The organism is Hydrogenophaga sp. 2FB, from assembly GCF_005503365.1.
In the GTDB taxonomy this organism is placed as follows: domain Bacteria; phylum Pseudomonadota; class Gammaproteobacteria; order Burkholderiales; family Burkholderiaceae_C; genus Hydrogenophaga.
Genome location: NZ_SCML01000006.1, coordinates 57168 through 166890, shown reverse-complemented (window position 1 = coordinate 166890; position 109723 = coordinate 57168). Strand labels below are relative to the sequence as shown.

Annotated in this window: 117 protein-coding genes, 2 tRNA genes and 1 riboswitch (1 of these 120 running past the window's edge); of the genes, 43 read left to right on the top strand and 76 right to left on the bottom strand. The window is 65.7% G+C overall.

Annotated elements, in window-relative coordinates:
- The first annotated feature begins 65 nt into the window (after positions 1-65).
- The 6 genes from FFS09_RS05900 to FFS09_RS05875 are packed head-to-tail and all read left to right on the top strand — an operon-like array spanning position 66 to position 4225.
- Positions 66-368 carry an urease subunit gamma gene (locus tag FFS09_RS05900; protein ID WP_137917928.1) on the top strand — a complete coding sequence of 101 codons (303 nt, stop codon included), beginning with the start codon at positions 66-68 and terminating at the stop codon, positions 366-368.
- Between the two features lie 6 nt (positions 369-374).
- On the top strand, positions 375-950 hold the full coding sequence (locus FFS09_RS05895; RefSeq protein WP_137917927.1) for a HupE/UreJ family protein: 576 nt from the start codon (positions 375-377) through the stop codon (positions 948-950).
- Between the two features lie 4 nt (positions 951-954).
- Positions 955-1260, top strand: a complete 306-nt coding sequence (locus FFS09_RS05890) for an urease subunit beta (RefSeq protein WP_137917926.1) — start codon at positions 955-957, stop codon at positions 1258-1260.
- Between the two features lie 2 nt (positions 1261-1262).
- Positions 1263-2981 (top strand): urease subunit alpha, encoded by a 1719-nt coding sequence (gene ureC / locus FFS09_RS05885; RefSeq protein WP_137917925.1) that lies wholly within the window; start codon positions 1263-1265, stop codon positions 2979-2981.
- Positions 2982-2988: 7 nt separating this feature from the next.
- The gene (ureE, locus tag FFS09_RS05880) at positions 2989-3522 is read left to right on the top strand and encodes an urease accessory protein UreE (protein ID WP_137917924.1); all 534 of its coding nucleotides are present in this window, start codon (positions 2989-2991) and stop codon (positions 3520-3522) included.
- Entirely contained in the window at positions 3509-4225 is a 717-nt protein-coding gene (locus FFS09_RS05875) for an urease accessory protein UreF (protein ID WP_137917942.1), read from the top strand. Before ureE ends, FFS09_RS05875 begins: the two co-directional genes overlap by 14 nt.
- Positions 4226-4308: 83 nt before the next feature.
- Here the strand turns inward: FFS09_RS05875 and boxB are convergent, their stop codons facing one another.
- From boxB to FFS09_RS05860, 3 genes are all read right to left on the bottom strand, one after another.
- Positions 4309-5736, bottom strand: coding sequence for a benzoyl-CoA 2,3-epoxidase subunit BoxB (gene boxB, locus FFS09_RS05870; protein WP_137917923.1), 1428 nt, complete (start codon positions 5734-5736; stop codon positions 4309-4311).
- Between the two features lie 37 nt (positions 5737-5773).
- The gene (boxC, locus tag FFS09_RS05865) at positions 5774-7441 is read right to left on the bottom strand and encodes a 2,3-epoxybenzoyl-CoA dihydrolase (protein WP_137917922.1); all 1668 of its coding nucleotides are present in this window, start codon (positions 7439-7441) and stop codon (positions 5774-5776) included.
- 157 nt (positions 7442-7598) lie between these two features.
- Entirely contained in the window at positions 7599-8540 is a 942-nt protein-coding gene (locus FFS09_RS05860; RefSeq protein WP_137917921.1) for a helix-turn-helix transcriptional regulator, read from the bottom strand.
- A 177-nt stretch (positions 8541-8717) separates the two neighbouring features.
- On the opposite strand from FFS09_RS05860, the gene FFS09_RS05855 reads away from it, so the two are divergent.
- Both FFS09_RS05855 and FFS09_RS05850 read left to right on the top strand, forming a co-directional pair.
- Positions 8718-10292: a 3,4-dehydroadipyl-CoA semialdehyde dehydrogenase gene (locus FFS09_RS05855; protein ID WP_137917920.1), complete on the top strand. Its 1575-nt coding sequence runs from the start codon at positions 8718-8720 to the stop codon at positions 10290-10292.
- A 140-nt stretch (positions 10293-10432) separates the two neighbouring features.
- Positions 10433-12016, top strand: coding sequence for a benzoate-CoA ligase family protein (locus FFS09_RS05850; protein ID WP_137917919.1), 1584 nt, complete (start codon positions 10433-10435; stop codon positions 12014-12016).
- Between the two features lie 406 nt (positions 12017-12422).
- Here FFS09_RS05850 and apbC read toward each other — a convergent pair whose 3' ends face one another.
- Positions 12423-13514 (bottom strand): iron-sulfur cluster carrier protein ApbC, encoded by a 1092-nt coding sequence (gene apbC / locus FFS09_RS05845; protein ID WP_137917918.1) that lies wholly within the window; start codon positions 13512-13514, stop codon positions 12423-12425.
- 139 nt (positions 13515-13653) lie between these two features.
- Between apbC and metG the strand changes: the two genes are divergently transcribed.
- Positions 13654-15711 carry a methionine--tRNA ligase gene (metG, locus tag FFS09_RS05840; protein ID WP_137917917.1) on the top strand — a complete coding sequence of 686 codons (2058 nt, stop codon included), beginning with the start codon at positions 13654-13656 and terminating at the stop codon, positions 15709-15711.
- A 9-nt stretch (positions 15712-15720) separates the two neighbouring features.
- Here the strand turns inward: metG and bamE are convergent, their stop codons facing one another.
- Positions 15721-16242, bottom strand: a complete 522-nt coding sequence (gene bamE / locus FFS09_RS05835; RefSeq protein WP_137917916.1) for an outer membrane protein assembly factor BamE domain-containing protein — start codon at positions 16240-16242, stop codon at positions 15721-15723.
- 100 nt (positions 16243-16342) lie between these two features.
- Here bamE and FFS09_RS05830 point away from each other — a divergent pair, with 100 nt between their 5' ends.
- The 4 genes from FFS09_RS05830 to nadB are packed head-to-tail and all read left to right on the top strand — an operon-like array spanning position 16343 to position 20752.
- Positions 16343-17995, top strand: a complete 1653-nt coding sequence (locus FFS09_RS05830; protein WP_137917915.1) for a SulP family inorganic anion transporter — start codon at positions 16343-16345, stop codon at positions 17993-17995.
- Positions 17996-18034: 39 nt separating this feature from the next.
- Entirely contained in the window at positions 18035-18247 is a 213-nt protein-coding gene (locus FFS09_RS05825; protein ID WP_137917914.1) for a DUF3460 family protein, read from the top strand.
- Between the two features lie 8 nt (positions 18248-18255).
- Entirely contained in the window at positions 18256-19104 is an 849-nt protein-coding gene (locus FFS09_RS05820) for a segregation and condensation protein A (protein WP_137917913.1), read from the top strand.
- 46 nt (positions 19105-19150) lie between these two features.
- Positions 19151-20752: an L-aspartate oxidase gene (gene nadB / locus FFS09_RS05815; protein WP_137917912.1), complete on the top strand. Its 1602-nt coding sequence runs from the start codon at positions 19151-19153 to the stop codon at positions 20750-20752.
- Positions 20753-20757: 5 nt separating this feature from the next.
- On the opposite strand, the gene pabB is transcribed toward nadB, so the two are convergent.
- The 3 genes from pabB to nadC are packed head-to-tail and all read right to left on the bottom strand — an operon-like array spanning position 20758 to position 24500.
- Positions 20758-22506 (bottom strand): aminodeoxychorismate synthase component I, encoded by a 1749-nt coding sequence (gene pabB, locus FFS09_RS05810; RefSeq protein WP_137917911.1) that lies wholly within the window; start codon positions 22504-22506, stop codon positions 20758-20760.
- Positions 22507-22511: 5 nt separating this feature from the next.
- Positions 22512-23624, bottom strand: coding sequence for a quinolinate synthase NadA (gene nadA, locus FFS09_RS05805; RefSeq protein WP_137917910.1), 1113 nt, complete (start codon positions 23622-23624; stop codon positions 22512-22514).
- A 12-nt stretch (positions 23625-23636) separates the two neighbouring features.
- On the bottom strand, positions 23637-24500 hold the full coding sequence (nadC, locus tag FFS09_RS05800; RefSeq protein WP_137917909.1) for a carboxylating nicotinate-nucleotide diphosphorylase: 864 nt from the start codon (positions 24498-24500) through the stop codon (positions 23637-23639).
- Positions 24501-24574: 74 nt separating this feature from the next.
- Between nadC and panB the strand changes: the two genes are divergently transcribed.
- Positions 24575-25462 (top strand): 3-methyl-2-oxobutanoate hydroxymethyltransferase, encoded by an 888-nt coding sequence (gene panB, locus FFS09_RS05795; RefSeq protein WP_137917908.1) that lies wholly within the window; start codon positions 24575-24577, stop codon positions 25460-25462.
- A 23-nt stretch (positions 25463-25485) separates the two neighbouring features.
- Here panB and FFS09_RS05790 read toward each other — a convergent pair whose 3' ends face one another.
- Positions 25486-27441 (bottom strand): hypothetical protein, encoded by a 1956-nt coding sequence (locus FFS09_RS05790; RefSeq protein ID WP_137917907.1) that lies wholly within the window; start codon positions 27439-27441, stop codon positions 25486-25488.
- A 250-nt stretch (positions 27442-27691) separates the two neighbouring features.
- Here FFS09_RS05790 and panC point away from each other — a divergent pair, with 250 nt between their 5' ends.
- Both panC and FFS09_RS05780 read left to right on the top strand, forming a co-directional pair.
- Positions 27692-28543 (top strand): pantoate--beta-alanine ligase, encoded by an 852-nt coding sequence (gene panC / locus FFS09_RS05785; protein WP_137917906.1) that lies wholly within the window; start codon positions 27692-27694, stop codon positions 28541-28543.
- A gap of 18 nt (positions 28544-28561) precedes the next feature.
- The gene (locus FFS09_RS05780) at positions 28562-28813 is read left to right on the top strand and encodes a DUF1272 domain-containing protein (protein WP_137917905.1); all 252 of its coding nucleotides are present in this window, start codon (positions 28562-28564) and stop codon (positions 28811-28813) included.
- On the opposite strand, the gene FFS09_RS05775 is transcribed toward FFS09_RS05780, so the two are convergent.
- The 4 genes from FFS09_RS05775 to FFS09_RS05760 all read right to left on the bottom strand — a co-directional run bounded on the left by FFS09_RS05775 (position 28814) and on the right by FFS09_RS05760 (position 31143).
- Entirely contained in the window at positions 28814-29836 is a 1023-nt protein-coding gene (locus FFS09_RS05775; RefSeq protein WP_137917904.1) for an NAD(P)H-dependent glycerol-3-phosphate dehydrogenase, read from the bottom strand.
- Positions 29837-29869: 33 nt separating this feature from the next.
- Positions 29870-30328, bottom strand: coding sequence for a protein-export chaperone SecB (secB, locus tag FFS09_RS05770; protein WP_137917903.1), 459 nt, complete (start codon positions 30326-30328; stop codon positions 29870-29872).
- Between the two features lie 105 nt (positions 30329-30433).
- Positions 30434-30691 (bottom strand): glutaredoxin 3, encoded by a 258-nt coding sequence (gene grxC / locus FFS09_RS05765; protein WP_137917902.1) that lies wholly within the window; start codon positions 30689-30691, stop codon positions 30434-30436.
- Positions 30692-30732: 41 nt separating this feature from the next.
- The gene (locus tag FFS09_RS05760) at positions 30733-31143 is read right to left on the bottom strand and encodes a rhodanese-like domain-containing protein (protein ID WP_137917941.1); all 411 of its coding nucleotides are present in this window, start codon (positions 31141-31143) and stop codon (positions 30733-30735) included.
- Positions 31144-31261: 118 nt separating this feature from the next.
- On the opposite strand from FFS09_RS05760, the gene gpmA reads away from it, so the two are divergent.
- From gpmA to FFS09_RS05745, 3 genes are all read left to right on the top strand, one after another.
- The gene (gene gpmA, locus FFS09_RS05755; RefSeq protein ID WP_137917901.1) at positions 31262-32005 is read left to right on the top strand and encodes a 2,3-diphosphoglycerate-dependent phosphoglycerate mutase; all 744 of its coding nucleotides are present in this window, start codon (positions 31262-31264) and stop codon (positions 32003-32005) included.
- Positions 32006-32156: 151 nt separating this feature from the next.
- Positions 32157-33638 carry a S41 family peptidase gene (locus tag FFS09_RS05750; protein WP_137917940.1) on the top strand — a complete coding sequence of 494 codons (1482 nt, stop codon included), beginning with the start codon at positions 32157-32159 and terminating at the stop codon, positions 33636-33638.
- 50 nt (positions 33639-33688) lie between these two features.
- A complete protein-coding gene (locus FFS09_RS05745; RefSeq protein ID WP_137917900.1) occupies positions 33689-34441 on the top strand; it encodes a HesA/MoeB/ThiF family protein in 753 nt (250 codons plus the stop codon).
- A gap of 9 nt (positions 34442-34450) precedes the next feature.
- On the opposite strand, the gene FFS09_RS05740 is transcribed toward FFS09_RS05745, so the two are convergent.
- From FFS09_RS05740 to FFS09_RS05605, 28 genes are all read right to left on the bottom strand, one after another.
- A complete protein-coding gene (locus tag FFS09_RS05740) occupies positions 34451-35005 on the bottom strand; it encodes a thermonuclease family protein (RefSeq protein ID WP_137917899.1) in 555 nt (184 codons plus the stop codon).
- Complete coding sequence (locus FFS09_RS05735) at positions 35005-35226, bottom strand: hypothetical protein (protein WP_137917898.1); 222 nt, start codon at positions 35224-35226, stop codon at positions 35005-35007. The genes FFS09_RS05740 and FFS09_RS05735 overlap by 1 nt, the downstream gene beginning before the upstream one ends.
- 79 nt (positions 35227-35305) lie before the next feature.
- A complete protein-coding gene (locus FFS09_RS05730; protein ID WP_137917897.1) occupies positions 35306-35713 on the bottom strand; it encodes a hypothetical protein in 408 nt (135 codons plus the stop codon).
- A gap of 32 nt (positions 35714-35745) precedes the next feature.
- Positions 35746-36840, bottom strand: coding sequence for an MBL fold metallo-hydrolase (locus tag FFS09_RS05725; protein WP_137917896.1), 1095 nt, complete (start codon positions 36838-36840; stop codon positions 35746-35748).
- 90 nt (positions 36841-36930) lie between these two features.
- The gene (locus FFS09_RS05720) at positions 36931-37389 is read right to left on the bottom strand and encodes a VOC family protein (protein WP_137917895.1); all 459 of its coding nucleotides are present in this window, start codon (positions 37387-37389) and stop codon (positions 36931-36933) included.
- A gap of 80 nt (positions 37390-37469) precedes the next feature.
- Complete coding sequence (locus tag FFS09_RS05715) at positions 37470-38270, bottom strand: helix-turn-helix domain-containing protein (RefSeq protein ID WP_137917894.1); 801 nt, start codon at positions 38268-38270, stop codon at positions 37470-37472.
- Between the two features lie 49 nt (positions 38271-38319).
- Positions 38320-38820 carry a 6,7-dimethyl-8-ribityllumazine synthase gene (locus tag FFS09_RS05710; protein WP_137917893.1) on the bottom strand — a complete coding sequence of 167 codons (501 nt, stop codon included), beginning with the start codon at positions 38818-38820 and terminating at the stop codon, positions 38320-38322.
- Positions 38821-38909: 89 nt separating this feature from the next.
- A riboswitch (FMN riboswitch) is annotated at positions 38910-39079 on the bottom strand.
- A 77-nt stretch (positions 39080-39156) separates the two neighbouring features.
- Positions 39157-40002, bottom strand: a complete 846-nt coding sequence (locus FFS09_RS05705) for a DUF429 domain-containing protein (protein WP_137917892.1) — start codon at positions 40000-40002, stop codon at positions 39157-39159.
- On the bottom strand, positions 39999-40880 hold the full coding sequence (locus tag FFS09_RS05700; RefSeq protein ID WP_137917891.1) for an EamA family transporter: 882 nt from the start codon (positions 40878-40880) through the stop codon (positions 39999-40001). The genes FFS09_RS05705 and FFS09_RS05700 overlap by 4 nt, the downstream gene beginning before the upstream one ends.
- A 70-nt stretch (positions 40881-40950) precedes the next feature.
- A complete protein-coding gene (locus FFS09_RS05695; RefSeq protein ID WP_137917890.1) occupies positions 40951-41376 on the bottom strand; it encodes a BLUF domain-containing protein in 426 nt (141 codons plus the stop codon).
- 8 nt (positions 41377-41384) lie between these two features.
- Complete coding sequence (gene folE / locus FFS09_RS05690; protein WP_252374249.1) at positions 41385-42095, bottom strand: GTP cyclohydrolase I; 711 nt, start codon at positions 42093-42095, stop codon at positions 41385-41387.
- Between the two features lie 74 nt (positions 42096-42169).
- On the bottom strand, positions 42170-43981 hold the full coding sequence (locus FFS09_RS05685; protein WP_137917888.1) for an ATP-dependent DNA ligase: 1812 nt from the start codon (positions 43979-43981) through the stop codon (positions 42170-42172).
- Entirely contained in the window at positions 43978-44997 is a 1020-nt protein-coding gene (locus FFS09_RS05680) for a ligase-associated DNA damage response exonuclease (RefSeq protein WP_137917887.1), read from the bottom strand. The genes FFS09_RS05685 and FFS09_RS05680 overlap by 4 nt, the downstream gene beginning before the upstream one ends.
- Positions 44998-45001: 4 nt before the next feature.
- Positions 45002-46255, bottom strand: coding sequence for a cardiolipin synthase ClsB (clsB, locus tag FFS09_RS05675; protein ID WP_137917886.1), 1254 nt, complete (start codon positions 46253-46255; stop codon positions 45002-45004).
- Positions 46256-46296: 41 nt separating this feature from the next.
- Complete coding sequence (locus tag FFS09_RS05670; RefSeq protein WP_137917885.1) at positions 46297-47031, bottom strand: endonuclease/exonuclease/phosphatase family protein; 735 nt, start codon at positions 47029-47031, stop codon at positions 46297-46299.
- A 23-nt stretch (positions 47032-47054) separates the two neighbouring features.
- A complete protein-coding gene (gene nudB / locus FFS09_RS05665) occupies positions 47055-47510 on the bottom strand; it encodes a dihydroneopterin triphosphate diphosphatase (RefSeq protein ID WP_137917884.1) in 456 nt (151 codons plus the stop codon).
- 13 nt (positions 47511-47523) lie between these two features.
- The gene (locus tag FFS09_RS05660; RefSeq protein ID WP_137917883.1) at positions 47524-47847 is read right to left on the bottom strand and encodes a YqjK family protein; all 324 of its coding nucleotides are present in this window, start codon (positions 47845-47847) and stop codon (positions 47524-47526) included.
- Complete coding sequence (locus FFS09_RS05655) at positions 47844-48233, bottom strand: phage holin family protein (RefSeq protein ID WP_137917882.1); 390 nt, start codon at positions 48231-48233, stop codon at positions 47844-47846. Before FFS09_RS05655 ends, FFS09_RS05660 begins: the two co-directional genes overlap by 4 nt.
- A 17-nt stretch (positions 48234-48250) precedes the next feature.
- Positions 48251-48571, bottom strand: a complete 321-nt coding sequence (locus tag FFS09_RS05650) for an ElaB/YgaM/YqjD family protein (protein ID WP_137917881.1) — start codon at positions 48569-48571, stop codon at positions 48251-48253.
- Between the two features lie 139 nt (positions 48572-48710).
- The gene (gene aspS / locus FFS09_RS05645; protein ID WP_137917880.1) at positions 48711-50513 is read right to left on the bottom strand and encodes an aspartate--tRNA ligase; all 1803 of its coding nucleotides are present in this window, start codon (positions 50511-50513) and stop codon (positions 48711-48713) included.
- 19 nt (positions 50514-50532) lie between these two features.
- Complete coding sequence (locus tag FFS09_RS05640; protein ID WP_137917879.1) at positions 50533-51210, bottom strand: DUF502 domain-containing protein; 678 nt, start codon at positions 51208-51210, stop codon at positions 50533-50535.
- A 10-nt stretch (positions 51211-51220) separates the two neighbouring features.
- Complete coding sequence (locus tag FFS09_RS05635) at positions 51221-51556, bottom strand: FmdB family zinc ribbon protein (RefSeq protein WP_137917878.1); 336 nt, start codon at positions 51554-51556, stop codon at positions 51221-51223.
- A 157-nt stretch (positions 51557-51713) separates the two neighbouring features.
- Complete coding sequence (ubiB, locus tag FFS09_RS05630; RefSeq protein WP_137917877.1) at positions 51714-53279, bottom strand: ubiquinone biosynthesis regulatory protein kinase UbiB; 1566 nt, start codon at positions 53277-53279, stop codon at positions 51714-51716.
- Complete coding sequence (locus FFS09_RS05625) at positions 53276-53887, bottom strand: ubiquinone biosynthesis accessory factor UbiJ (protein ID WP_137917876.1); 612 nt, start codon at positions 53885-53887, stop codon at positions 53276-53278. The genes ubiB and FFS09_RS05625 overlap by 4 nt, the downstream gene beginning before the upstream one ends.
- A gap of 59 nt (positions 53888-53946) precedes the next feature.
- Positions 53947-54924, bottom strand: coding sequence for a Tim44 domain-containing protein (locus FFS09_RS05620; RefSeq protein WP_137917875.1), 978 nt, complete (start codon positions 54922-54924; stop codon positions 53947-53949).
- 52 nt (positions 54925-54976) lie between these two features.
- Complete coding sequence (gene ubiE / locus FFS09_RS05615; protein ID WP_137917874.1) at positions 54977-55708, bottom strand: bifunctional demethylmenaquinone methyltransferase/2-methoxy-6-polyprenyl-1,4-benzoquinol methylase UbiE; 732 nt, start codon at positions 55706-55708, stop codon at positions 54977-54979.
- Positions 55709-55728: 20 nt separating this feature from the next.
- Positions 55729-56142, bottom strand: coding sequence for a gamma-butyrobetaine hydroxylase family protein (locus FFS09_RS05610; RefSeq protein ID WP_137917873.1), 414 nt, complete (start codon positions 56140-56142; stop codon positions 55729-55731).
- 62 nt (positions 56143-56204) lie between these two features.
- Positions 56205-60083: a DUF3683 domain-containing protein gene (locus FFS09_RS05605; RefSeq protein ID WP_137917872.1), complete on the bottom strand. Its 3879-nt coding sequence runs from the start codon at positions 60081-60083 to the stop codon at positions 56205-56207.
- 174 nt (positions 60084-60257) lie between these two features.
- Between FFS09_RS05605 and ugpB the strand changes: the two genes are divergently transcribed.
- From ugpB to ugpQ, 5 genes are all read left to right on the top strand, one after another.
- Complete coding sequence (gene ugpB / locus FFS09_RS05600; protein WP_137917871.1) at positions 60258-61574, top strand: sn-glycerol-3-phosphate ABC transporter substrate-binding protein UgpB; 1317 nt, start codon at positions 60258-60260, stop codon at positions 61572-61574.
- A gap of 108 nt (positions 61575-61682) precedes the next feature.
- Positions 61683-62564 carry a sn-glycerol-3-phosphate ABC transporter permease UgpA gene (gene ugpA / locus FFS09_RS05595; protein WP_137917870.1) on the top strand — a complete coding sequence of 294 codons (882 nt, stop codon included), beginning with the start codon at positions 61683-61685 and terminating at the stop codon, positions 62562-62564.
- A 1-nt stretch (position 62565) separates the two neighbouring features.
- Positions 62566-63420: a sn-glycerol-3-phosphate ABC transporter permease UgpE gene (gene ugpE / locus FFS09_RS05590; RefSeq protein ID WP_137917869.1), complete on the top strand. Its 855-nt coding sequence runs from the start codon at positions 62566-62568 to the stop codon at positions 63418-63420.
- A 10-nt stretch (positions 63421-63430) separates the two neighbouring features.
- On the top strand, positions 63431-64435 hold the full coding sequence (gene ugpC / locus FFS09_RS05585) for a sn-glycerol-3-phosphate ABC transporter ATP-binding protein UgpC (RefSeq protein WP_137917868.1): 1005 nt from the start codon (positions 63431-63433) through the stop codon (positions 64433-64435).
- On the top strand, positions 64432-65178 hold the full coding sequence (gene ugpQ, locus FFS09_RS05580) for a glycerophosphodiester phosphodiesterase (RefSeq protein ID WP_137917867.1): 747 nt from the start codon (positions 64432-64434) through the stop codon (positions 65176-65178). Before ugpC ends, ugpQ begins: the two co-directional genes overlap by 4 nt.
- Before the next feature lie 13 nt (positions 65179-65191).
- Here ugpQ and FFS09_RS05575 read toward each other — a convergent pair whose 3' ends face one another.
- Positions 65192-65458, bottom strand: coding sequence for a hypothetical protein (locus FFS09_RS05575; RefSeq protein WP_137917866.1), 267 nt, complete (start codon positions 65456-65458; stop codon positions 65192-65194).
- A 49-nt stretch (positions 65459-65507) separates the two neighbouring features.
- On the opposite strand from FFS09_RS05575, the gene hemA reads away from it, so the two are divergent.
- The 5 genes from hemA to FFS09_RS05550 all read left to right on the top strand — a co-directional run bounded on the left by hemA (position 65508) and on the right by FFS09_RS05550 (position 70376).
- Entirely contained in the window at positions 65508-66806 is a 1299-nt protein-coding gene (gene hemA, locus FFS09_RS05570) for a glutamyl-tRNA reductase (protein WP_137917865.1), read from the top strand.
- Positions 66807-66874: 68 nt separating this feature from the next.
- Entirely contained in the window at positions 66875-67963 is a 1089-nt protein-coding gene (gene prfA, locus FFS09_RS05565; protein WP_137917864.1) for a peptide chain release factor 1, read from the top strand.
- Positions 67960-68802 carry a peptide chain release factor N(5)-glutamine methyltransferase gene (gene prmC, locus FFS09_RS05560; protein ID WP_137917863.1) on the top strand — a complete coding sequence of 281 codons (843 nt, stop codon included), beginning with the start codon at positions 67960-67962 and terminating at the stop codon, positions 68800-68802. The genes prfA and prmC overlap by 4 nt, the downstream gene beginning before the upstream one ends.
- Before the next feature lie 52 nt (positions 68803-68854).
- A complete protein-coding gene (gene grxD / locus FFS09_RS05555) occupies positions 68855-69181 on the top strand; it encodes a Grx4 family monothiol glutaredoxin (RefSeq protein WP_137917862.1) in 327 nt (108 codons plus the stop codon).
- A 190-nt stretch (positions 69182-69371) separates the two neighbouring features.
- Positions 69372-70376: an AAA family ATPase gene (locus tag FFS09_RS05550; RefSeq protein WP_137917861.1), complete on the top strand. Its 1005-nt coding sequence runs from the start codon at positions 69372-69374 to the stop codon at positions 70374-70376.
- Between the two features lie 21 nt (positions 70377-70397).
- Here FFS09_RS05550 and FFS09_RS05545 read toward each other — a convergent pair whose 3' ends face one another.
- Together FFS09_RS05545 and FFS09_RS05540 are read right to left on the bottom strand one after the other, a co-directional pair.
- Positions 70398-71027, bottom strand: a complete 630-nt coding sequence (locus FFS09_RS05545) for a lytic transglycosylase domain-containing protein (protein WP_137917860.1) — start codon at positions 71025-71027, stop codon at positions 70398-70400.
- On the bottom strand, positions 71024-72769 hold the full coding sequence (locus tag FFS09_RS05540; RefSeq protein ID WP_137917859.1) for a proline--tRNA ligase: 1746 nt from the start codon (positions 72767-72769) through the stop codon (positions 71024-71026). The genes FFS09_RS05545 and FFS09_RS05540 overlap by 4 nt, the downstream gene beginning before the upstream one ends.
- 179 nt (positions 72770-72948) lie before the next feature.
- Between FFS09_RS05540 and FFS09_RS05535 the strand changes: the two genes are divergently transcribed.
- Both FFS09_RS05535 and FFS09_RS05530 read left to right on the top strand, forming a co-directional pair.
- A complete protein-coding gene (locus FFS09_RS05535; RefSeq protein ID WP_137917858.1) occupies positions 72949-73593 on the top strand; it encodes an RNA pyrophosphohydrolase in 645 nt (214 codons plus the stop codon).
- Positions 73590-74123 (top strand): CNP1-like family protein, encoded by a 534-nt coding sequence (locus FFS09_RS05530; protein WP_137917857.1) that lies wholly within the window; start codon positions 73590-73592, stop codon positions 74121-74123. The genes FFS09_RS05535 and FFS09_RS05530 overlap by 4 nt, the downstream gene beginning before the upstream one ends.
- Before the next feature lie 24 nt (positions 74124-74147).
- On the opposite strand, the gene proB is transcribed toward FFS09_RS05530, so the two are convergent.
- The 4 genes from proB to rplU form a co-directional block, all read right to left on the bottom strand.
- Positions 74148-75287: a glutamate 5-kinase gene (gene proB, locus FFS09_RS05525; protein WP_137917939.1), complete on the bottom strand. Its 1140-nt coding sequence runs from the start codon at positions 75285-75287 to the stop codon at positions 74148-74150.
- Positions 75288-75333: 46 nt separating this feature from the next.
- Positions 75334-76407, bottom strand: a complete 1074-nt coding sequence (gene cgtA, locus FFS09_RS05520; RefSeq protein ID WP_137917856.1) for an Obg family GTPase CgtA — start codon at positions 76405-76407, stop codon at positions 75334-75336.
- 136 nt (positions 76408-76543) lie between these two features.
- A complete protein-coding gene (gene rpmA / locus FFS09_RS05515; RefSeq protein ID WP_137917855.1) occupies positions 76544-76801 on the bottom strand; it encodes a 50S ribosomal protein L27 in 258 nt (85 codons plus the stop codon).
- Between the two features lie 13 nt (positions 76802-76814).
- Positions 76815-77126, bottom strand: a complete 312-nt coding sequence (gene rplU / locus FFS09_RS05510; protein WP_137917938.1) for a 50S ribosomal protein L21 — start codon at positions 77124-77126, stop codon at positions 76815-76817.
- A gap of 246 nt (positions 77127-77372) precedes the next feature.
- On the opposite strand from rplU, the gene FFS09_RS05505 reads away from it, so the two are divergent.
- From FFS09_RS05505 to FFS09_RS05470, 8 genes are all read left to right on the top strand, one after another.
- The gene (locus FFS09_RS05505) at positions 77373-78302 is read left to right on the top strand and encodes a polyprenyl synthetase family protein (RefSeq protein WP_137917937.1); all 930 of its coding nucleotides are present in this window, start codon (positions 77373-77375) and stop codon (positions 78300-78302) included.
- 49 nt (positions 78303-78351) lie between these two features.
- Positions 78352-78428, top strand: a tRNA-Pro gene (locus tag FFS09_RS05500).
- Between the two features lie 197 nt (positions 78429-78625).
- Positions 78626-80320, top strand: a complete 1695-nt coding sequence (gene pilB / locus FFS09_RS05495; RefSeq protein ID WP_502703719.1) for a type IV-A pilus assembly ATPase PilB — start codon at positions 78626-78628, stop codon at positions 80318-80320.
- Between the two features lie 34 nt (positions 80321-80354).
- Positions 80355-81572 (top strand): type II secretion system F family protein, encoded by a 1218-nt coding sequence (locus tag FFS09_RS05490; RefSeq protein WP_137917853.1) that lies wholly within the window; start codon positions 80355-80357, stop codon positions 81570-81572.
- On the top strand, positions 81572-82432 hold the full coding sequence (locus FFS09_RS05485; RefSeq protein WP_137917852.1) for a prepilin peptidase: 861 nt from the start codon (positions 81572-81574) through the stop codon (positions 82430-82432). Before FFS09_RS05490 ends, FFS09_RS05485 begins: the two co-directional genes overlap by 1 nt.
- The gene (gene coaE, locus FFS09_RS05480; RefSeq protein WP_137917851.1) at positions 82429-83043 is read left to right on the top strand and encodes a dephospho-CoA kinase; all 615 of its coding nucleotides are present in this window, start codon (positions 82429-82431) and stop codon (positions 83041-83043) included. The genes FFS09_RS05485 and coaE overlap by 4 nt, the downstream gene beginning before the upstream one ends.
- Before the next feature lie 43 nt (positions 83044-83086).
- A complete protein-coding gene (zapD, locus tag FFS09_RS05475) occupies positions 83087-83842 on the top strand; it encodes a cell division protein ZapD (RefSeq protein ID WP_137917850.1) in 756 nt (251 codons plus the stop codon).
- Between the two features lie 11 nt (positions 83843-83853).
- A complete protein-coding gene (locus FFS09_RS05470; RefSeq protein ID WP_137917849.1) occupies positions 83854-84057 on the top strand; it encodes a DNA gyrase inhibitor YacG in 204 nt (67 codons plus the stop codon).
- A gap of 9 nt (positions 84058-84066) precedes the next feature.
- Here FFS09_RS05470 and FFS09_RS05465 read toward each other — a convergent pair whose 3' ends face one another.
- From FFS09_RS05465 to FFS09_RS05445, 5 genes are all read right to left on the bottom strand, one after another.
- Positions 84067-84534 (bottom strand): NUDIX domain-containing protein, encoded by a 468-nt coding sequence (locus FFS09_RS05465; RefSeq protein WP_137917848.1) that lies wholly within the window; start codon positions 84532-84534, stop codon positions 84067-84069.
- The gene (locus FFS09_RS05460) at positions 84531-85409 is read right to left on the bottom strand and encodes an ATP-binding protein (RefSeq protein WP_137917847.1); all 879 of its coding nucleotides are present in this window, start codon (positions 85407-85409) and stop codon (positions 84531-84533) included. Before FFS09_RS05460 ends, FFS09_RS05465 begins: the two co-directional genes overlap by 4 nt.
- 9 nt (positions 85410-85418) lie before the next feature.
- Positions 85419-86666, bottom strand: coding sequence for a bifunctional glutamate N-acetyltransferase/amino-acid acetyltransferase ArgJ (argJ, locus tag FFS09_RS05455; protein WP_137917846.1), 1248 nt, complete (start codon positions 86664-86666; stop codon positions 85419-85421).
- Positions 86667-86742: 76 nt separating this feature from the next.
- A complete protein-coding gene (gene secA / locus FFS09_RS05450) occupies positions 86743-89502 on the bottom strand; it encodes a preprotein translocase subunit SecA (protein ID WP_137917845.1) in 2760 nt (919 codons plus the stop codon).
- Positions 89503-89668: 166 nt separating this feature from the next.
- Positions 89669-90619, bottom strand: a complete 951-nt coding sequence (locus FFS09_RS05445) for a M23 family metallopeptidase (RefSeq protein WP_171019884.1) — start codon at positions 90617-90619, stop codon at positions 89669-89671.
- 56 nt (positions 90620-90675) lie between these two features.
- Between FFS09_RS05445 and FFS09_RS05440 the strand changes: the two genes are divergently transcribed.
- Positions 90676-90993, top strand: coding sequence for a DciA family protein (locus FFS09_RS05440; RefSeq protein WP_137917844.1), 318 nt, complete (start codon positions 90676-90678; stop codon positions 90991-90993).
- A gap of 29 nt (positions 90994-91022) precedes the next feature.
- Here FFS09_RS05440 and FFS09_RS05435 read toward each other — a convergent pair.
- The 6 genes from FFS09_RS05435 to petA all read right to left on the bottom strand — a co-directional run bounded on the left by FFS09_RS05435 (position 91023) and on the right by petA (position 95251).
- Positions 91023-91098: transfer RNA gene (locus FFS09_RS05435), tRNA-Thr, on the bottom strand.
- Positions 91099-91110: 12 nt separating this feature from the next.
- Positions 91111-91641: a ClpXP protease specificity-enhancing factor gene (locus tag FFS09_RS05430; protein ID WP_137917843.1), complete on the bottom strand. Its 531-nt coding sequence runs from the start codon at positions 91639-91641 to the stop codon at positions 91111-91113.
- A gap of 43 nt (positions 91642-91684) precedes the next feature.
- Positions 91685-92296 (bottom strand): glutathione S-transferase N-terminal domain-containing protein, encoded by a 612-nt coding sequence (locus FFS09_RS05425; protein ID WP_086122704.1) that lies wholly within the window; start codon positions 92294-92296, stop codon positions 91685-91687.
- 115 nt (positions 92297-92411) lie between these two features.
- Positions 92412-93167 (bottom strand): cytochrome c1, encoded by a 756-nt coding sequence (locus tag FFS09_RS05420; protein ID WP_137917842.1) that lies wholly within the window; start codon positions 93165-93167, stop codon positions 92412-92414.
- Between the two features lie 30 nt (positions 93168-93197).
- Entirely contained in the window at positions 93198-94598 is a 1401-nt protein-coding gene (locus FFS09_RS05415) for a cytochrome b (protein WP_137917841.1), read from the bottom strand.
- 44 nt (positions 94599-94642) lie between these two features.
- On the bottom strand, positions 94643-95251 hold the full coding sequence (gene petA / locus FFS09_RS05410; RefSeq protein WP_137917840.1) for a ubiquinol-cytochrome c reductase iron-sulfur subunit: 609 nt from the start codon (positions 95249-95251) through the stop codon (positions 94643-94645).
- A 229-nt stretch (positions 95252-95480) separates the two neighbouring features.
- Between petA and mscL the strand changes: the two genes are divergently transcribed.
- Positions 95481-95912, top strand: a complete 432-nt coding sequence (gene mscL, locus FFS09_RS05405; RefSeq protein ID WP_137917839.1) for a large conductance mechanosensitive channel protein MscL — start codon at positions 95481-95483, stop codon at positions 95910-95912.
- Here the strand turns inward: mscL and pdxA are convergent.
- Together pdxA and FFS09_RS05395 are read right to left on the bottom strand one after the other, a co-directional pair.
- The gene (gene pdxA, locus FFS09_RS05400) at positions 95899-96945 is read right to left on the bottom strand and encodes a 4-hydroxythreonine-4-phosphate dehydrogenase PdxA (protein ID WP_137917838.1); all 1047 of its coding nucleotides are present in this window, start codon (positions 96943-96945) and stop codon (positions 95899-95901) included. The two genes, mscL and pdxA, sit on opposite strands and share 14 nt — an antisense overlap.
- A gap of 8 nt (positions 96946-96953) precedes the next feature.
- The gene (locus FFS09_RS05395) at positions 96954-97715 is read right to left on the bottom strand and encodes a Nif3-like dinuclear metal center hexameric protein (protein ID WP_137917935.1); all 762 of its coding nucleotides are present in this window, start codon (positions 97713-97715) and stop codon (positions 96954-96956) included.
- Positions 97716-97881: 166 nt separating this feature from the next.
- Between FFS09_RS05395 and FFS09_RS05390 the strand changes: the two genes are divergently transcribed.
- A complete protein-coding gene (locus FFS09_RS05390; protein ID WP_137917837.1) occupies positions 97882-99033 on the top strand; it encodes a S1C family serine protease in 1152 nt (383 codons plus the stop codon).
- 15 nt (positions 99034-99048) lie between these two features.
- On the opposite strand, the gene tatC is transcribed toward FFS09_RS05390, so the two are convergent.
- The 7 genes from tatC to hisI all read right to left on the bottom strand — a co-directional run bounded on the left by tatC (position 99049) and on the right by hisI (position 102359).
- Entirely contained in the window at positions 99049-99849 is an 801-nt protein-coding gene (gene tatC, locus FFS09_RS05385) for a twin-arginine translocase subunit TatC (RefSeq protein ID WP_137917836.1), read from the bottom strand.
- The gene (gene tatB / locus FFS09_RS05380; RefSeq protein WP_137917835.1) at positions 99849-100340 is read right to left on the bottom strand and encodes a Sec-independent protein translocase protein TatB; all 492 of its coding nucleotides are present in this window, start codon (positions 100338-100340) and stop codon (positions 99849-99851) included. The genes tatC and tatB overlap by 1 nt, the downstream gene beginning before the upstream one ends.
- Positions 100341-100439: 99 nt before the next feature.
- Positions 100440-100679 carry a Sec-independent protein translocase subunit TatA gene (tatA, locus tag FFS09_RS05375; protein ID WP_137917834.1) on the bottom strand — a complete coding sequence of 80 codons (240 nt, stop codon included), beginning with the start codon at positions 100677-100679 and terminating at the stop codon, positions 100440-100442.
- A 112-nt stretch (positions 100680-100791) separates the two neighbouring features.
- Complete coding sequence (locus FFS09_RS05370) at positions 100792-101154, bottom strand: histidine triad nucleotide-binding protein (protein ID WP_137917833.1); 363 nt, start codon at positions 101152-101154, stop codon at positions 100792-100794.
- 20 nt (positions 101155-101174) lie between these two features.
- Positions 101175-101564, bottom strand: coding sequence for a DUF4870 family protein (locus FFS09_RS05365; RefSeq protein WP_137917832.1), 390 nt, complete (start codon positions 101562-101564; stop codon positions 101175-101177).
- A gap of 13 nt (positions 101565-101577) precedes the next feature.
- Positions 101578-101958, bottom strand: a complete 381-nt coding sequence (locus FFS09_RS05360) for a phosphoribosyl-ATP diphosphatase (RefSeq protein ID WP_137917831.1) — start codon at positions 101956-101958, stop codon at positions 101578-101580.
- 2 nt (positions 101959-101960) lie between these two features.
- Positions 101961-102359 carry a phosphoribosyl-AMP cyclohydrolase gene (gene hisI, locus FFS09_RS05355; RefSeq protein WP_171019885.1) on the bottom strand — a complete coding sequence of 133 codons (399 nt, stop codon included), beginning with the start codon at positions 102357-102359 and terminating at the stop codon, positions 101961-101963.
- Positions 102360-102468: 109 nt separating this feature from the next.
- Here hisI and FFS09_RS05350 point away from each other — a divergent pair, with 109 nt between their 5' ends.
- Positions 102469-102963, top strand: a complete 495-nt coding sequence (locus FFS09_RS05350; protein ID WP_137917829.1) for a LapA family protein — start codon at positions 102469-102471, stop codon at positions 102961-102963.
- Between the two features lie 9 nt (positions 102964-102972).
- Here the strand turns inward: FFS09_RS05350 and hisF are convergent, their stop codons facing one another.
- The 8 genes in view from hisF to murA are tightly spaced (at most 27 nt apart) and all read right to left on the bottom strand, a layout consistent with a single transcriptional unit that may run on beyond the window.
- The gene (gene hisF, locus FFS09_RS05345; protein ID WP_137917828.1) at positions 102973-103755 is read right to left on the bottom strand and encodes an imidazole glycerol phosphate synthase subunit HisF; all 783 of its coding nucleotides are present in this window, start codon (positions 103753-103755) and stop codon (positions 102973-102975) included.
- Entirely contained in the window at positions 103752-104492 is a 741-nt protein-coding gene (gene hisA / locus FFS09_RS05340; protein WP_137917827.1) for a 1-(5-phosphoribosyl)-5-[(5-phosphoribosylamino)methylideneamino]imidazole-4-carboxamide isomerase, read from the bottom strand. The genes hisF and hisA overlap by 4 nt, the downstream gene beginning before the upstream one ends.
- Before the next feature lie 27 nt (positions 104493-104519).
- Positions 104520-105182 carry an imidazole glycerol phosphate synthase subunit HisH gene (gene hisH / locus FFS09_RS05335; RefSeq protein ID WP_137917826.1) on the bottom strand — a complete coding sequence of 221 codons (663 nt, stop codon included), beginning with the start codon at positions 105180-105182 and terminating at the stop codon, positions 104520-104522.
- 13 nt (positions 105183-105195) lie between these two features.
- Complete coding sequence (gene hisB / locus FFS09_RS05330; protein ID WP_137917825.1) at positions 105196-105816, bottom strand: imidazoleglycerol-phosphate dehydratase HisB; 621 nt, start codon at positions 105814-105816, stop codon at positions 105196-105198.
- Entirely contained in the window at positions 105813-106901 is a 1089-nt protein-coding gene (hisC, locus tag FFS09_RS05325; RefSeq protein WP_137917824.1) for a histidinol-phosphate transaminase, read from the bottom strand. The genes hisB and hisC overlap by 4 nt, the downstream gene beginning before the upstream one ends.
- Positions 106898-108289, bottom strand: a complete 1392-nt coding sequence (hisD, locus tag FFS09_RS05320; protein WP_137917823.1) for a histidinol dehydrogenase — start codon at positions 108287-108289, stop codon at positions 106898-106900. Before hisD ends, hisC begins: the two co-directional genes overlap by 4 nt.
- Before the next feature lie 8 nt (positions 108290-108297).
- Positions 108298-108936, bottom strand: a complete 639-nt coding sequence (hisG, locus tag FFS09_RS05315; RefSeq protein WP_137917822.1) for an ATP phosphoribosyltransferase — start codon at positions 108934-108936, stop codon at positions 108298-108300.
- Positions 108933-109723 carry the 3' portion of a UDP-N-acetylglucosamine 1-carboxyvinyltransferase gene (gene murA, locus FFS09_RS05310; RefSeq protein WP_137917821.1) on the bottom strand. 490 nt of this gene lie beyond the right edge of the window, so only the last 791 of its 1281 coding nucleotides appear in the window; its start codon lies off the right edge, out of view; it ends in the stop codon at positions 108933-108935. Before murA ends, hisG begins: the two co-directional genes overlap by 4 nt.

Sequence of the window (109723 nt, the reverse complement as noted above, 5' to 3'; positions counted from 1 at the left end):
GCTTTCATGCCATACCCGGTGGGGCATGCAACCAGGGGGCACGGGACTTGCTGTGACGCACCACCATGGAACTCACACCCCGAGAAAAAGACAAGCTGCTGATTTTCACCGCCGCCTTGCTGGCGGAGCGGCGCAAGGCCCGCGGCCTCAAGCTCAACTACCCCGAATCGGTGGCGCTGATCAGCGCGGCCGTGATGGAAGGAGCGCGCGACGGCAAGACCGTGGCCCAGCTCATGAGCGAAGGCCGCAGCGTGTTGACCCGCGACGACGTGATGGAGGGCATCGCCGAGATGATTCCGGACATCCAGGTGGAAGCCACCTTCCCCGATGGCACCAAGCTCGTGACCGTGCACCAACCCATTCCCTGAAGCGCCATGAAATTCAAACACCTGCTCCCCTTGGTCCTCGCGGCCGTTTCAGTCTCTGCCCTCGCCCACGTCGGCGATGCCGGACACGACCACGGCGGTTTCCTCACCGGCTTCCTGCACCCCGTCACCGGGCTGGACCACCTGGCCGCCATGCTGGCCGTGGGGGTGTGGAGCGCCATGACCACGCGGCGCCTGTGGCTCGCGCCGGTGTCGTTCGCGGCGCTGCTGTTGATCGGCGCGCTGTTGGCACAGGCCGGCGTCGCCTTCCCGGCGATCGAACCGATGATCGCGGCCTCGATGCTGGTCGTGGGCCTGCTGTTGGCCGCGCAAGTGAAGCTGCCCGAAGCGTCGGGCGCGGTGCTGGTGGGCGCGTTCGCGCTGTTCCACGGCGCGGCGCACGGACAGGAGCTGGCCGACGGCGCGGCCCTGGCCGGCATGGTGCTGGGCACCGCGGCGCTGCACGTGGCGGGCATCGGCATGGGCCTGGGTCTCAAGCGCGCCAACGACTGGCTGCCGCGCGTGGCCGGCGGCGTGGTCGCGCTGATGGGTTTGAACATGGGCTGGTCCCTGATCGCAGGGTGATCCGATGATCCCCGGCGAACTCCTCACCGACGCGGGCGAACTCCCGCTCAACCCCGGCCGGCGCACCCTCACCCTGGTGGTGAAGAACGGCGCCGACCGCCCCATTCAGGTCGGCTCGCACTACCACTTCGCCGAAACCAACGGCGCGCTCGATTTCGACCGCGCCGCCGCGCGCGGCATGCGGCTGAACATCGCCAGTGGCACCGCTGTGCGCTTCGAACCCGGGCAGCAACGCACGGTGGAACTGGTCGACTACGCGGGCGACCGCATCGTGTACGGGTTTCGCGCCCTGACACAAGGAAAGCTCTGAGCATGGCCACCATCCCCCGCAGCGCCTATGCCGACATGTTCGGCCCTACCGTGGGCGACCGCCTGCGCCTGGCCGACACCGGCCTCTTCATCGAGATCGAAAAGGACTTCACCCTGGCCGCTGGCGGCTACGGCGAAGAAGTGAAGTTCGGCGGCGGCAAGACCATCCGCGATGGCATGGCGCAGTCGCAGCGCACGCGCGCCGAAGGTGCCGTCGACACCGTGATGACCAACGCGGTGATCATCGACCACTGGGGCATCGTCAAGGCCGACATCGGTTTGAAGGGCGGGCGCATCGTCGCCATCGGCAAGGCCGGCAACCCCGACACGCAACCCGGTGTGGACATCGTCATCGGCCCAGGCACGGAAGTGATCAGTTGCGAAGGCCACATCGTCACCGCCGGTGGCATCGACAGCCACATCCACTTCATCTGTCCGCAGCAGGTGGACGAAGCGCTCACCTCGGGCATCACCACCATGCTCGGTGGCGGCACCGGCCCGGCCACCGGCACCTTCGCCACCACCTGCACGCCCGGCCCCTGGCACATCGAACGCATGCTGCAAGCGGCGGACGGCCTGCCGATGAACCTCGGTTTTCTCGGCAAGGGCAATGCGAGCCTGCCCGCCGCGCTGCACGAGCAGGTGAACGCCGGCGTGATCGGTCTGAAGCTGCACGAAGACTGGGGCACCACGCCCTCGGCCATCGACAATTGTCTGAGCGTGGCCGAAGAAGCCGACGTGCAGGTGGCCATCCACAGCGACACGCTCAACGAATCGGGCTTCGTGGAAAACACCATCGAAGCGACGAAAGGCCGCAGCCTCTGCGCCTTCCACACCGAAGGCGCCGGTGGCGGCCACGCGCCCGACATCCTGCGCGTGGTGGGCGAGGCCAACTTCCTGCCCTCCTCCACCAACCCGACCATGCCCTACACCGTCAACACGCTCGACGAGCATGTGGACATGCTCATGGTGTGCCACCACCTGGACGCGGGCATCGCCGAAGACCTGGCTTTTGCCGAGAGCCGCATCCGCCGCGAGACCATCGCGGCCGAAGACATCCTGCACGACATGGGCGCCATCAGCATGATGAGCAGCGACAGCCAGGCCATGGGCCGCGTGGGCGAGGTCATCATCCGCACCTGGCAGGCCGCGGACAAGATGAAGAGCCAGCGCGGCACGCTGCCCGAAGACAGTTCGCGCAACGACAACTTCCGCGTCAAACGCTACATCGCCAAGTACACGATCAACCCCGCCATCGCGCACGGCATCTCGCACATCGTCGGTTCGCTCGAGGTCGGCAAGTGGGCCGACCTGGTGGTGTGGAAGCCCGCGTTCTTCGGCGTGAAGCCCACGATCGTGCTCAAGGGCGGCAGCATCGCGCTGGCCGCGATGGGCGATCCGAACGCCTCCATTCCCACGCCGCAACCGGTGCACTACCGCCCCATGTTCGCCAGCTTCGGCGGCGCGATGGCGCGCAGCAGCCTCACCTTTGTGTCGCAAGCCGGCTTGAAAGCCGGCGTGGGCGAGCGCTACGGCTTGCAGAAAACGCTGGCCGCCGTGCAAGGCGTGCGCGGTGTGACCAAGGCGCAGATGGTGCACAACGCGCTGCTGCCGAAGATGGAGATCGACCCCCAGACCTATGCCGTGCGTGCCGATGGCATCTTGCTGACCTGCGAGCCCGCCACCCGTTTGCCGTTGGCGCAGCGTTACTTCCTCTTCTGAGACCTTCATGCTGCAAGTCTCCAAGCTGATCCCTCAAGGCCAGGGCCTGGCCAAACCGCTCGTGCAGCGTGCGGCGCAGGTCGTGCTGGACTGGGACATCCGCCAGAAAAGCCGCTTCGACGCGGTCGCCTCCGACGAACGCCACGTGGGCGTGTTCCTGCCGCGCGGCACTGTGGTGCGGGGCGGCGACGTGCTGGTCACCGAAGATGGTTCTCTGCTGCGCGTGGTGGCCGCGCCGCAATCGGTGCTGCGCATCACCGCGTGCCCGGACCATCCGGCACAGGACCAGGCCTTCGACCTCATGCGCGCGGCCTACCACCTGGGCAACCGGCACGTGCCGATCGAGCTGCGCCCCGACCACCTCAAGATCGAACCCGACCACGTGCTGGCCGACCTGCTGCGCGCCATGCACCTCACGGTGCACGAAGTGCGCGAACCGTTCGAGCCCGAGGGCGGTGCCTACGGCGCGCAAGGCGCGGGCCATGCGCATGGTCATCACCACCATGACCACGGGCATCACCATGGACATGACCACGGCTGAAACCACGGCACCCGCGCGCTCGGCCGCGAGCCTGCTGCAGATTCTCTGGCTCGCCTCGCCCGCGCTGCCGGTGGGCGGCTTCTCGTACTCCGAAGGCCTGGAAGCCGCGGTCGACGCGGGCCTGGTGCACGACGAGGCGAGCGCCGCCACCTGGCTCATCGACCAGTTGCACCTGGGCCTGGCGCGCGCCGACCTCGCCGTCGCTGCGCAAGCCATTCCCGCATGGCGCCGCAACGACCTCGCCCGCATCGCCGCACTCAACCACTGGGTGCTGCAGACCCGCGAGACCCTGGAGTTCCGCCTGCAGACCGAGCAGATGGGCCGCTCCCTGCTCGAATGGGCGCGCCAATTGGGCGACCTGGGCGCGGGCGTGTTCGAGCAACTGCAAGCCGCGCGACTCCAGCCGCCCACCTACCCCGTGGCCTGCGCCTGCGCCGCCGCACGCACCGACGCGAGCGTGCGCGACAGCCTCGTGGGCTACGCCTTCGGCTGGGCCGAAAACATGGTGCAGTCGGCCATCAAGTCGGTGCCGCTGGGCCAGAGTTCGGGTCAGCGCATGCTCGCGCGCCTGGCGCAACAGATTCCCGATGCGGTGGACCACGCCATGGCCCTGCCCGACGGCGAACGCCAGGCCTTCACGCCGATGCTGGCCATCCTCTCCGCCCGCCATGAAACCCAATACTCGCGCCTGTTCCGCTCGTGAACCCAGCCACTTTGAACGAAGCATCGCTCGCTGCCGCGTGCCCCCATCCCCGCCTTCCCCCAGAGGGGGAAGGTGAAAGTCCTTCAACCGAATCGGACGTACTCGAAATCCACCGGCTGGCGGTTGATGCCCATCACCGGCGGTGCGATCCAGCCCGCGAACTTGCCCGGGTCGACCACGCGACCCATGAGCGAGGCGACAAAGGCGAAGTCTTCCGGCGTCGGCAGCCATTCGCTCTTCTTCGCGGCCCATTCGGCTTCGCTCACCACACGGCCATCGGGCGACATCTTGATGCCGGCGAGCGCGCCGATCTGGCGGTTGAAGGCCTTGTGCGGCACGGTCAAGCGCGTCGGGATGCCGGCCTTTTCCAGCACCTTGTTCCAGCGGTTCACGCCGGCCACGGAGTCGGCGATGAAGTCGTCGCGCAGCACTTCGTTGAGCGCGTTGAGCATGGGAACGTCTTTCTCGACGAGCTGGCCGTCCTTCACCTCGAGCACCTTGTAGGTCTGGCCCTTGAGGATGTGGTCGTCGGTGCGCTTGCCTTCTTCGTAGCGGCCCTTGAGACCCGAGCTGTAGAAGATGGCGGCGTTGCTCGACTGGTCGGCGCCGAACAGGTCGATGGTCACCGAGTAGTGGAAGTTCAGGTAACGCTGGATGGTGCCGAGGTCGATGGCGCCGGCCGCGCGCACTTTCTGCGCGTCGTCGGTCTTGAGTTCGTTCATCACCTGCGCGGTGCGGGCCAGCACGCGCGACACACCGCTTTCGCCCACGAACATGTGGTGCGCTTCTTCGGTCAGCATGAACTTGGTCGTGCGGGCCAGCGGGTCGAACGCAGATTCGGCCAGCGCCGAGAGCTGGAACTTGCCGTCGCGGTCGGTGAAGTAGGTGAACATGAAGAAGGCGAGCCAGTCGGGCGTCTTCTCGTTGAACGCACCCAGGATGCGCGGGTTGTCCTGGTCACCGGACGTGCGCTGCAGCAGCGCTTCGGCTTCTTCGCGGCCATCGCGGCCGAAGTGCTTGTGCAGCAGATAGACCATGGCCCACAGGTGGCGGCCTTCTTCCACGTTGATCTGGAACAGGTTGCGCAGGTCGTACATGCTGGGCGCGGTCAGGCCCAGGTGGCGCTGCTGCTCGACGGACGCGGGCTCGGTGTCGCCCTGCGTGACGATGATGCGGCGCAGGTTGGCGCGGTGTTCGCCGGGCACGTCCTGCCAGGCCTTCTCGCCCTTGTGGTCACCGAAGTGCACCTTGCGCTCGGCATCGCCCGGGTTCAGGAAGATGCCCCAACGGTAGTCGCGCATCTTCACGTGGCCGAACTGGGCCCAGCCCTGCGGGTCCACGCTGACCGCGGTGCGCAGGTAGACGTCGTAGTTGGTCGAGCCTTCGGGGCCCACGTCGTCCCACCAGTTGATGAAGTTCGGCTGCCAGCCTTCGAGCGCGCGCTGCAGCGTGCGGTCTTCGGAGAGGTTGACGTTGTTGGGGATCTTTTCGCTGTAGTTGATCGTGCTCATGTGTGCTTCCTCGGTTTTGTTGGCGGGAATGAATCCATCAGACGCGGTTGAAGTCGAAAGTGGCCTTGTCGCCCTTGCCGTAGACCTTCAAGGCACCCTTCTCGCCAACGGCGTTGGGGCGGATGAAGATCCAGTTCTGCCAGGCGGTGAGGCGGCCGAAGATGCGGGTCGCCATGTTTTCCTTCTGCGCGAAACGCAGGTTGGCTTCCAGGCCGGTGAGCGCGTCGGGCGACATGGCGGCACGCTCTTCCATCGCCATGCGCACTTCGTCGGCCCAGTCGATGTCGTCGGGTGCGGCGGTCACGAGGCCCAGGGCCAGCGCGGCGTCGGCGTCGAGCGCCTTGCCGATCGCGCCGCGTGCGGCTTCCATCGGTGCCTCTTCTTCGTAGAAGCGGCGCTGCAGGCGCGACTGGTCGTTGACCATCGGCAGGTAACCGAAGTTGAACTCGCCGAGTTGCAGCTTGGGTGCGGCGTCCGCATCGTCGGGCAGGGCCAGCATGTAGGCGCGGTCGGCGCAGAAGGCCAGTTCGGCGAGCGAACCGGCGAAGCACGAACCGGATTCGATCAGCGCGAAGAGGCTGCGCGAGGACACGTCCAGGCGCGCGAAGGTGCGGCGCATCAGGCCCAGCGTTTCGCGCACCAGCCAGTGGTCTTTGTTCGCGAGCATCAATGCATCGCTGGCGAGCACGGCGGCGGCGTCGCCTTCGGTCTTGAGCAGCCAGGTGCCCATGTCGAGTTCGTTGGTGCGCAGGCACAGGATGGCGTCGTCCAGTTCGCGCGCCATCTGCAGCGGCCACCAGGCGGCGCCCGCGGCTTCGATGCCGGCGATGTCCTTCGGCTGCGCGCCGGTGGGAGCCTTCACGGTCAGCGTGACGTTGCGCTTGGCGCGGTCGATGGCCACGTTCACGTGGGTGTAGCCAATGCCGTCGGCGCTCTCGGTGCGTTCGACGCGCGGCAGAGCCACGCCCTTGCCGGCGGCCGGGCGGTCGCTCTTCGCGGCCAGCGCGGCAGCGCGCTCTTTTACGTGCGCGGCGAATTGCTGCGGCTTGGCGATCGAATCGACCAGGCGCCAGTCCACCGCCTTCTGACCCCGCACGCCTTCGCTGGTGGTGCAGAAGATGTCGGCCAGGTCGTGGCGCACGTGGCGCTTGTCGGTCACGCGGGTCAGGCCACCGGTGCCGGGCAGCACGCCGAGCAGCGGCACTTCGGGCAGGGAAACAGCGGAGGAGCGGTCGTCCACCAGCACGATCTCGTCGCAGGCCAGGGCCAGCTCGTAGCCGCCGCCGGCGCAGGCGCCGTTGAGCGCGGCGACGAACTTCAGGCCGCTGTATCTGGAGGAGTCTTCAATGCCATTGCGGGTTTCGTTGGTGAACTTGCAGAAGTTCACTTTCCAGGCGTGGCTGGAGAGGCCGAGCATGAAGATGTTGGCGCCGGAGCAGAACACGCGGTCCTTGGCGCTGGTGACGACCACGGTGCGCACTTCGGGGTGCTCGAAACGCACGCGGTTGAGTGCGTCGTGCAGCTCGATGTCCACACCCAGGTCGTAGCTGTTGAGCTTGAGCTTGTAGCCAGGGCGGATGCCAGCGTCTTCGTTGATGTCGATGGACAGGGTCGCCACGGCGCCCTCAAAGGCCAGCTTCACATGGCGGTACTGGTCAGGCTGGGTGCGGTAGTCGACGGCGGGGGGCGTTGCGGTGGCGCTCATGGGAAGTCTCCGGCAGTGTCTGGGGTCTGGGGCATCCGCAGGCCAAGACCCGCGGCGGAATCAGGCTCGACAACCTGCACTTAAACGCCGGTCCGAACCTGGTAATGTGAATAATAATTCACAAACTCAAAACCGTCAATGCACTTTTATGCATGCTTCATCCCCCCAGTCCAATCGCCTCGCGCACCTGGGCCCGCAGCGCCTGGAAAGCGTCTTCGAGGTTGTAGGCGCTGGTGTCGAAGGCCATGTCGGCCTTGGAATAGAAAGCCGAGCGCCCGGCCAGAATGCGCTTGAGGTCTTCCATGGCCTCGCGGCTCGCGGCCATGGGGCGCATGTCGCCCTGCGCGGCCACGCGGCCCATGTGGTCGGCCGGGTCGGCCTGCAGCCACACCGTGGTGCAGTGGGACAGCAGGAGGTTGAAGTTGGCCGCGTCCGACACGAGGCCGCCCGGTGTGGCGATCACCACCTCGGGGTAGATCTGGATGGCTTCTTCCAGCGCGCGGCGCTCGTAGCGGCGGTAGGCCGGCGTGCCGTAGAGGGAGTGGATTTCGTTGATGCTGCAGCCGGCGAATTTCTCGATTTCGCGGCTGAGCTCGATGAAGGCAAAACCCAGGTCGTCGGCGAGGCGCTCGCCCAAGGTGGACTTGCCCGCGCCGCGCAAGCCGATCAGCGCGATGCGCGCCTTGCGCCGAGGATCGTCACCGGCTGCCGCACCACCGCCCAGCAGGCTGCCGATGGCGATGCGCGCGCGGCGCAGGTCGGCCTCGTCGCGCTTCTCCAGCAGCTCACGAATCAGCAGCCATTCCGGTGAGCTCGTGCTCACATCACCGATCAATTCCGTCAGCGAGCATTGCAGCGCCTGCGCCACCTGCAGCAGCACCAGGATGGAGGCGTTGCCCGTGCCGTACTCGAGGTTGGCCAGGTGCCGCTCGGACACATCGGCCGCGACCGCCACGGCCTTGCGCGTCATGCCGCGGCGCGAGCGCAGGGTGCGCACGCGCTCGCCCAGGGCGACCAGAAAGGGGTGGCGCGGCTCCTCTTCGGCCACAGGCAACTTGGCCTCGCCGGGAGCGATCACGCCGTTGTCTTCGACGTCCATGAGGTCTTGGCCTTTCAATCGGAACGGGGCAGAGAAAAACGCTGGACGGGCTTGCCAAGCATCAAAACATGCACTTTAATGCACAATCTACAAAACGCAAGATAGTGCAGTTATAGCGCCATTCGCTCCCCACGGCCAGTGCCGAGGGGCCGCCACCGACAACCGAGACCCCATCCCATGACCACATCTTTCCTGCTCCCCAATTACCTCGGTGGCCAATGGCAAACCGGTTCCGGCGCGGGCACGCCCCTGTTCGACCCGGTGCTCGGCACCGAACTCGCCCGCGTGAGCAGCGCCGGGCTGGACCTTGCCGCCGGCTTCCACTTCGCCCGCGAACAAGGCGGCAAGGCCCTGCGCGCCCTGAGCTATGGCGAGCGCGCCGGGCTGCTGGCGGCCATCGTCAAGGTGCTGCAGGCCAACCGCGACGCGTACTACGACATCGCCACCGCCAACTCGGGCACCACCACCAAGGACTCGGCGGTCGACATCGACGGCGGCATCTTCACCCTGGGCTACTACGCCAAACAGGGCGAGGCCTTGGGCAGCGCGCGCGCCTTGCTCGATGGCGAGCGCATCCGCATGGGCAAGGACCCGGTGTTCCAGACCCAGCACATCCTGCAGCCCACGCACGGCGTGGCGCTGTTCATCAACGCCTTCAACTTCCCAAGCTGGGGCCTGTGGGAAAAGGCCGCGCCCGCCCTGCTCTCGGGCGTGCCGGTGATCATCAAGCCCGCCACGGCCACCGCCTGGCTCACGCAGCGCATGGTGAAGGACGTGATCGACGCCAACATCCTGCCGGCGGGCGCGCTGTCGGTGGTGTGCGGTTCGTCCGCCGGCCTGATGGACCAACTGCAGCCATTCGACGTGGTCTCCTTCACCGGTTCGGCCGAAACGGCACGCATCATCCGCAGCCACCCCGCCGTGGCCGAGCGCTCGGTGCGTTGCAACATCGAGGCCGACAGCCTCAACAGCGCCCTGCTCGACCCGGCCGCCACCCCCGACAGCGAAGCCTTTGCCTTGCTCGTGAGCGAAGTGGTGCGCGAAATGACGGTGAAGGCCGGCCAGAAATGCACCGCCATCCGCCGCGTCTTCGTGCCGCGCGCGCTGTTTGATGCCGCCGCGCAGGCGATCGGCGCCAAGCTCGCGAAAACCAGCGTGGGCAACCCGCGCAACGAAACCGTGCGCATGGGCTCGCTGGTGAGCCAGGAACAGAAGGCCAGCGTGCTCGAAGGCATCGCCAAGCTGCGCAGCGAGGCCGAGGTGTTGTTCGACGGCAGTGGCGCGGCGCTGGTGGATGCCGACGCCTCGGTCGCCGCCTGCGTGGCGCCCGTGCTGCTGGGCTCGCGCGAACCCGCGAAGGCCCAAGTGCTGCACGAGGTCGAGGTGTTCGGTCCGGTGGCCACGCTCATGGCTTACGACAGCATCGAACAGGCCTACGAACTCATCCGCCGCGGCGAAGGCTCGCTGGTCTGCTCGGTCTACAGCGCCGATCCGGCTTTCACCGCCAGCGCCGCGCTCGAACTCGGCTCGGCCCACGGCCGCGTGCACGCGATCTCGCCCGATGTGGCGGCCAGCCAGACCGGCCACGGCAACGTGATGCCCATGTCGCTGCACGGCGGCCCCGGCCGCGCCGGTGGCGGCGAAGAACTCGGCGGTTTGCGCGCGCTGGGCTTCTACCACCGCCGCAGCGCGGTGCAGGCCAGCAGCGCCGCACTGGACGCGCTGGCGGTTTCTGCCGTACCGTTCAAGTAGGCCCTCCCCGAAGCGCCTTCGGCGCCTCCCCCAGGGGCAACACCAGCGGCCCGGCAAAGCCGGTTCCGCGGTGTTCTGGACAAGCGCCCTTTCGCGACGACAGAACCATTGAAATTCGCCCATCACCGAGGAGACACAACATGAGCCCCCACGCCACCGTCGCCGCGCCTCCCGAGCGCTTCAACTTCGCGCGCCACCTGCTCGAACTCAACGCCGGGCGCGCCAGCAAGACCGCGCTGATCGACGACCAGGGCATGCTGACCTACGGCGAACTCGCCGACCAGGTGCGGCGCTTCGCCAGCGCGCTGAGCGCGCTCGGCATTCGCCGCGAAGAGCGCGTGCTGCTGCTGATGCACGACAGCAACGACTGGGTGGTGGCCTTCCTCGGCGCGCTGCACGCGGGCGTGGTGCCGGTGGCGGTGAACACGCTGCTGACCGCGCAGGACTATGCGTACATGATGGCCAACAGCCGCGCGCAAGCCGCGCTGGTGTCGGCCGCATTGCTGCCCACGCTGCAGACCGCGCTGGACAAGCTGAGCGCGCAAGGCGGCCACGAGGTGAAGCACCTCATTGCCTCCCGCGCCACCGACGCGCTGCCCGCGGGCGTGCACCACTTCACCACCCTGGTGGGCAGCCATGCGCCGGCCACCGAGGCGGCGGACACGCACGGCGACGAGCCCGCGTTCTGGCTGTACTCATCGGGCTCCACCGGCGCCCCCAAGGGCACGGTGCACACGCAGGCCAACCTGTACTGGACGGCCGAGTTGTACGGCAAGGGCGTACTCGAACTGCGCGAGGACGACGTGGTGTTCTCCGCCGCGAAGTTGTTCTTCGCCTATGGCCTGGGCAACGCCCTCACCTTCCCGCTCAGCGTGGGCGCCAGCGTGGTGCTGATGGCCGAGCGGCCGACACCGCAGGCCTGCTTCAAGCGCTTCACCGAGCAGAAGCCAACGGTGTTCTACGGCGCGCCCACGGGCTACGGCGGCATGCTCGCCAGCGCCGACCTGCCGAAGAAGAGCGACGTCGCGTTGCGCCTGTGCTCATCGGCCGGCGAAGCGCTGCCGCAAGACATCGGCCAGCGCTGGACGAACCACTTCGGTGTGGAGATCATCGACGGCATCGGGTCGACCGAAATGCTGCACGTGTTCCTCTCCAACCGCCCGGGCGATGTGCGCTACGGCACCACGGGCAAGCCGGTGCCGGGCTACGAGATCGAGCTGCGCGGCGAAGACGGCAAGCCCGTGGCCGATGGCGAGATCGGCGACCTCTACATCCGCGGCCCGAGTGCGGCGCTGATGTATTGGAACAACCGCAGCAAAAGCCGCGATACCTTCCAGGGCGGCTGGACCAAGGCAGGCGACAAGTACACGCGCGATGCCGACGGCTACTGCACCTACGCCGGCCGCAACGACGACATGCTGAAAGTCAGCGGCATCTACGTGAGCCCGTTCGAGGTCGAGGCCACGCTGGTGCAGCACCCGGCCGTGCTGGAAGCCGCGGTGATCGGCAAGACCGATGCCGACGGCCTGACCAAGACCAAAGCGTTTGTGGTGCTCAAGGCCGGTGCGCAAGCGACCGAAGCCGAACTGCAAGCCTTCGTGAAGGAAAAGCTCGCGCCTTACAAGTACCCGCGCTTCATCGAGTTCCTCCCCGAACTGCCGAAGACGGCCACTGGGAAGATTCAGCGTTTTCGGCTGCGCGAGCGCGAAGTGGGCACGGTTTGAGGCGGTGATGCTGGGACTTGGCGGGCGGCCCCCACCCCAGCCCTCCCCCAGAGGGGAAGGGAGCAAGAGGGGAAGTCCGACCCCGACCCCGTACCCGCTTTCCGCCGTCAGGCCGGGCTGAGCAGCGCAGGGGTGCGGGGAAAAAGAAGTTCGCGTGTTTGAGCGAAGCGAGTTTGCGAACTTCTCCCCGCGCACCGAGCAGCGCAAGGAACCCCGAAGGGGCCCGGACTTCGGCTCGCCTTTCTTTTGGGTACTTTTCTTTGGCGAAGCAAAGAAAAGTGCCTCGGCTGCCGGGCCGAGACCCGGCTTGCAGCGAAAGAAAGCACGTCACGTCAGAGAAGAAACGTCGCTGGTCAACGCGCCCTCACCCCAACCCCTCCCAGAGAGAGAGCGCGCGCGAAAGACCTCAGGTGTCCTTCGAAATCTTGATCGAAGGAAACTTCGCGGAAAAGTCCTTCGCCTTGGCCGCGATCGAGAGCGCCACCTGCCGCGCCACCGACTTGTAGAGCCCGGCGATCTCGCCTTCAGGGTCCGCCACCACCGACGGCCGCCCGCTGTCCGCCTGCACCCGGATGCTCAGGTTCAGCGGCAAAGCCCCCAGGTAGTCCATGCCGAACTCGGCGGCCATCTTCTTGCCGCCATCCGCGCCGAAGATGTGCTCCACATGGCCGCACTTCTCGCACACGTGCACCGCCATGTTCTCCACCACGCCCAGGATCGGCACGCCCACCTTCTCGAACATCTTGATGCCCTTGCGCGCGTCCAGCAGCGCAATGTCCTGCGGCGTGGTCACGATCACCGCACCGGTCAGCGGCACGCGTTGCGACAAGGTCAGTTGAATGTCGCCCGTGCCGGGCGGCATGTCGACGATCAGGTAGTCCAGGTCTTTCCAGTTGGTCTGGCGCAGCAACTGCTCCAGTGCCTGCGTGGCCATCGGGCCGCGCCAGATCATGGCTTCGTCGCGGTCGATCAGGAAACCGATGGAAATCACCTGCACACCGTGGTTCTCCAGCGGCTCCATGGTCTTGCCATCCACGCTCTCGGGCCGGCCTTCCAAGCCCATCATCATGGGCTGGCTCGGGCCGTAGATGTCGGCATCCAGAATGCCGACCTTCGCGCCCTCGGCCGACAGCGCCAGCGCCAGGTTCACCGCCGTGGTGCTCTTGCCCACGCCGCCCTTGCCCGAGGCCACGGCCACGATATTCTTCACGTTGGGCAGCAACTGCACGCCGCGCTGCACCGCGTGGGCCAACACCTGGGTGCTGATGCTCACCGACACCGTGTCCACACCGGGCACCGCACGCGCCGCTGCCGTGAGCGCTTCGCGCAAGGCCGGGTGCTGGCTCCGGGCCGGGTAGCCCATCTCCAGGTCAAAAGACACAGCGCCGCCCTGGATCTGCACATTCTTCAGCGACTTGGTGGACACGAAATCCTTGCCCGTGTTCGGATCGGTCACGGCTTGCAGCGCGGTCAGCAGCGCCTGGGAATCAACGGACATGGGCAAGGGTCTCCAGGAAAGGGATGGTTCGGCGGGGCCAACAAGTCTACCGTCGCGTCCCCCCGAGGGTCATACACACAGGCGCCATGAGGGCATCGGCCCGTAAAATCGCGGGTTCCCCGACAGAAAGCCCTTTCCCATGAGCCAGCCGCGACGCCTGTTCGTCACCACCGCCCTGCCCTACGCCAACGGCCATTTCCACATTGGCCACATCATGGAATACATCCAGGCCGACATCTGGGTGCGCTTCCAGCGCATGCAGGGCCACGAGGTGAACTTCGTCTGCGCCGACGACGCGCACGGCGCGCCCATCATGATCGCCGCCGACAAGGCCGGCAAGACACCGCAGCAGTTCGTGGCCGACATCGCCGCCGGCCGCAAGCCCTACCTCGACGGTTTCCACATCGGCTTTGACAACTGGCACAGCACCGACGGCCCGGAAAACCATGTGCTGGCGCAGCAGATCTACAAGGACCTCAAGGCCAATGGCCTGATCGAAACGCGCACCATCGAACAGTTCTTCGACCCCGAGAAGAACATGTTCCTGCCGGATCGTTTCATCAAGGGCGAGTGCCCGAACTGCCACGCCAAGGACCAGTACGGCGACAACTGCGAGGTCTGCAGCAAGGTCTACAGCCCGACCGACCTGATCAACCCGTACTCCGCGCTGTCGGGCGCCAAGCCCGTCCTCAAGCAGTCGGAGCACTTCTTCTTCAAGCTCTCCGACCCACGCTGCCTGGCCTTCCTCGACCAGTGGACGCAGAGCGGCGCGGTGCAGCCCGAGGTGCTCAACAAGATCAGCGAGTGGATCGAGCCCGACGAGCATGGCAAGACCAAGATGGGCGACTGGGACATCAGCCGCGACGCGCCCTACTTCGGCATCGAGATCCCGGACGCGCCCGGCAAGTACTTCTACGTGTGGCTGGACGCGCCGGTGGGCTACCTCGCCTCGCTCAAGAACCTGTTCGACAGGACCGGTCGCGACTTCGACGCCTTCATGGCCGATCCGACGACCGAGCAGGTCCACTTCATCGGCAAGGACATCATCACCTTCCACACGCTGTTCTGGCCGGCGATGCTGAAGTTCAGCGGCCGCAAGGTGCCCAACGCGGTCTTCGTGCACGGCTTCCTCACGGTGAACAACGGCGAGAAGATGAGCAAGAGCCGCGGCACCGGTCTCGATCCGCTGAAGTACCTGCAACTCGGCATGAACCCCGAGTGGCTGCGCTACTACCTGGCCGCCAAGCTGTCGGCACGCAACGAAGACATCGATTTCAACCCCGAAGACTTTCTGCTGCGGGTCAACAGCGACCTGATCGGCAAGTACATCAACATCGCCTCGCGCGCGGCCGGCTTCATCGCCAAACGTTTCGACGGCCAGCTGGGCGAGGTGTCCGCCGACGGCGACGCGCTGCTCGACCACCTGCAGAGCGCCGCGCCGTCCATCACCGAGCTGTACGCCGAGCGCGAGTACGGCAAGGCGCTGCGCGAGATCATGCTGTTGGCCGACCGTGTGAACGCCTACGTCGACCAGAACAAACCCTGGGAACTGGCGAAGAAAGAAGGCATGGATGGCCGGCTGCACGACGTGTGCACCACCTGCATCGAAGCTTTCCGCCTGCTCACGCTGTACCTCAAGCCGGTGCTGCCCGCGCTGGCGGTCCAGGTCGAGGCCTTCCTGCAAAGTGGCCCGCTGCAATTCACCGACACCGCACGCCTGCTGGGCAAGGGCCACGCCATCAACCCCTACCAGCACCTGATGCAGCGGGTGGACGTGAAGCAGCTCGATGCCTTGTTCGAACCGCCGCCGGCCCCCGTGGAGGCGGCCCCCGTCCCCGGCGGCGAACCCATCGCCGACACCATCACCATCGACGACTTCGCCAAGATCGACCTGCGCATTGCGCAGATCGTCAACTGCGAAGCGGTGGAAGGCTCCACCAAGCTGCTGCGCCTCACGCTCGACGTGGGCGAAGGCAAGACGCGCAACGTCTTCAGCGGCATCGCCAGCGCCTACAAACCCGAAGACCTGGTGGGCAAGCTCACCGTGGTGGTGGCCAACCTGGCACCGCGCAAGATGAAGTTCGGTGTGAGCGAAGGCATGGTGCTGGCCGCCAGCCACGCCGACGAAAAGGCGCAGCGCGGCATCCACATCCTCAACCCGTGGCCGGGCGCGACGCCGGGCATGCGCGTGCGCTGAGGCGCGGCGTCAGTTCCGGATGCGTTCCATGTCGGGGCCCGACATGGTCGATACCACCTTCAGGTCTTTGTCGAAGACCACAGTGAACACCTTGGTCTCGCCCACACCGGGCTGCTCCTGGTAACGCCAGTCGTAGTGCGTCTCGCCCTTGAGGGTGTAGTTGGTGATCTTCATGGGCTTGCCGAGCATGCGGCGCACCGCCTCCATCGGCATGCCCGGCGTCACCTGCGCAAAGGTGCGCGGGTTGAGCACCTGGCGCAGCGCGGCCATCTTGCCGTCGGGGCCGATGGTGATCATGTAGTTGACGTTGCCCTCGGGCTGGCGGTTGTACTCGTAGATCTGCGCGCCGTCCTCGCCTTCCCAGATATTTTCCGGGGCACCGAAGCGCTCGCGCACATCGGCCTCGGTGGACACGCCTTCCTCCAGCTCGCTGATGTTCACCGGATCGCAGGCCGCCAGCAGGCTGCCCAGGCCGACCAGGGCCAGCACACCCCGCACGCCGCGCCACACCTTGCCCGTTGCTGTTTGCATGTCGATCCTTGTTCCATGTCAAAAGGCCAGTCTAAACCTGGGTCCACAATGCCCCTGATCCGCTCGCTTTTCGAACGGTAGCCAAAGGTAACATCGGCCCATGTTCCAAGGTCTGCCTCCCCTTGCACCTTTTCGACCCCGCCTGCTGAACGACCTGCGGGGCTACAACCGGGACACACTGGCGCGCGACGTGGGAGCGGGCGCCACGGTGGGCATCGTGGCGCTGCCCTTGGCCATGGCCTTCGCGATCGCCAGCGGCCTCAAGCCCGAGGCCGGCCTGTGGACCGCCATCATCGCGGGCTTCCTGATCTCGGCCCTGGGTGGCACCTCGATGCAGATCGGTGGCCCGGCCGGCGCTTTCATCGTCATCGTCTATGGCATCGTCGAGCGCTACGGCGTGGCCAACCTGTTGATCGCCACCGCCAGCGCGGGCGTGCTGTTGTTTCTGCTCGGCCTGTTCCGGCTCGGCACGCTGGTGCGTTATGTGCCGGTCAGCGTCGTGATCGGCTTCACCAACGGCATCGCGGTCCTCATCGCCCTGTCGCAGGTGCGCGATGTGCTCGGGTTGGAGATCGCGCACATGCCCGCCAGCTTCTTCGGCCAGGTCGGCACCATGGCCCGCCACATCGAGAGCTTCAACCCCTTCGCCTTTGCCCTCGGCAGCTTGTGCGTGCTGGGGCTGGTCGTGTGGCCACGCCTGTGGGCGGTGGATTCGCAGTTCCGCCGCCGGCTCGCGGCGATTGAAACCCTCGACAAGGTCAGCGCCATCAAGGCCACCTCGCGCCTGCCCGGCCCTGTGGTGGCGCTGGTCACGCTCACACTGCTGGCCTGGGCGCTCGACCTGCCGGTGGAGACCATCGGCACGCGCTTTGGCGGCATTCCGCAAGGGGTGCCGGCCTTCGAGTTGCCCGACTTTTCCTGGGAAACCGTGCGCCTGCTGGTCACGCCCACGCTCACCATCGCGCTGCTGGGCGCCATCGAATCGCTGCTGTGCGCCCGCGTGGCCGACCAGTTGAGCGACGCGCCCAAGCACGACCCCAACCAGGAACTCATGGCGCAAGGCATCGCCAACGCCGTGGTGCCCTTCTTCGGCGGCATGCCCGCCACCGGCACCATCGCGCGCACCGTGACCAACATCCGCTCGGGCGCGGTATCGCCCGTGGCCGGCATGGTGCACGCGATCACGCTGGCCGCGGTGGTGCTGCTCGCCGCGCCGCTGGCCTTTCACATTCCCCTGGCGGTGCTGGCCGGCGTGCTGCTGTTCGTGGCCTGGAACATGGGCGAGTGGCGCGAGTTCGCGCGCCTGAAGCAGTTCAGCAACCACTACCGGCTGATGATGTTGTCGACCTTTTTCGTCACCATCGTCTTCGACCTGACGGTGGCGGTGGAACTCGGCCTGGTGCTGGCCGTGGTCTTGTTCGTGCGGCGGCAGAGTGAGATTTTCAGCGCCGAGGCGGTGGCGCGCACCGAGCAGCAGGCCACCTACAAACTGACCGGCTCGCTGTTCTTCGGCGCGGTGACCAAGATCGACCCGATCGTGGCCGACGTGGAGCGCTCGCCCACCCCCCTCAACGTGATGCTCGACGCCAGCCACATGATTTCCCTCGACACCACCGGCCTGGACGCGCTGGAGCAGTTGCACAAGGCGGTGCACAAGCGCGGCGGGCATCTGGGCATCGTGGGCCTGCACGCCCAACCTCGCTCGCTGATCGAACGCTCGGGGTTCGCGGCCCGGCTGAGCACCTGCCAGTAAAATCGTCCTCTTTCCCTCCGCGCCCCCATCGAGCCCGCCATGCCCTTCTTCCGCCGCCCCGACTACCAATCCGACACGACGCAGTTCATCGAACAGCTGAGGGCAGGCCGGCCGGGGCTGGAAGCGTCGCAGCGCCAGGGCCGCGCGCTGCTCTGGGACAAGCAGATCGACCGCGAATTCCAGGCCAAGGCCGAGGCGGCGCGTGTGCCACAAAAGCCTTACGTCTACCAGACCGGCTCCGACTTCACCTAATCGGCCGCATGAGCGAGGTCCACACGCTCAACGAGGCCCCGCAAGGCCTGGACGAGGTCTTGCCGTCGGTCGTGGACCATGTCGCCCTGGCGCGGTTGTATGGCGAACCGCTGTTCACCATGCCGCGCGACCTGTACATCCCGCCCGACGCGCTGCAGATTTTTCTCGAAGCGTTTGAAGGCCCGCTGGATCTGTTGCTCTACCTGATCCGCAAGCAGAACTTCAACATCCTCGACATCCCCATGGCGGGGGTGACGCGCCAGTACCTCACCTACGTCGACGAAATCCGCGCCAGCAACCTCGAGCTGGCGGCCGAGTACCTGCTGATGGCGGCGATGCTGATCGAGATCAAGTCGCGCATGCTGCTGCCGCCGAAGAAGACGGCCGAGGGCGAGGAAGCGGAAGACCCACGCGCCGAGCTGGTGCGCCGCCTGCTCGAGTACGAGCAGATGAAGCTGGCCGCGCAGCGCCTGTCGGAAGTGCCGCAGTACGGCCGCGACTTCCTGCGCGCACAGGTCTACGTGGAACAGGCGCTCGCGCCGCGCTTCCCCGACGTGAGCGCGCTCGACCTGCAAAGCGCCTGGCGCGACATCCTCAAGCGCGCCAAGCTGGTGCAGCACCACAAGATCAGCCGCGAAGAACTCTCGGTGCGCGAGCACATGAGCATCGTGCTGCGCCAGTTGCAGGGCCGCAAGTTCGTGGAGTTCGGCGAGTTGTTCGACGTCGAAAAAGGCTCGCCGGTGCTGGTGGTCACCTTCATCGCCATGCTCGAACTCGCCAAGGAAACGTTGATCGAGCTGACCCAGGCCGAGGCGTTCGCCCCCATCTACGTGCGGCTGGCCTACACGCCCAGCTGATCGCCCGCCAGGCAGCCATCTGCCCGCCCCTCTCACCGTCCACACCATGACCGACCTGCACCGCTTCGACGTTCTCATCATCGGCAGCGGCCTGGCCGGGCTCACCGCCGCGCTGCACCTGTCCCAAAGCCACCGCGTGGCCGTCATCACCAAGCGCGCGCTGAGCGATGGTTCGAGCAACTGGGCGCAGGGCGGCATCGCCGCCGTGCTGGCCGATGGCGACAGCATGGACTCGCACGTCGAAGACACCCTGGTGGCCGGCGCCGGCCTGTGCGACCTCGAAGCCACGCAGTTCACCGTGGAGAACGCACCCGCCGCCATCGCCTGGCTGCGGGAACTCGGCGTGCCGTTCTCGCTGGAAGACGGCGAACTGCACCTGACGCGCGAGGGTGGCCACAGCCACCGCCGCATCGTGCACGCGGCCGACGCCACCGGCGCGGCGGTGCAGGCCACGCTGATGGAACGCGTGCGCGCCACGCCCGAGATTCAGCTGTTCGAGCACCACATGCTGGTCGACCTGATCACCGACCGCCAGTTGCACGACGACGGTGGCAAGGCGCCGCGCTGCCACGGCGCCTACGTGCTCGACACGGTGCGCGACGAGGTCGTCACTTTCAGCGCCACGCACACCGTGCTGGCCACGGGCGGCGCGGGCAAGGTCTACCTGTACACCACCAACCCCGACACGGCCACCGGCGACGGCATCGCCGCGGCCTGGCGCGCAGGCTGCGAGGTCGGCAACATGGAGTTCATCCAGTTCCATCCGACCTGCCTGTACCACCCGCACGCCAAGAGTTTTCTCATCACCGAGGCCGTGCGCGGCGAAGGCGGCCACCTCAAGCTGCCGCCGCACCTGGGCAGCCACCGCTTCATGCCCGACCACGATCCGCGCGCGGAACTCGCACCGCGCGATGTGGTGGCGCGCGCGATCGATTTCGAGATGAAGAAGCACGGGCTGGACTGCGTGCACCTCGACATCTCGCACCAGAGCCCCGAGTTCCTGCAGCACCACTTCCCCAACATCCTGGCGCGCTGCGCCGAGCTGGGCATCGACATCACGAAAGAGCCGATTCCGGTGGTGCCCGCCGCGCACTACACCTGTGGTGGCGTGGTGACCGACCTGGCCGGCCACACCGGCATTGCCGGCCTGTACGCGGTGGGCGAAACCACCTGCACCGGCCTGCACGGCGCCAACCGCCTGGCCAGCAACTCGCTGGTGGAATGCATGGTGTTCGCGCAAGGCGCGGTCAACGCCATCCGCACGGCGCCCGCCGCGACCACGCCGCCGGCCCTGCCGCTGTGGGACGACAGCCGCGTGACCGATGCCGACGAGCACGTGGTGATCTCGCACAACTGGGACGAACTGCGCCGCTTCATGTGGGACTACGTGGGCATCGTGCGCACCAACAAGCGCCTGGAGCGCGCGGCGCACCGCATCGAGCTGCTGCAGTCGGAAATCCAGGAGTTCTATGCGCAGTTCCACGTCACGCGCGACCTGCTGGAGCTGCGCAACCTGGTGCAGGTGGCCGACCTGATCGTGCGCTCGGCCAAGCTGCGCCACGAAAGCCGCGGCCTGCACTTCAGCCGCGATTACCCCAACCTGCTGCCCGAAGCCAAACCGACCATTCTGGTGCCGCAGGCACGCTGAGTTTTTTATGCCGCGGTGTCGAGCACCGCAGGCAGCCAGCCCCGCAGGCTGTTGAAGAACGCGATCTCGCGCACCTGCGCCAATGCATTGATGGGCACCACCGCCTCGCGCACACGGCCTTCGTCCAGCGCCACCTGCCGGCCAATGCCGGGCAACAAGCCACAGTCGAGCGCCGGCGTCACCCAGCCCTCCTCACCTTCGAAGCGCAAGGCCACATTGCCGCGCGTGCATTCGGTCAACTCGCCATCGTCGTTCCACAGCAGCGTGTCGAACGCACCGGGCATGACACGCTCTGCCGCTTCGTAGGCTGCGCGGCGCGTGATCTTGTGGCGCACGAAGGCCGAGTGCGCGGACGCAAAGGGCTGCCGAGCCAGCACCAGGCACACCGGCGCGGGTGTGGGCCCCATGGCGTGCGCCGTGGCCTGCAAGCGGCCATCGCGTGCGCACAGCACACGCACGCGCCACGCGCCGTCGGGGTGCGCGAGCACCAGCGCGTGCAAGGCTTCGTGCCAAGCCTGTGGGGTCCACGCAAAACCGAAGTACCGCGCGGACTGCGCCATGCGCTCGTGGTGGCGCGGCTCGTGCCGCCATTGGCCGTAGTCGAGCGCCAGCGTCTCCAGCAATTCAAACGGTTCGCCTGCGCGCGCGGCGAAGGCTGCCTTGTGGTGCCACTCGCGCCACTCGGCCCGCGCGCTCGAACCCGAGGTGATGCCGCTGCCCACGCCCAGGCTCAAGTTGTTGCCGCGCGCCACCACCGTGCGGATACCGACGTTGAACGTGGCCCCGCCGCCCGGGCGCAACACGCCCACCGCGCCGCAGTACACACCGCGCGGATCGGGCTCGTGTTGCGCGATGCGCCGCATGGCCTGGCGCTTGGGGGCGCCGGTGACAGAGCCGCAAGGAAACAGCGCCTGCAGCAGGTCGAACAGCCGCGTGCCCGCTCGCGTGCGCGCACGCACATCGGACGTCATCTGCCACACCGTGGGCAAGGGGTGCACATCGAACAAGCTGGGCACCGTCACCGAACCCGGCACCGCCACGCGCGAAAGATCGTTGCGCAGCAGATCGACCACCATCACGTTCTCGGCGCGCTCCTTCGGACTGGACGCCAGTTGCGCGGCCAGCGCGGCATCGTCGCGCGCACCAAGACCGCGTGGCGCCGTGCCTTTCATCGGTCGCGTGAGCACGTGCTCGCCATCCCAGTCGAAGAACAGTTCCGGGGACACGCTGAGCACCTGCTGTTCACCGCTGTCGATGTACGCAGCGTAAGCCGCGGGTTGCTCGCGCCGCAGCGCGTTGAACAGATCGAACGCGCTGCCTTGCTGCAATTCGCCCTGCCAGCGCGCGGTGTGGTTGACCTGGTACACCTCGCCGGCCTCGATCGCGCGCCGCAATGCGGCCAGGGCGTCGTCGAAGTCGGTGCGCGCGCAGGGCGCGTCGGCCCAGGTCGCGCGCGCCGCGCCGTTTTCCGCCGTTGCATCGTGTTCCAGTGGCGCGTCGTGCACGCCAAACCACACCAGCGGCCCGTCGGGCACTTGCGTGGGCAGGGCCGCGTCGAACGCGCCCGCCGCTTCATACGACAACCAGCCGACCACCCACGCACCGCGTTGTGCGGCGGCTTCGGCGGCCTCGATCACGCGCCGGACGTCGGACCCGCTGTCGGCCCGCAGCACCGCGCGCGGCGCGCCGAAATCCAGTTGCAAGGCGCCATGCGACGCCAGACCGCTCGCCTCGAACGCGAGGCGGGCATGCACCGGACTCACGCAGCGCCGATGTTCGGCACCAGCGCGCCCGGGTTCTGGCCGTTGCGTTGCGCGCCGGTGAACGCCAGCATGCGGTCGATCGGCAAGCGCGCGCGCGGGATCAGCGCCTGGTCGACGTGGATCTCGTTCAAGCCCTTCTCCAGGATCTGCGCCACGCCGGCCAGGCCATTCATGGCCATCCAGGGGCAGTGCGCGCAGCTCTTGCAGGTGGCGCTGTTGCCGGCGGTCGGCGCTTCGATGAACACCTTGCCGGGGTTCTGCTGGCGCAGCATGTGCATCATGCCGTTGTCGGTGGCGACGATGAACTCGGGCGCGTCGAACGTGCGCGCGGCCTTGAGAATGGCCGAGGTCGAGCCCACGGCGTCGGCCAGCGCGATCACGTCGGCCGGGCTCTCCGGGTGCACCAGTACCTTGGCCTTCGGGTGTTCCTTCTTGAGCGCTTCGAGCTCGAAGGCCTTGAACTCGTCGTGCACGATGCAGGAGCCCGACCACATCACCATGTCGGCACCCGTCTCGCGCTCGATGTAGGCGCCCAGGTGCTTGTCGGGCGCCCACAGAATCTTGTGGCCCTTGTCCTTGAGCGCGCTCACGATGTCGAGCGCGCAGCTGGACGTGACCAGCCAGTCGGCCCGCGCCTTCACGGCCGCGCTGGTGTTGGCGTAGACCACCACCGTGCGGTCCGGGTGCGCATCGCAGAAGGCGCTGAACTCGTCGATCGGGCAGCCCAGGTCGAGCGAGCAGTTGGCGTCGAGGTCGGGCATGAGCACGGTTTTTTCCGGGCTCAGGATCTTGGCGGTCTCGCCCATGAAGCGCACGCCCGAGACCACCAGCGTGGTGGCGGCGTGGTCGCGGCCAAAGCGCGCCATTTCCAGCGAGTCGCTCACGATACCGCCGGTCTCGATGGCCAGGTCCTGGAGGTCCGGGTGCACGTAGTAGTGCGACACCATCACCGCGTTGCGCTCCTTGAGCAGTTGGCGGATGCGCTCTTTCAGCGCGGCGCGCTGCTTCGGGCCGGGCTCGACCGGCACGCGCGCCCAGGCATGCTGCGTGGGGCAGGCCGGTTGCTCGTATTCGACGTCGATCACGTCGCTGGAATCGTGGGTAGTCATGTCTCGTGTGCTTCAGAGCGTCTGGAAACGCATGGAGAAGTCGGTGGCTTTTATGTCTTTGGTGAGCGCGCCGATGGAGATGCGGTCAACCCCGGTTTCTGCAAGGGCGCGCACGGTGTCCATGTTCACGCCGCCCGAAATTTCAAGCACCGCGCGGCCGGCGTTGCGGCGCACGGCCTCATGCAGTGTGGACAAGTCCATATTGTCGAGCAGCACCATCGTGGCGCCGCGGGCCAGGGCCTCGTCGAGCTGGTCCAGGGTTTCCACCTCGATCTCGACGAAGTTCGCCGCCGGCGCGGTCTCGCGCACACGCTGCAGCACCTGGGCCACGCCACCGGCGGCGGCAATGTGGTTTTCCTTGATCAGCACCGCGTCGTACAAGCCGATGCGGTGGTTCACGCCGCCACCCGTCTTGACCGCGTACTTCTGCGCCAGGCGCAGCCCCGGCAGCGTCTTGCGCGTGTCCACGATCTGTGCGCGCGTGCCGGCCACGGCGTCGACGAAGGTGGCGGTGCGGGTGGCCACGGCCGAGAGCAGTTGCAGGAAATTGAGCGCGGTGCGCTCGGCGGTGAGCAAGGGCTGCGCACGGCCTTCGATGGTGAGCACGGTCTGCTCGGCTTCGCAGCGCTGGCCTTCGCGCACATGCCAGGTCAACGTGGCCTGCGGGTCGAGCGCGAGCACCGCCGCTTCCACCCACGGCGCACCACACACCACGGCCGCCTCGCGCGCGAGGATGCGCGCCCGCGCAGGGCGTTCGCGGTCCACCAGCGCGGCGGTCAGGTCGCCCGTGCCGACGTCTTCGTCCAGGGCACGCTCGACATCGCGGCGGGCCAGTTCCTGCAGTTGGGACAGCGTGAATTCAGGGGGTTGTTTCATGGGCCGCAAGCATATCGGTTTGGTCTATAGTGCCGCATTCTCACCCACCCCCTTCCCGCACTGCGGAAACCCACATGAGCACCCCCACGAATTCGACGCCCATGGCCACCCCTTACGGCACACTGCCCGCGGCCTCGCCCCTGCCAGGGCGCAAGCCGGTCAGCCTGCCACGGCTCAACGAATTGCGCGAGCGCGGCGAGAAGATCACCATGCTCACCGCGTATGACGCGACCTTCGCCGCCGTGGCCGACGCGGCTGGCGTGGAATGCATTCTGGTCGGCGACTCGCTCGGCATGGTCTGCCAGGGCCTGCCCAGCACCGCGGGCGTGACGCTGGAAACCATGGCCTACCACGTGGAGAGCGTGGCGCGCGGCCTGCGCCGTGTGCAAGGCACCGCCTGGCTGTTGGGCGACCTGCCGTTTGGCAGTTACCACGAGTCGAAGGAACAGGCCATGCGCAGCGCGGCGCAACTGGTGCATGCCGGCGCGCACATGATCAAGATCGAAGGCGGCGGCTGGACGGCCGAGACCGTGCGCTTCCTGGTCGAGCGCGGCATTCCGGTGTGCGCGCACCTGGGCCTCACGCCCCAGACCGTGCACGCCCTGGGCGGCTACCGCGTGCAGGGCCGTGGCGATGCGGCCGCGCTCATCCTCAAGCGCCACGCGCTCGAATTGCAAGACGCGGGCGCCACCATGCTGGTGCTGGAAATGGTGCCGGCCGCGCTATCGGCCGAAATCACGACCCAACTGCCCCACTGCCACACCATCGGCATCGGCGCGGGCAAGGGCACCGCGGGCCAGGTGCTGGTGATGCACGACATGCTCGGCATCAACCTCGGCAAGAACCCGAAGTTCGTGCGCAACTTCATGGACGGCGCGAGCAGCGTGCGCGACGCGATGGCGGCCTACGTGGCCGCGGTGAAGGACGGCAGTTTTCCGGACGACAGCCTGCACGCCTGGTAAGCGGCAGGCTTAACGGCCTGGCGTCAGCTCTTCTGTGGCCGCGGCGTTGTGGTGGGCTGGGCAACGGCCTTGAACTCGACGAGTCGACCACTTTTTACCGTCAGATTCAGCGTGGATTGAAGTGCAGCGAGGCCTGCAGGTGTCAAGTCTGCTGCCTTCACGGCGCGTGGCGTCGACGGCGTACTTCGGTCGCCCAACAGCAGGTTGAACGTGTGGGTCAACAAGTCCAGGTAGGCGACGGCTGGCCCGCTCACGTCGACTTGACTGGCCGCCAACAAATCCCGAATGATCCGGCCATCCCCACTCGTCAAATCGTCGAGCAAGGACACCATTCCCTCCCTGTCGCGGACTGGCGGGACGGAGGCCAGTTTGGGCTCTGGGTTCTTCGGGACAACGTAAGCGGCGACCTCCGCCGCGTTGAATGGATTCGGGCCGACGCGTTTTGCAGGCTGTTTGGGGCCACGAACCACATCTCCCATCCACTGGGAGACGCGTACATCGCTCTTGTCCCAGTTCAACGCATTGAAAGTGGCCAAAGACTTTTCAGCGACGACCATAGATTTCAGCAGTTTCATCATGGACTGAGCTGTTCCCGCGGCGTCCAACGCGTCAAGGAGCGCATCACTGAAATCGGCTGCAACGTTGGACCGGCGCATGTTGAGAATGTCTTCCACCTCTTTCTTGGCATCTTCAAGCTCTGGCGTCAGGTCGTCTTCCAGCAGAAACGCACCCATGAGCTTCATCAGTACCTCATCGCTCAGGAGCTTGGCTTTGAACGTGCCGGATGGGCCCTTTCGCATCTCGGGCGTGATCAGCGCGTCTGCTTTCGCTTGTTCGACTTGTTGGATGCGGACACCGACGTCCTTTTGGAGTTGCACAAGAGAAACGTTTGTGAGCTTGACCCCGTTGGTGACCAGGAAGTCAACCGCCCCTTTCAATCGCTTGAGCTGGGCCAGATCGTTGCCCTTGAGGCGCTTCTCAGCGCCCTCTACCCGGGCTATAGCACCCTCTGTCGTGAGAATGGCGCCCAGGCGCGACTGGGCAAGCTGGTCAATGTCCCGGATTCTGGTCAACGTGAACCGCGTGCCAGGGAGCGTGGCCTCGGCAGGCGTGCCTGATCTCGCCATGCGATCGAGTGAGGTGGTCAGATCGCGCAGCTCGACAAGTTCGTCTTTGGTGAACTTGCTGATGGTGCCCGCATCGCTGCTGTCCTTGTTCTTTTGCATCATGCGGTTCAGAAGTTCTGCCTTGACCGAGAACTGCAATTGATGGGGAACAACATCTTCTGGAGCCGAAGTTGGGGAAGAACCCTTCTGGGGGCCTTTGGCAAGCACCAAAAACTTTTCGAGGTTTTCATTCAGAACGGCGAGTTGACCGTCCTTCAATTTGGGCAGTTGGTGATGCAAGCGATCGCCACACGCATCCGCTGTGAACTCCACGATGCCCGGCGTCTTTGCATCAATACCCAGCTCCTGCCTGAACGAAGCGAGTTTCCGCGCGGCTTTCACCGCTTTCTCTGCGGCATCCGGCGATTTTTTCGAGGACTCCGCCGCCTTCCTTGTAGCCGCCTCCGCGTTCATGGAGTCGTCCTCCGCCTTCTTCGCTCTCCTGTCGACGATGGGCGCCAATGCTTTAGCCACAGCCTTGCACGCCTTCGGAACACCTTTGAAGTCTCCATCCGTCAGCGCAACCATGACATCGTTCAGACACTTGTCTGCGGCCAAAACGACGTCCTGAGCTTTCTGCCTCCACTGCGCCTCTACCGACGCGGCGCGAGCGGGTTCGGCCGTCTCGGTTTTGATCAGCCGCGGTGTGAGGCCAAGATTCCCGCCGCCTGCGGCGCGTGGCCTGCTCGGTGGGACCTGCGTGGCACCCGAATTGCCAGTCACTGTATTGATATCGGGTGCGCTCGTCTGCGGCCTCGGTGGAGAAACGGGGTTGCTCAGTGGCGCAATCGGCTTGTTGTTCAAGGTGCTCATGGACGGTCCTTCTTCAACTTGCGGGACAACGGCAGTCCAACGGACCGGCGGGCGCCATCCATCGCTTACAAGTCGTTAAGTAACCAGGGGGTGAGTACGGTTCCCCCGTATCCGGCCCGACGATCCTCCCCCCACCTCGGGCAGAACCACGGAAGCCACCGTACATACCCGTTGCCGCCCATGGCGGCGGCCATCGGCGCGCGGCGATAATCTCACCCGGCCGGCCGCTGCGGCCCAACCTGATCACCGCATGAAACTCGTTCACACCATCGAAGAGCTGCGCGCCGCGCTGCGACCTTTCAACGCACCGGCCCTGGTGCCCACCATGGGCAACCTGCACTCCGGCCACCTCGACCTGGTGCGCGCCGCCAAGCCCCTGGGCGACGTGACGGTCGCCAGCATCTTCGTCAACCGCCTGCAGTTCGCGCCGCACGAAGATTTCGACACCTATCCCCGCACGCTCCAGGCCGACTGCGACAAGCTCGCCGCCGAGGGCTGCGACGTGGTGTTTGCGCCGTCGGAAAAAGAGCTGTACCCCGAGCCTCAGGGCTTCAAGGTGCAGCCACCGACCGAGCTGGCCGACATCCTGGAAGGCCATTTCCGCCCCGGCTTCTTCATGGGCGTGTGCACCGTGGTGATGAAGTTGTTCCAGTGCGCGCTGACCGAGGCCAAAGGGCCGCGCTACGCGGTTTTCGGGCAGAAGGACTACCAGCAACAGATGGTGATCCGGCGCATGGTGCGGCAGTTCGCGCTGCCCATCGAGATCGTGAGCGTGCCCACGCAGCGCGCGGCCGATGGCCTGGCGCTGAGTTCGCGCAACGGCTACCTCAGCGAGAGCGAGCGCGCCGAAGCGGTGCAACTTTCCCTCGCGCTGCGCGCGCTGGGCCGTGACGCCCTGGCCGCCGCCGATGGTCTGGCGCGCCATTTGCCGGCGCTCGAAGAACGCGCCATGAAAGACCTGGCCGCGCGCGGCTGGCAACCGGACTACCTCACCGTGCGCCGCCGCATCGACCTGCAAACCCCGCAAGCTGGCGACCCGCTGGTGGTGCTGGGCGCCGCGCGCCTGGGCAAGACGCGCCTGATCGACAACTTCGAGGTCTGACCACCGGGAGGACACGCCATGTTGCAACTGCGACCGAATTGCGAATGCTGCAACCGCGACCTGCCCAATGAGAGCACCGAGGCGCGCATCTGCACCTTCGAATGCACGTTCTGCAGCGATTGTGCCGAGGTCCGGTTGCACCACATCTGCCCCAACTGCGGCGGTGAACTGGTCCGCCGCCCGCGCCGGCCAGCGGCAGCGCTGGCGCGCAACCCCGCCTCGACCGACCGGGTGTTCAAGCCCGAAGGCTGCGCGGCGAAACCGGCCTGACTACAGGCCTTCGTCCTTGGGGTCGCGCCCCATGAGTTCGGCCACGGCCTGCGCGGGCTGCAAGCGCCCTTCCAGCAGCGCCACCACGCCCTCGCTGATGGGCATGTCCACCCCGAGCAGGCGCGCGCGCTGCACCACGGTGCGCGCGCTGTAGACGCCTTCGGCCACGTGGCCCAGCGACGCCACCGCTTGCGACAGGCTCATGCCCTGGGCCAGCAATTGACCCACCTTGCGGTTGCGCGAGAGATCGCCAGTCGCGGTGAGCACCAGGTCGCCGAGGCCCGACAAGCCCATGAAGGTGTCGACGCGCGCGCCCAAGGCCACGCCCAGACGGGTCATCTCCGCGAGACCACGCGTGATCAGCGCGGCGCGCGCGTTGAGACCGAGGTTCAGGCCGTCACACAGGCCCGTGGCGATCGCCAGCACGTTCTTCACCGCGCCGCCCACTTCCACGCCAACGATGTCGTCGTTGGCATAGACGCGCAGCGCCGTGCTGTGAAACGCGGCCACCAGCATCTCGCGCACGTCCGCATGTTCGCTCGCGGCCACCAGCGCCGAGGGCTGGCCCTTCGCCACTTCCTGGGCAAAACTGGGGCCACTGAGCACGGCGCCCTTGAGCCGGGGCGCCACCTGGGCGCGCACTTCATGGCCGAGCAAACCGACCACCGACCCGTCGCCCAGCGACGCCTCGAAGCCCTTGCAGAGCCAGGCCACGGGCCCGGGATATTCGGCCAACACCTGCAGCATGCCGCGCAGGCCGGACATGGGCGTGCCGATGACCACGAGGTCCGCACGCGCCAGGTCCGCCGCAGCGCTGTCCAGCGATCCGGCAAGAATGTTCAGCGAAGGGGGCAGCGCCACGCCGGGCAGGTAGCGGCGGTTCTCGCGATGGGCCTGCATGTCGCTGGCCTGTTGTGCGTCACGCGCCCACAGCGTGACGCGGCGCGCGTCACTGCCCTGCGCAGCCGCGCCAATGGCCAGCGCGGTGCCCCAGGCACCGGCTCCGAGCACGACGATGTTCATCGGGCGTTGGGCCAGCAACCGATGGTCGGCGCGTTATTGCGTGACGATGCGCGGTGCGTCGTCAGCGGCTTGCGCCTGCTGTTGTTCGTACATCGCCTGGAAGTTGATTTCGGCCAGGTGCACCGGCGGGAAACCACCGCGCTGAACAATGTCGGCCACGTTGCTGCGCAGGTAGGGGTAGACGATCTGCGGGCAGGCGATGCCCATGATCGGGCCCATCTGGTCTTCCGGCAGGTTGCGGATCTCGAAGATGCCGGCCTGCTTGGCTTCGACCAGAAACACCGTCTTGTCCTTGATCTTGGTGGTCACCGTGGCGGTCACGCAGACTTCGAAGACGCCGTCGGCCACCGAACCCGCTTCCACGCCGAGCTGGATGTCCACGGTGGGTTGCTCCTGCTCGAGCAGGATCGCCGGGGAATTCGGCTGCTCCAGCGAGGCTTCCTTGAGGTAGACGCGCTGGATCTGGAAGATGGGGTCCTGGTTTTCTGCCATGGTGGTGTCTCGAAAAGATGGAAGCAAAAACAAACCCGCCGGAGATCAAGTCCCTGCGGCGGGCACGGGGCCGATTATGTCAGCCCGACAAGACACGTTGGCGGCTCAGGCCTGCAACAAAGGCTCGAGCCCGCCGCGGCCTTCGAGCGCGTGCAGGTCGTCACAACCGCCCACGTGCGTGTCGCCGATGAAGATCTGCGGCACGCTGGTGCGCCCGGTCAATTGGGTCATGTGGGCACGCAACTCGGGCTTGCCATCGACAAAAATCTCTTCGAGATCCACCACGCCCTTGCGATCGAGCAAGGCCCGGGCCCTGTTGCAATACGGGCAATACGCACTGGTGAACATCTTGACTTTTGCCATGTGAAAAACCCGACGGGCTGAAAAAAAAACAGCCGCAATGATCAGGTTTTTTCGACCGGCAGGTTGGCCTTGACCCAAGCGCCCATGCCGCCGGTCAGGGATTGCGCGTTCTCGTAACCGAGCTTCTTCGCGATCGCCACACCCCGGTTGGCCGCAGCGCCGTTCGCGCACACGAAAACGAGCTTGGCGGCCTTGTTCTTGATGGTGCCCGGCAGTTTGGCCTCGAGCTCGCCCAGTGGCACGTTCTTCGCGCCGATCACATGGCCTTCCGCAAAAGCGGCGGCATCGCGCACGTCCACCACGAACGCCTTTTCGCGGTTCATGAGCTGCACGGCCTCCGTCGTGTTGAGGGAGCCGGCGCGCCCGCCCGCGGCGACCAGCGGCCAGAGCAGGAAGGCCCCGGAGGTAAGGGCCACGGCGATCAAAACCCAGTTGTCGATAAAGAAACTCACAGATACACCTTTCGAGTAAGCCCGGGATTTTAGAATGCCCGGTTGCGTCGCGCCGGGTCTTCCCGCCAGCGCATCCACTTTCATCTCCCCTCCGCCCTTCAACGCACGCTCCCCTGCCATGCACAAACTCGTCCTGATTCGCCATGGCGAATCCACCTGGAACCTGGAAAACCGCTTCACCGGCTGGACCGACGTGGACCTCACCGCCACCGGTCTGGAACAGGCCAAAAACGCCGGCCGCCTGCTCAAGGACGGGGGCTACGACTTCGACCTGGCCTACACCAGCGTGCTCAAGCGCGCCACGCGCACGCTGTGGCACACCCTCGACGAGATGGACCGCACCTGGTTGCCGGTGGTGCACAGCTGGCGCCTGAACGAGCGCCATTACGGCGCTCTGCAAGGCCTGAACAAGGCCGACATGGCCAAGCAATACGGTGACGCGCAGGTGCTGGTCTGGCGCCGCAGCTACGACACGCCGCCACCCGCGCTGGAGCCCACCGACCCGCGCAGCGAGCGCGGCGACCGCCGTTACGACCGCCTCAAGCCCGAGGATGTGCCGCTGACCGAGTGCCTCAAGGACACCGTGGCACGCGTGCTGCCGTTCTGGAACGAGGCCATGGCCCCTGCCATCAAGGCCGGCAAGCGCGTGGTCGTGGCCGCGCACGGCAACAGCATCCGCGCGCTGGTGAAGTACCTCGACGGCATTTCCGACAGCGACATCGTCGGCCTCAACATCCCCAACGGCATTCCGCTGGTCTATGAGCTCGATGCGGAGCTCAAACCGATCAAGCACTACTACCTGGGTGATGCGGCGGCGGCCGCAAAAGCCGCGGCCGCCGTGGCGGCCCAAGGCAAGGCCTGAAGCGGACCTTGTTCACGCGCTGCGGAAATTGCAGCACGTGGACACAAGGGAACCGAAGCACTTCATAAAGCTCCAAGGTGTATATTGACCCGACAGGGTCTCGCAGGCCCTGCACGGGCTTTTTTACTGGGGTATTTCGATGGCAAAACAGGTGGGCCACAAGCTCAAGATCGTTGGCTGGGTGGCTGCTGGCGCGATCGCCGGGGCCTTGACCACGGTGCAATTGCAGGCGGTTGCACGGGGCTCGCTCGCCCCCTTGCCGCTGGAAGAGCTGCAGCAGCTCGCGGCCGTGTTCGGCATGGTCAAGAGCGACTATGTCGAACCCGTTGACGAGAAGAAACTCATCTCCGAGGCGATCACGGGCATGGTCGCCAGCCTCGACCCGCATTCCCAGTACTTCGACAAGAAGTCGTTCAAGGAATTCCGCGAAGGCACCTCCGGTCGCTTCGTCGGCGTGGGCATCGAGATCACGATGGAAGACGGTCTGGTCAAGGTCGTCTCGCCGATCGAGGATTCGCCCGCGTTCCGCGCCGGCCTCAAGACCAATGACCTGATCACCAAGATCGACGACACGGCGGTCAAGGGCCTGTCCATCAACGACGCCGTCAAGCTCATGCGCGGCGAGCCCCGCACCAAGGTGCTGCTCAACATCTTCCGCAAGGACGAGAACCGCAGCTTCCCGGTCACGATCATGCGCGAAGAGATCAAGACGCAGAGCGTCAAATCGCGCATGGTGGAACCTGGCTACGCCTGGGTCCGGGTGTCACAGTTCCAGGAACGCACGATCGAGGACTTCTCCCGCAAGGTGGAAGACCTGTACAAGGCCGACCCCAACCTCAAGGGTCTGGTGCTCGATCTGCGCAACGACCCCGGCGGCCTGCTCGACGCGGCCGTGGCGCTCTCGGCGGCGTTCCTGCCCGAGAACGTGACCGTGGTGTCCACCAACGGGCAGCTGGAAGACAGCAAGTTCGTCTACAAGGCGATTCCGCAGCACTACCTGCGCCGTGCCGGGAGCGACCCCGTCAAGCGCCTGAACGACGTCACCAAGGGCGCGCTCAAGAAGGTGCCACTGGTGGTGCTGGTCAACGAAGGCTCCGCCTCGGCCAGCGAAATCGTGGCCGGTGCGCTGCAAGACCACAAGCGCGCCGCCATCCTGGGCAGCCAGACCTTCGGCAAGGGCTCGGTGCAGACGGTGCGCCCTCTGGGCCCCGACACCGGCGTGAAGCTCACCACCGCACGCTACTACACCCCATCGGGCAACTCCATCCAGGCCAAGGGCATCGTGCCCGACGTGATGGTGGACGAAACGCTCGAAGGCAACGTGTTCGCCGCCCTGCGCACCCGCGAGGCCGACCTGCAGAAGCACCTGGAAAACGGCCCCGAACCCGGCAAGAACGGCGCGGCCCTGACGGATGCCGAACGTGCGGCCGCACAGCAGCGCGATGAAGCCCGCGAAGCCGCTCGCAAGCGCCTGGAGGAAGAAGCCAAGCGGAACCCGAACCAGCGCCTGGTGCCCGAGTTCGGCACCGACAAGGACTTCCAGCTCCAGCAGGCGCTCAACCAGCTCAAAGGCCGCCCGGTGGTGGTCAGCAAGACGCTGGAAGTGCGCACCGAAGAGAAAAAAGAAAACTGACGGAACCCGCGGTTTGGGGTACGGCGTACCCCAAACCCGCGGCGCGACCCTTGGACGACGCTCAGCTCCTGCGCTACTCGCGCCACATCCTGCTCAACGAACTCGGCGTCGAAGGCCAGGAGGCGTTGCTGGCCTCGCATGCCCTGGTGATCGGCGCGGGCGGCCTCGGTTCACCCGTGGCGCTGTACCTGGGCAGCGCGGGTGTGGGCCGCATCACCGTGGTGGACCACGACACGGTCGACGAGACCAACCTGCAGCGCCAGATCGCCCACAACCTCGCGCGCGTGGGCCACGCCAAGGCCGAGTCGGTGCGCGACGCGGTTGCCGCGATCAACCCCGACGTGGTGGTCACGCCCGTGGTGCAACGCGCCGACGCCGCGCTGCTGGATGCGCTGGTGGCCCAAGCCGACGTGGTGCTCGACTGCACCGACAACTTCACCACCCGCCACGCCATCAACCGCGCCTGCGTGGCGCACCGCAAACCGCTGGTGTCGGGCGCGGCGATCCGCATGGACGGCCAGCTCGGCGTGTACGACTCAAGGACCCCCGGCAACCCGTGTTACGCCTGTGTGTTCCCCGAAGACGCCGGCGTGGAAGAAGCCCTGTGCGCCACCATGGGCGTGTTCGCGCCGCTGGTCGGCATCGTGGGCACCATGCAGGCGGCCGAGGCGCTCAAGCTGCTCACGGGACTGGGTTCGCGCATCACGGGCCGCCTGCTCATGATCGATGGGCGCGATCTTGCGTTCACCTCGATCGCGCTGCCGCAGAACCCGCAGTGCGCAGTGTGCGGCCAGCCGCACTGAGCGCTGTTCTCAGCGCGAGGGCCCCGGCATGGGGCAGGGCCCGTGGCGCTGGCGGAACGCGCGCGGCAACTCCGCCGACGCATCGGCGAACAGCCCTCTGCGCGCCTGCCGGGCCTGTGCTTCTTCTTTTTTGAACGGCCCGATGCTGCGACCCCAGCGGTACGACCACGCCTGGCCTTGAACCACCATCCAGGCGGCGATGTCCTCGTCCTGGTGCCTCAGCTTCACGATGCCGCGACCGTAGTCGTCGTGCCCACGCTCACGCACCTCGATGACCTGGTTCAGCACGCGCCTGGCCAGGACATCGCGCGACGCGGCACCACCGTTCTGGCAGATTTCGGGCGCGTCGATGCCGTTGATGCGCAGCTTGCGGTACCGGCCGCCATCCAGGGGCTTGACCCACAACGTGTCACCATCGAACACGCGGCTGACGCGCGCGGCGTAGACCGTCTCCGCGGGCGGTTCGTCCGCCGCGGCGATGCCCGAAGAGAACACGCCGCCGCACGCGCCCGCCAGCACCAGGATTGCGCCACGAAGGGTGCGGCTGCAGTCGTGCGCCCGCATCACCCTTTCTTGCCGCCCAACACCAGCAACGCCGCGCCGATCACGATCGCGCCGACGCCGGCCCACACCGGCACATTGACGGTTTCCTTCTGCTTCACCGACAGCTCCAGCGGACCCAGCTTCACGGCTTCGGTGTCCTTGGTGTAGCTGAAGCTGCCGTACACGAGGCCGAGCACACCGGCGACGATGAGGACGATACCGACCAATCTGGCTGCGTTCATGGGGATTCTCTCCAATGGCTGCGCTGCCACCGCCCGGCCCGACTGCCGACGGTGCAACGCAGGCAGCCATGATGCACCACTAGCCCAGCGCCAACTGCAAGCGTGCGCGCAGCGCCTCGTATTCGGCCTTGTGGTGGGTCTTGAGGCGGCGCAGTCCGGCTTCCACCATCTGCACCTGGCTCGCCGCGTCTTCGGTCTTGATGCGCTCGATCTCGGCCTGGATGGCCAGCAAGCGCTGGCGCGACGCTCGGCCGGCCTTGGTGCGCGGCGGTGTCTGCGCCGCCATGTCGAGCAGCAACTCGGTGATCAAGCCGAGCTGGCGGCCGTAGGTGGCGACCTCAAAGGCCTTGCGCTCGATCACCGGGTCGCCGGACGCCGTGTCGATACCGTCAAAGAACCATTGCGTGCGGGGTTCGATGCGCTGCGCGACATCGCCGCTGAAGGGCAGCTGCAGCTGCGGCGCCCACAGAAAGAGCCAAGGGAACATGTGCATCCTCCTCCTGAGATCTCGAGCGCAGCTTAGCGCAAGCCTTTCCACCAGCGCTCGTTCTGGCGCGGCTGGCCCACCGTGAGCACCTCGCCAATGGCCGGTGTGGCCAGCGGCAGACCTTCGCGCTCGGCGATGTCGGCCACACGGTTCATGGGTTCGGACCAGGGGTGGAAGCCCAGGTTGAAGGTGCTGTTGTGCACCAGGTACAGCTGCCGCGCCCGCAGGTCCTTGAACGCCTGCACGGTTTCCTCGGGCGACATGTGCACGGAAGGCCAGTAGCTGTCGTAGGCGCCGTTTTCCAGCAGGGCGATGTCGATGCGCCCAGCGCGTTCGCCGATGGTCTTGAAGCCTTCGAAGTAGCCCGAGTCGCCACTGAAGTAGATGCGTTCCTCACCGCTCTGGATGAGCCACGAGGCCCACAGGGTGCTGTTGCGGTCCCACAGCGTGCGGCCGGAGAAATGGTGCGCGGGCGCGGCCGTGAGTTGCACACCAGCGTGACTGCCGCGCTGCCACCAGTCGAACTCCTCCACGCGTTGCGGGTCCACGCCCATCTCTTGCAGCCTCGCGCGCAGCCCCAGCGGGACAAAGTAGCGCTGCACGCGTTCGCGCAGGTAGGCGATGGTGGCCTCGTCAAGGTGGTCGTAGTGGTCGTGCGAAAGAATCAGCCCTTCGATGGGCGGCAGTTCTTCCAGCGACAGGGGTGGCGCGTGGAAGCGCTTCGGGCCGGCCCATTGCACGGGCGAGACGCGCTCGCTGAACACCGGGTCGATCAACCAGAACTGGCCGCGCAACTTGAGCAGGTGCGAGGAATGGCCCAGGCGCACGATGTGGTTGGCCGCCGGGTCCAGCGCGTCGAGCGTGGCGCGATCGATGCGGCGCACGGGAATCGCATCGCGCGGCTCGGCACCCTCCTGGGTTTCGAACAGGAAGCGGCTCCAGATGGTCCAGGTGCCTTGGGTGGGCCGGTCGCTCGGGTCGGGCGGGTTGCGAAACAGGCCGTCGTCACCGCGCTGGGCGGAGGCAGGGCGGTTCGATTCACTGGAGTGCGCCGTGCACCCCGCGAACAGGCCCACGGCGATGGCGAGCAGGCAAACCGAAGCAAGAACGCGCGGGAGCAGGGACATACAAACGCCGGGTGGATGAGACCCGTGCATGGTGCCCGTCCTGCCGGTCGGCGTCGATACCCCGCTGAAGATTTATCGAATCCCGCGGCGTCAGCCCGCGCCCTGCTCGCCCGAGTTCATCACGGCTGTGTAGCGGCGCTGCATTTCGTCGGTGCTGACGTCCTCGATGTGGTGCCCGATCAGCCAGCGGTGGCCAAAAGGATCGCGCACAACCCCTGAACGCTCGCCATAGAACGCGTCCTGCGCGGCGCGCTCCAGCGTGGCGCCGGCGTTCAGGGCCTGTTCGATCATGCGGTCCGCGTTGTCGACGTGCAGGTGGATGGACACGGGCGTGGCGCCGATCGTGGAGGCCGAGCGGATGCCGTATTCCGGGTACTCCTCGCTCAGCATGATGGTCATCGGGCCGAAGGCCATCTCCGCATGGCCGATGCGGCCGCCGGGTTCGGTGAGGCGGAATTTCTCGGTGGCACCGAAAGCGCGTTGGTAGAACGCGATGGCGGCGTTCGCGTCGGACACGCAGAGATAGGCAAAGACTTCTTCGATCTTCATGGGTCACCTCGTGGACAAACGGATGGAGGGAACACACATCTTCCCCACGGATCGTGCCGGGGTATAGAAAAAAATTGACCTCAACCGCCTTTCACGGGCAGGTGGTTCATCTCGGCCCCGCTGCTCTCGCGATAGGCCAGCGGCGTGACCCCGCTGAACGCCAGGAATTCGCGGTTGAAGTGCGACTGGTCGCTGTAGCCCAGGTCCACCGCCACGGCCGCCAGGGACGGGCCCGCGCGCAAGGCCGGCAAGGCGCGCTGAAAACGCTGCACGCGCAGAAACGTCTTCGGCGCCAGGCCCACGCTCTGGCGGAACAGTTCGATGAAACGGCGGTGGCTCACGCCGCCGTGGCGCACCGCAGCGGCCACCGAGGCACCGGCCTGGAATTGCGCCAGCGCGTTGGCCACGGCGGGGTGCAGCCCGTGCACGCGCGGCAGGCGCGCCGCGAGCTCGGCTTCGAGCAGCGCCAGGCGGTCTTCGGGTCGGTGCAGCGCGAGCAAACGGTCGCGCAGATGACATGCGGCCAACCCCCAGAGGTCCTCCAGGGACGTGTGCCGCTCGGCCAGTTCGCCCGCGTTCACGCCGAACAGGCAGGCGGCCGCGCCGGGCCTCAGCACCGCGCCCACGGAGCACGACGGCTCGCGCGACTCCCGCACATAGAAACGCGAACGCATGCCGCCGACCAGCGACGGTGCGACCCGCTGCGCGTTGATGTGCAGCGGGCTGTCGGTCAACCGCAAGACGAGGTGCATCGCGCCACTGGGCAGCGCGTGTTCGCGCCAGGGCGATGTGGTCCCTTCACCGATGACGGAATCGTCGCTCGCCCAGACCTGCGCCACAAAGGGACGCAAGGCGGGCGAAGGCAAGCGCAGGAGCGACATGGTGACGCTGGTTGTACCCCATCGCCACCGCGCGCTCAAGGCGCGTGCATCAGGCGGCGCTGAGCACGCCGTCGAGCCGGCGCAGGCCCGCGACGGTCTGCAGGCAGGCCTGCGCCGCCTCGGTGCCTTTCACGGCGAAATGGCGCAGGAAGTATTTGCGGTGTTCGGCGTGTTCGTGGAAGTGGTGCGGCGTGAGCACGGCCGAGATCATCGGCACGCCGGTGTCCAGCTGCACGTCCATAAGCGCCTGCACCACCGTTTGCGACACGAAGTCGTGGCGGTAGATGCCGCCGTCCACGACGAGCGCGCTGCCCACGACCGCGGCGTAGCGGCCCGAGCGCGCCAGGCGCTGCGCGTGCAGGGGGATCTCGAACGCGCCGGGCACGTCGAACACGTCGATGCTGTCGGCGCCGAAGCCGGCGAGCGCCATTTCGGCGAAGAAGGCATCGCGCGCCTGGTGCACGATGTCGGCGTGCCACGACGCTTCGACGAACGCGAAGCGCAGGGTGGCGGGGAGGTGGAGGTGCTGGGAAGACTCGGTCTGATTCATGGTGTCCTCAGAAAAAGGAGGGGCCAACAAATCAGGGCGCACAAGCGCACGCGCCACCGACACGCCAGGGGCGCACGGGAGTGCATGGCTCGCGCTCTCTTTCATCCGGACTGTGACCGTCGGTCCCGGGATCTCACCGGGTCTGCTGACCCCATGCGCCGACATGGCCGGCGCGTGGGCGCTCGCGGGACTTGTGCGGTCGTGTCGCCACGCCGCCATCACCGCCGGTGGGGAATTGCACCCCGCCCTGAGAACGCTTGTGTCCGGCACGAAACCGGAACCAGCGCATTCTAGGCAGTGCCGGGTTCCCACGCTGTCGCGCGGGTTGATGTCCCTTCACGCCGTGACGATCCAGCCTTCGAGCGGATCGAACTCGGGCAGGCCCCAGCGCGGCTGGCCGGCCCGGTGCCGCTGCTCGGCCCAGGCCGCCTGCAGCAGGCACAGCACGGCGTCCAGGCTGTCGCCGCTGGGGTCGTCGGCCAGTGTGTCGCGCTGGGCATGTGTGAGCCGCAGGCGCAGGCCCACGGCCTGCAGGATGGGTGCCTGGCCGTTTTCCACTGCGTTGATGAGGGTCTTGCGCGCGATCAGCCGATCGGCCGTCTGTCTGGCCTTGTCGTCGCTCTTGTACGAAACCGTGCCGAGCACGCTGCGCGCGAGCAGGCCCGGGTAGGCCTCCAGACCCACACGGGTGCCGTCGCCCTCGAACAGGCCGGGCAGTGTGACACCCGCGGCGATCAGGCGCGGCACACCGGCATGCAGCATGAAGGCCACGGGCGGGTTGACCCACTTCATGCTCGGGCTGGAGCCGGCCGGGCCGTCGGTGGCGCGGTGGGCGAACTTGCCACCGACCGGGCGCGCATCGCAAAAGGCGGCGAAGCTGTCGCGAATGGACTCGCGCGACAGCGCCGCGTAGTGCGCCATGCAGGCGGCCCATTCGGTGGGCCAGCCCAGTTGGGTGACCAGTTCGCGCGGCAGGCCGAACGGCAGGTCGAAGCCGCCCACCCAATGGCCGGGCGCGGCCATGCGCTGGCTCCAGGCGTCGAGCGTCTCGAAGCGTTCCACCGCGTTGAGCACCACACGCCCCCGGTCCGCATGCCCCATTGCGAGGGTGATCGGCTTGCGTCGGCTGGGCGCGCTGGTGAAGTCGCAGCCCAGCAGGGTGAGGGCGGTGGAGCCGCTCATCCCAGTGCCAGCGCCGTCACACCCGCCGCGATGCACAGCGCGCCGAGGATGCGCGCGAAGCGATCGCCCTCGCCGAGCAGGTGGCCGCCGATCAGCGCGGCGAACAGCATCGACACCTCGCGCGCGGGCGCCACGTGCGACAGCGGGGCCTCGCGCATGGCGTACAGCACCAGCACGTAGGCCACGGGGCTGACCACCGCCACCAGCAAGGCATAGCGCCATTGTGTGCGCCAGAGTTGGCGGGCGGTGGGCAAGTCGCGCAGCACGCTGGGCGCGAGCAGGCCCACGCGCACGAAGTTGCCCATGTAGTCGATCAGGATCGGGGACATCAGCAGGATCTTGACGGCGTAACCGTCGACCACCGTGTAGGCCGCGATGAAGACGCCCGTGGTCACGCCGTAGACCATGCCCTTGTGCACGCGCTTGCGCGCCTTGGGGTCGTGCGCGGCGCGCAGCAAACCGGGGCCCCCGGCGATGAGAAAGACCCCACCCACCACGCCCACGATGCCCAAGGCACCCAGGGCCGAGATGCGCTCACCCAGGAACACGATGGCGATCAACGAGGACAACAGCGGCCCCGAGCCCCGCGCCAATGGGTAGACCACGGTGAGGTCGGCCTTGCGGTAGCCGCGCAGCAGGATGACGTAGTAGATGACGTGCAGCACGCCGCTGGCGACCACGAAACCCCACTCGGTCGCGCCCCAGCGCGGCACCTCTTCGCGCCCGAGCCACCAGCCCAGCGGCGCCCAGAACAGCATCATGAGAAAGGACGTGAAGAAGGCGAAGCGCGCGTCGCCCGCGGCCTTCTTGGCGGCGATGTTCCAGCAGGCGTGGATCAGGCCGGCGAGAACGATGAGACTGAACGCGGTCAGGGACATGGTGGCAAAAAAATGGCAAAAGCCGCAGCGCCCGACGGGCTGGCTGCGGCTTCACGGCCCACAGGGAAATTCAGGCGCGGCCGATGATGCTGGCGGTGGCCATCAGTTCTTCAAGCAGCGCCAGTGAAACACGGCCCGATACCGCATACGGATCGAACTCGGGCCGCTCGGAATACTTGAGCACGATCGAGGTGTTGATCTTCGACAGATTCGCCTGCCCCATCGTCCAGCCACCGAAGCGGCGTTCGGTGATTTCTTCGTATTCCAGCAGTTCCACTTCGGTGTGTCGCGGGTCGGCCACGATGTGGTTGTAGAGCTTGTTGACGGCGCCGCGTCCGCCTTCGATGGCCTGCAGGAACACGCCGCCACCGTAGCAGAGCACACCGGTGATGCCGTTGCCCATGTTGTGCAGGCGCGAGGCCTCCAGGATGGAGTCGATCGCCTTGGAGCAGTCCTTGTCGACTGCGCGGCTGACGTAGAGCAGGCGTACCAGCATGATGGGCCTCAGGATTGACGGGGGATGAGCGAGAGGAATTCGCGCCGCAGGTTGGGGTCTTTGAGGAACACGCCGCGCATGACCGAGTTGATCATCTTGCTGTTCATGTCCTTCACGCCGCGCCAGGCCATGCAGTAGTGGCTGGCTTCCATGACCACGGCCAGGCCGTCGGGCTGCGTCTTTTCCTGGATCAGGTCGGCCAGCTGCACCACGGCCTCTTCCTGGATCTGCGGGCGGCCCATGATCCATTCGGCCAGGCGCGCGTACTTGGACAGGCCGATCACGTTGGTGTGCTCGTTGGGCATCACGCCGATCCAGAGCTTGCCGATGACCGGGCAGAAGTGGTGGCTGCAGGCGCTGCGCACGGTGATCGGGCCGACGATCATCAGCTCGTTCAAGTGTTCGGCGTTGGGGAACTCGGTGATGCTCGGGCCCTTGACGTAGCGGCCATTGAACACTTCCTTGATGTACATCTTGGCCACGCGGCGCGCGGTGTCGCCGGTGTTGTGGTCGTTCTCGGTGTCGATGACCATGGCGTCGAGCACGCCCTGCATCTTGTCGGCCACCTCGTCGAGCAGCTGCTCCAGCTCGCCGGGCTGGATGAACTCGGCGATGTTGTCGTTGGAGTGGAAACGCTGGCGCGCGGCCTTCACACGCTCTCGGATCTTGACCGACACGGGCACGCCGATGTCGTCGTCGGGGGGGGCGGCGGATGTCATGTCGGATGCGGTTTTCGTCAGCATTGGGGCATGCTAACACCGGACCTCCCGGGCGTACGCCCCCTGGGGCTTTCTCAGCCGCCGAGCAATTGTTCCAGATCTTGCAGGGTATTGGCCTCGTGCAAGGGCTTGTCGTAGCGAATGCGCTGCATGCGCGGGAAGCGCAGCGCCACGCCGCTTTTGTGACGCGTACTGCGCGCGATGCCCTCGAAGGCCAGTTCGAACACCAGCGTGGGCCGCACGCTGCGCACCGGGCCGAACTTCTCCAGTGTGTCCTTGCGGATCACCGCATCGACCGCCTTGAACTGTTCGTCCGTGAGGCCGGAATAGGCCTTGGTGAAGGCCACGAGCTGCAGGCCGTCCGGGTCGGCCGGGCGGCGCTGCGCGATGGCCTCGACCACCGCCTGCGCTTCGGCCGCGTTCTTCGGCGGGCGGTTCCAGACCGCGAAGGTGTAGTCGGTGTAGACCGAGGCGCGGCGGCCATGGCCAGCCTGGGCGTAGATCAGCACGCCGTCGATCGAGAGCGGGTCGATCTTCCACTTCCACCACGCGAGCGGCGCGGACCCGTCGCCGCGCTTCTGCCGGCCGGTGCCGTAGTGGCTGTCGCGGTGCTTGAGCATCAGGCCTTCGACGCCGAGGGCGCGGGCCTGCGCGCGCCAGCTGGCCAGCGTGTTCCAGTCGTCGCCCGGCAACAGGGGTGAGCGCCACAGACGTGGCCCGGGCGTCTCGTGGAGTGTGGCGGCCAGGGCTTCGAGCCGTGCGCGGCGCTCGTGTTGCGGTGTGTGGCGCAGGTCCTCGTAGCCGGCTTCCACCAGGTCGTAGGCCATGAAGCTCACGGGCGCGTCGGCCAGCACCTTGGGGCCGAGCGTCTTGCGGCCGATGCGTTGCTGCAGCAAGGCGAAGGGCGCGGGGCCACCCTGGCGGTCGCAGCCGGGCAAGGAAGGTGCGGTGTCGTCCCACACCAGGATCTCGCCATCCACCACCGTGCCATCGGGCCAGCGCTGCGCCAGCGCCTGCAGCTCGGGAAAGCGCTCGCTCATGAGCTCTTCGCCACGCGACCACACCCACACCTGGCCCGCGCGCTTGACGATCTGGCCGCGGATGCCGTCGAACTTCCACTCGGCAAGCCAGCCGCTGGCCGGGCCCAGGCGTGCCTGCATGGTGTCGGCCGTGCCCGCGCTCGCGAGTTCCATGGCCAACAGATCGTCACCGGGCTCGGCACCCAGTGCGCTGGCCAGGAAGAACGGATAGGGCTGGCTCGGGTCGCCTTGTTCGGCGTTCCCGGTGCCAGCCGGTGCGACAAGGGCGCGGTACAGCCCGGCGGTGGGCGCGCGCTTGCTGTCGGTGTAGCCCATCATGCGGGCAGCGATCTGCTTCGCGTCGATGCCGGCGTGCGCGGCCAGCGCACGCTGCACCAGCAGCTTGCTCACGCCCACGCGAAAGCCGCCGCCCACCAGCTTGACGAGCAGGAAGCGCCCGGTGGCATCGAGCTCGCGCCACCAGCCGCCCAGGGCTTGCGCCACGGCTTCGTCGCTCTGGCCACGCAGGGGCAGCAGGCGCTCTTCCATCCATTCGCTCAGCCGGGTCTGCAGGCCCGCACCATCGCTGGGCGTGGGCAGCACGAGCGCGATGGTTTCGGCGAGGTCGCCGACCGCCTGGTAGCTGGCCTCGAACAGCCAGTCGGGCAGGCCCGAGTCGGCCAGCGCCTGGGCGCGCAATTGCGCGGTCTTGATCAGCTGGCGCGGCTTGCCACCGGCGAGGAAGTACACCGCCCAGGCCGCGTCGGCGTCGTCCACCTCGGCCAGGTAGCGGCGCAGCGCGGCGACCTTGGCGTTGGTGGCGGTGGTCGCGTCGAGTTCGTCGAACAGGGCCGCGAAGCGCTTCATGCGCCCTCCTCTGCCTCGTCGCCGTATTCGGTGTCGAAGCTCTCGGCCTGCAGGCCTTGTTCCTGCAGGTAGCGCACCAGCACCGGAATGCTCCCGTGCGTGACGATGATGCGTTGGGCGCCGCTGGACTCGATGGCGCCGAGCAGACCGGGCCAGTCGGCGTGGTCGCTGAGCACGAAGCCACGGTCGTGCCCGCCGCGCCTTCGCCAGCCGCGCACCTGCATCCAGCCGCTGGCGAAGGCGTCGGAGATGTCGCCGAAGCGTTTGATCCATGGCGTGCCCAATGCGGAGCCCGGGCACAGCACCAGCGCTCGGCGCAAGGTGGTCGGATCGCCGAACTCGCTCCCCTGCAGCGTCTCGGGCAGGTCGACGCCCGCGGCCCGGTACGCGCGGTTCAGCGGCTCGACCGAGCCGTGGCACACGATGGGGCCGATGGACGCGTCCACCCCTGCCAGGATGCGCTGCGCCTTGCCCAGGCTGTAGCAGGTGAGCACGCTGGCGCGGCCGGTCTCGGCGTTGTCGTGCCACCAACGGTTGATCTCGCCAAACAGTTCGGCATCGGATCGCCAGCGGTAGATCGGCAGGCCGAAGGTCGATTCGGTGATGAAAACCTCGCAGCGCACCGGCTCGAAGGGTGCGCAGGTGCGGTCGGGCATGGCCCCGGCGGGGGTGGTGCGGTAGTCGCCGCTGGCCACCCACACGCGCCCCTGGTGCTCCACGCGCACCTGGGCCGAGCCCAGCACATGCCCGGCCGGGTGCAGCGAGATGCGCACGCCCTGGTGCTCCACCGTTTCGCCATAGGCCAGGCCTTGCAGCGCGATGCCGTCGCCCAGTCGTGCGCGCAGCAAACCCTCGGACACCGCCGTCGCCAGGTAATGGCCATGACCGGTGCGCGCATGGTCCGAGTGCGCGTGCGTGATGACGGCGCGCTCCACGCGGCGCCAGGGATCAATGTAGAAATCACCGGGCGGGCAGTACAGCCCTTCAGGCCGCTGCACGATCAGGTCGTCGGACATGGCGTCAATAACGATGGCCCGTCACGAACAACGTGCCGCGCATGATTGCGAACGCGATGCGGTCCAGGCAGCGCTGCGCCCACGGACGCCGGCCGATCACCTGCGCATCCACGAGATGGCTGGCGTGCAGCACGAGATCGTCGAGGCAGCTGTGCAGCAGGCGGCAGAAGCGCCGGTCGGTGGTCATCACGTTGGCCTCGCGCGCGAGCAACATCGACAACGGGTCCAGGTTGGTGGAACCCACGGTGCACCAGCGCTGGTCCACCACGGCCACCTTGGCGTGCAGCGCGCTGGGCGCGTACTCATGGATCTCGATGCCGGCGTCCACCAGCCGCTGGTACACCGGGCGCGCCGCGCGGTACTGCAGGAAGTGTTCGTACCGGCCTTGCAGCAGCAGGCGCACGCGCACGCCGCGCTCGGCCGCCAGCGTGAGCGCGCGGCGCAGCTTGCGCCCGGGAATGAAGTACGCGTTGGCGATCACGATCTCGTGGCGCGATTCGCCAATGGCTTTGAGGTAGGCGCGCTCGATGTCGTGCCGGTGCGTCACGTTGTCGCGCAGCAGCAGCGTGGCGCGCGCGCCGTCCACGCCCAGCGGCAACGGCGAAGTCTCTTCCTCGGTGCCCGCGGTATCGAGCGACGCATGCCTCTCGATCTGCTGCAGCAGGCGCGTGAAGTCGCCCACCGGGCGCGAGGCCCGCAACGCGTCCCACGCGGCCTTGAATTCGCGCTGGCGCGCGCGGCGCGCGGCCAGCGTGCGCCACCAGAGCGTTTCCATGGTGTCGACCATGTCGTCCACCAGCGGGCCGGCCACACGCAGCGCGAAATCAAGCCGGGGCGCGGTGAGCCGGCCGAGCGCCACGTCGTCCTGGTCGTCGATGACGTTGATGCCACCGCAAAAGCCCAGCACACCATCGATCACGCACAGCTTGCGGTGCAGCCGGCGCCAGTTGCGCGGCAGCAGCAGCCCCAGCCGGCCCAGCGGCGCGTAGATGCGCATGGTCACACCGGCATCGGCAAACCGCCGCGTCCACTCGTCGGGTACATAAGGCGTGCCCACGCCGTCGATGAGCAAGCGCACCACCACGCCGCGCCGCGCCGAGCGCTCCAGCGCCTCGGCCACGCACAGCGCCGAGCCGGCGAATTCGAAGATGTAGGTTTCCAGGTGCACCACGGTGCGCGCGGCGTCCATAGCATCCACCAGGGCGGGGAAAAATTCCGCGCCGCCGTTGAGCAACAGGAGCTGGTGGCCCGGCCGCATGGGCGGGTGGCGCGCGCTTCTGGAATGAGGAGGCGCCGCGCTCACCGCAGTTCGATCTCGGCGATGAGGGGCAGGTGGTCCGACATGCGCGACCACACCCGCCCGTGCGGCACGTGCGCCGACACGAGCCGCAGGCCGCGCACGAAAATGCGGTCCAGGTGCAGCAGCGGCAGGCGCGATGGGTAGGTGGCCAGCCGAATGCCTTCGAAGGTGTGCAGGTCCAGCGTCGCCATGGGCCGCAGCAGCTGCGCGCCCCAGTCGTTGAAATCGCCCGCCACCACCAGCGGCGTCTCGGGCGGCACGGCGGTGGCGATGTACTGGCCCAGGCGCTGCACCTGGCGCTCGCGGCCTGCGTGCATCAGGCCGAAATGCACCACGATCACATGTACCTCGACCCCATCCACCAGCAGGTTCACATGCAGCAGGCCGCGCTGCTCGAAGCGGTGGTCGGAGACGTCGGAGTGCTGGGTGTCGATCACCGGCCAGCGCGAGAGCAATGCGTTGCCGTGCTCACCGTGGCGCGTGATGGCGTTGGTGCGGTACACCGACTCATAGCCCTCGGGCGAGAGGTAACCGGCCTGGTCCAGGTCGGGCCAGCGGGTGAACTGCTTTTCAAACTTGCGGTGGTGGCGGCGCACTTCCTGCAGACAGACGATGTCGGCGTCGAACTGTTCCACCGCGTGTGCGAGGTTGTGGATTTCCAGCCGGCGCGCAGGCCCCAGGCCCTGCACGCCTTTGTGGATGTTGTAGGTCGCGATCCGCAGGATGCTGCTCATGGGCAAATCATGCCACCAACCGGTCAGCGCGCCGGCGTGCCACCGAGGCGGGGCAGCCAGGCAATCGCTTCGGCGTTCGACGGCGAAAAGCAACGTTCAGCCGCCTCGCGCCAGGGCAGCCACAGCTGGTCACGGTGCTCACGCGGGCTCAGGCGCACCGGTGCGGCCTGGGGAATGCACAGGCCGAAGAGATGCTCGGTGTTGTGCGTGATGCCGGGCGCGTACCGGTGCCGCCATTGCGGGTAGATCTCGTACACGTTTTCCAGCGCCCAGTCGGTCAACACGTGGCCAGGCGCGCTCGCGTCCAGCCCGGTTTCCTCCATCACCTCGCGCACCGCGGTCGCTTCAAAGGCCTCGTCCTCGGTGTCCTTGGAGCCGGTGACCGATTGCCAGTAGCCGGGCGCATCGGCGCGCTCGATCAGCAGCACCTGCAGGGCCGGGGTATGAATCACCACCAGCACCGATTGCGGGATCTTCACGGAACGGGCAGGTTTAACGGCGGCGGCGGGCCGACGGCGGTGGCGGCGACACGGCCCGTGGGGCGCGCAAACGCTGCACCAGCTTCCACGCCGACCACAGTCGCATGCCCAGGCCCACCGCGCGTCGCGGCCGCCACAGGGTCAGCAGCAAGGGAGCCGCGACCGCCGCCAAAGGATGGCTGCGCAGCCAGAGCCAGCCGTCCTGAATGCGGTCGATCCAGGTGAGCGCCGGTTGCACGCCCCGCAGTTCCTCGGTGATCAGCTCGCGCAGCACGGCCGAACGCTGTACCAGCCGTTCGCGCCGCCGCGCCAGCAGGTCCGCGCGGGGTGGGTTCACACGTCCTCCTCTTTCGCCGCGCGCAGGCTCTCGCGGTCCTGCTTGAGTTCTTCCACGCTGGCCGAGAACAGCCGCGTGCCCGAGCGCACGCGCTCACGTGCAAGCCAGGCAGCGATCGCGCCCGAGCCGAGGAACAGCGCCGTGAAGATGCCCAGCGGCAGCAGGCGGTGGGTGTCCCACAAGGCCACGGTGATGAAGAGCGCGAGCAAGACCACGCCCAGGCTGAGAAAGGCCACCGCCACCGCGCCGTAGACCAGCAGGGCGCCGACACGCAGCACCTCCTCCTGGGCTTCGATGCTGAACAGCTCCAGCCGCAGCTGCGCCATTTCCAGCACGGTGGACACCAGCCCCTTGAGGGACGACGACAGGCGCTGCGGCGTGGCCATGGAGGCGTTCGCCCGGCTCAGCGGCGGCTGATGAGCATGCCGACCAGCAGGCCCACACCGGCGGCGGCGCCGATGGCGGACCAGGGGTGATCGTGCACGTAGTCGTCGGTGGCGCGCGCCATTTCAGCCGTGCGCTCCTTGATCACGGCCTCGGCGTCCGCCAGCTTGTGGCGCGCCTCGCGCAGGTTTTCGCTGATGCGCTCGCGCAACTCAACCACCTTGCCTTCGGTCTGGTGGGCGGTGGCTTGCATGAGTTCCTCCGCATCACCGATCACGCGCTGCAGGTCGGCCACGAGTTTGTCTTTGTCGGCCAGGGTATGTTCACGAATCTTGGGCATGAGGCACTCCTTTTAAAAGTTCATGGTAACAAAGGGGGTGCGGCAGATGGCCGCCAGCTGTGCGCAAGCGACCCTTTGAGACAAGAAAAAAGGGCGCCTTCCGGCGCCCCTTTCAGAATCGTCTGACAGACCGTTCGCGTCAGGCGGATTTGGCCAGGTCCACGTTGCGCAGACGGATGTGCAACTCGCGCAGCTGCTTCTCGTCCACCGGGCTCGGGGCCTGGGTCAGCAGGCACTGGGCGCGCTGGGTCTTGGGGAAGGCGATCACGTCGCGGATCGACTCGGCGCCGGTCATGAGCGTGACGATGCGGTCCAGGCCGAAGGCCAGACCGCCGTGAGGCGGCGCGCCGTACTGCAGCGCGTCGAGCAGGAAGCCGAACTTGAGCTGGGCTTCTTCGGGCGTGATCTTGAGCGCGTCGAACACCTTCTGCTGCACCGCAGCGGTGTGGATACGCACCGAACCGCCGCCGATTTCCCAGCCGTTGAGCACCATGTCGTAACCCTTGGCGATGCATTTCTCGGGCGCAGTCACCATCCAGTCTTCGTGGCCGTCCTTCGGCGCGGTGAAGGGGTGGTGCACGGCCGTCCAGCGGTCGGCTTCCTCGTCGTGTTCGAACATCGGGAAGTCGACCACCCACATCGGCGCCCAGCGGCTTTCGAACAGGCCGTTCTTCTTGCCCAGCTCGCTGTGGCCGATCTTCAGGCGCAGCGCGCCAATGGCGTCGTTGACGACCTTGGCCTTGTCGGCGCCGAAGAAGATGATGTCGCCGTCCTGCGCGCCGGTGCGCGAGAGGATGTCGGCCACGGCCTTGTCGTGCAGGTTCTTCACGATCGGGCTTTGCAGGCCGTCGCGGCCTTCGGCCACGTTGTTGACCTTGATCCAGGCCAGGCCCTTGGCGCCATAGATCTTGACGAAATCGGTGTAGGCGTCGATCTCGCTGCGGCTGATGTCGGCGCCGCCGCGCACGCAGAGGGCCACCACGCGGCCCCCCTTCATGGTGGCGGGGGCGGAGAAGACCTTGAAGTCCACGTCGGCCATCACGTCGGTGAGTTCGGTGAACTCGAGCTTGACGCGCAGGTCCGGCTTGTCGGAGCCGAAGCGGTGCATGGCTTCGCTGTACGCCATGATCGGGAACTCGCCCAGGTCCACGCCCAGCGTGTTCTGGAACACCGTCTTGATCATGCCCTGGAACATGTCGCGGATGTCTTCCTCGGTCAGGAACGAGGTTTCGATATCGATCTGCGTGAATTCGGGCTGGCGGTCGGCGCGCAGGTCTTCGTCGCGGAAGCACTTGGTGATCTGGTAGTAGCGGTCGAAGCCGGCCACCATCAGCAACTGCTTGAACAGCTGCGGCGACTGCGGCAGCGCGAAGAAGTGGCCGTCGTGCACGCGGCTGGGCACGAGGTAGTCGCGCGCGCCTTCGGGCGTGCTCTTGGTGAGCATCGGCGTTTCGATGTCGATGAAGCCGTTGGCGTCGAGGAACTTGCGCACTTCCATGGCCACGCGGTAGCGCAGCATCAGGTTGTTCTGCATGTAAGGGCGGCGCAGGTCGAGCACGCGGTGCGTGAGGCGCGTGGTTTCCGACAGGTTTTCGTCGTCGAGCTGGAACGGCGGCGTCACCGAGGCGTTGAGCACTTTGAGTTCGTGGCACAGCACCTCGATCTGGCCGCTCTTGAGCTTGTCGTTGGTGGTGCCGGCGGGGCGCGCGCGCACCAGGCCGGTAACCTGCACGCAGAACTCGTTGCGCACGTCCTCGGCGGTCTTGAACATGTCGGCGCGGTCGGGGTCGCACACCACCTGCACATAACCTTCGCGGTCGCGCAGATCGATGAAGATCACGCCACCGTGGTCGCGGCGGCGGTTGACCCAGCCGCACAGCTGAACGGTTTGGCCCAGTTGGGCTTCGGTCACCAGACCGCAATAGTGGGTACGCATCGCCATGTCGATTCTTCTTTCGTCGTCAGGATAGGGAGGTGATGGCGCCATCGGCAGCCACCTTGAGTTGGACGTTCTTGGGGCCACCGGGCACGATCACGCCCATGGACACGATGTAGGTCAGCGCTTCGTCCACGCTCATGGCCAGCTCCACGCACGCGCTTTTGCGCAGCATGACGAAGTAGCCACCCGTGGGGTTGGGCGTGGTGGGCACGTAGACGCTGAGAAATTCGTCGTGCTCGCCCGCACCGGGCATGCCCTGCAGGTGCTCCAGCACCTCGCCGGCCGGCGCACCGGTCAGGAAAGCGATGGTCCACATGCCGTCGTGCGGCCATTGCACCAGCAAGGCCTTGCGAAAGGCATTGCCCTTCTCGGAAAACAGCGTGTCGGACACCTGTTTGACGCCCGAGTAGATCGAACGCACGACCGGGATGCGGTGCAGCAGCGCGTGCCACCAGCTCACCAGCTTGTTGCCAATGATGTTGGACGCCAGCGCGCCGATCGAGAGCACCACCACCAGCGCGAACACCACGCCCAGGCCGGGAATGTGGATGCCGAGAAACTGGTCGGGCTGCCAACTCGTGGGCAGGATGCGCAGGGTCTGGTCCAGCGTGCTCACCACCCACTCCAGCACCCACAGCGTGATGATCAGGGGCACCAGGACGAGCAGGCCCGAGAACAGCCATTTGCGCAAAGAGGGCATGTGGCGGCGCTCAGGAGGCCGAAGACGGCGGCGCGGCAGCAGCAGGGGCTGCAGCGGCCGGCGCGGGCGCCGGGCTCGCTGCGGCAGGGGCCGCGGCATCGCCTGCTGGCTTGCTGGCGGTTTCTGCCGCGCCGGCTGCGGGCGTGGTGGCGGCTGGCTTGTTGCCTTCGCGGAAGTCGGTGACGTACCAGCCCGAGCCCTTGAGCTGGAAGCCGGCGGCGGTCAGTTGCTTCTTGAAGCTGGCCTGACCGCAGGCCGGACAGACGCTGAGCGGGTCGTCGGACATTTTCTGCAGCACGTCCTTGGCATGGCCGCAGGACTCGCACTTGTAGGCGTAAATAGGCATGGCGTGGACCGGAATGAGGGCTGGAGCGCCGCAGGAGAATCGGATTCCGGGCGGCGCCGGGCGTTCCCGTGCGGGACGTGGAACAAAACCGGGCATTATAAATTGAGGGGGTGACCCCTGTGCGCCAGGTGTCGGCGCGTCCCCGCCCCTTGCGGACCTACCAGAGCCGCACGCGCAGCAGCACCTGCATCACGATCAGGCCCAGCAGAAAACCGACGCCACCGTAGACGATGCCCTGCAACAGGCGGTTGGTGCGGCGTTGTTCGGTCAGCAGGGTGTTGAGTTCGCGCCGCAGCTCGTGCGGTTTGTGCTGCAGGTAGTCGTGCAGCAGGCGCGGCAGCGCGGGCAGCAGCTTGGCGTATTGCGGGGCTTCGGCCTTGAGCTGCTCCAGCAGCTTTTGCGGGCCGATCTGTTCGACCATCCATTTTTCGAGAAACGGCTTGGCTGTGCTCCAGAGGTCGAGCTCGGGGTCGAGCTGGCGCCCCAGTCCTTCGATGTTGAGCAGCGTTTTCTGCAGCAGCACCAGTTGCGGCTGGATTTCCACGTGGAAACGCCGCGAGGTCTGGAACAGGCGCATGAGCACCATGCCGAGCGAGATTTCCTTCAGCGGCCGGTCGAAGTAAGGTTCGCACACAGCGCGGATCGCCGACTCCAGCTCGTCCACCCGCGTTTCGGCCGGCACCCAGCCGGACTCGATGTGCAGCTCGGCCACGCGTTTGTAGTCGCGCCGGAAAAACGCCGTGAAGTTCTGCGCCAGGTATTCCTTGTCGAACTCGGTGAGCGTGCCGACGATGCCGAAGTCCAGCGAGATGTAGCGCCCGAAGGTGGCCGGCGCGGTGCTCACCTGGATATTGCCGGGGTGCATGTCGGCGTGGAAGAAGCCGTCGCGGAACACCTGGGTGAAGAAGATCGTGACGCCGTCGCGCGCGAGCTTGGGAATGTCCACGCCCAGGTCGCGCAAGTCGCCCACCCGGTTGATCGGGATGCCGTCCATGCGCTCCATCACCATCACGTCGGTGTGGCAATAGTCCCAGAGCATTTCCGGGATCAGCACGAGTTCCAGGCCCTGCATGTTGCGGCGCAGTTGCGCCGCGTTCGAGGCCTCGCGCAGCAGGTCGAGCTCGTCGTGCAGGTACTTGTCGAACTCGGCCACCACCTCGCGCGGCTTGAGGCGCTTGCCGTCGGCCGACAGCCGTTCCACCCAGCCGGCCATCATGCGCATGAGGCTGAGGTCCTTGTCGATCACCGTCCGCATGTTGGGCCGCAGCACCTTCACCGCGACCTCACGCCCCCCGTGGCGACCATCCAGCAGGGTGGCGAAGTGCACCTGGGCCACCGAGGCGCTGGCCACGGGCACCTGGTCGAAGTGCAGGAACACGCTGGACAGGGGTTTGCCGAAAGCGCGCTCGATGGTGGCCACCGCCACGGCGCTGGGAAACGGCGGCACGCGGTCCTGCAGCATGGCCAGTTCGTCGGCGATGTCGGGCGGCAGCAGGTCGCGCCGGGTCGAGAGCACCTGGCCGAATTTCACGAAGATCGGGCCGAGCCGCTCCAGTGCCTCGCGCAGGCGCGCGCCGCGGGGCGCATGGAGATTGCGGCCGATGGAGACGATGCGCGTCAGCAGGCGCAGGGCCGGACGCTCGAAGCTGGAGAGCACCAGCTCGTCCAGGCCGTACCGCAAAACCACCCAGACGATGTAGACGCCGCGAAAGAGCCGGCTCATGCCGCGGACCCGTCCGCAGGCGGGGGCGCGGTCGTCGGGCTGGTCGGTGCGGCGGCACCGGGGCGCGCGGGCAGGCGGCTCACGAAGGCTTTGACCGCCTCCGCCGCCGAGCGGGCAAAGCGCGCCAAGGTGTGCGCGGGCGCGTCGCCCACCATGCGCGAGAGGTCCTCCTCGACATCCCAGCGCACGTTGTCCACCAGCCAGGCCACCTCGGCCGCCAGTTGCACGTCACCCTGGATGTCCACGCCGGGTTTCTGCCCGGCCAGCACGCTCTGGGCCATCGCCAGGGGCGAGGTTTGGGTGAGGGTGACGCTCAGCTCGGGTGTCGCACCGGGCGCGCAGCGCTCCAGCAGGCCGGCCGCGGTGGGCGCGAGCGTGAGGTGAAAGTCGCCCCACTGGATGCGCACGGGCTTGCCTTTCTGGCGGCGCAGGCGGTCCTGGGCGGCCTTCTCCTGCATGAGCACGTGGTTGAGAAAGAGAACCACGCGGTTCTGCAACTCATCGACCATCCATTCGGGCGGGCGGATCGCACCCAGGAGCGATTGCAGGAAGTTCACAGGAGCGGCCGTGCCGGGCCCGGAAGAAGAATCGGGTGGTGCATTTTTCATGACCACCCGATTTTGACGGATAAAGCGATGGGCGGCGCCAAGGCCGCCCTGTGTCGGCGTTACTGCAGCGCCTGCACGCCCGCGACCAGCCAGCCACCCGGACCGTTCTTGGGTCGGGTGATGTTCCAGACCTCGCGGAACGGGTTGGGGCCGGCGGACACGTCTTCACGGATCATGCCGGAGAACTCCACGCTGGCCATGTACTCGTCGTGCAGTTCCTCGATGCCGAGCAGTTTCGCTTCCAGCATGACGACTTCGGTCTTGTTCGAACCACCCGCATGCTCGCGCTCGGCCAACTGGCCACGGATCTGCTCAAGCATGTCGTCGGTCATCATGGCCCGCAGCGCGGGAATGTCGGAACGGTCCCAGGCGTCTTGCAGGCTCACGAAGTTGCCTTTGGATGCCTTGAGGAAACCCTCGGCATCAAAGCCCTCGGGCACGCCCCAGGACTGGCTGCCTTGCAAAGCGGCGCCAATCATCGAGCCGCCACCCGCGCGGTGGTCGAGCCCGGCCGGACCGCTGCGCTCCCAGGGCCGGGCCGACGCGTCGTTGCCGACGTTGTGCTCCTTGTAACCCTGGGGGGTGAGCGGGTTGAACTGGCTTTGGCCCGCGCCTTGACCCTGGTAGGCCATCGTGGGAGCTGCCGGCGTCCGTCGGCGCATCACCATGCCGATCACGGCCATGACCACCACGGCCAGCAGCGCGAACATCAGGAACTGGGCAAAGCCTTCGCCGAAGCCCATCGCATTGGCCAGCCAGGCCAGGCCAAGGCCAGCGGCCAGGCCACCCAGCATGGCGCCCCAAGGGCGCTTGGGCGCGGCAGCAGCCGGATTGGCCGTGGCGGGACGGGCAGCGGCATTCTGGGTCGGGGACTGCTGGGGGGTGGCATTCTGTGTCGGCGGCGTGCTGCTGCGCTGCTGCGTCACATTGCCCGACTGCTTACCGAACGAGCCACCACCACCCATGCGCTTGGCGAAAACGTCCTGGGCGCTCAGTGCCATCGCGCACACCAGCAACACGGACCACAACTTGTTCATCTCATTGCCTCCTTCAGATATTGAAACCAATCCCAACAAACACACTTCAACTTCAACACTTGATGCCCACATGCAGCGCCACCACACCGGCGCTGAGGTTGTGCACATCCACGTGGCCGAAGCCGGCCCCGCGCATCATCTGCCTCAGTTCTTCCTGCCCTGGATGCATGCGGATGGATTCGGCGAGGTAGCGGTAGCTCTCCTCGTCGCCGGCCACCAGCTTGCCCAGTTTGGGCAGCACGTTGAACGAATACCAGTCATAGGCCTTTTCGAGCGGCTTCGCTACCCGGGAAAACTCCAGCACCAGCAATTTGCCGCCGGGCTTGAGGGTCCGATGCATCTCGGCCAGCGCAAGTTCCTTGTGCGTCATGTTGCGCAGACCAAACGCCACGGACACAAAATCAAACGATTCGTTTGCGAAGGGCAGCTTCTCGGCGTCGCACACCATCGTGGGTAGCACCACGCCCAGGTCGAGCAGGCGCGTGCGGCCTTCGCGCAGCATGGCTTCGTTGATGTCGGTGTGCACCACGCGGCCGCTGGGGCCGACCTTGCGGGCAAAGGCGAGCGAGAGGTCACCGGTGCCGCCCGCGATGTCGAGCACCTGGTCGCCCGGCTGCGGGTTGGCCACGGTGAGCGTGTAGCGCTTCCAGATGCGGTGCAGGCCGGCCGACATGAGGTCGTTCATCACGTCGTACTTGGGCGCGACCGAGTCGAACACGCCGCGCACGCGCCGCGCCTTCTCGCTTTCGTCGACGTTCTTGAATCCGAAGTGGGTGGAGGCCATGGTGTGATGATGTCCTGACGTCAGTGGCTGCCGCAGGCGGAACCGCCCTTTTCCGGCATGGGGGCATCGCGCTCGACGCCGGCCGCCTTCAGGCGCGCGTCGTAGTCGGCCCACAACTCAGATTGCTTCGACCCCAGGAAATACAAGTAGTCCCAGGAAAAGATACCGCTGCTGTGGCCGTCGGAGAACGTGGGCTGCACCGCGTAGTTGCCCACCGGTTCCAGCGCCACGATGTCCACGCCGCGCTTGCCGGTCTGCAGCACCTCCTGGCCCTTGCCGTGGCCCTGGACTTCGGCCGACGGCGAGTAGACCCGCATCAGTTCGAACGGGATCCTGAACTCGCTGCCGTCGGAAAACCCCACTTCCAGCACGCGCGACTGCTGGTGCAGCGTGATCGACAGCGGCGTGGGGGTGTCTTTGTTAAGTCCTGCCATGGAGGGAGCGTATCAGTTCCCCACGCGGTGCAACGCGCGGCGGGGATGTTTCGTTCAGCCCTTCAGACCAGCACGCGCTCGATGCCACCCTGGTTGGCTTTCGCCACGTAGTCCGGCATCCAGTCTTCGCCGAGGATCTGGCGCGCCATCTCGACCACGATGTAGTCGGCCTCCAGCAGCCCCGATTTGAGGTCGTCGCCATACCGGCTGAGGCCTTGCAGACAGCTCGGGCACGAGGTGAGGATCTTCACGTTGTCGTTCGCGCCGACGGCGCCCGACTCGCGCAGGGCGGCCTCGCCCTTCTGGATTTCCTCTTCCTTGCGGAAACGGATCTGGGTCGAAATGTCGGGCCGGGTCACGCCCAGCGTGCCCGATTCACCGCAGCAGCGCTTGCTCTCCATCACCTTGTCGCCCATCAGCGCCTTGACCGTCTTCATCGGGTCTTGCAGCTTCATGGGCGTGTGGCAGGGGTCGTGGTACAGGTAACCACCCTGCCCGGCTGGCAGCGTGATGCCCTTTTCCAGCAGGTATTCGTGGATGTCGATGATGCGGCAGCCGGGGAAGATCTTGTCGAACTCGTAGCCCTGGAGCTGGTCGTAGCAGGTGCCGCAGCTCACCACCACGGTCTTGATGTCGAGGTAGTTCAGCGTGTTGGCCACGCGGTGGAAGAGCACCCGGTTGTCGGTGATCATCTTCTCCGCCTTGTCGAACTGGCCGCTGCCGCGCTGCGGGTAGCCGCAGCACAGGTAGCCCGGTGGCAACACGGTCTGCACGCCGGCATGCCAGAGCATGGCCTGCGTGGCCAGGCCGACCTGGCTGAACAGGCGCTCCGAGCCGCAGCCCGGGAAATAGAACACCGCCTCGGTTTCCGCGTTGGTCGCGGCCGGGTTGCGGATGATCGGCACGTAGTCCTTGTCTTCGATATCCAGCAAGGCGCGCGCGGTTTTCTTGGGCAGACCACCGGGCAGCTTCTTGTTGATGAAGTGGATCACCTGTTCCTTGATCGGCGCGGTGCCCACGGTGGCGCGCGGCGCGGCGGTCTGCTTCTTCGCGAAGCCCTTGAGGAAATCGTGCGCCAGGCGCTGGGCCTTGAAGCCCACGCCCACCATCGCGCTGCGGGCCAGCTTGATGGTTTCCGGGTTGGTCGCGTTGAGCATGAACATGGCCGCGGCATTGCCCGGGCGGAAGCTCTTCTGGCCCATCTTGCGCAACAGGTTGCGCATGTTCATGGTCACGTCGCCAAAGTCGATCTTGACCGGGCACGGGCTCAGGCACTTGTGACAGACCGTGCAGTGGTCGGCCACGTCCTCGAACTCTTCCCAGTGCTTGATGCTGATGCCACGCCGCGTCTGCTCTTCGTACAGGAAGGCCTCGACCAGCAACGAGGTCGCCAGGATCTTGTTGCGCGGCGAGTACAGCAGGTTGGCGCGCGGCACATGCGTGGCGCACACCGGCTTGCACTTGCCGCAGCGCAGGCAGTCCTTGATGCTGTCGGCGATGTCGCCGATATCGCTGCGCTGCATGATGATCGACTCGTGCCCCATCAGCCCGAAGCTGGGCGTGTAGGCGTTGGTCAGGTCGGCGCTGCGCAGGCTGGGGTCGCCGGCCGGCCCTTCGCGCAGCAGCTTGCCCTTGTTGAAGCGGCCTTCCGGGTCGACGCGCTGCTTGTAGTCGGCGAACGGCTGCAGCTCCTCGTCGGTCAGGAATTCCAGCTTGGTAATGCCGATGCCGTGCTCGCCCGAGATCACGCCGTCCAGGCTGCGCGCCAGCACCATGATGCGCGCCACCGCCTCGTGGGCGGTCTGCAGCATTTCGTAGTCGTCGCTGTTGACCGGGATGTTGGTGTGCACGTTGCCGTCGCCGGCGTGCATGTGCAGCGCCACCCAGACGCGGCCCTTGAGCACGCGCTTGTGAATGGCGCTGATTTCGGCCAGCAGCGGACCGAAGGCCGCACCGGTGAAGAGGTTTTGCAGCGGCGCGCGGATCTGCGCCTTCCAGCTCGCGCGCAGGCGGTGGTCCTGCAACTGCGGGAACAGCGTGTCGACGTCGCGCAGCCAGCCGGCCCATTGCGCGCGCACCTCGCGCACCAGCGACAAGGCCTGCTGCACGCGGTCTTCGAGCAGTTCCGCGCTAGGAATGTCGTTGGCGTCGTCGGTCTTGCCCAGCGGCAGGTTGCCCTTGGCGAAGAACGACTCCAGCGCGTCGGCCAGCTTGATCTTGTTGCGCAGCGAGAGCTCGATGTTGATGCGTTCGATGCCCTCGGTGTACTCGCCCATGCGCGGCAGCGGGATCACCACATCTTCGTTGATCTTGAAGGCGTTGGTGTGCTTGCTGATGGCCGCGGTGCGCTTGCGGTCGAGCCAGAATTTCTTGCGTGCTTCGGCGCTGATGGCCACGAAGCCTTCGCCACTGCGCGAGTTGGCCAGGCGGATGACTTCGCTGGTGGCGCGCGCCACGGCGTCGGCGTCGTCGCCCACGATGTCGCCCACGAGCACCATCTTGGGCAGGGTGCCGCGCTTGCTCTTGGTGGCGTAGCCCACGGCCTTGAGGTAGCGGTCGTCCAGGTGCTCCAGGCCGGCCAGGATGGCGCCGCCGGGGCGCTTCATCTCGGCGAACATGAAGTCCTTGATGTCGACGATGGACGGCACGCAATCCTTCGGGTTACCGAAGAACTCCAGGCACACCGTGCGCACATGGTCCGGCATGCGGTGCACCAGCCAGCGGCCGCTGGTGATGAGGCCGTCACAGCCTTCCTTCTGGATGCCGGGCAGGCCGCTCAGGAACTTGTCCGTCACGTCCTTGCCCAGTCCTTCCTTGCGGAAGGTCTTGCCGGGGATCACGAGCTGTTCGGTGCGCACCGGGGTTTTGCCGTCGGACTCGAAGTACTTCAGTTCGAAGGTGGCCACCTCGGCGTCGTGGATCTTGCCCAGGTTGTGGTCCAGGCGCGTGACTTCCAGCCACTGGGCCTGCGGCGTAACCATGCGCCACGAAATCAGGTTATCCAGCGCCGTGCCCCAGAGCACGGCTTTCTTGCCGCCGGCGTTCATGGCGATGTTGCCGCCCACGCACGAGGCTTCGGCCGAGGTCGGGTCGACCGCGAATACGTGGCCCGCACGCTCGGCGGCGTCGGCCACGCGCTGGGTCACCACACCGGCTTCGGTCCAGACGGTGGGCAGGGGCTTGTCGTGCCCGGGCACCTGCACCCATTCCACCTCGGTCATGGCCTCGAGCTTTTCGGTGTTGATCACCGCGCTCTTCCAGGTCAGCGGGATCGCGCCGCCGGTGTAGCCGGTGCCGCCCCCACGCGGGATGATGGTCAGGCCGAGCTCGAAGCAGCCTCTGACCAGCAAGGCCATTTCGGTCTCGGTGTCGGGCGTGAGCACCACGAAGGGGTACTCGACGCGCCAGTCGGTCGCGTCGGTCACGTGCGAAACGCGCGAGAGGCCGTCGAACTTGATGTTGTCCTTGGCGGTCAGCTTGCGCAGGGCCTTGGTGGCGCGCTGGCGCAGCGCGGCCATGTCTTCAAACGAGCGGGCGAACTGGTCGACCGCCGCACGGGCTGCGACCAGCAGCTCTTCCACCAGACCGTCGCGCAGCGCGTCGTCGTTCGGGGTGCGGCGCTTCTGCACCTCGCCCAGGCGGTGGTGCAAGGCATCCACCAGCTGCTGGCGGCGCTTGGGGCTGTCGAGCAGGTCGTCCTGCAGATAGGGGTTGCGCTGCACCACCCAGATGTCGCCCAGCACCTCGTACAGCATGCGCGCCGAGCGCCCGGTGCGGCGTTCCCCGCGCAGGTCGTCCAGCAGGCTCCAGGCCCGCTCGCCCAGCAGACGCAGGACGATTTCGCGGTCGGAGAAGGAGGTGTAGTTGTAGGGAATCTCGCGCAAGCGCGGCGCGTCATCGGTGGGGGTGGCGAGCAGCGAAAGCGGAGTGGGTGCGTTCATTTGTGGGGATCAGTCGCCTGCATGACAGCGGCGATCCCAGAATGGTACCGCAGCGCAACATACCCCCCGTCCCCCTGTGGAAACCCTGTTGTCACATGCCGTGAACACATGTGCAATGGTTTTGACATATCCCGTCCCTACGCTGCCTGTTTTCAATACCCACAAGGAGCACCCATGCACAAGCGTTTACTTCCTCTGGCCAGCGCCCTGGCGTTCGCCGTCTTGATGAGCGGCCCGGCCCATGCCCAGACAGAAGTCCAATGGTGGCATTCCATGGGCGGCGCCCTCGGCGAGTGGGTCAATGACCTGGCCAAGGACTTCAATGCCAGCCAGAAGGACTACAAGGTCACCCCGACCTTCAAGGGCAGCTACGCCGAGTCCATGACGGCCGGCATCGCTGCCTACCGCGCCGGCAACGCGCCGCACATGATCCAGGTGTTCGAAGTGGGCACGGCCACCATGATGGCCGCCAAGGGCGCCACCATTCCGGTCGCCAAGGTCATGACCGACGCCGGCCTGAAATTCGACCCCAGCGTCTACGTGCCGGCCGTGTCGGGTTACTACACGGCCCCCAACGGCCAGATGCTGAGCTATCCGTTCAACAGCTCCACGCCCGTCTTCCACTACAACAAGGACGCGTTCAAGGCCGCCGGCCTGGACCCGGAGAAGCCACCGACCACCTGGCCCGAAGTGGCGCTGACCGCAGCCAAGCTCAAGGCCTCGGGGCACAAGTGCCCGTTCACCACCAGCTGGATCAGCTGGACCCAGCTGGAGTCCTTCTCGGCTTGGCACAACGTGCTGTACTCCACCAAGAACAACGGTTTCGGCGGCACCGACACGCGCTTGGCGATCAACACGCCGCTGCACGTGCGCCACATCGAAAACCTGGCCAACATGGCCAAGAGCGGTCTGTTCGTCTACAAGGGCCGCGAGAACAAGGCTGACGCCACCTTTGTGTCCGGCGAATGCGCCATGGCGACCGCCTCGTCGGCCCTGGCCGGCAGCGTCAAGCGCAACGGCAAGTTCGGCTACGGCACCGGCACGCTGCCCTACTACCCCGACGTTCCGGGCGCGCCCCAGAACACCGTGATCGGCGGCGCCAGCGTGTGGGTGATGGCCGGCAAGAAGCCCGAGGAATACAAGGCCGTGGCCGCTTTCCTGAACTACCTGTCCAAGCCCGAAGTAGCGGCCGCCAGCCACCAGCGCACCGGCTACCTGCCCGTGACCAAGGCTTCGTTCGATCTGACCGAAAAATCCGGCTTCTACAAGCAGAATCCGGGCGCCGATGTGTCGGTCAACCAGATGATCCGCAAGACGACCGATAAGTCGCGCGGCGTTCGACTGGGCAACTTCGTGCAGATCCGCACCATCATCGACGAGGAACTCGAAGGCGTGTGGCAAGGCAGCAAGGAGCCCAAGGCGGCGCTGGACAACATCGTCAAGCGCGGCAACGAACAGCTCGAGCGCTTCGAGAAAGCCAACAAGTCCTGAGACAGGCCTAGCGGCCGGCGGCCCTCTGAAGGGCCGCTTTTCGTTTGACAAAATAGCTGCTGACCCACATGGTGCTGGTGTGAGCAGCTATTGCTTTTGTAGCCTCCTATGGAAAAACGAGTTCTCTTCAAATCCGCCTGGCTGCCCTGGGTGCTGATCGCGCCGCAGATGGCGATCATCCTGGTGTTCTTCTTCTGGCCTGCCGGCCAGGCGCTGTACCAGAGCGTGCTGCTGGAAGACGCCTTTGGCGCCACCCGCGAATTCGTCGGCCTGGACAACTTCCGCCGCCTGTTCTCCGATCCGGCCTACCTGGACTCGTTCCGCGTCACGGCGATCTTCTCCGCGCTGGTCGCCGTCGGCGGGCTGTCGCTGGCGCTGCTGCTGGCAGTCATGGCCAACCGTGTCGTGCGCGCGGCGGGCATCTACAAGACGCTGCTCATCTGGCCCTACGCGGTCGCGCCCGTGGTGGCCGGCGTGTTGTGGCTGATGATGTTCGCCTCGCCCTACGGCGTGATCCGGTATGCCTTGATCGAGATGGGTTTCGAATGGAACCACCTGCTCAATGGCAACCACGCCATGGCGCTGATCGTCATGGCGTCCATCTGGAAGTACATCTCCTACAACTTCCTGTTCTTCCTTGCCGGCCTGCAGTCGATTCCCCATTCGCTGATCGAGGCCGCCACCATCGACGGCGCGTCGCCCTGGAAACGCTTCTGGAGCATCGTGTTCCCGCTGCTGTCGCCCACCACGTTCTTCCTGCTGGTCATCAACGTCGTGCACGCGTTCTTTGAGACCTTCGCCATCGTCGACGCCGCCACCAACGGCGGTCCGGGCAAGGACACATCGATCCTGGTCTACAAGGTCTACTACGACGGGTTCAAGGCGCTGGACATCAACGGCTCGGCCGCGCAGTCGGTGGTGTTGATGGTGATCGTCGTCGCGCTCACGGTGATCCAGTTCAAGTTCGTCGAGAAAAAAGTGCACTACTGAAATGATCCAGCGCAATCCCATCCTCGATTTCATCTCGCACGCGATCCTCATCCTCGGGGTGGTCGTCGTGTTCTTCCCGATCTACGTCACCTTCATCGGCTCGACCCAGACCGCCGAGCAGATCCTCAGCAGCAACCCGATCTCGCTGCTGCCCGGCAGCAACATCGTGGAAAGCTACCGGTTCGCGCTGTTCGGCGGGAAGACCGAGGCCGGCGCCACCGTAGCCCCGGCCCTGCCCATGATGGGCATCAGCCTGGCCAGCGCGTTGATCATCGCCATCGGCAAGATCGCCATCTCGCTGCTGTCGGCATTTGCCATCGTGTATTTCCGCTTTCCGTTCAAGAACATCGTGTTCTGGATGATCTTCGTCACGCTGATGCTGCCGGTGGAAGTGCGCATCGGGCCGACGTACCAGGTCGTCTCGGACCTGCGCATGCTCAACAGCATGTCCGGCCTGACTATTCCGCTGATCGCATCGGCCACGGCCACCTTCCTGTTCAGGCAATTCTTCATGACGGTACCTGACGAGCTGGTGGAGGCCGCACGCGTCGACGGCGCCGGGCCGATGCGGTTCTTCAAGGACGTGCTGCTTCCGCTGTCCAAGACGTCCATGGCCGCGCTGTTCGTGATCCAGTTCATCTACGGCTGGAACCAATACCTGTGGCCCCTGCTGGTGACCACCGACGAAAGGATGTACCCCATCGTCATGGGGATCAAGCGCCTGATCTTCGGCGAGGTCTACATCGAGTGGAACGTGGTGATGGCCACCGCCATCCTGGCGATGCTGCCGCCGGCCATCGTGGTAATGCTGATGCAGAAGTGGTTCGTCAAGGGCCTGGTCGATACGGAAAAGTAAGAGAAGAAAAATGGCATCTATTCAACTGAAAAACGTCGTCAAGAAGTACGGCAAGGGCAAGCAGGAACTGCAGGTCATCCACGGCGTCAATGCCGGAATCAGCAACGGCGAGTTCATCGTCATCGTCGGCCCTTCCGGCTGCGGCAAGTCCACCCTGCTGCGCATGGTGGCCGGCCTGGAAGAGATCAGCGGCGGCGAGATCTGGATCGGCGACCGCGTGGTCAACCAGCTGGAACCAGCCGAGCGCGACATCGCGATGGTGTTCCAGAACTACGCGCTCTACCCGCACATGACCGTGTTCGACAACATGGCCTACGGTTTGAAGATCAAAAAGGTGCCGATAGCCGAGATCAAGCAGCGCGTGGACAAGGCCGCCGGCATCCTGGAGCTGGGCCATTTGCTCGCCCGCAAGCCGCGCGAGCTCTCGGGCGGCCAGCGCCAGCGCGTGGCCATGGGCCGCGCCATCGTGCGCCAGCCCCAGGTCTTCCTGTTCGACGAACCACTCTCCAACCTCGACGCCAAGCTGCGCGCCCAGACCCGGCTGGAAATCCAGAAGCTGCACCGCGAACTCGGCATCACCTCGCTCTTCGTCACGCACGACCAGGTGGAGGCGATGACACTGGCCGAACGCATGATCGTCATGAATGCCGGCAACATGGAGCAGTTCGGCACGCCCGAAGAGATCTATTCGAAACCCGCCACCACCTTCGTGGCGAGTTTCATCGGTTCGCCGCCCATGAACCTGCTCAAGCACGCGCCCGGTGGGCGGCCCGGCAGCATCCTGGGCATCCGGCCCGAGCACCTGGACATCGGCACCGAAGGCTGGGCGTTGCAAGTGGAAACCGTGGAACTGCTGGGCGCCGAGCGCCTGGTGCACGCGCGGCTGGGCGACGAGGCGCTGATCATCCGCACCCACGAAGACCAGGGCGCACCCGCCATCGGCAGCACCATCCACGCCAAGCCGCGCGAAGACCGCCAGCACTGGTTCAACGCCGAGACGGGCCGCCGGGAATGAGCGGGGACTGGCCCTACCCGTGCTGGGTTGCGCACCGGGGCGCCGGCAAACTCGCCCCCGAAAACACCCTCGCCGCTTTTCGCCTAGGCGCCTCGCATGGCTACCGCATGTACGAATGCGACGCCAAGCTCAGCGCCGATGGCGTGGTCTTCCTGCTGCACGACGCCACGCTGGAGCGCACCACCAATGGCACGGGCACGGCGGGCGACCAGCCCTGGAGCACCCTGAGCCAGCTCGACGCGGGCGGCTGGCACTCGCGGGCCTACGCGGGCGAGCCGCTGGCCACGCTGGAGGGCGTGGCGCGCCATTGCCAGGCCAACGGCCACTGGCTCAACATCGAAATCAAACCCACGCCGGGTACCGAACTCGCCACCGGCTGCGCCGTGGCAGAGGCTGCGGCGCGGCTGTGGGCGAACGATGCCGCACACGCCCCGTTCCTCACCTCGTTCCAGCCCGACGCGCTCCGTGGCGCACAGGAAACCGCGCCGCACCTGCCGCGCGGGTTGCTGCTGGACACGTTGAGGGACGGCTGGATGGGCGTGGCGCAGTCGCTCAGCTGCGTGGCCGTGGTGTGCAACCACGCGCTGTGGGACACGAGCACCGTGGCCCAGGCAAAGGCCGCAGGCCTGCGCACCCTGGCCTACACCGTGAACGACGAATGGGCCGCGGAACGGCTGCTGAACCTGGGCCTGGACGGCATCATCACCGACCGCGTCGACCTCTTCCGACCCAGCCGCGGCTGACGGCGGGGTGCGCTCAGCGTCGGTGCAACCACCAAGCCAACGTGCCTTGCACGGCCACCAGGGCCGCATAGGTCGCGATCTTGCCGTCGCGCTCGAAGAACACCAGCCCCGCCAGCAGCACCACCACACCGGCCACGACCAGCATGAAAGCCTCCAGGCGGGCGCCCTGCCGGGCCCGGCCAGCGCGGCGCAGGCGCGGCACGGTCCACAGGATCAGCGCCAGGAATAGAGCGGGGGCGATGAAGCCGGCGATGTGCCCCAGGAAGGCCAATGGTGTCATTCGAAAAGGGCAAGGGCGTGCATAAGCGTTCAATTTTATAATCGCCCCCATGTCTGTCTGGGCCCTCGGCATCAACCACAACACAGCGCCGCTCGATCTGCGGGGCCGCTTTGCGTTTGCGCTCGACCAGATCCAGCCCACGCTCAACGGCTACCGCCAAAGCCTTTCGCGCCAGTTGGAGGCCACGCTGCTGTCCACCTGCAACCGCACCGAACTCTATGGCGCGGGCGACCAGTCGGCCGTGGGCCCCACGCTCGACTGGCTGGCCCAGACCGGTGGCGTGAGCGGCGACGTGCTGCGCGACCACGCCTACGTGCTGCGCGACGACGAAGCCGCCCGCCATGCCTTTCGCGTGGCCAGCGGGCTGGACAGCATGGTGCTGGGCGAAGCGCAGATCCTGGGCCAGATGAAAGACGCCGTGCGCGCCGCCAGCGATGCGGGCGCGCTGGGCACCACCTTGCACCAGTTGTTCCAGCGCTCGTTCGCCGTGGCCAAGGAAGTGCGCAGCTCGACCGAAATCGGCTCCCATTCCATCAGCATGACCGCCGCCGCCGTGCGGCTGGCCTCGCAACTGTTCGAAGACCTGCGCGACATCAAGGTGCTGTTCGTCGGCGCGGGCGACATGATCGAGCTGGCCGCCACGCATTTCGCGGCCAAGAACCCCAAGGGCATGTCCATCGCCAACCGCACGCTGGAACGCGGTGAAAAACTCGCCGGCCGCCTGGGCGCCGAGGTCATGCGCCTGGCCGATGTGCCGGACCGCCTGCACGAATTCGACGCCGTCATCAGCTGCACCGCCAGCACCTTGCCCATCATCGGTCTGGGCGCTGTCGAGCGCGCGCTGAAGAAGCGCCGCCATCGCCCGATGTTCATGGTCGATCTGGCCGTTCCGCGCGACATCGAGGCCGAAGTCAAGGACCTGCCCGACGTGTATCTGTACACCGTGGACGACCTGGCCACGGTCGTGCAGACCGGCAAGGAACACCGCCAGGCCGCCGTGGCCCAGGCCGAAGCCATCATCGATGCGGGCGTGCTCAGCTTCATGCACTGGATGGAGCAGCGCGACCCCGCCCACGGCGTGGTGCCGCTGATCCAGCAAATCAACGCCCAGGCCGACGTGTGGCGCGCGGCCGAAATGGCGCGCGCGCGCCGGCTGCTCGCCAAGGGTGAACCGGTGGAGGCCGTGCTCGAAGCGTTCTCGCGCGGCCTCACGCAGAAGATGCTGCACGGCACCCTGGCCGAACTGCACACCGGAGACGTCGCCACGCGCGCCGCCACCGCGCAGACCGTCTCGCGCCTGTTCCTGCGCGACGAACTGCCCAAACCCCCGCGCGACGCGCACAACTAGCTGAGCTGGCCCGCTGCGGTGGCGTGCGGGCGCGAACCCGTGCCGCCGTGCCGGGCCGTTGATCCCCTATGAAACCCTTCGTCCGTGACACCCTGCTGCGCCAGCGAGCCCGCCTGCACGAGCTCGATGCCCTCTTGTCCGCGCCCGACGTGGTCGACCAGATGGACCGCTTTCGCGCGCTCAGCCGCGAGCACGCCGAGGCATCGTCCATCGTCGAGGTGTTCAACTGCTACCTGCAGCGCGAGGCCGATCTGAGTTCGGCCAAGGAGTTGTTGAGCGACCCGGACATGGCCGACATGGCGCAGGAGGAAATCCACGCCGCCGAGGCCGACATGGAACAGCTCGACACCGAACTGCAGCAACTCCTGCTGCCCAAGGACCCGGACGACGAGCGCAACGCGTTCGTGGAAATTCGCGCCGGCACGGGCGGCGACGAATCGGCCCTGTTCGCCGGCGACCTCGCGCGCCTGTACACGCGCTACGCGGAAAAGCAGCGCTGGCAGGTGGAGACCGTGAGCGAATCGCCCAGCGAACTCGGTGGCTACAAGGAAGTGGTGCTCCGCGTGGCCGGCCCCGGCGCGTATGGGCGGCTTCGTTTCGAGTCCGGCGGCCACCGCGTGCAGCGCGTGCCCGCCACCGAAACCCAGGGCCGCATCCACACCAGCGCCGCCACCGTCGCCGTAATGCCCGAGCCCGACGAAACCCAGGCGGTGCAGCTCAACCCGAGCGAACTGCGCATCGACACCTACCGCGCCAGCGGCGCGGGCGGCCAGCACATCAACAAGACCGACTCCGCCGTGCGCGTGACCCACCTGCCCACCGGCATCACCGCCGAATGCCAGGATGGCCGCTCGCAGCACAGCAACAAGGCCAAGGCACTGCAAGTGCTCACCGCGCGCCTGCAGGAGAAAGACCGCAGCGAACGCGCCGCGGCAGAAGCCGCGACGCGCAAGGGACTGATCGGCAGCGGCGACCGCAGCGACCGCATCCGCACCTACAACTTCCCGCAAGGCCGCATCACCGACCACCGCATCAACCTCACGCTCTACAAAGTGCTGCAGGTGATGGAGGGTGATCTGGACGAAATGATCCATGCGCTGCAGGTGGCGCGCGGCACCGAGCTGCTGGCCGAGCTCGAACAGCGCAACGGCGCATGACGTCCACCTCTCTGCGTGACGCCCTCGCGCAACTGCAGCGCGACGGCATAGACCGCACCGACGCGCACATGCTGTTGTTGCTGGCGTTGCAGCACAGTCCGTACGATCGCGCCTGGCTGATGGCACACGATGCCGACACATTGACCGCCGATGCCGCTCAACGCCTGAGCGATCTGGCGCAACGCCGCCAACGCGGCGAGCCCATGGCCTACCTGCGCGGCGACCAGGAGTTCTTCGGCCTCACGCTCCAGGTCGACGCCCGCGTGCTCGTGCCGCGCCCCGACACCGAAACGCTGGTGACGTGGACGATCGAGCAACTGGATCAAATGCCACAGCCCGCCCGCGTGCTCGATCTGGGCACCGGCAGCGGCGCGATCGCGCTGGCCATCAAGGCCGAACGCCCAGCGGCCGCCGTGTTCGCCACCGACGCCAGCGACGACGCCCTGCAGGTGGCGCAAGCGAATGCCCAACGGTTGGGCCTGACCGTGAGCTTCCATGCCGGCGCCTGGCTGGCAGCCGTGCCGGGCCAGCGCTTCGACCTCATCGCCAGCAACCCGCCCTATATCGCCGACGCCGACCCGCACATGGCCGCGCTCGGGCACGAACCCCGCTCGGCCCTCACCGCAGGCGCCGACGGCCTGGACGATCTGCGCGCCATCGTCGCCAACGCGCCCGAGGCCTTGCAACCGGGCGGCTGGCTGCTGCTCGAACATGGCCACGACCAGGCGGTGGCGGTCTGTGCCCTGCTTCAGGCCGCCGGATTCGAACACGTCGGCAGTCGCGACGACCTCGCGGGCATTGCCCGCTGCAGCGGCGGCCAGTGGCCACAAGCGCGATAATGTGGGCCGTTTCCGGGTCGACCAGACCTGTTCCGCAGAAGGACTTTCAGCCATGAGCGACGACGCACAAACCCGAATCGACCAGCTGGTCAAATCCCACGACATCGTGTTGTTCATGAAAGGCAGCGCGAGTTTCCCCATGTGCGGCTTCTCCGGCCGCGCGATCCAGATCCTCAAGGCCTGCGGCGTCGAGCCGCGCACGCTGACCACCGTCAACGTGCTCGAAGACGACGGCATCCGCCAGGGCATCAAGGAATACAGCCAGTGGCCCACCATCCCGCAGCTGTACGTCAAGGGCGAGTTCATTGGCGGCTCGGACATCATGATGGAGATGTACCAGTCGGGCGAACTGCAACAGGTCATCAACGGCGAAGCCTGACCCCGTTTTTCTCCCTGCAGAGCCACCTTCGGGTGGCTTTGTGCTTTCTGCGCGGTGCGTACGGTTTCGCGTCTTTTCGCACGACGCCGATGGATCTTTCCATCTGCGGTCATTTCGTGTTGCTTTTTGGTTTGGCGCTCAGGCACGTCTTGTGCTTGAATGAAATCGTCGCAAACCCAAGGAGAACCGCATGAGCTCACGCAGCCTGGTCGCTTCAACCTCCCTCGGTCTGCCCATCGCCCAGATGCGCAGCGTGTTTTGCGCCGACGATGTCGAGCGCAAGCTGGCCCATCTGCAAGCCAGCGGCAACGAGCGCGACTACGAAAGTCTGCGCAATACCTGGCAACGCATGCTCGAACGGGGCCCTCAACGTTTCGCGGTCAAGCCCTCCGGCGTGCCCGACATGGCCTCGCTCTACGACCTGCTGCCCAACTTTGGTGATGTGCTCGACGACGTGAAGCGCCACGTCGCGCTCAGCCAGGACAGCCGCGACAGCCTGGAAGTCACGCCCATTCTGTTGCTCGGCCCGCCCGGTGTGGGCAAGACCCACTTCGCGCGCCAGCTCGCCGACCTGCTGGGCACCAGCATGAGCCTGGTGCCCATGAGTTCCATGACCGCGGGCTGGCTGCTCTCAGGCTCCTCGTCCCAATGGAAAGGCGCCAAGCCGGGCAAGGTGTTCGAGGCGCTGGTCGATGGCCAGTACGCCAACCCGGTGATCGTGATCGACGAGATCGACAAGGCCAGCGCCGATGCGCAGTACGACCCGCTGGGCGCGCTCTACAGCCTGCTCGAGCACGACACGGCGCAGAGCTTCGTCGACGAGTTCGCCGAGGTGCCGATCGATGCGAGCCAGGTGATCTGGGTCACCACCGCCAACGACGAACGCAGCATTCCCGAGCCGATCATGAACCGCATGAACGTCTACGAGATCGCAGCGCCCTCGCCCGGGGCTGCGCGCAAGATCGCGGCGCACCTCTACCGCGGCATCCTGGGCGAGCATGACTGGGGGCAACGTTTCGAGCCCGAACCGCCCGCCGATGTGCTCGACTTGCTGGCCGCACTGGCGCCCCGCGAGATGCGGCGCGCGCTGGTCACGGCCTTCGGCAATGCGCGGCTGGACAACCGCTACCGCATCGAACCCGATGACCTGCCGCGGGCAGGTGCCGGGAAGAGCCGCATCGGTTTCCTGCAGTAGCGCCGCGCGCCCCGCCGGCCCTCAAGCGTCGGCGTGGATCCAGTTTTTGGCGGCCGCGTAGACCGCGTTCGGGTACTCGGCCTTGCCACGGCTGCCGTTGTAACGGCCCAGCGCCAGAAAGGTGTCGCCGCGTTCGCGGTCGAGGTAGTGGCGCAGGATCACGCAACCAAAGCGCAGGTTGGTCTGCATGTTGAACAAGCGGCTCGGGTCGCCGTCACCAATCAGGCGCGACCAGAACGGCATGATCTGCATGTAGCCCCGCGCGCCCACGCGCGAGATGGCGAACTTGCGAAACGCGCTCTCGACCTGCACCAGGCCGAGCACCAGCGTGGTGTCCAGCCCCGCACGCCGGGTTTCGTACCAGATGGTCTGCAGGAATTCGATGCGCGTCTGCAGATCGGGCTTGCGCTTGTGCAAGCGGTCGCTGCTCGCACCCAGCCAGCGCAAATAGGCCAGGCGCTTCTGAAAATCGCCGAACTCGGGCACGGGCGGCGCGCTGTTGGCAATCGCCGCGCTCAGGGCGCCGCGCACCGAATCGGCCAACGGCTCTTCCAGTTGGCCCCCCGCATGCGCCATCGGGGGCCAACAGCCCAGCCCCAGCGTGCCTGCGGCCAGCAGGCAGTCGCGGCGCGACCAGGCCGTCGGCCTCATGCGCCGAGCTTGCCCTTCAGCAGGGCCAGCACTTCGCCCACCGCGACGGGCGTGGCGGCGGCATCGCGGCGGTGCTGGTACTCCACCTGCCCGGCCTTGAGGCCACGGTCGCCAATGGTCACGCGGTGCGGCACGCCGATCAGCTCCCAGTCGGCAAACATCGCACCCGGGCGCTCGCCCCGGTCGTCCAGGATCACGTCCACGCCGGCGGCCATCAGATCGGCATACAGCTGTTCGGCAGCGGCCTTCACCTCGGGACTGCGGTCCATGCCGATCGGACACACCACCACGGTGAACGGCGCGAGCGCGTCCGGCCAGATGATCCCGCGCTCGTCGTGGTTCTGCTCGATCGCCGCGGCCGGCAGGCGCGTGATGCCGATGCCGTAGCAGCCCATCTCCAGGAATTGCGGCTTGCCACCTTCGTCCAGGAAGGTCGCGTTCATCGCCTTGCTGTATTTGGTGCCCAACACGAAGATGTGACCAACTTCAATGCCGCGCTCGATCGCGAGCGTGCCCTTGCCGTCGGGCGAGGCATCGCCTTCGACGATGTTGCGCAGATCGGCCACCGCATCCGGCTCTGGCAGGTCGCGCCCCCAGTTCACGCCGGTCAAGTGGGCGTCCTCTTCGTTCGCGCCACAAATCCAGTCGGCCATCACCGCCACTTCGCGGTCGGCCACGATCTTCACGGGCTGCTTCAGGCCGACCGGGCCCAGATAACCCGGCTTGGTGCCAAAGTGCGCCAGGATTTCCGGCATGGTCGCAAAGCGGAAGCCGTTGTCCAGGCCGGGCACCTTCCCCGCCTTGACCTCATTCATGTCGTGGTCGCCACGCAGCAGCAGCAGCCAGACCTGGCTTTTGACGATTTCGCCGGCCTCGTTGAGTTCGTCCGTCGCCAGCACCAGCGACTTCACCGTGGTGGCCAGTGGCACTCCCAGAAACGCCGCCACGTCCGCACACGTGCTCTTGCCCGGCGTGGGCGTGTTCACCATCGGGTTGGACGCCCCCGGACGTGGGCCCGCGGGCGCCAGCGCCTCGGCCTTTTCGATGTTGGCCGCGTAGTCGCTGTTCGGGCAGTACACGATGGCGTCTTCGCCGGTCGCCGCGATCACCTGGAATTCCTCGCTCAAGTCACCGCCGATGGCACCGCTGTCGGCTGCCACGGCACGGTAGCGCAAGCCGAAGCGGTCGAAGATGCGGCGGTAGGCCACGGCCATCGCCTGGTAACTCGCCTTGGCGCCATCGAGGTCACGGTCGAAGCTGTACGCGTCCTTCATGATGAATTCGCGGCTGCGCATCACACCGAAGCGCGGCCGGCGCTCGTCGCGGAACTTCGTTTGAATGTGGTACAGGTTGCGCGGCAGTTGTTTGTAGCTGCGCAGCTCTTGCCGGGCGATGTCGGTCACCACCTCTTCGCTGGTCGGCTGGATGATGAAATCGCGCTCGTGCCGGTCTTTCACGCGCATGAGTTCCGGGCCCATCTTGTCCCAGCGCCCCGTCTCCTGCCAGAACTCGGCGGGCTGCACCACCGGCATCAGCAACTCCACCGCGCCCGCGCGGTTCATTTCCTGCCGAACGATCGCTTCGACCTTGCGAACCACGCGCAAACCCATCGGCATGTAGCTGTAGATGCCGGCGCCCAGCTTCTTGATCATGCCGGCGCGCGTCATGAGTTGGTGGCTGACGACTTCTGCGTCGGCCGGCGCTTCCTTGAGGGTGGAAATCAGGAACTGAGAGGCTTTCATGGGCGAGCTGGGTTCTGCCGTTGGGCAGGTGGAGAGAACGATGTTGGGACCCGGAGAACAGCGTATTCCAGATGCTGGAGTGCGCCTCCTGTGCCCAGGGGTGCAACAGGTGTGTGATCACTTCGCAACTCGCGCGGCGCGATGCATAATGAACACAGTTTAAAAATTTGGGGTTGATTATGCTTGACAGAGAAGGCTTCAGGCCCAATGTCGGCATCATTCTGCTCAACCAGCGAAACCAGGTGTTCTGGGGCAAACGCATCCGCTCGCACTCCTGGCAATTTCCGCAAGGTGGCATCGACAGGGGCGAGACACCTGAGCAGGCGATGTACCGCGAACTGCATGAGGAAGTGGGCCTCATGCCCGAACACGTGAGCATCGTGGCCCGCACGCGGGACTGGTTGCGTTACGAGGTGCCGGACCGCTTCATTCGCCGCGACGCGCGCGGCCACTACAAAGGTCAAAAACAGATCTGGTACCTGCTGCGTCTCGTGGCACACGACTGGAACCTGAACCTGCGCGCCACCAGCCATCCGGAGTTTGACGCCTGGCGCTGGCACGACTACTGGGTGCCGCTGGACGTCGTCGTGGAGTTCAAGCGTGGCGTCTACGAAATGGCGCTCACCGAGCTGGCCCGCTACCTGCCCAAGAACGATCACCGCAACCGCTATCTGCGTGGGGGCGCACGCCACCGCCATGACGAGGGTGCGGACGCACACTCGACACACACCGACAATCCGCGAGGTCTCGAACTGCCACCCGGCGCGAGCTTCGATCCCGATCCGCAACGCAGCACACACGCTGCGCAGCCCCAGCCCAAATGACCCTCGCCTTTTGCCGACTCCCGCGCCGCCTTCTCATCGTCAGCGCCACGATCTGTTCCCTCTGCCTGAGCTGGGGCACGCAGGCGCAAACCGAAGATCCGGACGCCGAAACCTGGACGGAAGCCCAGGTAAGTCCACCGGCAACATTCAGCGTCGACAAGCTGCAGACCTTCGACGTGGGTCAAGGCACTTCGTTGACCTACGGCATTGACCCCAACACCTTGACCGTGGGAGCAGACGGCGTGGTGCGGTACGTGCTTGTGGCGCGCAGCGGCAGCGGCGCTCTCAACGCCTTGTACCAAGGCCTGCGCTGCCAAACGGGGGAAGTCAAAACCTATGGGCGCTGGGACAACAAGGCCAGCTGGAACACGGATTCCAAGGACAGTTGGCAGAGACTCTCGTCCCGAGGATTCACCCAGCCGGCCATGGCGCTGGCCCGCGCGGGCATTTGCGACGGCCGAACCGTGAATGGCCATGCCCAGAACATCCTGCGCACGCTGAAGAACGGACGCCCCAAAGACATCCACTAGCGGAGCTAGGGTTCGTGGGGCTGCTTAAGCCCGCGCAAGCACCAGGTTGTCGCGGTGGATCATTTCGTGCTCGGCCACGTAGCCCAGCAGGCGCTCGAAGTCACCGGATGACCTGCGGCAAATGAGCCGGGCTTCGCTGCTCGCATAGTTGGCCAGGCCGCGCGCCACTTCGACGCCCCGCGCATCGCGCACCGCGATCACGTCGCCCCGGGAAAACTCGCCCTCGACACCGGTCATGCCGATGGGCAGCAGGCTCTTGCCCTCGCCCACGATCTTGCCCACCGCGCCGTCGTCCACCACCACAGCGCCGCGCAACTGCAAGTGGTCCGAAATCCAGCGCTTGCGGGCCTGGTTCTTCGGCGTCTGGGCCACCAGGCATGTGCCAATGGCCTCGCCTTCGGCGAGTCGCAGCAGCACGTCCGGCTCACGACCCCAGGCAATCACGGTCGACGCACCGGAACCCGCAGCACGCTTGGCGGCCAGGATCTTGGTGATCATGCCGCCCTTGCCAATGCCACTGCCCGCGCCGCCGGCCATGGCCTCCAGACGCGCATCCCCAGCACGTGCCGCCTGTACAAACTGCGCCGATGGGTCGCGCCGCGGATCGGCGGTGTAGAGGCCGCGCTGATCCGTGAGGATCACCAGCACGTCCGCCTCCACCAGATTGGCCACCAGCGCACCCAGCGTGTCGTTGTCACCGAATTTGATTTCGTCGTTGACCACGGTGTCGTTCTCGTTGATCACCGGCACCACACCCAACTGCAGCAAGGTCAGCAAGGTCGAGCGGGCGTTCAGGTAACGCTCGCGATCGGCCAGATCCGCGTGCGTCAACAGCACCTGGGCACTGCCCACCCCACAACCGCGGAGCTTGGTCTCGTACATCTGCACCAGGCCCATTTGCCCCACCGCGGCCGCAGCCTGGAGTTCGTTGATCTCCTTGGGTCGAACCTTCCAGCCGAGCCGCTTCATGCCCTCGGCCACCGCGCCGCTGCTGACCATGATGACCTCGCGCCCTTGTTGCACCAGGGCCGCCAGCTGTCGACTCCATTGCCCGATGGCCTCTTCGTCCAGGCCGCGCCCGTCGTTGGTCACGAGACTGGAGCCCACCTTGACCACAATGCGCCGCGCCGTCTTGAGCACAGCGACCGGGGTCGTGCCGGACATGTTCAACGATTCGTCAAGGTGCACGGTGTCCATGGAAAGTCTTGGGTCAGTGAATGTCGGGGTCACCTGCGAAGCGCGGATCCACGTCCACCGGTGCCTGCTGCGACTGGTGCACCTGCGCGATGTGCTGGTATATCTTCTGCACCAGAAATTCGCAGCCCTCGCGCGTGAGAGCGGATATCTCAAAGACAGGGCCTTTGTACTTCAAGCGCTTCACGATGTCCTTGACCCGAGCCTCGCGCTCGTCGGCCGGCACCATGTCGAGCTTGTTGAGCACCAGCCAACGCGGCTTGTCGTACAGTTTCTGATCAAACTTCTTGAGCTCGCCCACGATGGCCTTGGCCTGCGCCACGGGGTCGACACCGTCGTCAAACGGCGCCACATCCACCATGTGCAGCAACAAGCGGGTGCGCTGCAAGTGGCGCAGAAACTGGTGCCCCAAGCCCGCTCCCTCCGAGGCACCCTCGATCAATCCTGGCACGTCGGCCACGACAAAACTCTTCTCCGGTCCGACGCGGACCACACCGAGGTTGGGGTGCAGCGTGGTGAAGGGATAGTCAGCGATCTTGGGGCGCGCATTGGAAATGGCGGCAATCAGCGTCGACTTGCCGGCGTTGGGCATGCCCAGCAGCCCCACGTCGGCCAGCACCTTGAGTTCCAGCTTGAGCGTGCGGCTCTCACCCGGCCAGCCCGGTGTTTTCTGACGCGGCGCGCGATTGGTCGAGCTCTTGTAATGCATGTTGCCAAAGCCACCGTCGCCGCCCTTGGCGATGGTGATCTGCTGGCCAGGCTGCAGCAGCTCATGCAACACCTCGCCGGTTTCAGCGTCCGCGATGATGGTGCCCACCGGCATCTTGAGCACGATGTCGTCGCCCTTGACGCCAAACATGTCCGAGCCTTTGCCATGCTCACCGCGGCGAGCTTCGAAGCGACGGGTGAAGCGAAAGTCGACGAGGGTGTTCAGGCTGGCGTCCGCCACCGCAAAGACATGGCCTCCACGGCCGCCGTCACCGCCGTCTGGGCCGCCAAATTCCTTGTACTTCTCATGCCGGAACGACGCGCAGCCGTTGCCACCGTCGCCCGCGGCAACATCAATCGTGGCTTCGTCCACAAATTTCATGGCGTTTCTTCCAGCAAAAGTTTCAACAAAGAATAGCCAAACAAAAAGCCCGCACAGGCGGGCCTTCTGCATTCAAACACCACTCTGGCTCATTGCGCCGCATGGATTCTTCGATCCAGCAGCAATGAGCCCCCGTTCAGACGGGCGTGATGCTGATGGTGTGACGGTTCAGTGAGCCTTTGACAGCGAACGTCACGTGACCATCGACCGTTGCAAAAATGGTGTGGTCCTTGCCCACGCCCACGTTCAAACCGGGGTGAAACTTGGTGCCGCGTTGGCGAACGATGATCGAGCCTGCGCTGACCAACTCGCCGCCAAACGCCTTCACGCCGAGCATCTTGGGCTTGGAATCGCGCCCGTTTCGCGTTGAGCCGCCGCCTTTTTTCTGTGCCATGCTGACCTACTCCTCAGGCTGCGATCGAAGCGATCTGCAGTTCGGTGAAATTTTGACGATGCCCTTGGCGCTTCTGGTAGTGCTTGCGACGGCGCATCTTGAAGATGCTGACCTTGTCGTGCCTGCCATGGGCCAACACCGTGACCGTGACCGTTGCGCCGGAAACCAAGGGAGTGCCTACCTTGATTTCGGTGCCGTTGCCGACAGCCAGAACCTGGTCAAACACGATCTCTTGGCCCACATCCGCAGCAATCTGTTCTACTTTAATTTTTTCGCCAGCAGCAACACGATACTGTTTGCCACCGGTTTTTATGACCGCGTACATATGAACCTCTTGAAAAAATTCCACGAATGGAAGCCCGGAGGACGAAATTCCGCCGAGCCCGCGAGTGTAGCATGCGCCACCAATGGCAGCAAGTCAGCAACCGCAGGCCTCCCCTTCCGTTGTCAGCCCCGTCTTCACGCCTTTCTATAATCGCAACCCTTCGACCCGAGACGCGCGAACGCCCCCACCATCTTGACCACCTCCACTGTTCAAACTATCAGCCCCCTGGAGCTGATCCAGTCCGATATGTTGCGGGTGGACCAAGTCATCAGCGAGCGCCTGACCACCGAAGTGCCGTTGGTGCGAGAAGTCGCCCAATACATCATTTCAGCCGGAGGCAAGCGCCTGCGCCCGGCCCTGCTGCTCCTGGTCAGCGGCGCGATTCGCAACGACGACCCCAAGCGCTACACGCTTGCCGCGGTGGTCGAGTTCATCCACACAGCCACGTTGCTCCACGACGATGTGGTGGACGAATCCACGCTGCGCCGCGGACGAGCCACCGCCAACGAGCGCTTTGGCAACGCTGCCAGCGTGCTCGTCGGCGATTTCCTTTACTCACGGGCGTTCCAGATGATGGTGGACATCAACGACATGCGCGTGATGCAGATTCTGTCGGACGCCACCAACGTGATCGCGGAAGGCGAAGTGCTGCAGTTGATGAACATGCGCGACGCGTCTCTTGATGAAGCTGCGTACCTGCGTGTCATTCGTTCAAAGACCGCCAAGCTGTTCGAAGCCAGTGCGCGGCTGGCGCCGATCTTGGCCGGAATGGATGCACAGACCGAGGCGCTTTGCGCCGAGTACGGACAAGCCCTGGGCACCGCCTTTCAGGTGATTGACGACGTGCTGGACTACGAAGGCAGCGCGGACGAATTGGGCAAAAACCTCGGAGATGATCTGCGGGAAGGCAAGGTCACATTGCCCATCATTTGCGCCTTGCGCAGCGGCACCGAGTCACAGAAGACACTGATTCGACAAGCGATCGAGCAGGGAGATCTTGCACACCTGGATGCGATCCGGGACATCATTCTCCAAACAGGCGCCCTCGACGCGGCCAGAGCCAGCGCCCATGCCGAAGCCCAGCGCGCCATTGATGCAGCGAGGCAGTTGCCTGTGAATGCCTATAGCGAGGCTTTGCTACAATTGGCGGCTGGCCTGCTTGAGCGGCGATCTTAGGCGGGCGGGGCGGTTCTCAACCGCCATTTGGTCGACCCAATCGGTCCATCGGGGTGTAGCTTAGCCTGGTAGAGCGCTACGTTCGGGACGTAGAGGCCGGAGGTTCGAATCCTCTCACCCCGACCAAGTTTCTGTATCGCGGCGCACGTTCAATGTTCGCGTAGTGCCGATCAACCGCGATTTCGCACCGCCGATACGACCGCATCCGGTTGAGCCGGCATTTTCGATACGAATTGCCTCAATTGCGAAGGGCAAGTTCTTGATTTACGATAGATTACAGGCCTATGGCGTCTATCGAAACAGCCTCACCAGACACTCCATCCATGGCCTTGCCCGGGCTGGGCCGCGCGCTGGTGTCGGCAGGAAAATTGGGCCAGAAGGCCGCTGAGGATCTCTACCGCAAAGCGCAAAGTGGCCGCACCAGTTTCATCGCGGAACTGACCGGCTCAGGCGCAGTTTCCCCTTCGGATCTCGCTCACACGATGTCCGTGGCGTTTGCGGCACCTTTGCTGGATCTGGACGCCATCGACGTTCAACGCCTTCCTCATGGTCTGCTCGACCCCAAGATCTGCGCCGACTACCGCATCGTCGTCCTGAGCAAGCGCAACAACCGGTTGATGGTTGCCACCGCGGATCCGGCAGACCAACAAGCCGCGGAAAAAATCAAGTTCGCGACCCAAATGGGCGTCGACTGGGTGATTGCCGAGTACGACAAGCTCAGCAAACTGGTGGAAACACAAACCACCAGCGTCAACGACACGATGGACAACATCATCGGTGGCGACTTCGAATTTGATGAGGTGGCTGCCGAGACGACGGTCAATGACGCGAACGACAAGGCCTCCGAAGTCGACGACGCGCCAGTGGTGAAGTTCCTTCATAAGATGTTGATCGATGCGTTCAACATGCGCGCATCGGACTTGCACTTTGAGCCCTACGAGCACAACTACCGCGTCCGCTTTCGCGTTGATGGCGAACTGCGTGAAATTGCATCGCCGCCGATCGCGATCAAGGACAAGCTGGCGTCCCGCATCAAGGTGATCTCGCGCATGGATATCTCCGAGAAGCGCGTACCCCAAGATGGGCGGATGAAGCTCAAGATCGGTCCTGATCGGGTGATCGATTTCCGGGTCAGCACCTTGCCAACCCTGTTTGGTGAAAAGATCGTGATCCGGATCCTGGACCCGAGCAGCGCCAAAGTCGGCATTGACGCCTTAGGCTACGAGCCTGAGGAAAAGGAGCGGCTGATGAGTGCCATCGGCCGGCCGTATGGCATGGTGCTGGTGACGGGTCCCACAGGCTCTGGCAAAACCGTGTCGCTTTACACCTGCCTGAACATTCTGAACAAGCCAGGCATCAACATCTCGACAGCGGAAGACCCTTCTGAAATCAACTTGCCCGGGGTCAACCAAGTCAACGTCAACGAAAAAGCAGGGCTGACTTTCGCCGCTGCCTTGAAGGCATTCCTGCGCCAGGATCCAGACGTGATCATGGTGGGTGAGATTCGCGATCTTGAAACTGCGGACATCTCGATCAAGGCCGCGCAAACCGGCCACATGGTGCTGTCGACCCTTCACACGAACGACGCGCCCACCACACTGACACGCATGATGAACATGGGCATCCCCACGTTCAATATTGCATCCAGCGTGATTCTGATCACCGCACAACGCCTGGCGCGGCGCCTGTGCGCCACATGCAAGGCACCCCTCGATGTGCCACGCAAGGCCTTGGTGGATGCGGGCTTCAAAGCCGAGGATCTCGATGGCACCTGGACGCCCTACAAACCCGTGGGTTGCTCAGCGTGCAACAACGGCTACAAAGGCCGCGTCGGCATCTACCAGGTGATGCCCATTTCAGAAGAAATCCAGCGCATCATCCTGCGCGGAGGAAGTGCGCTGGATATTGCCCAGCAAGCTGGCAAGGAGGGGGTTCGCACGCTGCGCGAGTCGGGTCTTCTCAAGGTCAAGCTGGGCATGACCTCGCTGGAAGAAGTGCTCAGTGTGACCAACGAATGATGCAGTCGCGGCAAGAACAGCTTTAGAGGACACCATGGCAACCGCAGTATCCAAGAACGTCAAGGACTTCGTATTCGAGTGGGAAGGCAAGGACCGCAATGGCAAGCCCGTTCGCGGAGAAACCCGAGCTGGCGGAGAAAACCAGGTGCAAGCGGCACTGCGACGGCAAGGCATTGTGCCCAGCAAGATCAAAAAGCGCCGCATGAGTTCGGGCAAGCGGATCAAACCCAAGGACATCGCTATCTTCACGCGCCAGCTGGCCACGATGATGAAAGCCGGTGTTCCGTTGTTGCAGGCCTTCGACATCGTGGGCCGAGGCAATCCGAACCCGAACGTGACCAAGTTGCTCAATGACATCCGCACCGATGTGGAGACGGGCACATCACTGAGCGCGGCATTCCGCCGGCACCCTCTGTACTTTGACAGCCTCTACTGCAACCTGGTGGAAGCGGGCGAGGCCGCCGGTATTCTCGAAGAGTTGCTGGACCGTCTGGCCACCTACATGGAGAAGACCGAGGCACTCAAATCCAAGATCAAGTCGGCCTTGATGTACCCCATCGCCGTGATCGTCGTGGCCTTTGTGGTCGTGGCTGTGATCATGATTTTCGTGATCCCCTCGTTCAAGGAAGTCTTTACCTCCTTCGGCGCCGACCTCCCGGCCCCAACGCTGTTCGTGATCGCGATGAGCGAGTTCTTCACCGAGTACTGGTGGTTGATCTTTGGCGGTATTGGCGGCGGGCTTTATTTCTTCATGCAGGCGTGGAAGCGCAACGAGAAGGTACAACAGTTCATGGACCGGCTGCTGCTCAAGCTGCCCATCTTTGGTGTGCTGATCGAAAAGTCGGTCATTGCGCGTTGGACCCGCACCCTGGCCACCATGTTCGCCGCGGGCGTTCCGTTGGTTGAAGCGCTCGACTCGGTCGGCGGCGCATCGGGCAATTCGGTCTACGCCATCGCGACGGAAAAGATTCAGCAGGAGGTGTCCACCGGCACCAGTCTGACCAACGCGATGACGAACGCCAACGTCTTCCCGTCCATGGTGCTGCAGATGTGCGCGATCGGCGAGGAGTCGGGCTCGATCGACCACATGCTGGGCAAGGCCGCCGACTTCTACGAAGCCGAGGTCGACGACATGGTGGCGGGCATCTCCAGTCTGATGGAGCCCATCATCATCGTGGTGTTGGGCACGGTCATCGGCGGCATCGTGGTGTCGATGTACCTCCCCATCTTCAAGCTGGGCCAGGTGGTTTGATGCTCGAGGCGGGCGCGCCGGGAGCGGCGCTGCTGGGCTTGCTCGGCTTGATGGTGGGCAGCTTTCTCAATGTGGTGATTCATCGGCTGCCCAAGATGATGGAATTGCGCTGGGAGGCCGAATGTGCCGAGCTTCAGGCCTCGGATGAAACACCGGCGTCAACGTCGTCCGAACCGGAAACATTCAATCTGATGCTTCCCCGCTCGCGCTGCCCGCACTGCGGGCATCAGATTCGTTGGTTCGAAAATATCCCCGTGTTCAGCTACCTCGCCTTGCGGGGCAAGTGCAGCCAGTGCTCGGCGCCCATCAGCCGGCGCTACCCCGCCGTGGAACTGGCTACCGCGGCGCTGTTCGCTTGGTGCGGCTGGCACTTCGGCCTGGGATGGGAGGCTTTGGCGTGGTGCGGTTTCTCGGCTGCGGTCCTGGCGTTGGCCGGCATCGACTGGGACACGACCCTCTTGCCCGATGACATCACGCTGCCCTTGCTCTGGGCCGGATTGTGTGCCGCAGGCCTTCGCATCACGGACACCCTTCTGCCCGACGCCTTGTGGGGCGCGGTGGCGGGCTACGTGTCGCTGTGGCTGGTCTACTGGGCCTTCAAGATCGTGACGGGCAAGGAGGGCATGGGCTACGGCGACTTCAAGCTCTTCGCGGCCTTCGGGGCCTGGTTTGGCTGGCAAGCCCTGATTCCGGTGATCCTGATGGCGTCCTTGATCGGCGCGGTGATCGGCATTGCGATCAAACTGAAGGGCCATCTGCGCGAGGGCGGCTATGTGCCCTTTGGCCCGTTCCTGGCGCTGGCGGGCCTGACGTCGATGGTGTTTGGGCCATCCGCCATCCTGGCGGCCATCGGCCTGTGAACCCGCCCACCAACCGCACCGCGTTCCGCCTGGGACTCACCGGCGGGATCGGCAGCGGCAAAAGCACGCTGGCGCACCTGCTGCAAGCACAAGGCGCGGATGTGATCGACGCCGATGCCATCTCCCGCCGCAGCACGGAAGCGGGTGGCAGCGCAATGCCGGCCATTGCGCAGACGTTCGGAGCCGACTTCATTGCGGCCGACGGCGCACTCGACAGACAGCGCATGCGCGATCACGTTTTCGCCGTGCCGCAAGCGCGCCAGACGCTGGAGCGCATCGTGCACCCGCTGGTGGGGGCCGAAATTCGGCGTCAGGCCATGGCATCACGGTCGGCTTGCCTGGTGTTCGACGTGCCTTTGCTGGTCGAGTCGCCACGATGGCGCCCTCAGCTCGATCGCGTGGTGGTGGTCGACTGCACGCCAGCCACGCAGGTGCGCCGCGTCCAGACGCGCAATGGCTGGGAGGTCGCGGCGATCGAATCGGTGATGCGCAGCCAGAGCCCGCGCATCGCGCGACTGTCCGCCGCCGACCTGGTGGTCTTCAACGATGAGGACGATCTCGGCCTCCTGGAGCAGGCCGCCAGCGCGCTGGCAAAGCAGTTCGGGCTATGATGAAGACATCCCCCGCCGCCCTGCCCTGCGATCTGCCGCTGCCGTGATCCTGTACGACTACCCACTCAACGAACGCATTCGCACGTACCTGAGGCTTGAACAGCTGTTCCGCCGCATGGTGGAACTGGTGCCGCGCAGCCATCCGCTGGACCACCACTACGCCATCCAGACGATCTTCGAGATCATGGATGTGGCGGCGCGGGCCGACATGAAGTCGGACGTGCTCAAGGACCTGGATCGGCACAAGCAGCAACTCATCGGCTACCGCGGCAACCCCATGATTGCCGAGCAGGCGCTCGAAGATGTCATTCAAAAACTGGACGGTTGCTTCACCCAACTCAACGAAATGACCGGCAAGACCGGCCAGGCGCTGACCGAGAACGACTGGTTGATGAGCATCCGCAGCCGCATCGGCATTCCCGGCGGCACCTGCGAATTCGACCTGCCTGCGTACTACCACTGGCAACACCACGGTGCCGAGGAACGCCGCGCGGACCTGCACCGCTGGTCGATGCCGCTGGCACCGCTGGCCGAGTCCATCGTGCAATTGCTCAAGATGCTGCGCGAATCGGGTTCGCCGCAAAAAGTGGTGGCGCCGGGTGGGCAGTTCCAGCTGACCTTGCCCCAGGGCCGCACCTTTCATTTGCTGCGCCTTCGCATCGACCCGTCGACGGGCCTCATCCCCGAGATCAGCGGCAACCGGTTGATGTTGTCGGTTCGCCTGATGCGCCACGGTGAAGACGACCGGCTGCACCCCGCGCAGGAAGATGCCGCATTCGAACTGACGCTCTGCGCTTGAGGAGGTCGGACGTGAGCGACAGCGCCGCCAGCACACCCGTCAGAACGGTCCGCTGCCCCCAATGTGGCGGGCCGAGCGTTTATGCGCCCAGCAATGTGTACCGCCCGTTCTGCAGCGAACGCTGCAAGCAGATGGATCTGGGCGCCTGGGCGAACGAGGAGTTCAGCCTGCCGGAAAAAGAAGGCCAGAGCGATCCCGGCTTCGAGCAGAGCTGAGGTCGCAGCCTATCTCGTGCGACCGGCGGTCTGCTCGGCCGCCAGCCATTCCAGCACCGGCACGGTTCCGGCCAGCACCGGGGCGCATGCTACCGGCAGGGTGTGCCAGCCAAACTGCTGCCCTTCGCGCATGTGCATCTCACCCGTCCAGTCGCGCACCTTGCAGAAGTGCAACCGCACCAGGCCATGCGGGTAGTCCACGAGCGACACCTTCCAGATCGGCGCCGCACCGATCGTGACGCCGATTTCCTCTTGCAGCTCGCGCCGCAGCGCTTGCTCGACGGTTTCTCCCGCCTCCAGCTTGCCGCCTGGAAACTCCCAGTAGCCGGCATACACCTTGCCCGGCGGACGCGAGGTCAGGAGGAAGGCGCCATCAGGGTTGATGAGCACGCCAACCGCCACATCGACAACCGGCCGATCCGTGGGACGGGGCGCGTCCTCGTCGGCATCGACGACCAATACGGCGGACGCGCTCATGCTGGCTTGGCGTGGGTGCCCGCGTAGTCACGGGCAAACTGGTAGGCCACGCGGCCACTGCGCGAACCCCGCTCCAGCGCCCAGACCAGGGCCTGCGGCCGTGCATTCTCGATGTCTGGCACTGGCACACCCAACGCAGACAGCCATTGCGCCACGATCGTGAGGTACTCGTCCTGACTGAAGGGGTAGAAGCTCACCCAAAGACCGAAGCGCTCCGAGAGCGAGATTTTTTCCTCGATCACTTCACCGGGATGCACTTCGCCGTCTGCGGTGTGCGTGTAGGTGAGGTTTTCCTTCATGTACTCGGGCAACAGATGGCGGCGGTTGCTGGTGGCGTAGATCAGCACGTTCGGGCTCGCGGCCGACACCGAACCATCCAGGATCGATTTGAGCGCCTTGTAGCCCGGCTCTCCGTCTTCGAAGCTGAGGTCATCGCAGAAGACGATGAAGCGCTCGGGCCGATCGGCGACCACCTCCACGATGTCGGGCAGATCGACCAGATCGGACTTGTCCACCTCGATCAGGCGCAAACCCTGCGGCGCGTATTCGTTGAGACAGGCCCGCACCAGTGAGGACTTCCCGGTGCCGCGCGCGCCCGTCAACAGCACGTTGTTGGCCGGCAGCCCTTGAACAAACTGCAGCGTATTGCGCTGAATCTTTTCCTTCTGCCCATCGATCTCCTGCAAGTCACCCAGGCGCATGGCGCCCACGTGGCGCACAGGCTCCAGCGCGCCATGGCCACTGCTGCGCTTGCGGTAGCGCCAGGCCACCGCCGTGGACCAGTCCGGTGCGGACATGGGTTGTGGCAGCACCGCTTCAATGCGATCGATGAGTTGCTCGGCGCGTTGCAGCAGCCGTTCGAAGTGCTCGTTCATGTCAAGCGCTCAAGAGCGGTAGTCGGCGTTGATGGTCACGTACTCGTGGCTGAAGTCGCAGGTCCACACGGTTTCGGTAGCGGTGCCGCGGCCCAGACCGATGCGCACCAGGATTTCCGCCTGCTTCATCACGCGCTGACCGTCTTCTTCGCGGTACTCGGGGTGCCGACCGCCCGCGCTGACCACATGCACATCGCCCAGGTGCAGGTCGATGGTGTTCACATCAAGGTCATCGATGCCCGCATAACCGACGGCCGCGAGGATGCGACCCAGGTTGGGATCGCTGGCGAAGAACGCGGTCTTCACCAGCGGCGAGTGCGCGACGGCATAAGCAGCCTGCAAGCACTCGGCCGCCGTGCGCCCACCTTCGACCTGGATGGTGATGAACTTGGTGGCGCCTTCGCCGTCGCGCACGATGGCGTGCGCGAGTTGCCTTGCCACCGTCGTGAGCGCGGTCAGCAGCACACGACCCGCTTGGCTGTCCAGATCGGTGATGGGCGCGTTGCCCGCACGACCTGTGGCCACCACCACGAAGGAGTCGTTGGTGCTGGTGTCGCCGTCCACCGTCACGCGGTTGAACGACGCATCGGCCAGTCGGCGCGCCAGCGCATTCATCAATGCCGGCGCCACCGCAGCGTCGGTGGCGAGAAAGCCCAGCATGGTCGCCATGTTGGGTCGGATCATCCCCGCGCCTTTGGCGATGCCGGTGGCGCTGATGGCGCGCCCGTCAAGCTCGAAGCGCTGGCTGCAGGCCTTGGGCAGCGTGTCGGTGGTCATGATGCCTTCGGCGGCCGACAGCCATTGTTCGCCGCTCGCGGTCTGCAACTGCGCCGCGTTGGCCAGCGCCTGCGGCAAACCCGCGAGCAACCGGTCCAGTGGCAGCGGCTCCATGATCACGCCGGTGGAGAATGGCAGCACCTGTTCGTGGTGCAGTTCCAGCGACCGGGCCAGCGCGGTGCAAGTCTGGCGCGCGTTGGCAAGGCCGGGTTCGCCGGTGCCGGCATTGGCGTTGCCGGTGTTGATCACCAGGGCACGGATCGACTGCCCCGAGGCGAGGTGGTCACGGCACACCTGCACGGGCGCGGCGGCGTAACGGTTCTGCGTGAACACCGCACCCACGGCGCAATGGTCGTCCAGCAGAAACACCGTGAGGTCCTTGCGGTTCGCCTTGCGAATGCCCGCCTGCACCACACCGATGCGCACGCCTGCGATCGGCAACAGTTCAGAGGCCAGAGGAGCGTTGAGTTGAACAGGCATGTGAACTCCGTGAATGATGATGCCTGACGGCGGCGCGGCAGCGGCCTCTTTGCAATGCGGCGCCAGCGCCTCTCCGTCAGTCCAGTTTGCCGTGGCAGTGTTTGTATTTTTTCCCGCTGCCGCAGGGGCACGGATCGTTTCGACCGACACGCGGCACCTCGCCCGCAGGTCGGGCCGCGGCCGCGATGGCCGCATCCGCGATGGTCTCCGCCTCGCCAGTCTCGGTCGGCGCGGTGTAGGTGACGTTGGCGATCTGCTCGGCACGTTCTTCGAGTTGTTCGGCCGCCGCGGTCATCTGTTCGGCCGACTGCACACGCACATTCATCAGCGTGCGGGTGACGTCGTTCTTCACGCTGTCCAGCAGCTGTCCGAACAGGATGAAGGCTTCGCGTTTGTATTCCTGCTTGGGCTGCTTCTGCGCGTAGCCGCGCAGGTGGATGCCCTGGCGCAGGTAGTCGAGTGCCGAGAGGTGATCGCGCCATTGGCTGTCAATGGTCTGCAGCAGCACCACACGCTCGAACTGGGTGAAGTTCTCTTCACCCACCAACCCGACCTTGCCCTCAAACACGGCTTTGGCGGCGGCCTGCACGCGCTCGACGATCTCTTCCACGTCGATGGATTCCGCGTCCGACACCCAGCTGTTGACCGGCGCCTCCACCGACCACTGTTCGCGCAACGCGCGCTCAAGCGACGGCAGATCCCACTGTTCTTCCACGCTGCCTTCGGGCACGTATTCGTGCACAAGGTCCATGAAGCATCCCTCGCGCAGGGAGTCGATTTGCGCGCGCAGCGAGGTGGCGTCCAGGATGTCGTTGCGCTGCTGGTAGATCACCTTGCGCTGGTCGTTGGAGACGTCGTCGTACTCGAGCAGCTGCTTGCGGATGTCGAAGTTGCGCGCCTCCACCTTGCGCTGCGCGCTCTCGATACTGCGCGTGACGATGCCCGCCTCGATCGCCTCGCCCTCGGGCATCTTCAGGCGGTCCATGATCGCGCGCACGCGGTCGCCCGCGAAGATGCGCATGAGCGAGTCGTCCAGGCTCAGGTAGAAGCGCGAGGAACCGGGGTCGCCCTGGCGGCCCGAACGACCGCGCAACTGGTTGTCGATACGGCGCGATTCGTGGCGCTCGGTCGCGATGATGCGCAGGCCACCCAACGCCTTGACCTTTTCGTGGTCCTGCTGCCATTGCGCGCGGACCGCCTCGATTCGGGCGGCCTTGGTCGCGTCATCGAGCGCCTCGTCGCGCTGCACCGCATCGACCATCTTCTCCAGGTTGCCCCCGAGCACGATGTCGGTGCCGCGACCGGCCATGTTGGTGGCGATGGTGATGGCGCCCGGGCGCCCCGCCTGGATGATGATGTCGGCTTCACGCGCGTGCTGCTTGGCGTTGAGCACTTCGTGCGGCAGGTTCTCGGCCTGCAGCAGGCCCGCGATGATCTCGGAATTCTCGATCGACGACGTGCCCACCAGCACCGGCTGCCCACGCTCGTGGCACTCGCGAATGTCTTCGATGGCCGCGACGTACTTCTCTTTGGTGGTCTTGTAGACCCGGTCCAGCTGGTCGACGCGCTTGCTCGGCCGGTTGGGCGGAATCACGACCGTCTCAAGACCGTAGATTTCCTGGAATTCGTACGCCTCGGTGTCGGCCGTGCCCGTCATGCCCGAGAGCTTGCTGTACAGGCGGAAGTAGTTCTGAAAGGTGATGGAGGCCAGTGTCTGGTTCTCCGGCTGGATTGCCACACCCTCTTTCGCCTCCACGGCCTGGTGCAGGCCATCGCTCCAGCGGCGGCCCGACATCAGGCGGCCCGTGAACTCGTCGACGATCACGATTTCGCCGTTCTGGTTCACATAGTGCTGGTCGCGGTGGTACAGATGGTGTGCCTTGAGCGAGGTCACCAGGTGGTGCAACAGCGCAATGTTGGCCGGGTCGTACAGCGAAGCGCCATCGGGCAACAGGCCGGCCTGGCTCAGCAGGCGCTCGGCGTTCTCGTGACCCTGCTCGGTCATGTGAACGGCATGCGACTTCTCGTCCACCGTGAAATCGCCGGGCTTGGTCACGCCCTCACCCGTGCGCGGGTCCGCTTCGCCTTCCTGGCGCGTCAAATGGGGCACCAGTTGCTTGATGGCGACGTACACCTGCGTCTGGTCTTCGGCCTGACCGCTGATGATCAGCGGCGTGCGGGCCTCGTCGATCAGGATCGAGTCGACCTCGTCGACGATGGCGTAGTTCAGGCCGCGCTGCACACGGTCGGCCGCCTCGTACACCATGTTGTCGCGCAGGTAGTCGAAGCCGTATTCGTTGTTGGTGCCGTAGGTGATGTCGGCGCCATAGGCAGCCTGCTTGTCCTCGCGCGGCGCCTGGGGCAGGTTGATGCCGACGCTCAATCCGAGGAAGTTGTAAAGGCGGCCCATCCACTGCGCGTCGCGGCTCGCCAGGTAGTCGTTGACGGTGACCACGTGAACGCCTTTGCCGGTCAGCGCATTCAGATACACCGGCAGCGTGGCGGTCAGCGTCTTGCCTTCGCCGGTGCGCATCTCGGCCACCTTGCCGTGGTGCAACGCCAGGCCACCGACCAGCTGCACGTCGAAGTGGCGCATCTTCATCACGCGCTTGCTGGCCTCGCGCACCACCGCAAAGGCTTCGGGCAGCAGCGCGTCGAGCGTCTCGCCCTGCGCAAGGCGCTGCTTGAACGCCGCGGTCTGCGCCTTCAGGTCGTCGTCACTGAGTTGTTCAAACTTCGCTTCCAGACCATTGATGCGCTCCACCGTCTTGCGATACGTCTTCAGGAGACGGTCATTGCGGCTACCAAAGATTTTGGTGAGGAAGTTAGTGGCCATACGTGCGGGCCTGCGCCGGACACCCTGTGGGTTCCGGGCAAGCAAATGTAGATTGGAGGGCTCTGGTGAACCCGGAAGCAAAAGACGGGGGCAACCCGTGATGTGCAGTCGAGTGCAACGCTTTCAAGAGCAAAGCGCGCATTTTACCCGCCGCGCCCAGGCCGGCTCAGGGCTTGCGGGAAGCCGGCGCGGCTTGCTTGGCCGAGGCCAGATTTTCGCCAGCGGCCAGGAAGCGACCCGGGTCCTGCGGCACGCCCGCGACCCAGACCTCGAAATGCAAATGCGGCCCGGTGGACCGCCCGGTGGTCCCGACTTCCGCGATTTTCTGACCCCGCTTCACAATGTCGCCCTTCTTCACCAGCACCTTGGAGCTGTGTGCGTAGCGGGTGATGAGGTCGTTTCCATGGTCGATTTCGACCATGTTGCCGTAGGCCGCGTGGTACTCCTGAACCACCACGACGCCGCCGGCGGCCGCCAGAATGGGCGTGCCCGGCTCGGCCGGAAAGTCCAGGCCGGTGTGCAACGCGGAGCGGCCCGTGATGGGATCGATGCGAAAGCCGAACGGCGAACCCACCGGCGTGTTCGCCACGGGCTTTTCGGTCGGCACCATGGTGCGCTGGATCTTCTGATCGAACAGGCGCGATTCCACCACCGTCAGCCAATCGACGCGTGAGCCGCTGGTTTGGTCGATCTGATCCAGGGCGGCCATCAACTCTTCCATGCTCAGATCACGCCCACCCACCAGCGCGCCACCCGACCCCTGCGGCGCCTTGAACTGTGCCGGGTTCAGGCCGGCCAGCCCCGCCACGCGCTCACCCAACGAGTCGATCTGCACCATGCGCGCCTGCATTTCGCCGAGCCGTCGGGCCATGGCGTCCAGGTTGGCGCGCAGATAAGCGTTCTGGGAGCTGGCTTCGTTCTGATGCACAAGCCGGGCCACCGGGGCAAAGCCCGGCCAGCTCCGCCGCACGCCTTCCAGAAACACCCAGTGATAGGTGGTGATCGCACCCAGCATCAACAACACCGAAGCCAGTACGCCGACGCCCATCAGCTTGAACCCGCTGAGGTGCATGGCCCGGCTCTTGGCCAGCCAGGCGTCCGTGATAATGATGTGCACTGTGTTCTACCTTTCCAAGTCTGTTCGGCCACGCCGGACGACTTCGCCGTCAACGTATGCCTGCCGCCCCCAAATCCCACAACACGTTCACGCTGGAACAAGCGGTGGGAGCGGCGCCATCACTCGCCGCGCTGCAGGAGCGAATCCGTGAATCCCGGTGGTGCCTTGATCAGGTTCAACACCTGATACCTGCCGGCATGCGAGCGCATGTTCGGCCTGGACCTTTGCAGGACCAGGAATGGTGCCTGCTGGTGGCCAGCGCTGCGGCCTCGACCAAGCTGCGGCAGTTGGTGCCCGCGCTGCAGCTCGCTTTGACCCAAAGGGGTGCGCAGGTTACCGCAATCCGCATCAAAGTCCAAACATCGGGACGATAAGCGCGCCTTGGGCGCGTGCATGCGGTGGGTGGTGCCGCTTGTCTGACTCGAACAGACGACCTATCGCTTACAAGGCGATTGCTCTACCAACTGAGCTAAAGCGGCGGACCGAAAATTTTACTTGACCCGTTTCAGCTGGGGCTTGCCGCCTGGCCGGCCCGGACTCGGTGGCAACTCCGGCGGTTCACCCGCCTCCGTGGCCGCGGTATCGCTGGTGACAGCACGCAACGATGCGCCGCCGCGCGCCGAACCCTCTGATGCCACCTCGCCCGCCGCGGCATCGGTGACCGCATCGCCTGCTGGCGCCTGCAGGCCCTTGGCAACCGGCGCGGGAAACGCCATGCCCTGCCCGTTCTCGCGCGCATAGATCGCGATCACATGGGTCACCGGCACCACGATCTCGCGCGCCACGCCGCCAAACCGCGCCTTGAATTCGATGAAATCGTTGCCCAGCCGGAGCGCGCTGGTGGCGTCCATGCTGACGTTGAGCACGATCTCACCGTTTTTCACGAACTCCATCGGCACGCGCACGGACGCATCGACCTGCACCGCGATATACGGTGAAAACCCGTTGTCGACACACCACTCGTGCAGCGCACGGATCAGGTATGGCCGGGTGGAAGGGGTGTCCTGTTCGAAGGCGCTCATGGAGTTTGGATGGACGTGATCACGGCAAAGTGCCCGCCAGACCTTACTTGCGCATCACTTTCTCGGAAGGCGTGAGCGCTTCGATATAGGCAGGGCGCGAGAAGATGCGCTCGGCGTACTTGAGCAGCGGAGCAGCATTCTTGCTGAGCTCGATGCCGTAAAAATCCAGGCGCCAGAGCAAGGGAGCGATGGCCACGTCCAGCATGGAGAAGTTGTCGCCCAGCATGAACTTGTTTTTCAGGAACACCGGCGCGAGCTGGGTCAAGCGATCACGAATGTGCGAACGGGCCTTTTCCAGCGCCTTTTCGTTGCCCTTGGAACTGCGCGACTCGAGCATGGACACGTGGGTGAACAGCTCCTTTTCGAAGTTCAACAGGAACAGACGAACGCGCGCACGGTCCACCGGATCGCCCGGCATCAGTTGGGGGTGCGGGAAGCGCTCGTCGATGTACTCGTTGATGATGTTCGACTCGTAGAGGATCAGGTCGCGCTCCACCAGGATGGGCACCTGGCCATACGGGTTCATGACACTGATGTCTTCCGGCTTGTTGTAGAGGTCGACGTCCCGGATCTCGAAGTCCATGCCTTTTTCAAACAGCACGAAACGGCAGCGGTGGGAGTAAGGGCAGGTGGTGCCCGAATACAAGACCATCATGAGGGAGTCTCCTTAAAGCAAAAAACAGTGGTTTGCATCCATGCCCGGCAGGCACTGCAAACCACTGTGGAACGGTCGGGACGGTCTTCGATGAGCCCGTCCCAGCCGGATCGGATTATTTGACGTCTTTCCAGTACGACGCATTCAGGCGCCAGGCCACGACGGTGAAGATGCCCAGGAACAGCAGCACCCAGACACCAATGCGCACGCGCGAGTTCTGCGCCGGTTCGGCCATCCACTGCAGGTAGGCAACGAGGTCACCCACGTTGTCGTCGTAAGCGGCTTCGCTGAGCGTGCCGGCCTTGACCATGGTCCAGCCCTTGACGCGCTCGACTTCGTGGCCATGGCTCATGACCTTTTCGTGCACCGGGGCGCGCTCGCCTTGCAGTTGCCACAGCGGGTGCGGCATGCCGATGTTCGGGAAGGCGAGGTTGTTCCAACCGGTCGGCTTGGTGTCGTCGCGGTAGTAGCTGCGCAGCAAGGTGTAGACGTAGTCGGCGCCGGTGCCGGCGTGGCCGGAGCGTGAACGTGCGACCAGGGTGAGGTCGGGCGGGTTGGCGCCGAACCAGGCTTTGGCCTGACGCGGATCGATCGTTGCCTTCATCGTGTCACCGATCTTGTCGGTGGCGAAGACGAGGTTTTCAGCGATCTGCTTGTCGTTCAAACCGATGTCGCGCAGGCGGTTGTAGCGCATGAACGCGGCCGAATGGCAGCTCAGGCAGTAGTTGACGAACAGCTTGGCGCCGTTTTGCAGGGCCGCCATGTCGTTGGTGCGCTGCGGCGCCTTGTCCAGCGGAATGCCGCCGCCAGCGGCCAAGGCCGCGCCCGACAAGCCCATGGCCAACATGAAGCCCACGAGGATTTTTTTCATTTGCTTGACTCTCCGGATTGGCTCGTGGGTTCAGTGAGGCTGGAAGGTGACGCGGTCGGGCACCGGCTTGAATTCGCCGATGCGGCTCCACCACGGCATCAGGAGGAAGAAGCCGAAGTAGAACAGCGTACCCACCTGCGACACGCGTTCGCCAATGGGCGACGGCGGCTGCACGCCCAGGTAACCCAGGATCAGGAAGTTGATCACGAACACGGTGTAGAGCCAGAAGTTCCAGCTCGGACGGTAGCGGATCGATTTGACGGGGCTGTTGTCGAGCCAAGGCAGGAAGAACAGGATGATGACCGCGCCACCCATGGCCACAACGCCCCAGAACTTGGCGTCGATGGACAGCATGAGCGCCACCAGCACCAGCGCCGCGATCACGATGCCGGCCTTGATCGCGCCGGACACGCGGGCCTTGATGGCACCCAGCACCGCGGCGATGACGACGATGGCCACGAGGGCGTACATCATTTCCGAGGTGATGGCGCGCAGCATCGAATAGAACGGCGTGAAGTACCAGACCGGTGCAATGTGCAGCGGCGTCACCAGCGGATCGGCCGGGATGAAGTTGTTGTACTCGAGGAAGTAACCACCGAACTCGGGCGCAAAGAAGATGATCGCCGAGAACACCATCAGGAAGACCGAGACGCCCAGCAGGTCGTGCACGGTGTAGTACGGATGAAACGGAATGCCATCAACCGGCTTGCCCGAGGCATCCTTGTTGGCCTTGATCTCCACGCCATCGGGGTTGTTCGAGCCCACTTCATGCAGCGCGATGATGTGCGCCACCACCAGACCCAGCAGCACCAGCGGCACGGCGATCACGTGGAAGCTGAAGAAGCGGTTGAGCGTGGCGTCACCCACCACGAAGTCGCCTCGGATCAGCAGGGCGAGGTCAGGACCGACGAAGGGGATCGCCGAGAACAGGTTGACGATCACCTGGGCGCCCCAGTAGGACATCTGCCCCCAGGGCAGCAAGTAGCCCATGAAGGCCTCGGCCATCAGGCACAGGAAGATCGCGCAGCCGAACACCCAGACCAGTTCGCGCGGCTTGCGGTAGCTGCCGTAGATCAGGCCGCGGAACATGTGCATGTAGACCACGACGAAGAATGCAGAGGCGCCGGTGGAGTGCATGTAGCGGATCAACCAGCCCCAGGGCACGTCGCGCATGATGTATTCCACCGAGGCGAAGGCCAGGTTGGCGTCCGGCTTGTAGTGCATCACCAGGAAGATGCCGGTAACGATCTGGATCACCAGCACCAGCAGCGCCAGCGAGCCGAAAAAGTACCAGAAGTTGAAGTTCTTGGGTGCGTAGTACTCGGAGAGGTGCTCCTTGTACATCTTGGACAGCGGGAAGCGGTTGTCGACCCAGTTCAGTGCTTTCTGACCGATCGGCGCGTCGGGGGATATTTCTTTGAATTCAGCCATGGGATGCCTCAGTAATCCGTTGCGTTGCCTGCCAGCGCCGAGGCTCAGGCTTGTTTTTCTTCACCCACCAGCAGGGTGGTTTCGGACACATAGTAGTGCGGAGGCACTTCCAGATTGTCGGGTGCGGGCTTGTTCTTGAACACGCGACCCGCCACGTCGAACGTGGAACCATGGCAAGCGCAGAGGAAGCCACCCTTCCAGTCGTCCGGCAGCGAAGGCTGCGGGCCGGGGGTGAATTTGTCGCCGGGCGAGCAGCCCAGGTGGGTGCAGATGCCGACGGTGACGAGGTACTCGGGTTTGATCGAGCGATGGCGGTTCTTGGCGTATTCCGGCGTGGGGTAGTTGGTGCGCTCGGACTTCGGATCGGCCAGCTGGCCTTCGATGGTCTCCAGGGCAGCCAGTTGCTCCGGCGTGCGGCGCAGGATCCACACGGGCTTGCCGCGCCACTCGACCACCATTTTTTCACCCGGCTGAATGCCGGAAATGTCCACCTCGACAGGTGCACCGGCGGCCTTGGCCCGCTCGGAAGGCTGGAAGGTGCTCACGAAGGGAACGGCGACGGCGGCGGCACCCGCGCCACCCATGGCGCACGAGGTGATCAGCCAGGTTCTGCGGCCGCGATCAACAGTCGCACCGGCGGTTGCTTCACTCATGGGGATCTTTCAATGAGAGTCGAGACGGGACACTAGGGACAACCCGGCATTGTACTGGAGCGACTGCGGGGCTTTGCCGCTTGTCGGAGAAGAGAACTGGGCTATTGGCTCGGCACAATTCATAAGGAGTTCACCGTGGCACACGGGGGCTGTGTGAGAATGATTCGCGGCCGTGCCTTGGCATGCCTGCTGATCTGACTTTCACACAACCCAACCGCTGGAGAACAACATGGGCATGATGCAAGAGTTCAAGGAATTTGCCGTCAAGGGCAATGTGATCGACCTGGCTGTAGGCGTGATCATTGGCGGCGCTTTCGGCAAGATCGTCACCTCGATGGTGGACGACATCATCATGCCGATCGTGGGCGCCGTGTTTGGCAACCTGGACTTCACGAACCTGTTCATTGCGCTGGGCAGCGTGCCGGCAGGCACGCCGGCGACGCTGGCCGGGTTGAAGGCCGCTGGCGTGCCCACACTGGCCTACGGCAGCTTCATCACGGTGGCGCTGAACTTCGCCATCATGGCGTTCATCATCTTCATCATGGTCAAGCAGATCAACCGCCTCAAGCGCGAAGCGCCGCCCGCCCCGGTGGAGGCACCTGCAACGCCCGAAGACATCGCGCTGCTGCGCGAAATCCGCGACAGCCTCAAGCAACGCTAGGCACCGCCTCCAGGGCCGCGTCGATCGCGGCCAACAGACTCGCGGCGCTGGCCTGGCCGGTGCCGGCGATGTCGAACGCCGTGCCATGGTCCGGGCTGGTGCGCACGAACGGCAAACCCAGGGTGGTGTTCACACCGTGCTCCAGCCCCAGCAGTTTGACCGGGATCAAACCCTGGTCGTGGTACATCGCCACCACCACATCGAAGGCGCCTTGGCGCGCGCGCATGAACACCGTGTCCGGCGCGTGAGGCCCGCTGGCCAGCACGCCTTCGGCCCGTGTCAGCTCGATGGCCGGAGCAATGACCTCGATTTCCTCCCGGCCAAACAAGCCGCCCTCCCCCGCGTGGGGGTTCAACCCGGCCACGGCAATACGCGGCGCGGCGAATCCGGCGCGCCGGAAATGCGCGTGGGTGATGCGGATCGTCTGCAGCACCTGCTCCCGCGTCACGGCCTGCAAGGCCTGGCGCAGCGACACGTGAATGCTCACCAGCACCGTGCTCAACCCAGGGCAACTGAGCATCATGCGCACCGGCAAGGCCTGCACCGACACGCCCGCGTGCGCCGCCGCGAGCGACTGCAACAGCTCGGTGTGCCCGGGATGGTCCACGCCAGCTGCGGCCAGTGCTTCCTTCTGGATCGGCGCGGTCACCACGGCGCGAGCACGGCCCCACAGCGCAGCCTGCGCCGCCCACTGGATGCAGTCGGCGGCCGCGCGCCCGGCTCGGGCGTCGATGCGGCCGAAAGCGGGCGGCTGCGACAAGGCACAGGCCTGCACGACGGCCATGCAGCCGGACGGCACATGTGCCAAGGCAGGCAAGTCTTCGATTTCGGCCAGAACCAGGGCGTCACGGGCCGACCCCGCTTCGGGGGCCGTGAGGCGCAGCGCACGGTGCATGGTCGCGACATCACCCGCGACGACCACATGCCGCAGCAAGGCCGGGCGTTCGCGGAATGCCTTGGCGACGATCTCCGGGCCGATGCCGGCCGGATCGCCCATGCTCAGAACGATGGGCAGCGCAACAGAAGCAGGCATGTGATGTCTCAGGCGGGGTTGTGAATGTCGATGAACACGTGCTCAAGCCCGAGCTGTGCCGCCACGTGCGCTCCCACCGCCGGCGCGCCGTAGCGCTCGGAGGCGTGGTGGCCACACGCGATGTAGGCCACGCCACATTCGCGCGCGTAGTGCGCCTGGGGCTCGGAGATTTCACCGGTGATGAACACGTCCGCGCCGGCCGCAATGGCCGCTTCAAAGTAGCCCTGCGCCCCACCGGTGCACAGCGCCACGTGTTGCACTGGACGATCGGGCTCGGCCACCAGCGTGACTGCGCGCCCCAGCCGTTCGCTCACGTGCTCGGACAGTGCCGCCGCACTGTCCGAGCGGCGCTCGCCCATGAAGCCCAGGGCCTGTTCGCCGAAGCGGCCGCGGGCATCGGGGTAGATGGCAACGCCGAGATGGCGTGCGAGCTGCGCGTTGTTGCCCAGTTCGGGATGCGCGTCCAGCGGCAGGTGGTACGCAAACAGGTTGATGTCATGGGCCAGCAGCAGCGACAGGCGCTGCTTCATCCAGCCCGTCACGCGACCGTCCTGTCCGCGCCAGAACAGGCCGTGGTGCACCAGAATGGCATCGGCCTTCTCGGCAATGGCCGCCTCGATCAGGGCTCGGCTGGCGGTCACGCCGCTGACGAGTTTGCGCACCTCGGCGCGCCCCTCCACCTGCAGGCCGTTCGGGCCGTAGTCCTTGAACTGCGCGGGCTGCAGCAAGTCATTCAAGGCGTCGGTCAGGGCGGTGCGCTGGGCGGGCATGGGCATGAAAGCGAAGACGAGTGGGGCCCTCCATTCTGACAGTCGCGCGCGGTCCCGGCGGACCGATCCGGGTCCCTGTGACACCATCCACCATCGCCCATATGCGGGACAATATCCCACGTGACACGGCCTGGCCGGGCCGCCCCTCAACCCGTTGGCACCCTTCATGAAACGTCTCTGGCTTCTGTTTGCCCAAACCGTCACCGTCCTGGTCGCCGCGCTGTTCGTGGTGAGCACCTTGCAACCCCAGTGGCTGGGGCGGCAGGGCTCGTCGGTCGTGCCGGTGTTCGAGGCTCCATCGGGCGCGCCCGCGGCCGCGGCGGAGGGGTCGGGCAGCTTCCGCGCCGCCGCGCGCACGGCATCGGCGGCCGTGGTCAGCATCAACACCAGCAAGGCGCCGGTCAACAACCCGCAAAGCGCGGACCCCTGGTTCCGCTTCTTCTTTGGCGACCAGGCGCCGTCGCAGCAGCAAAGTGGCCTGGGTTCGGGAGTGATCGTGAGCCCGGCGGGTTATGTGCTGACCAACAACCACGTGATCGAGGAAGCCGACGAAATCGAAGTCATCCTCAACGACGGCCGCAAGGCGGTGGCCCAGGTCATTGGCACGGATCCGGAAACCGATCTGGCAATTCTGAAGATCGCCCTCACCGACCTGCCAGTCATCACGCTGGGCAACTCGGACGCGCTCGAAATCGGTGACCAGGTGCTGGCCATCGGCAACCCGTTTGGCGTGGGCCAGACCGTCACCAGCGGCATCGTGAGCGCCCTCGGTCGCACGCAGCTGGGCATCAACACCTTCGAGAACTTCATCCAGACCGACGCCGCCATCAACCCGGGCAACTCTGGGGGCGCGCTGGTGGACGTGGCCGGGCAGTTGATGGGCATCAACACGGCGATTTACTCGCGCTCGGGTGGCTCCATGGGCATCGGGTTCGCGATTCCCACGTCGACCGCGCGCAGCGTGATGGAAGCGATCGTGAAAGACGGAAAGGTCACGCGCGGCTGGATCGGCGTGGAGCCTCAGGACCTGAGCCCCGAGCTGGCCGAGAGCTTCGGCCTGCAGCCCGGCTCGGGCGTCATCATCAGCGGCGTTCTGCAGAACGGCCCGGCCGCGCAAGCCGGCGTGCGCCCCGGTGACGTGATCACGGCCGTGGCCGGTCGACCGGTCACCACGGTGGCACAACTCTTGTCGGCCGTGGCCAACCTGGCGCCCGGCACGCCGGCCACGCTGGATGTGGTGCGGCGCGAGGGCAAGGCGAAGATCGAAGTGACGCCCGGTCGGCGCAACCTGCCGCGCCAGCAAACCGCCCCGCGCTGAGGCGCTGCTGCTGCGTTAGGACGACGCGGCTTCCTCTTCCTTGGCTTCTTCGTCGGTCTGCGCGGTCGACTTGATGAACCATTGCGCACCCCAGATGCCCAGCTCGTAGAGCAGGCACATGGGCACGGCAAGGGCCAGTTGCGAAATCACGTCGGGTGGCGTGACCACCGCCGCGACGACGAAGGCCACGACGATGAAGTAGCCCCGGAATTCCTTGAGCATCTTCACCGTCACCATCTTCATCTTGACCAGCAGCACCACCACGATGGGCACCTGGAAAGCCAGGCCGAAGGCGAGGTACAGCGACAGGATGGCCTCGACATACGAGGCAATGTCTGGCGTGGCGGCCACGCTGGCGGGCGTGAACTTCTGGATGAAGCCGAACATCTTGTCCAGCACGAAGAACTGCACGAAGGCGATACCCACGTACGCCAGCAAACTGCCCAGGATGATCAGCGGGATCGCAAAACGCCGTTCATGGCTGTAGAGGCCGGGCGCCACGAAGGCCCACACCTGGTACATCCACCACGGCAAGGACAGCAGCAGCGCCGCCATGGCCAGCACCTTGATCGGCACGAAGAAGGGTGAGAACACGCCGACGGCGATCAGCTTGGCATCCGGCGGCATGTGGGCCCGGATGGGCACCGCGATCAGGTCGATCAAGCCACTGGGGCCGGGCCAGAACGCCAACAAGGCCATGCAGATGGCCAGACCGATGATGCCGTACAGGAGCCGGTCGCGCAGCTCCATGAGGTGCTGGACGAACGGCTGCTCGGTACCGGCGAGTTCGTCGGTGGAATCTTTGGGGTCGGACATCAACGGGGGGCGGAAGAGGAGCGCGGCCGGAACCGGGCCACGCGGGCCGCACCGGATTGGGTGCGGGTGCGCACGCCGGTGCGGGCTTTGAACCACTGGGGCATCGCCTTCTGCTTCAGGCGCCAGTTCTTCTTGGGGTGTTTGTAAACGGGCGGCTCGAGCGAGCCCAGCGGGGCATTCGCGTCGTACGAGGTCGACGTGCCGTCGAGCCCGGCCGTGGCATCGGACCACGACTTCTCGAAGTCGTTGACACCGCCTTGCACCGTGGCGCCGACGTCGCGCGCGGCCTCGGTCATGGTGTCCTTCATTTTCTTGAGCTCTTCGAGCTCCATCGAACGGCTGACTTCGGCCTTCACGTCCGACACGTAGCGCTGCGCCTTGCCCAGCAAGGCGCCCACCGTGCGGGCCACGCGGGGCAGTTTCTCGGGACCGATGACGATCAACGCCACCGCTCCGATCAACGCAAGTTTGGAAATGCCCAGATCAATCATGTGTCGGCCATTCTGCGGGCAAGGTCGGGTGGACGGACGTCAACCCGAAGGTGTGTGCAACGAGGTCACGAAACGGGATGCCCCTGCGCAACCGGGTCATCAGCTTTTGTGCTTGGCCTCGACGTCGATGGTGTTCTTGTCGGTGCGGGTGTCTTGCGTAACCTGTCCCGGTGCGGCCTCGTTGTCGGCGGGGTTTTGCCCACCTTCCTTCATGCCGTCCTTGAAACCCTTGACCGCGCCGCCCAGATCGGACCCGAGGTTCTTGAGTTTCTTGGTGCCGAACACCATCACCACGATCAGCAGCACGATCAGCCAGTGCCAGATGGAAAACGAACCCATGTGTTTCTCCAGATAGGGAATAGAGCGGTAGTCGCCTTGCTTGGGATTCTAAGCCCGGGGAGGAGTTCAGCCCGCTCGCAAGACCCCATACAAAGGCCTTGCGCAGGGGTGATCAGCCGCGCAGCCAGGGACGCGGACCGCCGATGACGTGGACATGGAGATGGTGCACTTCCTGGCCCCCTTCGGCGCCGTTGTTGCACACGATGCGAAATCCGCCTTCGGGGTACGGATTGCAGCCCTGCTCCTGCGCCAGACGCGGGGCCAGGGTCATCATGCGGCCCATCAGCCGCTCGTGCTCGGGGCCGAGCTGGGCCATGGAGGGCAGGTGTTCCTTGGGCACCATCAGGAAGTGCACCGGCGCCCACGGGTGGATGTCGTGAAAAACGAAGATGTCGTCGTCTTCGTAGACCTTCTTCGACGGAATCTGGCCGGCGATGATCTTGCAGAAGATGCAGTTGGGATCGTGTGCGCTCATGGGGTCAAGGAAATGGAGGTTCAGTCGGGCATGGGCTGGCTGGCGTTCATGCGCACCATGCCCTTGACGATGCGGTAGAGGAACCAGATCGAGATCAGGCACCAGGCGATCCAGCCCGGCGCCAGGAACAGCAGCCACAGCGGCAGTGTCACGAGGTACAGCACCGCGGCCCAGATCACCGTGCGGATGCGCCAGGAAAAGTGGCTGGCCTGCCAGGTGCCTTCGGCCTCGCTCTTCTTCACCAGATCGATGATCAGGGCGACGATCAACAGCACCGGGCTGACCTGCGCGCCAGGGAAGACGGCGGCCACGGCCACCAGCAAGTGCAGGACGTAACTCACCCAGCCCACGGTCTTGAGGGACTGGGCCTTCTCGCTGTCCACGGCCTTGATGTCGATGATGTCGCTCATGAGGGACTCCTTTTCAATCGGTGTGCGGGCCTGGAGCCGCTTCGCGCTGCAGCACCTTGCGCATGGCCTTCTCTTCCAGGCCACTCAGTCCTTCGCGGCGCGTCAGCTCGGCGATCACGTCGGCCGGGCTCAGGTTGTAGTGGGCGAGCGCGATCATGCAGTGGAACCACAGGTCGGCGGTTTCGTTCACCAGCTTCTGCGGGTCACCACCGTGGTCCAGGTCCTTGGCCGCCATCACGGCCTCGGTGGCCTCTTCGCCGATCTTCTTCAGGAAGGCATCTGGGCCTTTGTGCAGCAGGCGGGCGACGTAGCTTTTCTCGGGATCGCCGCCGTTGGCCGGCTTGCGACCTTCGATCACGGCGGCCAGGCGCGCCAGGTCATCGTTGGTGGACATATTCACTTGTAAATCGATTCGGGGTCTTTGAGCACGGGCTCGACGGCGTTCCAGCGGTCGGTTTCCAGGCGTTGGAAGAAGCAGCTGTGGCGACCGGTGTGGCAGGCGATGCCGGGCTCGTGCCCAAGTTGCGTCACCTTGAGCAGCACCACGTCGTTGTCGCAGTCCATGCGGATGTCGTGCACGGTCTGCACGTGGCCGGATTCCTCGCCTTTGAACCAGAGCCGCCCACGCGAGCGGCTGTAGTAGACCGCGCGACCGAGCTCGGCCGTTTTCGCCAGCGCCTCGCGGTTCATCCAGGCGAACATCAACACGTCGCCCGTGGCGGCCTCTTGCGCGATCACGGGCACCAGGCCTTGCGCGTCCCACTTCACTTCGTCGAGCCAGTTCATTCGAGGAATCTACCATGGGCCTCGGCCCTGGACACCCCTGCGCCGCGAATGCCGTTAGGATGGATCGGTCCATTGACCGGCAACCTGCGGCCCCGCCCGCTCAACGACGAGGAACACCATGAAAATTCGAACCCTGCTCCTGGTCCTGTTCATCCTGTTCATCGCAGGCTTCGTGGCCCTGAACTTCGAACAGATCCTGCAACCCACCGCGATCAATTTCGGCGTCACCCAGGTACAGGCGCCCATGGGCCTGGTGCTGCTGGGCATGCTGGCCCTGGTGCTGGTGGTGTTCCTCGGCGCGCTGGTGTATTACCAGACGCTTCACTTGATGGAAGTGCGGCGCATCACGCGCGAGGCGGCCGATCAGCGCGTGCTGGCCGACAAGGCCGAGGCATCGCGCTTCACGGAACTGCGGCAGTACCTGCAGAACGAGCTGCAGGCGACCGCGGCGCGCGAACGCGAGCTGTCGGACAGGATCAGCCTGAAGATGGACCAGGTGCAGGCCGCGCTGACCCAGGTGGTGGAGCAGACCGGCAATGGCCTGAGCGCAACCGTCGGTGAACTGGAAGACCGGCTGGAGCGGCAGTTCCCGGCGCGCGGCGACCACGCCTGACGGCGAGGCTCAGCGCCGAACCGGAATACCGCGTTCGGCCATGCGGGCCTTGGCCTGCGCCACGGTGAACTCGCCGTAGTGGAAGATGCTGGCGGCCAGCACCGCATCCGCCCCACCCTGTTGCACGCCGTCGGCCAGGTGGTCCAGGTTGCCCACGCCGCCCGAAGCGATCACGGGGACGGTCACCGCGTCGGCCACCGCGCGGGTGAGCGCAAGGTCAAAACCCGACTTCGTGCCGTCGCGGTCCATGCTGGTCAGCAGAATTTCGCCCGCGCCGTGTTCGGCCATGCGGCGCGCCCACGCCACCACGTCCAGACCGGTGTTCTTGCGTCCACCATGGCTGTACACGTCCCAGCCTTCGCCGCGCTGGGCCAGGTCGTCGCCCTGGCGGCGCTTGGCGTCGATGGCCACCACGATGCACTGCGCGCCGTATTTGTCGGACGCATCGCGGATCACTTGCGGGTTGGCGATGGCGGCGGAGTTGAAGCTGGTCTTGTCGGCCCCGGCGTTGAGCAGGCGGCGCACATCTTCCACCGTGCGCACACCGCCGCCCACCGTGAGCGGGATGAAAACCTGCGAGGCCACGGCTTCGATGATGTGCAGGATGAGATCGCGGCCGTCGGAGGTGGCCGTGATGTCCAGGAAAGTCAGCTCGTCGGCGCCCTGCTCGTTGTAGCGCGCCGCGATTTCCACCGGGTCGCCCGCGTCGCGCAATTCGACGAAGTTCACGCCCTTGACGACGCGACCGCCGGTCACGTCCAGGCAGGGGATGATGCGTTTGGCCAGCGTCATCCGTTGAGCTCGTCGGCCAGGTTCTGCGCCGCTTCGAAGTCCAGGTCGCCGCTGTAGATCGAGCGGCCGCAGATCACACCTTCCACGCCCTCGTCTTCCACGGCGCACAGCGCGCGGATGTCTTCCAGGTTGGACAGCCCACCCGAGGCAATGACGGGAATCGAGAGCGCCTGCGCCAGCTTGACGGTGGCGTCGATGTTGATGCCCGAGAGCATGCCATCGCGGCCGATGTCGGTGTAGATGATGCCTTCGACGCCGTAGTCCTCGAACTTCTTGCCCAGGTCCACCACCTCGTGGCCGGTGAGCTTGCTCCAGCCGTCGGTGGCGACCTTGCCGTCCTTGGCGTCGAGGCCGACGATGATGTGGCCGCCGAACGCGGTGCAGGCATCCTGCAGGAAGCCCGGGTTCTTCACGGCCGCGGTGCCGATGATCACGTAGCGCAGGCCGGCGTCGAGGTAGCGCTCGATGGTGTCGAGGTCGCGGATGCCACCGCCCAGTTGCACGTCCACCTCGGAACCCACCTCTTTCAGGATGGCGCGGATCGCCTGTTCGTTCTTCGGTTTGCCGGCGAAGGCCCCGTTGAGGTCCACCAGGTGCACGCGCCGCGCGCCCTTGTCGACCCAACTGCGGGCAATGGCCGCCGGGTTGTCGCCGAACACCGTGGATTGGTCCATGTCGCCCTGTTTGAGGCGAACGCACTGGCCGTCTTTCAGATCAATGGCAGGAATCAGCAGCATGATGGTGTGGGTGGAAGGCGGATGGACTCAGGGGTTCCAGGAGAGGAAGTTGCGGTAGAGCGCCAGGCCCTGATCGGCGCTTTTTTCCGGGTGAAACTGGGTGGCAAAAATATTATCGCGGGCAATGGCGGCGGCAAAACGCCCGCAGTAGTCTGCTTCGCCCACGCAGTGCGCGGCTTGGGCCGGCCGAGCATAGAAGCTGTGCACGAAGTAGAAATAGGCGCCATCCCCGATATTGGCCCACAACGGGTGTGCCGGGCCGCGCCCAAGGTCGTGAAACACCGGGTTCCAGCCCATCTGGGGCACCTTGAAGCGGCTGCCATCGGCCTGCAAGCGGCCTTCGAGCTGAAAGCGCACCACCTCGCCGGGGATCAGGCCCAGGCCGTCGGTCGGGCCTTCTTCGCTGCGGTCCAGCAACATCTGCATGCCCACGCACACGCCGAACAAGGGCTTGTTGGCCGCAGCATGCAGCACGGCATTCAGCAGCCCGGAGGCCGCGAGCTCGCGCATGCAATCGCCCATGTGGCCTTGGCCGGGCAGCACCACCCGGTCGGCGTCGAGCACGGCCTGTGCATCGGCGGTGACGAGCACCTCCACATCTTCGGCGCGCGCCACGTGCTGCACGGCCTGCGACACGGAGCGCAGGTTTCCGCTGCCGTAGTCCACCACGGCGACTGTCTTGCGTTTCATCGGAAGGGAGCGCTTAGAGCGAGCCTTTGGTCGAGGGAATCACGTCGCCCATGCGCGGGTCGCGCTCCAGGGCCATGCGCAGAGCGCGGGCAAATGCCTTGAACACGGTTTCGGCCTGGTGGTGGGCGTTTTCGCCGTGCAGGTTGTCGATGTGCAGCGTCACACCAGCGTGGTTGACGAAGCCCTGGAAGAACTCGAACGCGAGCTGCGTGTCGAATCCGCCGACCATACCGCTCTTGAAGGGCACGCGCATGTGCAGGCCCGGGCGGCCCGAGAAGTCGATGACGACGCGCGACAGCGCTTCGTCCAGCGGCACGTAGGCGTGGCCGTAGCGGCGGATGCCCTTCTTGTCGCCCACGGCCTGCGCAAAGGCCTGGCCGAGCGTGATGCCCACGTCTTCCACGGTGTGGTGGCCATCGATGTGCAGGTCGCCCTTGGCCTGGATGTCGAGGTCGATCAGCCCATGGCGGGCGATCTGGTCGAGCATGTGGTCGAAGAAGCCGATGCCCGTGGAGAGCTGGGCCGCGCCCGTGCCATCGATGTTGATGCGCACACCGATCTGTGTCTCCGCGGTATTGCGTTGCACATGTGCCACGCGGTCGGCGACGGAAGAAGCGGAAATCGGCTGGGTCATAGGGAGGTTTGAAGGGCGCGGATCAACTGGTCGTTTTCCGACGGCGTGCCCACCGTCAGTCGCAGGCATTGGGCCAGCAGAGGATGCATTTTAGAAACATTCTTCACCAGAATGCCCCGGGCCTTAAGTCCATCGAAGGCGCGTTGCGCATCGGGCACACGCACCAGCACCATGTTGGCCTCGCTGGGGAAGGGTTTGACGCCCGGCATGTGGGCCAGCGCGTCGATAAGCACGGTGCGCTGCTCGCGGATCTGGGCGGCCTGCTCAGCGAATACCTCGGCGCGTTCCAGCGCGAACAGGGCGCACTCGGCGTTGAGCACGCTCACGTTGTACGGCGGGCGCAGCTTGTCGATTTCGTGCACCAGCGTCTGCGCGCCGAGCATGTAGCCGATGCGCACCCCGGCCAGGCCGAACTTGGAGAGCGTGCGCATGAGCAGCACATGGGCGTTGACCTGCGGGTGGGCCCGGATCTCGTCGAGCCAGCTGCGGCTGGAAAACGGCTGGTAGGCCTCGTCCATCACCACCAGGCCACCGAAACCCGCCACTTCTGCGATCAGGCGGCGGATGGTGTCTGCGTTCCAGAGATTGGCGGTGGGGTTGTTGGGGTAGGCGATGTAGGTGATAGCGGGCTTGTGCTCGCGCATCGCGGCCAGCATGGCGGCTTCGTCGAGTTCGAAGTCGGCCGTGAGCGGCACGCCGACGAACTTCAGGCCTTGCAGCTGTGCGCTCATGGCGTACATCACGAAACCCGGCAGCGGCGCCAGGATGGACGCGCCGGGCAGGTCGCAGCCCATGGCGAGCAGCGAAATCAGTTCATCCGAGCCGTTGCCGAGCATCAGGCCGCAGCCCTCGGGCAGGTCCACGTAGCGGGCCAGCGCCTGCTTGAGTTCGTCGATGCGGGCACCGGGGTAGCGGTGGATGGCGACGGTGCCCAGGCGCGCGCCCAGTTCGGCCTGCAACGCCGGCGGCAGGGCGAACGGGTTTTCCATCGCGTCGAGCTTGACCATGCCGGCCGCGTCCTGGATGGCGTACGCGTGCATGGACTGCACGTCCTGGCGGATCACGCCCAAGGGGTTCTGGCTCATGAGACCTCTCGCATCGGCGGCACGTCGTTCAGTCGCAACTCGGCCGCGCGCGCGTGCGCCTGCAGGCCTTCGCCGTACGCCATTTCGGCGGCGATCTGGCCCAGGCCCTGCGCGCCGGCCTGGCTCACTTCGATCAGGCTGCTGCGCTTCTGGAAGTCGTACACGCCCAGCGGCGACGAGAAACGCGCGGTGCCGCTGGTGGGCAGCACGTGGTTGGGGCCGGCACAGTAGTCGCCCAGGCTTTCGCTGGTGTACGCGCCGAGAAAGATCGCACCGGCATGCTTGAGCAGCGGCTCCCAGCGGTGCGGCTCGGCGCTGGAGACCTCCAGGTGCTCGGGCGCAATGCGGTTGCTGATGGCGCAGGCCTCTTCCATGCTGCGGGTGTGGATCAGCGCACCGCGGTCGTTCAGGCTCTTGGCGATGATGGCCGCGCGCGGCATCGTGGGCAGCAGGCGATCGATTTCGCGCTGCACCGCCTCGATGTAAGCCGCGTCCGGGCACAGCAGGATGCTTTGCGCGAGTTCGTCGTGTTCGGCCTGGCTGAACAGGTCCATCGCCACCCATTCGGCCGGCGTGCTGCCGTCGGCGAGCACGAGGATTTCACTCGGGCCGGCGATCATGTCGATGCCGACCGTGCCGAAGACGCGTTTCTTGGCGCTGGCCACGTAGGCGTTGCCGGGGCCGGTGATCTTGTCGACCTTGGGCACGGTGGCCGTGCCATAGGCCAGCGCGGCCACGGCCTGCGCGCCACCGATGGTGAAAGCTCGGGTGACGCCAGCCACGTAGGCCGCCGCAAGCACCAGGTTGTTGCGTTCGCCACGCGTTTCCGTGGCGACCCCGCTGCCCCCCGTGGCGACACTGCCGCGCACCGGCGTGGGCACGACCATGATGATCTCCTGCACGCCGGCCACGTGAGCGGGCACGGCATTCATGATCAGGCTGGAAGGGTACGCCGCCTTGCCACCGGGCACGTAGATGCCGACGCGGTCCAGCGGCGTGACCTTCTGGCCCAGCAGCGTGCCGTCGTCGTCGCGGTAGCTCCAGCTCTCGCCACCGGCTTTCTTCTGCGCCTCGTGGTAGCTGCGCACGCGGCGCGTGGCGGCTTGCAGGGCTTCGCGCTGGGCAGCGGGCAGGCCGTCGAACGCGGCCTTGAAGTCGGCCTGCGTCAGCTCCAGGTCGGCCATGCCGCTCGCGGCCAGGCCGTCGAAGCGCGCGGTGTACTCGAGCACCGCTGCGTCGCCGCGCGTGCGCACGTCGGCCAGGATGTCGGCCACGCGCTGCTCGATCGCACCGTCGGTCTCGTCCGACCAATGCAGGCGGGCAGCGAACTGCGCCTCGAAATCTGCGGCGGCGGTGGACAGGCGGACGGGACGGGCAGAAAGGCTCATGGGCGTTGTTACTTGACGATGGCTTGCGCGAAGGCGTCGATGATGGGGCGGATGGCCGCCTGCTTGAGCTTGAGCGAGGCCTGGTTGACCACCAGGCGCGCACTGATGTCCATGATGCGCTCGACTTCGATCAGGTGGTTGGCCTTCAAGGTGTTGCCGGTGGACACGAGGTCGACGATGGCGTCGGCCAGGCCGGTCAACGGCGCCAGTTCCATGCTGCCGTAGAGCTTGATCAGGTCGACGTGCACGCCTTTGCTCGCGAAGAACTCGCGCGCGATGGCGGTGTACTTGGTGGCGACTTTCAGGCGCGAGCCCTGGCGCACGGCCGAGGCGTAGTCGAAGTCGGCACGCACCGCCACGCTGACGCGGCAGCGCGAGATGTTCAGGTCCAGCGGCTGGTACAGGCCTTGGCCGCCGTGTTCGATCAGCGTGTCCTTGCCGGTCACGCCGAGGTCGGCGCCACCGTACTCCACGTAGGTCGGCACGTCGGAGGCGCGCACCAGCACCACCCGCACGTCGGGATTGCTGGTCGGCAGGATGAGCTTGCGCGACTTCTCGGGGTCTTCGAGCACCTCGATGCCCGCGGCCTTGAGCAGCGGCAGGGTCTCGTCAAAGATGCGTCCTTTGGACAGAGCAAGCGTGATCATTTGATGCGTTCAATGTCCGCGCCGATGCCGCGCAGTTTGGCTTCCATCTGGTCGTAGCCGCGGTCCAGGTGGTAGATGCGGTCGACAATGGTTTCGCCCTCGGCCACCAGGCCGGCGATCACCAGGCTGGCGGAGGCGCGCAGGTCGGTGGCCATGACGGTGGCGCCCGAAAGGCGGGGAATGCCCTCGATCAAGGCCACCTTGCCATCGGTCTGGATGTTCGCGCCCAGGCGCACCAGTTCGTTGACGTGCATGAAGCGGTTTTCGAAGATGGTTTCGGTGACCTTGCTCGCGCCTTCGGCGATGCAGTTGAGCGTCATGAACTGCGCCTGCATGTCGGTGGGAAAGCCGGGGTATTCGGTGGTGCGGAAGCTCTGAGCCTTCAGGCGGCCCGAGGCGCGCACGCGAATGAAGTCGCCACCGGCGTCTTTGCCGGCTTCGATCCGGGCACCGGCTTCGCGCAGCTTCTCGATCACCGCGTCCAGATGGTCCGCGCGGCCGTGCCGCAGCACCACGTCACCACCGGCGGCGGCCACCGCGCAGAGGAAGGTGCCGGTTTCGATGCGATCGGCCACCACCTGGTGCGTGCAACCGTGCAGACGCTCCACGCCCTGGATGTGGATACGGCTGGTGCCGTGGCCCTCGATCTTTGCGCCCATGGCGATCAGCATCTCGGCCAGGTCGCCGATTTCGGGCTCCTGCGCGGCGTTCTCCAGCACCGTTTCGCCTTCGGCCAGCGCGGCGGCCATCATGAAGTTTTCGGTGCCGGTGACGGTCACCATGTCGG

Bases quoted from the DNA above. Each gene is read 5' to 3' on its own strand.
- FFS09_RS05900 (WP_137917928.1), top strand. From the start codon at position 66: ATGGAACTCACACCCCGAGAAAAAGACAAGCTGCTGATTTTCACCGCC.
- FFS09_RS05895 (WP_137917927.1), top strand. From the start codon at position 375: ATGAAATTCAAACACCTGCTCCCCTTGGTCCTCGCGGCCGTTTCAGTC.
- FFS09_RS05890 (WP_137917926.1), top strand. From the start codon at position 955: ATGATCCCCGGCGAACTCCTCACCGACGCGGGCGAACTCCCGCTCAAC.
- ureC (WP_137917925.1), top strand. From the start codon at position 1,263: ATGGCCACCATCCCCCGCAGCGCCTATGCCGACATGTTCGGCCCTACC.
- ureE (WP_137917924.1), top strand. From the start codon at position 2,989: ATGCTGCAAGTCTCCAAGCTGATCCCTCAAGGCCAGGGCCTGGCCAAA.
- FFS09_RS05875 (WP_137917942.1), top strand. From the start codon at position 3,509: ATGACCACGGCTGAAACCACGGCACCCGCGCGCTCGGCCGCGAGCCTG.
- boxB (WP_137917923.1), bottom strand. From the start codon at position 5,736: ATGAGCACGATCAACTACAGCGAAAAGATCCCCAACAACGTCAACCTC.
- boxC (WP_137917922.1), bottom strand. From the start codon at position 7,441: ATGAGCGCCACCGCAACGCCCCCCGCCGTCGACTACCGCACCCAGCCT.
- FFS09_RS05860 (WP_137917921.1), bottom strand. From the start codon at position 8,540: ATGGACGTCGAAGACAACGGCGTGATCGCTCCCGGCGAGGCCAAGTTG.
- FFS09_RS05855 (WP_137917920.1), top strand. From the start codon at position 8,718: ATGACCACATCTTTCCTGCTCCCCAATTACCTCGGTGGCCAATGGCAA.
- FFS09_RS05850 (WP_137917919.1), top strand. From the start codon at position 10,433: ATGAGCCCCCACGCCACCGTCGCCGCGCCTCCCGAGCGCTTCAACTTC.
- apbC (WP_137917918.1), bottom strand. From the start codon at position 13,514: ATGTCCGTTGATTCCCAGGCGCTGCTGACCGCGCTGCAAGCCGTGACC.
- metG (WP_137917917.1), top strand. From the start codon at position 13,654: ATGAGCCAGCCGCGACGCCTGTTCGTCACCACCGCCCTGCCCTACGCC.
- bamE (WP_137917916.1), bottom strand. From the start codon at position 16,242: ATGCAAACAGCAACGGGCAAGGTGTGGCGCGGCGTGCGGGGTGTGCTG.
- FFS09_RS05830 (WP_137917915.1), top strand. From the start codon at position 16,343: ATGTTCCAAGGTCTGCCTCCCCTTGCACCTTTTCGACCCCGCCTGCTG.
- FFS09_RS05825 (WP_137917914.1), top strand. From the start codon at position 18,035: ATGCCCTTCTTCCGCCGCCCCGACTACCAATCCGACACGACGCAGTTC.
- FFS09_RS05820 (WP_137917913.1), top strand. From the start codon at position 18,256: ATGAGCGAGGTCCACACGCTCAACGAGGCCCCGCAAGGCCTGGACGAG.
- nadB (WP_137917912.1), top strand. From the start codon at position 19,151: ATGACCGACCTGCACCGCTTCGACGTTCTCATCATCGGCAGCGGCCTG.
- nadA (WP_137917910.1), bottom strand. From the start codon at position 23,624: ATGACTACCCACGATTCCAGCGACGTGATCGACGTCGAATACGAGCAA.
- nadC (WP_137917909.1), bottom strand. From the start codon at position 24,500: ATGAAACAACCCCCTGAATTCACGCTGTCCCAACTGCAGGAACTGGCC.
- panB (WP_137917908.1), top strand. From the start codon at position 24,575: ATGAGCACCCCCACGAATTCGACGCCCATGGCCACCCCTTACGGCACA.
- FFS09_RS05790 (WP_137917907.1), bottom strand. From the start codon at position 27,441: ATGAGCACCTTGAACAACAAGCCGATTGCGCCACTGAGCAACCCCGTT.
- panC (WP_137917906.1), top strand. From the start codon at position 27,692: ATGAAACTCGTTCACACCATCGAAGAGCTGCGCGCCGCGCTGCGACCT.
- FFS09_RS05780 (WP_137917905.1), top strand. From the start codon at position 28,562: ATGTTGCAACTGCGACCGAATTGCGAATGCTGCAACCGCGACCTGCCC.
- FFS09_RS05775 (WP_137917904.1), bottom strand. From the start codon at position 29,836: ATGAACATCGTCGTGCTCGGAGCCGGTGCCTGGGGCACCGCGCTGGCC.
- secB (WP_137917903.1), bottom strand. From the start codon at position 30,328: ATGGCAGAAAACCAGGACCCCATCTTCCAGATCCAGCGCGTCTACCTC.
- grxC (WP_137917902.1), bottom strand. From the start codon at position 30,691: ATGGCAAAAGTCAAGATGTTCACCAGTGCGTATTGCCCGTATTGCAAC.
- gpmA (WP_137917901.1), top strand. From the start codon at position 31,262: ATGCACAAACTCGTCCTGATTCGCCATGGCGAATCCACCTGGAACCTG.
- FFS09_RS05740 (WP_137917899.1), bottom strand. From the start codon at position 35,005: ATGCGGGCGCACGACTGCAGCCGCACCCTTCGTGGCGCAATCCTGGTG.
- FFS09_RS05735 (WP_137917898.1), bottom strand. From the start codon at position 35,226: ATGAACGCAGCCAGATTGGTCGGTATCGTCCTCATCGTCGCCGGTGTG.
- FFS09_RS05730 (WP_137917897.1), bottom strand. From the start codon at position 35,713: ATGTTCCCTTGGCTCTTTCTGTGGGCGCCGCAGCTGCAGCTGCCCTTC.
- FFS09_RS05725 (WP_137917896.1), bottom strand. From the start codon at position 36,840: ATGTCCCTGCTCCCGCGCGTTCTTGCTTCGGTTTGCCTGCTCGCCATC.
- FFS09_RS05720 (WP_137917895.1), bottom strand. From the start codon at position 37,389: ATGAAGATCGAAGAAGTCTTTGCCTATCTCTGCGTGTCCGACGCGAAC.
- FFS09_RS05715 (WP_137917894.1), bottom strand. From the start codon at position 38,270: ATGTCGCTCCTGCGCTTGCCTTCGCCCGCCTTGCGTCCCTTTGTGGCG.
- FFS09_RS05710 (WP_137917893.1), bottom strand. From the start codon at position 38,820: ATGAATCAGACCGAGTCTTCCCAGCACCTCCACCTCCCCGCCACCCTG.
- FFS09_RS05705 (WP_137917892.1), bottom strand. From the start codon at position 40,002: ATGAGCGGCTCCACCGCCCTCACCCTGCTGGGCTGCGACTTCACCAGC.
- FFS09_RS05700 (WP_137917891.1), bottom strand. From the start codon at position 40,880: ATGTCCCTGACCGCGTTCAGTCTCATCGTTCTCGCCGGCCTGATCCAC.
- FFS09_RS05695 (WP_137917890.1), bottom strand. From the start codon at position 41,376: ATGCTGGTACGCCTGCTCTACGTCAGCCGCGCAGTCGACAAGGACTGC.
- folE (WP_252374249.1), bottom strand. From the start codon at position 42,095: ATGACATCCGCCGCCCCCCCCGACGACGACATCGGCGTGCCCGTGTCG.
- FFS09_RS05685 (WP_137917888.1), bottom strand. From the start codon at position 43,981: ATGAAGCGCTTCGCGGCCCTGTTCGACGAACTCGACGCGACCACCGCC.
- FFS09_RS05680 (WP_137917887.1), bottom strand. From the start codon at position 44,997: ATGTCCGACGACCTGATCGTGCAGCGGCCTGAAGGGCTGTACTGCCCG.
- clsB (WP_137917886.1), bottom strand. From the start codon at position 46,255: ATGCGGCCGGGCCACCAGCTCCTGTTGCTCAACGGCGGCGCGGAATTT.
- FFS09_RS05670 (WP_137917885.1), bottom strand. From the start codon at position 47,031: ATGAGCAGCATCCTGCGGATCGCGACCTACAACATCCACAAAGGCGTG.
- FFS09_RS05655 (WP_137917882.1), bottom strand. From the start codon at position 48,233: ATGGCCACGCCGCAGCGCCTGTCGTCGTCCCTCAAGGGGCTGGTGTCC.
- FFS09_RS05650 (WP_137917881.1), bottom strand. From the start codon at position 48,571: ATGCCCAAGATTCGTGAACATACCCTGGCCGACAAAGACAAACTCGTG.
- aspS (WP_137917880.1), bottom strand. From the start codon at position 50,513: ATGGCGATGCGTACCCACTATTGCGGTCTGGTGACCGAAGCCCAACTG.
- FFS09_RS05640 (WP_137917879.1), bottom strand. From the start codon at position 51,210: ATGCCCTCTTTGCGCAAATGGCTGTTCTCGGGCCTGCTCGTCCTGGTG.
- FFS09_RS05635 (WP_137917878.1), bottom strand. From the start codon at position 51,556: ATGCCTATTTACGCCTACAAGTGCGAGTCCTGCGGCCATGCCAAGGAC.
- ubiB (WP_137917877.1), bottom strand. From the start codon at position 53,279: ATGAGCCGGCTCTTTCGCGGCGTCTACATCGTCTGGGTGGTTTTGCGG.
- FFS09_RS05625 (WP_137917876.1), bottom strand. From the start codon at position 53,887: ATGAAAAATGCACCACCCGATTCTTCTTCCGGGCCCGGCACGGCCGCT.
- FFS09_RS05620 (WP_137917875.1), bottom strand. From the start codon at position 54,924: ATGAACAAGTTGTGGTCCGTGTTGCTGGTGTGCGCGATGGCACTGAGC.
- ubiE (WP_137917874.1), bottom strand. From the start codon at position 55,708: ATGGCCTCCACCCACTTCGGATTCAAGAACGTCGACGAAAGCGAGAAG.
- FFS09_RS05610 (WP_137917873.1), bottom strand. From the start codon at position 56,142: ATGGCAGGACTTAACAAAGACACCCCCACGCCGCTGTCGATCACGCTG.
- FFS09_RS05605 (WP_137917872.1), bottom strand. From the start codon at position 60,083: ATGAACGCACCCACTCCGCTTTCGCTGCTCGCCACCCCCACCGATGAC.
- ugpB (WP_137917871.1), top strand. From the start codon at position 60,258: ATGCACAAGCGTTTACTTCCTCTGGCCAGCGCCCTGGCGTTCGCCGTC.
- ugpA (WP_137917870.1), top strand. From the start codon at position 61,683: ATGGAAAAACGAGTTCTCTTCAAATCCGCCTGGCTGCCCTGGGTGCTG.
- ugpE (WP_137917869.1), top strand. From the start codon at position 62,566: ATGATCCAGCGCAATCCCATCCTCGATTTCATCTCGCACGCGATCCTC.
- ugpC (WP_137917868.1), top strand. From the start codon at position 63,431: ATGGCATCTATTCAACTGAAAAACGTCGTCAAGAAGTACGGCAAGGGC.
- ugpQ (WP_137917867.1), top strand. From the start codon at position 64,432: ATGAGCGGGGACTGGCCCTACCCGTGCTGGGTTGCGCACCGGGGCGCC.
- FFS09_RS05575 (WP_137917866.1), bottom strand. From the start codon at position 65,458: ATGACACCATTGGCCTTCCTGGGGCACATCGCCGGCTTCATCGCCCCC.
- hemA (WP_137917865.1), top strand. From the start codon at position 65,508: ATGTCTGTCTGGGCCCTCGGCATCAACCACAACACAGCGCCGCTCGAT.
- prfA (WP_137917864.1), top strand. From the start codon at position 66,875: ATGAAACCCTTCGTCCGTGACACCCTGCTGCGCCAGCGAGCCCGCCTG.
- prmC (WP_137917863.1), top strand. From the start codon at position 67,960: ATGACGTCCACCTCTCTGCGTGACGCCCTCGCGCAACTGCAGCGCGAC.
- grxD (WP_137917862.1), top strand. From the start codon at position 68,855: ATGAGCGACGACGCACAAACCCGAATCGACCAGCTGGTCAAATCCCAC.
- FFS09_RS05550 (WP_137917861.1), top strand. From the start codon at position 69,372: ATGAGCTCACGCAGCCTGGTCGCTTCAACCTCCCTCGGTCTGCCCATC.
- FFS09_RS05545 (WP_137917860.1), bottom strand. From the start codon at position 71,027: ATGAGGCCGACGGCCTGGTCGCGCCGCGACTGCCTGCTGGCCGCAGGC.
- FFS09_RS05540 (WP_137917859.1), bottom strand. From the start codon at position 72,769: ATGAAAGCCTCTCAGTTCCTGATTTCCACCCTCAAGGAAGCGCCGGCC.
- FFS09_RS05535 (WP_137917858.1), top strand. From the start codon at position 72,949: ATGCTTGACAGAGAAGGCTTCAGGCCCAATGTCGGCATCATTCTGCTC.
- FFS09_RS05530 (WP_137917857.1), top strand. From the start codon at position 73,590: ATGACCCTCGCCTTTTGCCGACTCCCGCGCCGCCTTCTCATCGTCAGC.
- proB (WP_137917939.1), bottom strand. From the start codon at position 75,287: ATGTCCGGCACGACCCCGGTCGCTGTGCTCAAGACGGCGCGGCGCATT.
- cgtA (WP_137917856.1), bottom strand. From the start codon at position 76,407: ATGAAATTTGTGGACGAAGCCACGATTGATGTTGCCGCGGGCGACGGT.
- rpmA (WP_137917855.1), bottom strand. From the start codon at position 76,801: ATGGCACAGAAAAAAGGCGGCGGCTCAACGCGAAACGGGCGCGATTCC.
- rplU (WP_137917938.1), bottom strand. From the start codon at position 77,126: ATGTACGCGGTCATAAAAACCGGTGGCAAACAGTATCGTGTTGCTGCT.
- FFS09_RS05505 (WP_137917937.1), top strand. From the start codon at position 77,373: ATGTTGCGGGTGGACCAAGTCATCAGCGAGCGCCTGACCACCGAAGTG.
- pilB (WP_502703719.1), top strand. From the start codon at position 78,626: ATGGCCTTGCCCGGGCTGGGCCGCGCGCTGGTGTCGGCAGGAAAATTG.
- FFS09_RS05490 (WP_137917853.1), top strand. From the start codon at position 80,355: ATGGCAACCGCAGTATCCAAGAACGTCAAGGACTTCGTATTCGAGTGG.
- FFS09_RS05485 (WP_137917852.1), top strand. From the start codon at position 81,572: ATGCTCGAGGCGGGCGCGCCGGGAGCGGCGCTGCTGGGCTTGCTCGGC.
- FFS09_RS05465 (WP_137917848.1), bottom strand. From the start codon at position 84,534: ATGAGCGCGTCCGCCGTATTGGTCGTCGATGCCGACGAGGACGCGCCC.
- FFS09_RS05460 (WP_137917847.1), bottom strand. From the start codon at position 85,409: ATGAACGAGCACTTCGAACGGCTGCTGCAACGCGCCGAGCAACTCATC.
- argJ (WP_137917846.1), bottom strand. From the start codon at position 86,666: ATGCCTGTTCAACTCAACGCTCCTCTGGCCTCTGAACTGTTGCCGATC.
- secA (WP_137917845.1), bottom strand. From the start codon at position 89,502: ATGGCCACTAACTTCCTCACCAAAATCTTTGGTAGCCGCAATGACCGT.
- FFS09_RS05440 (WP_137917844.1), top strand. From the start codon at position 90,676: ATGCCTGCCGCCCCCAAATCCCACAACACGTTCACGCTGGAACAAGCG.
- FFS09_RS05430 (WP_137917843.1), bottom strand. From the start codon at position 91,641: ATGAGCGCCTTCGAACAGGACACCCCTTCCACCCGGCCATACCTGATC.
- FFS09_RS05425 (WP_086122704.1), bottom strand. From the start codon at position 92,296: ATGATGGTCTTGTATTCGGGCACCACCTGCCCTTACTCCCACCGCTGC.
- FFS09_RS05420 (WP_137917842.1), bottom strand. From the start codon at position 93,167: ATGAAAAAAATCCTCGTGGGCTTCATGTTGGCCATGGGCTTGTCGGGC.
- FFS09_RS05415 (WP_137917841.1), bottom strand. From the start codon at position 94,598: ATGGCTGAATTCAAAGAAATATCCCCCGACGCGCCGATCGGTCAGAAA.
- petA (WP_137917840.1), bottom strand. From the start codon at position 95,251: ATGAGTGAAGCAACCGCCGGTGCGACTGTTGATCGCGGCCGCAGAACC.
- mscL (WP_137917839.1), top strand. From the start codon at position 95,481: ATGGGCATGATGCAAGAGTTCAAGGAATTTGCCGTCAAGGGCAATGTG.
- pdxA (WP_137917838.1), bottom strand. From the start codon at position 96,945: ATGCCTGCTTCTGTTGCGCTGCCCATCGTTCTGAGCATGGGCGATCCG.
- FFS09_RS05395 (WP_137917935.1), bottom strand. From the start codon at position 97,715: ATGCCCGCCCAGCGCACCGCCCTGACCGACGCCTTGAATGACTTGCTG.
- FFS09_RS05390 (WP_137917837.1), top strand. From the start codon at position 97,882: ATGAAACGTCTCTGGCTTCTGTTTGCCCAAACCGTCACCGTCCTGGTC.
- tatC (WP_137917836.1), bottom strand. From the start codon at position 99,849: ATGTCCGACCCCAAAGATTCCACCGACGAACTCGCCGGTACCGAGCAG.
- tatB (WP_137917835.1), bottom strand. From the start codon at position 100,340: ATGATTGATCTGGGCATTTCCAAACTTGCGTTGATCGGAGCGGTGGCG.
- tatA (WP_137917834.1), bottom strand. From the start codon at position 100,679: ATGGGTTCGTTTTCCATCTGGCACTGGCTGATCGTGCTGCTGATCGTG.
- FFS09_RS05370 (WP_137917833.1), bottom strand. From the start codon at position 101,154: ATGAGCGCACACGATCCCAACTGCATCTTCTGCAAGATCATCGCCGGC.
- FFS09_RS05365 (WP_137917832.1), bottom strand. From the start codon at position 101,564: ATGAGCGACATCATCGACATCAAGGCCGTGGACAGCGAGAAGGCCCAG.
- FFS09_RS05360 (WP_137917831.1), bottom strand. From the start codon at position 101,958: ATGTCCACCAACGATGACCTGGCGCGCCTGGCCGCCGTGATCGAAGGT.
- FFS09_RS05350 (WP_137917829.1), top strand. From the start codon at position 102,469: ATGAAAATTCGAACCCTGCTCCTGGTCCTGTTCATCCTGTTCATCGCA.
- hisF (WP_137917828.1), bottom strand. From the start codon at position 103,755: ATGACGCTGGCCAAACGCATCATCCCCTGCCTGGACGTGACCGGCGGT.
- hisA (WP_137917827.1), bottom strand. From the start codon at position 104,492: ATGCTGCTGATTCCTGCCATTGATCTGAAAGACGGCCAGTGCGTTCGC.
- hisH (WP_137917826.1), bottom strand. From the start codon at position 105,182: ATGAAACGCAAGACAGTCGCCGTGGTGGACTACGGCAGCGGAAACCTG.
- hisB (WP_137917825.1), bottom strand. From the start codon at position 105,816: ATGACCCAGCCGATTTCCGCTTCTTCCGTCGCCGACCGCGTGGCACAT.
- hisC (WP_137917824.1), bottom strand. From the start codon at position 106,901: ATGAGCCAGAACCCCTTGGGCGTGATCCGCCAGGACGTGCAGTCCATG.
- hisD (WP_137917823.1), bottom strand. From the start codon at position 108,289: ATGAGCCTTTCTGCCCGTCCCGTCCGCCTGTCCACCGCCGCCGCAGAT.
- hisG (WP_137917822.1), bottom strand. From the start codon at position 108,936: ATGATCACGCTTGCTCTGTCCAAAGGACGCATCTTTGACGAGACCCTG.